Origin of the sequence: Blautia sp. 210820-DFI.6.14 (assembly GCF_020558815.1) — a bacterium.
Lineage (GTDB): Bacteria > Bacillota > Clostridia > Lachnospirales > Lachnospiraceae > Blautia_A > Blautia_A obeum.
In genome coordinates, this window is the sequence record NZ_JAJCKS010000002.1 from 115,343 (window position 1) to 230,685 (window position 115,343).

Here is a 115,343-nt window from a genome sequence, read left to right on the forward strand (position 1 = left end):
TACAGAGGATGTTCTGGCAAAGGGTCTTTGCGAGAGAATCGGAATCGACGGAAGACTGGTTTATCAGAAAGCCGGACTTGATAAAGAAATCACAGAGTGTGCAATGCCTACACACAAAGAAGCTATCCAGTTTGTACTGGATGCTCTTACAAACGAAAAAACAGGCGCTATCAAGAGCCTGAAAGAAGTAGATGCAATCGGACATCGTGTCGTACATGGTGGAGAAAAATTTGCAGCTTCTGCAGTGATCACAGATGAAATGATCGCAGCAGTAAAAGAGTGTAACGATCTTGCACCACTTCATAACCCGGCAAACCTGATCGGTATTGATGTCTGCTCTGAGCTTATGCCAGGTGTACCGCAGGTTGGTGTATTTGATACAGCTTTCCATCAGACAATGCCTGCAAAAGCATATCTGTACGGACTTCCGATCGAATACTACAAAAAATACAAAGTAAGAAGATATGGTTTCCACGGAACCTCACACAGCTTTGTATCCAAACGTGCTGTAGAATTCCTTGGACTTGACAAAGACAACTCCAAAGTTATTGTTTGCCATCTTGGAAACGGATCTTCCATCAGTGCTGTTCAGAACGGCAAATGTGTAGATACAACTATGGGACTTACACCACTTGAGGGCGTTGTTATGGGAACTCGTTCCGGTAATATTGATCCGGCAATTGTTGAATTCATTGCAAAGAAAGAAAACCTTGACATCGCAGGTGTTATGAATGTGCTGAACAAGAAATCCGGTCTTCAGGGTATGTCCGGAGTCGGCAGTGATATGCGTGACATCAGAGCTGCTATCGCAGATGGAAATGAAGATGCTAAGAATGCTTATGATGTACTTTGCTATGGTATCGCTAAATTTGTTGGCGGCTATGTAGCAGCTATGAACGGTGTAGATGCAATTGTATTTACAGCTGGTATTGGTGAGAATGTAGGCCAGCTTCGTAAAGATGTCTGCAATTATTTCGGATATCTTGGCGTTGAAATCGATGACAAAGCAAATGATACATTTAGCGAAGAAATTGTTATCTCTACTCCAAATTCAAAAGTTAAAGTTGCAGTTATTCCTACAAACGAAGAACTTGCAATCTGCAGAGATACAGTAGCGCTGGTTAAATAATTTGTTATAAAACAACTTCGAAGGGGGCTTGCCGTTGGCAAGTCCTTTTCTTTTGCGTATTTTCATATTATGACTTCCTTTTGTTGTAGCTATTACACAAAAATATTGTGCAATATTTGCAGAAAAGTACTGAAAATAGATTTTAGATTATGCAATTTATAACGATTATATTGACATACTTAAATTATAAATGTATAATTGCCATATTGAAACGTTTCAAATGTGGCTTTGTATAGAGGAAATGATGAATGGATAAATCTACGAAGAAAAGAGCCACAATTACACAGGTGGCAAAACATGCAGGTGTATCTGTTGGGACGGTTTCGAATTATTTAAACGGTACGGCAGGTGTGTCGCACGACAGGGCAGCGCGGATACAGCAGGCAATTGATGTGTTGGATTATATCCCGGATACTCTGGCGAGTTCCCTTCGAAGAAAGGACAGCACAGCGATACATGTTTTAACACCGCATCTGGATAGTGCTTTTTATACAAATACGATCAGTGCACTGATGCACGATGCATATGAGGCTGGGTACACCGTTCATATCTCTGGTTATGAATATTCGTCAGAGATAGAAAGGCAGCAGCTGAGAGCACTGGAGAGCAGCAAACCAGGCACATCAATCATTATTTTTAATGGGTTTGATGATCTCACAGAGATTAAACGGCTGGCGAAGAAACAAATACATGTGATTATGGCAGACAGGCGAGAGATACCGGGTTATACATCAAGTGTTATATTTGATAATCGTCGGGTACCATTTGAAATAATATGTCTGTTAAAAAACAGAAATTACAAACGAATAGGACTTTTTACAGAACCTACAAAACTTCAAAATATCCGTGAAAGAGTAGAGGGATTTCTGGAAGCAATGAAATATTTTGGATATCCGGATCCGGAAAAAAATATTTATTCCCGCCCAGATCTTTCGCTGGATAAATTGAAAAACAGTTATCTTTATATGATGGAGATTCTTGAGTCATCAAAGCGCGAAGAACTTCCGGATGCCTGGCTGGCAACTTCGGATTATCTGGCATTTGGTATGATGAGGGCCATCAATGAGAAGGGATATTCCATACCGGAAGATTTTGCTATTGTCGGTTATGATAATATTGAAATATCGGGATATGTCAATCCGAGACTTACAACTGTGGAACAGGATCAGAAATTATTCGGAAGAACTTTATGGTCAGTAATTACAGAATACAATAAGACCGGAAAATATCAGAGTATAGAATTACCGCAGAAAATAAAGATGAGAGGATCTTGCTAAAATTAATAGTTGTATACTGAAATAAGTATACAATTATTTTTAGAAAATATTGAAACGTTTCAAACGGCATAAAAAGTATATTGGGGTACAAATATCTGAACGAGAGAAGGGAGGAGAAAGGTGTTCGGATCATATGGGTAAATAAAATATGAGATGCCGCGTAAATGTTTCACAAGCCAATTAAAAGGAGGAATTTAAAATGAAAAAAGCAATCGTTATGACTTTATGTGCAGCTATGGCAGTTGGGATGATCGGATCAGTTTCTACAGTATATGCTGCGGATGCAGATATTGCATCTGATGATGCTATTAAAAAAGCGGCTGACGAAGGTTGGGAAATTGCTGTTGTACCGAAGGATTCCACCAATCCATGGTTCGTTCGCATGGACACCGGCGTTAAGGAAGTAGCTGACGAAACAGGAGTTAACTGCTACCAGATTGATACAGGTACAATTGATGCTACAAAACAGGCTCAGCTGGTTGAGGACCTGATTGCTCAGGGCGTAGATGCAATCTGTGTAGTTCCAGTTGATATGGAATCCATGGACTCTACATTAAAGAAAGCAAAAGATGCAGGTATTGTAGTTATTACCCATGAAGGCGCAGATCTTAAAAATGTAGACTACGATATCGAAGCATTCTCTAATGAAGGCTATGGTGCTTTCATCATGCAGAACCTTGCTGAAGCAATGGGGGAAGAAGGCGTTTATACGACAATGGTAGCTTCCCTTACAAATGGTTCTCATAATGAATGGGCAGATGCAGCCGTTGAATACCAGAAAGAGCATTATCCGAACATGACACTTCTGGAAGATAATCCGCGTGTAGAGTCTGATGATAACGGTGATACCGCATATAATGTTGCAAAAGAACTGATCAAAACATATCCGGATCTGAAAGGTATCATGGGAACTTCTTCTTTCGATGCACCTGGTGTTGCACGTGCGATTCAGGAACTTGGCCTTGTTGACAAATTCTTTACATCCGGTACAGGAATGCCGGCAGACAATGCTGAACTGCTGAAATCCGGTGTTATCAAATCCCTTACTCTGTGGGATCCTGCAAAATCCGGTGAAGCAATGGTTGACCTTGCATGCAAAGTACTTGCAGGTGAGGAGATTGGTGCTCCTGTAAATCTTAACGTTGATGGTTATACAGAAATGAACTTCCGTGAAGGATCTGAAACAGTTCTTGAAGGACAGGGCTGGATTACAATCGATGCAGACAACGTTGATGATTTTGGATTCTAAACAACACAAAAATTTATAAGCTTTAATGATCAATCCGTCGGTTCTCCCGGCGGATTGATTTCCAAAAGACCTGAACAATCACAGGTGTCGTAAGGCGGAGAGGAGGAAGCTATGTCTCAGAGTTTATTGAAAGCAGAGCATATAAAGATTTCCTTTGGAAATGTACATGCCCTTAGAGATGTATCTTTGGAGATTTTACCTGGTGAGATACACTGTCTTGCCGGAGAGAATGGTTGCGGAAAATCAACTATTATCAAAATTATATCCGGTGTCTATCAGAGAGATGGCGGAACAATTGAATTTAACGGACAGAAAATCGATAAGATTTCCCCGATTGATGCGATCAATCTTGGAATTCAGGTTATTTATCAGGATTTTGCACTTTTCCCTAATCTGACAGTTGCAGAAAATCTGGCACTTAATACAGAACTTGCATCACGTAAGAAAACAGTAAGTTGGAAAAATGTAAGAAAGATTGCTGAAGAAGCAGTATCCAAAATTAATTTCCAGGTTGATCTGGATGAAAAAGTAGAAAAACTTACGGTGGCTCAGAAACAGATGGTCGCAATCAGCCGCGCATTGATGTCAAATGCAAAGCTGATTATCATGGATGAGCCGACAACAGCGCTAACCAAAAAAGAAGTAAGCGCATTGTTTAAAATTATTTTGAAATTAAAGGAACAGGGAATTGCAATCCTGTTTATCAGTCATAAATTGGATGAGGTATTTGAAATTTCTGATCGATTCACAATCTTCAGGGATGGTGAATTGGTTGCTACAGGCAGTACAAAAGAACTGGATGATAAGAAATTCACCTATTACATGACAGGAAGAGAGTTTTCCGACAATATATTTATTCCGAAAAATGTATCCGACAAGCCGGTTTTTGAACTGAAACATCTTACTCTGAATGGCTCTTTTTCAGATATTAACCTCAGCCTTCGAAGAGGAGAGATTCTTGGAATTACAGGACTTTTGGATTCTGGTCGTACTGAATTGGGCCTGTCTATGTTTGGTCTGAAGCCTGCGGATTCCGGTCAGATCATAAAAGATGGAAAAGAAATTAAGCTTACCAGCCCAAGAGAGGCTATTGCCAACAGTATTGGATATGTTCCTGAGGACCGACTGTCAGAAGGCCTTTTTCTTACCCAGTCGATTGGTGACAACATCATCATTTCTGAGATTGACAAACTGAAAAAGAAAAATGGACAGTTTGATCTGAAGAAGAGAGATGAAGAAATTGAAAAATGGGTTAAAGAACTGGAGATCAAGACAAAAAATCCAAACAATCCGGCAACAACTCTTTCAGGAGGTAACCAGCAGCGAATCGTACTTGCAAAATGGCTTGCATGTAATCTGGATGTGCTCATCTTGAATGGCCCGACAGTAGGTGTGGATATCGGTTCCAAACATGATATTCATATGGTTCTGCAGCGACTTGCCAACCAGGGGCTTGGTGTTATTATCATTTCTGATGATCTTCCGGAAGTTATACAGAACTGTTCCAGAGTTCTTGTTATCAAGAATGGAAAGATCAAATCCGAATATGATACCCAGAATGTCAGTGAACAGATGATCATTGACGATATGATGTAGGAGGCGGTCATATGAATAAAAAAGTAAAGAAAATATTTCAGTCAAATGAACCGTATATTTTTCTTATCATAATTCTTCTCGGAATTGTGGTACAGATCCGTTCCGGACAGTTTTTTACAGCAAATAATATCGTTGACCTTCTGAGTGCGATGATCGTACCGGGACTTTTTGCAATCGCAGAATTCATGGCACTGATCGCAGGTGGGATCGATGTTTCTTTCCCGGCACTGGCATCTCTTTCTGCCTATGCCACAACAAAGTTCCTTCTTGACAAGAATTACGAAGGAAATGTTCTTCTGGCATTTGTGATCGCAATCGCAATTGGTGCAGTACTTGGCGCATTCAATGGATATTTTATTGGCTATCTGAATCTGAATGCAATGATCGTGACTCTCGGTTCCGCAAGTATCTTCCAGGGCATTATGCAGGGTACTTTAAGAGCAAATCAGCTTTCTGTCATTCCGCCTGGAATGAAAAGCTTTGGTACCGCTGCATTCCTGACAGCAACTAATAAGGCGAATGGACTGACTTCCATTCTTCCTTATACCTTCATTATTCTGGTTCTTGTATGTGCAGTTATGCATTTTGTACTGCATTATACGATCTTTGGACGTGGTATTTACGCAATCGGCGGAAATCCACAGAGTGCACACACAGCTGGATTTAATGTAAAAAGAACAAAATTTATCATGTATATTATTATAGGTATGATTGCATCTGCGAGTGGTATCTGTCGTGTCTGCATGATGCAGCAGATGCATCCGACGAATATGCTTGGAATGGAAATGAACATCATCGCAGGTGTCGTTCTTGGCGGCGTTGCTCTTACCGGTGGTGCCGGTACACTGACAGGCTGTATTCTTGGTACTTTCCTGATCATCCTGGTACAGAACTCCATGATCCTTCTTGGAATTCCGACAACCTGGAGTGATGTATTCGTAGGACTTGTAATCGTGATTGGAGTATCCCTGACCGCATGGCAGTCAACCCGAACCTCTAAAAGCAAAAAGAAAGCAGTAAAGGAGGGCGCATGATGAACAAGATCAAAAGTATATATAAGAAAAATGAAGAAGTGACCCGCCTGTTGGTCATCATGGCAGTCTGGCTGATCTTCATGGCATTTACACAGGCCAGAAAATTTTATACAGGAATGAACTTTCTTACCATGGCGGGACAGTTCCCGGAATACGGCCTTATGGCTCTGGGCGGTATGTTATGCATGATCACAGGAGGTATTGACCTTTCTGTAGTTGGTACAGCCAATATGGCTTCTATCCTTACGGTATTTACACTGACCAGATTGTTTGGAGCAGACGGAACTATGCCACTTGCTTTTTCTGTTGTGATCTTCCTGATTGCAATTGTAACAGGTATTGTTGTTGGAAGTCTGAACGCCTTTTTGATCTCAAAACTTGGGGTTCCGCCGATTCTTGCAACGCTTGGTGTAAATGAGCTCTTAACAGGTCTCTGTGTGGTTATGACAAACGGTTCTGCAATTTCCTCTTTCCCGAAGCAGTACTGTGATTTCTTTTCAGGAAATCTCTTTGGTTTTATCCCACGAAGACTTCTGGTATTTATCGTAGTCGCAATCATTATCTGGTTTATGCTGGAGCATTGTACTTACGGAACTAAACTTCGTCTTTACGGAACGAATGCACATGTCGCAAAATTTTCCGGAATCAATACAACAAGCCTGCTGTTCAGAACGCATATTACTTCATCCATTTGTGCTGCACTTGGCGGATTGATGATGCTTGCAACCTATTCATCTGCAAGAGCTGATTATGGAACAAACTATACCATGCAGTCTATCCTTCTCGTCGTTCTCGGCGGTGTCAGCCCGAATGGTGGTAAAGGAAAAATTTCCGGTGTTATCACAGCTATCGTACTTTTGAAGATGATTGAATCCGGCATTAACCGTTTCAGGAGTGTATCTACATATTATGTAACACTGATCTGGGGAGCTGTTCTGATCCTTGCACTCGTGATTGATTATGTCAGCCAGAAACCGAAACATGCAAAATAAACAAAAGGAGTCTGTATGAAAAAAGTACTTTTTGTTGGTGAATCCTGGAGTGCTACTCTGATGGAAGTAAAAGGATTCAACAGTTTTTTATCATCTAAATATGAAACAGGACTTGGCTGGATCGACAAAGCGATCGAAAAAGCCGGCTATGAATTTGTATATATGCCGAATCATATTGCAAATGATCATTTTCCATTTACTCTGGAAGAGCTGAATGAATATTCCTGTATCATTCTATCAGATGTGGGAGCAGACACGCTGCTGATTCCATCAGCTACATTTGGAGCAAGCAAAATTCTTCCCAATCGCTGCCAGCTACTCAAAGATTATGTACTTGGTGGCGGAGGCCTTCTGATGATTGGAGGCTATCTTACCTTTAATGGTGTTGGAGCTCAGGGAAAATGGTGGGCAACACCGGTACAGGATGTCCTTCCGGTAGAAATTCTTCCATACGATGACCGTATGGAACACTGTGAGGGTGTCCATGCAGAAGTGACACTCCCGGATCATCCGGCATTTGCGGGAATCGAAGGAGAGTGGCCGCCTGTACTTGGTTATAATAAGAGCACCATAAAACCGGAAGCAGAACTTGCTGCCACAGTCTGCGGAGATCCGTTTATTGCGTTTGGCAGTTACGGAGAGGGAAAATCTGCTGTTTTCTCCAGTGACTGTTCACCGCACTGGGCACCACCGGAATTCTGCAACTGGAAATATTATGATGTGTTATTTAAGAACATCCTGGATTATATTGCAAAATAATCAGAATCACAGGAAATGTGATTCAAAAGTTAAAAATACAAGGAGGTATTGACATGAAGACGATTAAAGACAAACAGATTCTTGTAGGTGCTGATTTTGCGGGATACCCGTTAAAAGAAGCAGTAGTGGCTCATCTGAAAGAATATGGATGGACAGTAACTGATGTTGGTGTCAGATCACCGGAGGACACAGATACAGATCTGATGTTTCACAGAATCGGCCTTCGCGTGGGTTCTATGATCTCGGAAGGTGAATTTGAACGTGCTCTGATCTTTTGCGGAACCGGAATGGGTATCCATATTGCAGCAAGCAAATGCCCGGGTGTTTCTGCAGGCGTTGTAGAAAGCGTGCCGGCTGCTCTTCGTGCAATTACCGGAAATGGCGTCAACGTTTTGGCTATGGGTGCGTTTTATGTAGCTCCGAAAATGGGCTGTGATATAGCAGATGCTTATCTGAGCCATAATCTTGGAGATGGATACGAATACTGGCCAAACTTTTATGAATTCCATAAACTTGCCTGTGATGAATTAAATGCATTTAATTATGAAGAATATAAGGCAAATGGATTTAAAGTAAAACATCTTGGAGACTATCCGCTTGATCTTGTAGATGATCCGACTCTTTTTGGTGGTAAAAAATAAATAATAATTGCAAGAATCATCTAACTGCCATATAATTGATGAAAAATATTTTTTAGAGGTTTGAAACATGAAAGTATTAAATTTTGGTTCTCTCAATCTGGACTATGTGTACCAGGTGGAATCTATTTTGATTCCCGGAGAAACACAGGCATCAAAAAGCAGGCAGATCTTTTGTGGTGGTAAAGGCCTGAACCAGTCTATTGCACTGGCAAAGGCCGGGATTCCTGTATATCATGCCGGTCTGATCGGAGAGGGCGGGGAACCGCTTCTCGAAGTTTGTAAGGAAAATGGGGTGAATACAGAGTTCATCAGACAGATCCCGGGACCATGCGGACATACAGTTATTCAGGTGGATGAAAATGGACAGAACTGTATCCTTCTTTTTGGAGGCTCCAATAGAAGTATGACAAAGGAGTTTGTTGATACTGTGTTGGATTCTTTTGAAGAGGGAGACATCATTCTTTTGCAGAATGAGATCAATGAACTGGATTATATCATTGACCGTGCATACGAAAAACATATGATGATCATTTTGAATCCTTCTCCTTTTGACAATGCATTGGAAAACTGTGATCTGTCGAAAATCAGTCTCTTCCTGATGAATGAGATTGAAGGTTTTCAGATTACCGGCGAAAAAGAACCAGATAAAATTCTCACAAAAGTGAAAGCACTTTATCCAAAAGCAAAAGTAGTTCTGACACTCGGCGGAGATGGTTCTGTATATCAGGATGAAACGGGGATCTACCGCCAGGGAATCTTTAAAGTAAAGGCTGTTGATACAACCGCCGCAGGTGATACGTTTACAGGATATTTTATTTCTTCTATTATTGATGGGCTGCCTGTACAGGACGGACTGGAGCTTGCAGCAAAAGCATCCGCAATTGCAGTTTCCAGACCTGGCGCAACTGCATCCATTCCTCTCCGCAGCGAAGTAGTAAAAGAAAAAAGTAACGGAAAAATATAGAAATAAAAGTAAAAATGTCGTTGACAAACGGGTACCTCCTATGTATAATTGATAAAGTGTGAATAGGAGAGAACTATGCAGATTCATTTATCAGATATTACAGACAGTGAAGGAAAAATCATACAGTTCAGTTCTGAGGTGGAGTTAGATAAGATTTCATTTCAGATGGGAGAGTTTCCGATATTGGACAGATCTCCGGTAGAACTACGGATTGCAAATACAGGCAATAAAGTTCTTGAACTGACAGGAAAAGGCAGTTTAACTGTCGGCATTCCTTGTGACCGTTGTCTGGAGCAGGTGTCTGTTACTATCCCATACGATATCGATCGTAAGCTGGATATGAAACAGACTGATAAAGAGCGAGTTGAGAATCTGGATGAGAATGACTATCTCACTGGTATGGACCTGGATGTGGACCGGTTGGTCTATCTTGAGGTACTGATGAGTTGGCCTTTGAAAGTTCTTTGTAAAGAAGATTGCAAAGGAATATGCAGCCGGTGTGGGAAGAATCTGAATGAGGGACCCTGTGGATGTGCAGAGGAACCGAAGGATCCCCGTATGGCGGCCATCAGTGATATATTTAGTAAATTTAAGGAGGTGTAACCTATGTCCATATGTCCAAAAAACAAATCATCTAAAGCTAGACGTGATAAAAGACGTGCAAACTGGAAAATGAGTGCTCCGAATCTGGTAAAATGCAGCAAATGCGGCGCCCTGATGATGCCTCACAGAGTTTGTAAAGAATGCGGAAGCTACAATAAGAAAGAAATCGTGAAAGTTGAAGACTAATCACAACGAATGAAACAGAATCCTTTTTCGGGATTCTGTTTTTTTCAATCAAATTCTATGTCTTGGAGGGAAAGATGGAACAGAAGAATCAGATTACGGAAGGGGTAATCTGGAAACAGCTTTTAATATTCTTTTTTCCGATTGTAATAGGCACTTTTTTTCAGCAGGTGTATAATACGGCCGACAGTATTGTTGTCGGTCGTTTTGTAGGTAAAGAAGCTTTGGCTGCGGTAAGTGGATCAGTGAATCAGATCGTTACACTGATCGTGGAAGTTTTTGTCGGACTGACTTCAGGTGCTTCCGTGATCATTGCACAGTTTTATGGGGCAAAAGATCATAAAAATCTAAACAGGACGTTGCATACAGCATATGCCTTTGCAATCGTTACAGGAGCCATAGTGGGACTGATTGGCTTTTGGATCACAGAAAAAGTTCTTATAGCGATGAAGACACCTTCAGAGTTGATGGCTGATTCTGTTATATATCTGCATATCTATTTCTGCGGTATGATCTTTAATATCGTTTATAATATGGGAGCTTCTATTCTTCGCGCAGTTGGGGATTCCAGGAGACCGTTGTATGTGCTGATCATGACCTGTGGCTTGAATATTTTTTTTGATATCATGCTTGTTGTATTCCTTAAAATGGGTGTAATGGGAGTTGCAATTGCGACTGTTTCCTGTCAGGGAATCAGTGCATGCATGGTAACGTGGATTTTAATAAAGGGAAATTCTTTATTCCGGTTAAAGATCAGGGAGATTCGTTTTTATATGGCATCCCTGCAGTCGGTACTTCGCATTGGAATTCCAGCAGCACTGGAAGCAACTATGTATACTATTGCAAATCTGATCATTCAGATATTTGTGAATGGCCTGGGAACAGATACCGTTGCTGCATGGGGAACATTTGCGAAAATTGATGCTATTTATTGGATGGTTGTCAATTCGTTTGGTATTGCTATCACAACATTTGTCGGCCAGAATTATGGTGCGGGGAAAATACAGAGAATGCGAAAAAGCGTCAAAGTATGTCTGCTTATGTCTTATGGAGCTGCAATTCTGGTAAGTGCAGCACTGTATGGTTTTGCAGAACCGTTATATAGATTGTTTACAACGGACAGCAATGTTGTCCGCATTGGCGCAGACATGATGCATTTTCTTCTTCCGTCATATTTTATGTATGTAGTGATCGGAATATTGTCCGGAGCGCTGAGAGGCGCGGGAAGAGTATTGGTACCAATGCTGTTGACCTGCGGTGGGGTATGCCTGATCAGAATTGCCTGGATGTTTGGGGTATTTCCTGTTTATTCAGGAATTAAGACGATCATGCTGAGTTACCCGGTATCCTGGGGAATTACAGCAGTTTTATTTATTATATATTACTTCAAAAAATTTCCTAAAACGGAAGAACAGATTTTACAGTAAGGAGCATATAGATGAACGTATTGAATCTGGAACATATCAGCAAAACTTATGGCGAAAAAGTGATTTTTGACGATATCTCCTGTGGCATCCATCAGGGTGACAAAATTGGAATCATCGGTATCAATGGAACAGGAAAGACCACGTTTCTTCGAATACTGGCAGGTTTCGAGGAAATCGATGAAGGACAGGTGGTTATGCAGAATGGCCTTCGTATCACATATCTGCCGCAGCATCCTGAATTTCCAGAGGGCGCAACCATTCTTTCTTACGTGACACAGGGACAGAAAGAACAGAGCTGGAATCCCGAGACAGAGGCTCATATGGTGCTTAATAAACTTGGTATTAAAGACCATGAAGAGGAAATCGCACATCTTTCCGGAGGACAGAAAAAACGCGTGGCACTTGCAGCCGTCCTCGTGAATCCGGCTGATGTTCTGATCCTGGATGAGCCGACTAACCATCTGGACAACGAAATGGCTTCCTGGCTGGAAGATTATCTGAATCGTTTTAAAGGCGTTGTTATTATGGTAACACATGACCGTTATTTCCTTGACCGTGTAACAAATAAGATTCTGGAGATCAGTCATGGTAAGATCTATACTTACGAAGCAAAATATTCTGATTTTCTGGAAATGAAAGCGCAGCGAGAAGAAATGGAAATGGCTTCAGAACGTAAAAAACAGAGTATTCTTCGTATGGAGGTCGAATGGGCAAAAAGAGGATGCCGGGCAAGAAGTACAAAGCAGAGAGCCCGTCTGGACCGTCTGGAGGCCATGAAGAATTCCACAGCGCCTGTGCGGGATAAAAATGTAGAGATTGATTCTGTAGAGACCAGAATGGGCAAAAAGACGATTGAACTGCATCATATTTCCAAACGTTTTGGTGAGCGGGTATGTATTCGTGATTTTGACTATATTGTTCTGAAAAATCAGAGACTAGGAATCATAGGTCCAAATGGCTGCGGCAAATCTACGCTACTTAAGATCATAGCAGGTATCCTTGAACCGGACAGCGGAAGTGTTGAAATTGGGGATACCATTAAGATTGGCTATTTTTCACAGGAAATCGAAGACATGAATTCCAGTCAGAGAGTGATCGACTATATTAAAGCTGTAGCAGAATTTATTCCGACAAAGGACGGACTCATCAGTGCATCCAAACTTCTCGAGCAGTTTTTATTTGATCCGGCCATGCAGTATTCACCAATCGAAAAACTTTCCGGTGGTGAGAAAAAAAGATTATATCTTCTGAAAGTACTTGCTGCAGCACCAAATGTACTTTTGCTGGACGAGATTACGAATGATATTGATATTCCAACACTGACGATCCTGGAAGATTACCTGGATTCTTTTGCCGGAATAGTCATTGCTGTTTCTCACGACAGATATTTCCTGGACAATCTGGCAGACCGTATCTTTGAATTTGACAGAGAGGGAAATCTGACTCAATATGAAGGTGGCTATACTGACTATCTCGAAGCAAAAAAACGTCGGGAAGGTATGAATATTGATGAATCCGTAGAGATAAAAGCTTCTTCTGTCGGAAAGAACATGATAGAAGAACCTCAGGAAGAAAAATCTTCTGTAAAGACATGGAAACAGAATCGTTCTTCAAAACTGAAATTCAGTTATAAAGAACAACGGGAATACGAAACAATTGATGATGATATTGCTGGGTTGGAAGAAAAAATTGAAAAGCTGGATAATGATATCATGGCGAATGCTACAGATTCCGGTAAACTTAACGAACTTACAAAGGAAAAAGAGACTGCAGAAGCACTTCTGGAAGAAAAAATGGATCGCTGGGTTTATCTGAATGACCTGGCAGAACAGATCGAAGCTCAGAATAATAAATAGATGACGTGGGAACACTCTTGATTTTCTGATAATTCTTTAGTATGATAAAGTTTGAAGTTTTTTTGATAACAATATGGATTTAAAATAGATATACAGGAGGATTAATATGGCAGAATTGGTAAAAGTTGTTGTAGATGCCATGGGTGGTGATCTCGCACCGGTGGAACCTGTAAAAGCAGCTGTAGAAGCAGTAAAAGAAAGAAAAGATATCCTGGTCATTCTTACCGGTCAGGAAGAAGTGATTCATTCAGAGCTTAAGAAATATCAGGATTATCCGACAGACAGAATCCAGGTGGTAAATGCAACAGAAGTAATTGAGACTGCAGAACCTCCTGTTTTTGCAATTCGAAAGAAAAAAGATTCTTCAATCGTTGTAGGACTTAAAATGGTAAAAGAACAGAAGGCCGATGCATTTGTTTCTTCCGGAAGCACGGGTGCGGTTCTTGTCGGCGGTCAGGTTCTTGTTGGCAGAAGCAAAGGTGTGGAACGTCCGCCTCTGGCTCCGTTGATTCCCACAGCTAAAGGAGTTTCTCTTCTGATTGACTGTGGCGCAAATGTTGACGCCAGACCATCTCATCTGGTACAGTTTGCAAAAATGGGATCTATTTATATGGAACATGTAGTCGGCATCAAAAATCCGCGTGTTGCGATTGTAAATAACGGTGCAGAGGAAGAAAAGGGAAATGCTCTGGTTAAGGAAACTTTTCCGCTTCTCAAAGAAGCAGAAGGGATCAATTTTATTGGAAGCATTGAGGCACGAGATATTCCGGCAGGTTATGCGGATGTTATCGTATGCGAAGCTTTTGTCGGAAATGTTATTCTCAAACTTTATGAGGGAGTCAGTTCTGAACTGATTCACAAAATCAAAGACGGAATGATGAGTACTTTAAAAAGTAAGATAGGAGCACTTCTTGTCAAACCGGCGCTGAAACAGACACTCAAAAGTTTTGATGCAACAGAATATGGTGGAGCTCCGCTCCTTGGATTAAAAGGCCTTGTTGTCAAAACGCATGGAAGTGCCAAAGCTATCGAAATTAAGCATGCAATTTTCCAGTGCGTACAGTTCAAACAACAGAGGATCAACGAAAAAATTGCGGAAAAAATCCAGCCGGCGCAATTTCCGGCCCCAGATAAGGAATAACAGAAAAGAAGGCAGATAAAATGGAACAATTGGAACAGATCATAGGATATACATTTCAAAATAAAAAACTTCTGAAACAGGCATTGACACACAGTTCATATGCAAATGAAAAAAAGTTGGGAAAACTGGGCTGTAATGAACGTCTGGAGTTCCTTGGCGATGCAGTTCTTGAACTGATCAGCAGTGATTTCCTTTATGCAAAATTCACACAGGTTCCGGAGGGGGAACTGACCAAAAAACGTGCAAGCCTGGTCTGTGAACCTAGCCTTGCGTACTGCGCGCGGCAGTTTGGACTTCCACAGTATCTTCTCCTTGGCAAAGGCGAGAATATGACGGGTGGACGTAATAGGGATTCTATCGTTTCAGATGCAACAGAAGCTCTTCTTGGAGCCATTTATCTGGATGGTGGTTTTGAACCTGCAAAGGATTTTGTCCTGAAATTTATCTTAAACGATATTGAACATAAACAGCTTTTTTATGACAGCAAGACAATTCTGCAGGAAATAGTCCAGGAAAAAGGAATTCAGCCGGTAGAATATATTCTGACCGGAGAGAGCGGACCGGATCATGACAAGCAATTTACGGTAAGTGTTCAGGTGAATGGACAGGTTGTCGGAAATGGAACCGGTCATACAAAGAAAGCTGCCGAACAGGCAGCAGCATATCAGGCAATTCAGGAAAAGAAATTCTGATTTTATGCGTGATACATGAGGAAAAGAAAAACTGGCAGGTGAACTATGTATTTAAAGAATATTGAAGTATATGGCTTCAAATCCTTTGCACAGAAAATCAACTTTGAATTTCATAACGGAATTACCGGTATTGTCGGACCAAATGGAAGTGGAAAAAGTAATGTTGGAGATGCTGTCCGCTGGGTACTTGGTGAACAGAGCGCCAAACAGCTTCGAGGCGGTAACATGCAGGACGTTATTTTTTCAGGAACAGAGAATCGAAAGCCATTAAGTTTTGCTTCTGTATCTATTACGCTGGATAACAGTGATCATAAACTTCCGGTAGATTACAATGAAGTTACTGTAACGAGGAGGCTGTATCGTTCGGGAGAAAGTGAATATCTGATCAATGGCAGTGGATGCCGTCTGAAAGACATTCAGGAAATGTTTTATGATACCGGTATCGGTAAAGAAGGGTATTCCATCATTGGACAGGGGCAGATTGATAAAATCTTAAGTGGTAAACCTGAAGAACGGCGAGAACTTTTCGATGAGGCGGCAGGAATCGTCAAATTTAAACGAAGAAAAGCTACCACTCTGAAAAAGCTGGATGAAGAGCGGCAGAATCTGGTCCGTGTAACGGATATTTTAAGCGAGCTGACCAAACAGCTTGGACCATTGGAAAAACAGTCTGAAACAGCGCGTATATATCTGGCCAAAAGAGAGGAATTGAAAGAACTTGATGTGAATCTGTTTCTTCTTGATCATCAGAGAACCGGTGAACTTCTGAAAGAACTGGAAGAAAAACTTGAACAGGCGCAGAGAGAACTAAATGAAGCTCAGGCAGCATATGATCAGACCAAAATAGAGTATGACCGTCTGGAACAGGAACTGGAAGATTTAAATCACAGGCTCGATACGTTGAAAGAAGAGCAGCAGCAGAATGCGCTTCTGAAACAGCAGTATGAAGGCCAGGTGCAGATTCTTGAAGAACAGATCTCTTCGGGAAAACAGAACAGTGAGCATTATCAGAACCGTCTGACAGCTTTAGGGGAAGATCTGGACCGGAGAACGCAGGAAAAAGAAAAACTGGCAGAAGACAAACTGGAACTGCAGAGCAGACTGAAAGAAATTGGGGCCAGTCTTTCAAAGGAAACAGAGGCTCTGGAAAACATCGTTTCAAACGTAGAAGAATGTACACAGGCTGTAGAAGACGGCAAAAACGAGATCATTGAGATCTTGAACAGCCGTGCAACGACCAAAGGAAAAGTACAACGTTTTGATGCGATGCTGGAGCAGCTGAATATCCGTAAAGCAGAGATCAGTCAGCGAATTCTTCGCCTGAAAAGCGAAGAAGAGGTTCTGGAGAAAGAACGTCTTAATGCACAGAAACAATATGATGCAGTAACGGCTGTGATCCATTCGACAAATGAAGAATGTGTACGTCTGGACGGAGAGGTGCAGAAGTTACAGGATGAATTGAAAAAACAGAATTCTCAGATGGAAATCGGTCAGACAGCATACCATCGTGAGGCTTCCCGCCTGGAATCTCTTAAAAACATTACAGAACGTTATGATGGATATGGAAACAGTATCCGTCGTGTAATGGAACAGAAAAACCGTGAACCCGGTATTAAAGGTGTTGTGGCTGATATCATTCATGTGCAGAAAGACTATGAGGTTGCGATTGAAACTGCACTGGGCGGAAGTATTCAGAATATCGTCACAGATAATGAACAGACAGCTAAACGTATGATTGGTTTTCTGAAGAAAAACCGCTTTGGCCGTGCTACATTTCTTCCTTTGTCTAATATCAGCGGAAGAGGTGGACTGAATCAGAGGGATGTGTTGAGTGAACCGGGAGTTGTGGGTACTGCCAATACTCTTGTAAATGCAGATAAAGAATACAGTGAACTGGTCATGTATCTTCTGGGCCGTGTCCTTGTTGTAGATAATATTGATCATGCAATTGCAATCGGAAAAAAATATCGTCACAGTCTGCGTATGGTTACGATTGAAGGAGAGTCTTTAAGTCCCGGTGGTTCTATGACCGGTGGTGCGTTTAAAAATAACAGCAATCTTCTCGGAAGACGCCGTGAAATTGAAGAACTGGAAAGAAGTGTAGGAATTCTCAGGAAAGAACTGGAAGAAACGCAGAAATCAATAGGTGAAAACCGTAGCAGGCGAAATGTGCTCCGCGATACGATCGCCGATTTTCAGCAGAAACTCCGTCAACAGTATGTTGAACAGAATACTGCAAAGATGAATCTTGAACAGCTCAAAGAAAAAGAAGGCGAAATTCAGAACAGCTATCGGCAGATTGATCGTGAACAGGAAGAACTCCGCCATCAGGCAGGTGAGATCAGACAGGATCATAGCAGCATTGCCAGAGAACTGGAGGATTCGCAGAAGGACGAAAAGGAACTGGAAACCTTTATTGAGACCAAACAGAAAGAACTGGAGGAATGGAAGGCAGAAGAAACAGAGAAGACACATGAACTGGAAAAAATCCGGCTGGAAGAATCTTCTCTTGAACAGCAGAATCAATTCCTGCAGGAAAACCTGAGTCGTCTGAATTCTGAGATTGCTGCATTTCAGAAGGAATCACAGGAAATTACAGAAAATCTTGTACAGAGTCGTGAAGAGATACATAAAAAAGAAGAAGGTATCCAGGAGCTGAAAAATGCGGCACAGGAATGCCTTTTAAAAGAAGAACAGTATGGCAGCCAGAGAGCACAGTGGCAGGAAGAAAAAGAAAAACGAAGTGCCAGCCACAAAACATTTTTTGAAAAAAGAGATCATCTTTCAGAAAAGACTTCTCTTCTGGATAAAGAATGCTTCCGTCTGAGAAGTCAGACAGAAAAAATTGAGGAGCAGAGGGAAGGTCAGATTTCCTATATGTGGGAAGAATATGAGATCACGCCAAACAATGCACTTCAGTATCGAAAAGAAGAACTTACCGACCGACAGGCAATCAAAGCGGATGTTACACGCATAAAGGATGAGATCCGTAAACTTGGTTCTGTTAATGTAAATGCGATTGAAGATTATAAAGAGCTTCTGGAACGTCATACATTCCTGTCCGGTCAATACGATGATATCGTTAAGGCTGAGGAAACGCTGGAAGGAATTATTCTGGAATTGGATGAAGGAATGCGAAAACAGTTTACCGAGAAATTCCGTGATATCCAGAGAGAATTTGATAAGGCATTTAAGGAACTGTTCGGCGGAGGAAAGGGAACTCTTGAACTTGCAGAAGATGAAGATATCCTTGAGGCCGGAATACGAATCATTTCTCAACCGCCTGGCAAAAAACTCCAAAATATGATGCAGCTTTCTGGTGGAGAAAAAGCTTTGACTGCGATCGCTCTTCTTTTTGCAATCCAGAACCTGAAACCATCTCCATTCTGTCTTCTGGATGAGATAGAGGCTGCACTCGATGATTCAAATGTTGGACGTTTTGCATCGTATTTACAGAAGTTGACGAAAAATACACAGTTTATTATAATAACGCATAGACGTGGCACTATGAATGCTGCGGATCGCTTATATGGTATCACCATGCAGGAAAAGGGTGTTTCAACTCTTGTATCTGTTGATCTGGTAGAAAACCAGCTGAGCAAATAAGTTGCTGGTAACAGAGTGAACAGCAATGTAACTATCGAGGAGGACATAGTATGTCAGAAGAAAAAAAAGGCTTTTTTAAACGTCTGGTCAGTGGTTTGACCAAAACACGTGATAATATCGTGGCTGGCTTTGATTCTATTTTCAGTGGCTACTCCAGTATTGATGAAGATTTTTATGAAGAACTGGAAGAAATTCTGATCATGGGTGATATAGGTATTAATGCGACTTCTGCAATCATAGAACATCTGAAAGAACAGGTGGCAGAGAAACATATCAAAAATCCTATGGAATGCAAACAGCTTCTGATCAACAGTATTAAGGAACAGATGCGTGTAGACAGTACAGAATATGAATTTGAGAACCGTAAATCTGTAATTCTTGTAATCGGAGTAAATGGTGTAGGGAAGACGACTTCTGTCGGAAAACTTGCTGGAAAATTAAAGGATCAGGGTAAGAAGGTTATTCTTGCTGCAGCAGATACTTTTCGTGCAGCAGCGGGAGAACAGCTTGCACAGTGGGCAAATCGTGCAGGTGTGGATCTGATCGGTGGTCAGGAAGGCGCTGATCCGGCATCCATCGTATACGATGCAGTTGCAGCGGCCAAGGCAAGAAATGCAGATGTGCTGATCTGTGATACAGCTGGACGATTGCATAACAAAAAAAATCTTATGGAAGAACTTCGTAAGATCTACCGTATCCTGGAAAGAGAATATCCGGAAGCATATCTGGAAACACTGGTCGTTCTGGATGGTACTACAGGACAGAATGCCCTGGCACAGGCCAAACAATTTGCAGAAGTCGCAAATGTAAATGGCATCATTCTTACAAAACTGGATGGAACTGCAAAAGGTGGAATCGCTGTTGCGATTCAGTCGGAACTGGATATTCCGGTAAAATATATCGGTGTTGGTGAAACAATCGACGATCTGCAGAAATTTGATGCCGATGCTTTTGTTAACGCACTGTTTGACATTGACGAAAAAGACTTACACACAGAAGAATAAACAGGAGGATACAGTATGCTTACATTAGAGAGCTTTGAACAGGCAGCAGAAATCGTAAAACAGGTAACTCAGGAGACAAAACTGATCAAAAGCAGTTATTTTTCAGATCTCACGGGAAACAAAGTATATCTGAAGCCAGAAAACATGCAGCGTACAGGAGCCTATAAGGTTCGCGGTGCATACTATAAGATCAGCACGCTTACAGAAGAAGAGCGTGCAAAAGGTCTGATCGCAGCATCTGCTGGAAATCATGCACAGGGTGTTGCTTATGCTGCGCATAAATTTGGTGCAAAAGCAGTGATCGTTATGCCGACAACAACACCTCTGATCAAAGTAGAACGTACCAAGAGTTACGGTGCAGACGTAATTCTGAAAGGAGATGTATATGATGAGGCATGTGCTTATGCACTGGAACTTGCTGAGAAAGAAGGGTATACATTTATCCATCCGTTTGATGATCCGGCAGTAGCAACCGGCCAGGGTACGATTGCTATGGAAATCGTACAGGAGCTTCCTCTTGTAGATTATATTCTTGTTCCAATCGGAGGAGGCGGACTTGCAACAGGTGTATCCACACTTGCAAAACTTCTGAATCCGCATATTAAAGTCATTGGTGTAGAGCCGTCCGGTGCGGCATGTATGAAGGCATCTCTTGAAAAAGGTGAAGTAGTTACTCTGCCACATGTAAATACAATCGCCGACGGTACTGCTGTACAGACTCCTGGTGAACATATCTTTCCATATCTGCAGGAAAACCTGGACGATGTGATTACCATCGACGATGATGAACTGATCGTTGCTTTTCTTGATATGGTAGAAAATCACAAAATGATCGTTGAAAATTCAGGCCTTCTGACAGTAGCAGCACTTCGTCATTTGAATTTCACCGGTAAGAAAGTGGTTTCTATCTTAAGTGGTGGTAATATGGACGTGATCACAATGTCTTCTGTGGTACAGCATGGACTGATTCAGAGAGATCGTATTTTCACGGTATCTGTGCTGATTCCGGACAAACCGGGTGAACTTGTTCGTGTAGCTTCTATCATTGCCGAGAATCAGGGAAATGTTATCAAGCTGGATCATAATCAGTTTATAAGTACTAATCGTTATGCTGCAGTAGAGCTTAAAGTTACACTGGAAGCATATGGTACAGATCATAAAAAGAAAATTGTAAAGGCACTGGAAGAGGCTGGATGTAAACCAAAGATCATTCGTGCGAATCTGTAACTTTTAAACCGTTATTTTCTGCTTCAGACAGAAAGTGAGGAAGAGGACCATGGCACCATATATAATGGAAGAATATATAAAAGCCTGCAAAGCTGGTAAGAGAGATTATCAGGCCAGAATGATGAAAGGGCAACTGCCTACACTTCAGGTTCTGGATGAGATACTGCCCCCAAAGGGGTCCTATTCGGAGGTCCCGCTCGGACTTGTACAGATACCGATCGACCAGATCGTCGGAACCAAAAGCGGTGGAAGAAGCAATGCATTCGCCGGGAACTTTATGCCTATTCTCAGAGAAAACACAGAATTTGCATATAAGTGGGCAACTTTAAGTCAGAGTCATATTAATGAAGGTATCCGCGATCCGATCAAAGCATATGAATATATGAACAAATTCTATGTAGAAGAGGGAAATAAGCGTGTCAGTGTACTGAAGTATTTTGATGCGGTTTCGGTTCCGGGATATGTGACCAGAATTCTGCCACAGCGTACGGAACAGAAAGAAAATAAAATCTATTATGAATATGTGGATTTTTACGCTCTGAGTCAGATCAACTATATCTGGTTTTCACGTCTTGGAAGCTTTGTCAGACTTCAGAAAGCAGTAGGAAAAGGGGCAAAGGATATCTGGTCAGATGATGATAAACTGACTTTCAGTTCTGTTTATTCAAGGTTTGCAGCAGAATATGAATCCTTAGGCGGAAAGAAACTTTCCATAACAACAGGGGATGCATTCCTTGCATTTCTTATGATTTATGATTATAAAGATATCTGCCAGAAAACAGTTAATGAATTAAAGGAACTGGTTGGTAAAAGCTGGGAAGAATTTAAACTTCTGGAACATGATCAGGAAATTGAACTGAAGATGAATCCTACGAGTGAAAAAAAATCTCTCCTGGACCGTCTGCTTCCGGTAAGTACACCAAAACTAAAGATTGCTTTTCTGTACGCAAAGACACCGGCTACTTCTGCCTGGACGTATGCGCATGAGCTTGGTCGTCTTCACCTGGAACAGACGTTCCCTGAAGAAGTTACTACAGAATGCTATGAAAACCTTACGCGAGATCTTGCGGAAAAAGCAATTGCCGATGCGATTCAAAAAGGATGCAATATTATCTTTACAACAACACCGGAATTTGTGCAGGCAAGTGTACAGGCTGCTATTGCACATCCGGAGGTAAAGATTCTTAACTGTTCCTTGAATACATCTCACAGATATATTCGTACTTATTATGCCCGGATGTATGAAGCCAAATTTCTTATGGGGGCCATTGCCGGAGCTATGGCAGAAAACGGTCAGCTTGCATATATTGCTGACTACCCGATTTTTGGAACGATTGCCAATATCAATGCATTTGCTTTAGGTGCCAAAATGGTTAATCCGAGAGCACAGATATATCTGGAATGGTCTACGCTGAAAGATGTCGATCTTGGAATCGCTATGGACAATGTTATCAAAAAAGGTGTTACGGTTGTATCCGGACAGGATATGGTGATTCCGGAAGATGCATCGCGCTATTTTGGACTGTATCACATAGAAAAAGAAGGACCTCGTAATCTTGCTATGCCATTGTGGCACTGGGGAAAATTTTATGAACAGTTGATCAGGACGATCATGGATGGAACATGGAAATATGATGATAACAAAGATGAAACAAAGGCCATCAATTATTGGTGGGGACTGTCAGCGGAAGTGATCGATGTTATCTATTCGCAGAATCTTCCGATTGGCACACAGAAGCTGCTGACAATGCTCAAACGTGCGATTGCAACCGGGGAATATCATCCATTTTCAGGAATCCTTTATTCACAGAATGGAATGATTCAGTCGGATCCGGATAAAATTCTTTCTCCGGAAGAAATTATTACAATGGACTGGCTTGCAGATAATGTGATCGGAACAATTCCGAAATCACGTGAGCTTAAAGAACAGGCAAAACCGGTTACTTTACAGTCCGGTGTGGAAAGTCAGAAGGGATAATACAGTTTTATGAAAATACTTGCCATAGCAGATGTGGAATCAAAATATCTGTGGGATTATTTCGAGAAAAGTAAACTGGAGGGGATCGATCTTATCATATCATGTGGGGATCTTGATCCCCGCTATCTTTCTTTTCTGGCGACATTTACATCAGCGCCTGTTTTATATGTCCATGGAAACCATGACGATAAATATGAAAGGATTCCACCGGAAGGCTGCATCTGCATTGACGATAAAATATATGTGCATGAAGGAGTGCGCATCTTGGGACTTGGTGGTTCCATGCGATATAAACCGGGAGAACATCAATATACAGAGTGGGAAATGAGACGAAGAGTCTTTAAACTTTTTCCAAAACTTGTGTGGAGAAGAGGCTTTGATATACTTGTCACGCATGCCCCGGCATATCAGTTAAATGATGCTCGGGATCTTCCGCACCAGGGATTTAAAATTTTTCTGCAGCTGATTGAGAAATATCATCCTAAATTTTTTCTGCATGGTCATGTTCATATGTCGTATGGAAGACAACACAAACGATACGATAAATATATGGATACATATGTGATCAATGCTTTTGATCGATGTGTCTTTGAATTTGAAACAGAAGATCCGGAAAAAGACGGACAATAAATAAAAATATATCTGTCAAGAAAAAACACTTGACACAATGATATAAATCATGTATGATAGCCAAGGTGGTTACAAATGGAAAAGTTTGTCGAACAGACATTGTTATATGATTTTTATGGGGAACTGCTTACAGAGAGACAGCAGCAGGTTTATGAAAGCGTTGTTCTGGAAGATTATTCCCTGAGTGAGGTAGCAGAAGATCTGGGAATCAGCCGTCAGGGCGTACATGACATGATCAAACGCTGTAATCATACACTGGAAGAATATGAATCCAGACTTCATCTGGTTGAGAAATTTCTCTGTATCCGCAAACAGGTTCAGAAGATCAAGGAACTTGCAGTAGGATATAATGCCGGTGAGATTACAGAGATTTCCAATAAGATATTAGAGGAGTTATAACGCATGGCATTTGAAAGCTTGACTGATAAATTACAGAATGTGTTCAAAAAGCTGAGAGGCAAAGGACGCCTGACAGAAGAGGATGTTAAGATTGCTCTGAAAGAGGTCAAGATGGCTCTTCTTGAAGCAGATGTTAACTTCCGGGTTGTTAAACAGTTTACCAAGTCTGTGCAGGAACGTGCAGTAGGACAGGATGTCATGAATGGTCTGAATCCAGGACAGATGGTAATCAAGATCGTAAATGAAGAGCTGGTTAATCTGATGGGAAGTGAAACAACCGATCTTCCTTTGAAACCAGGCAATGATATCACAGTCCTGATGATGGCTGGACTTCAGGGTGCAGGTAAGACGACCACAGTTGCGAAACTTGCAGGTAAGCTGAAATCCAAAGGAAAAAGACCACTTCTCGTTGCCTGTGACGTATATCGTCCGGCTGCGATCACACAGCTGCAGGTAAACGGTGAGAAACAGGGAGTAGAAGTTTTCTCCATGGGAGATAAACAGAATCCTGTAGATATCGCCAAAGCTGCGATCGAACATGCAAAAGCAAACCAACAGAACGTTGTTCTTATTGATACGGCTGGCCGCCTTCATGTGGACGAAGATATGATGCAGGAACTTGCGGATATCAAAGCCAATGTGAATGTTGACTGTACGATTTTGACAGTTGACGCAATGACAGGTCAGGATGCAGTAAATGTTGCAAAGACTTTTGCCGAAAAAGTAGGCATTGATGGTGTCATCCTTACCAAAATGGATGGTGATACCCGAGGTGGTGCTGCACTTTCCATTAAAGCAGTTACCGGAAAACCAATTCTTTTTGTGGGAATGGGTGAGAAACTTTCAGATCTCGAACAGTTTTATCCGGAACGCATGGCTTCCAGAATTCTTGGAATGGGAGATGTAATGAGTCTTATTGAGAAGGCTGAGGCAGCTCTTGACCAGGATCAGGCAGCAGAGATGCAGAAAAAACTCAAAAAAATGGATTTCGATTTCAATGATTATCTGACCAGTATGGAACAGATGAATAAAATGGGTGGAATCGGAAGTATCCTGAATATGCTTCCAGGTGTTGGCGCAAAAGCGAAAGATCTGGAAGACATGATTGATGAAAAGGCTCTTGACAGAACAAAGGCGATTATCCTTTCTATGACACAGAAGGAGCGAAGCAATCCGGGAATCCTGAATATTTCCCGCAAGAATCGTATCGCCAAAGGTGCCGGCGTGGATATCGCAGAAGTCAATCGTCTGGTCAAACAGTTTGAACAGAGCAAGAAATTAATGAAACAGATGCCTGGAATGATGGGCGGTAAAATGGGAAAAAGAGGCGGCTTCAAGCTTCCTTTTTAAATAAAAAACAATATAAATAAAAGATAGTATAATGGAGGAAAACAGAAATGGCAGTTAAAATCAGATTAAGAAGAATGGGACAGAAGAAAGCACCTTTTTATAGAATCGTAGTTGCAGATTCCCGCAGCAAACGTGATGGAAAATGCATCGCTGAGATCGGAACATATGATCCGAACATCGAGCCAAGCGCATACAAAGTAAACGAAGAAGAAGCTAAAAAATGGCTTGCTGCAGGTGCTCAGCCAACAGATGTTGTTGCAAGAATCTTCAAAGAGGCTGGAATCGAAAAATAATAAATCCTTTGCGGGAGGTATGTGATGAAAGAATTAGTTGAAGTAATTGCAAAATCTCTTGTTGAACATCCGGATGAGGTGGTTGTCACCGAAAACGAAAAAGAAGATGCAGTTATCATCGAACTGAAAGTAGGGCCTTCCGATATGGGTAAGGTCATTGGAAGACAGGGACGAATTGCAAAAGCAATCCGTACTGTAGTTAAAGCGGCTTCTTCAAAGAGCAGCAAAAAGGTGATTGTAGATATTCTGCAATAATAACGAAACGGAGCTGTGGAGACATAGCTCCTTTTTTAAAGGGAGTTTTTTATGGAAGATTTATTAAAAGTTGGCGTGATCACCACGACACACGGTGTACGTGGCGAAGTCAAAGTTTACCCTACCACAGATGAACCGGAGCGATTCCTTGATCTGGAGTATGTATTGCTGGATACTGGAAAAGAACTTCGAAGACTGGACATAAAAAATGTCCGTTTTTTCAAAAATCTTGTTATCTTGAAATTTGATGGAATTGATAATATAAATGATATTGAAAAATATAAGGGCCGCGATCTGTGGATTCCACGTGAGGAAGCACAGGAACTGGATGAAGATGAATATTATATAGCAGATCTTCTTGGAATGAAAGTGCTTCTGGAAGACGGATCAGAATTTGGAACATTAAAAAATGTCATGGAAACCGGAGCAAATGATGTTTATATTGTAGATTCCGTTGAACATGGAGAGGTATTGCTTCCTGCAATCAAAGAATGTATTCTTGATGTGGATATTGAAACAAACACAATGACTGTACATTTAATGAAGGGGCTTTTATAAATGAATTTTCATGTTTTGACACTTTTTCCGGAAATGATCGAACAGGGAATGCATACTAGCATCATCGGGCGTGCCATAGCAGGAGGCTACCTTTCTATTGATGCGATCAATATTCGTGATTATGCATTTAACAAACATCAGAAGGTAGATGATTATCCATACGGCGGGGGAGCGGGAATGCTGATGCAGGCAGAACCTGTCTATCTTGCATATGAATCGGTTCAGAAAAAGCTGGGATATCGACCGCGGGTTGTTTATCTTACTCCACAGGGAGAAGTATTTCATCAGACCATGGCAAAGGAACTGGCAAAGGAGAAAGATCTTGTTTTTCTTTGTGGCCACTATGAAGGAATTGATGAGCGTGTTCTTGATGAAATTGTTACCGATTATGTATCTATCGGAGATTATGTACTTACCGGAGGAGAACTCCCGGCCATGGTAATGATGGATTCTATTTCGCGAATGGTTCCAGGAGTTTTAAGTAATCAGGAATCCGGAGAAACTGAATCTTTTGCCGAAAATCTTCTGGAATATCCTCAGTACAGCCGCCCGGAAGAATGGCATGGACAGAAAGTTCCACCAGTTCTTCTCTCCGGACATCACGCAAATATTGAAGCATGGAGACGGGAACAGTCCATTTTGCGTACAGCAAAGCGTCGCCCGGATCTTTTGAAAAAAGCAGATCTGACAAACAAAGAATGGAGTCAGGTCCGACAGTGGAAGAAAGAATGGAAGGCCGCAGAAACTGAGGCCTCTGATAAATAAAGGAGCAGTTTATGAAAACATCAGATTTTTACTATGATCTGCCGAAAGAACTGATTGCTCAGGATCCGTTGGAAGACAGAAGTTCCTCCAGACTTCTGCACCTTTCCATGCAAGATGGATCTTTTGAACACAGACATTTTACAGATATTCTGGACTATCTTCATAAAGGAGATTGCCTGGTCATCAACGATACAAAAGTTATACCGGCTCGTTTATATGGCCATAAGGAAGAAACGGGTGCTGTGATCGAGATACTTCTTCTGAAACGAAGAGAAAATGATATATGGGAGTGTCTTGTAAAACCTGGCAAGAAAGCATGTCCGGGAGCAAAGATTACGTTTGGAGACGGAATTTTAAAAGGAGAGATCATCGATGTTGTTGATGAAGGCAATCGACTGATCCAGTTTCATTACGATGGTATTTTTGAAGAAATTCTCGATCAGCTTGGGGAAATGCCGCTTCCTCCGTACATTACCCATAAATTAAAAGATAAGAACCGTTATCAGACTGTTTATGCCAAAAATGACGGTTCAGCTGCGGCTCCTACAGCCGGTCTGCACTTTACCCGAGAACTTCTGAAACAAGTGGAAGATATGGGAGTTAAAATTGCCCATGTTACGCTTCATGTTGGTCTGGGAACCTTCCGGCCGGTAAAGGTGGATGATGTCGAACAGCATCATATGCATTCTGAATTTTACATGGTAGAAGAAGATCAGGCAAAACTGATCAATGATACAAAGAAAAACGGCGGAAGAGTGATTTCTGTTGGAACCACGAGCTGTCGTACACTGGAATCAGCTACTGATGAGAATGGAATCCTTCAGGCAGGAAGTGGCTGGACAGAAATTTTTATTTATCCGGGATATCATTTCAAAATGATTGATGGACTGATCACGAATTTTCATCTTCCGGAATCTACGCTTCTTATGCTGGTATCTGCACTGGCAGGAAAAGAACATATCATGGCAGCTTATGAGGAGGCAGTAAAGGAACGGTATCGTTTCTTTTCGTTTGGGGATGCCATGCTGATTCTCTGATGTGTCCGCTTTGATGAATATAAAACAGGACTACCCTTTTTCTTTTTGATTTGCTATAATAGGCATATTGAAGAGAAAAAGGGTTTTTTATTTATTTTTGTTTTCAAAAGATAATATACCAAAAGGAGAAGGATATATGGATACACCAATCATTGCCCAGTATTATAGAGAGACAGAACCGGAAAAACGTAAGGAACTGCTGGAGCAGGCAATTGCATCCGGAGAAGATCAGGAAGCAAATAAGATCCGTAAAGAAATCTGGGAAGCACGTTACAAAGGAACGACAAACGAAGGGGGCATTGCCGACGGTTATCTGAAATTCTGGATGGCATTGGAATTTAATCGAAATGCAGGTCACAAAGTATTTGGCTCCGGAAGAGCACAGAAGGAAATACGCAAAGAACTGGATGATGTAAAATTCCGGGAAATCCGTGCAAAAAGTGCTCTTCATGAAGAACTTCTTCACAGAGAGTGCCAGCATCTTGTCAGATTTTATATGGATCTTTGTGAAAAAGACAAAAACTATAACAGTGTACTTTGCGGACTTATCACGATAAAAAAAGACAGTGCAAAAGCAAAACTGCAGAGAGACATTTATGAAACTGCCATATTGCTTCCACAGGAGATTGGCCTTGAAGAGGATTTGGACCTTCTGACAAAAGCTGCCCGTGAAATGTATGAACTGCAGTTCCCGGGAGAAAGACTTCCGGAATAAATATGGCATATCAGGAAATACTATATGTACTATGCAAAAACGGAGGCAACAATGAATTTAGATGATTTAAAAGCATATAAACTTGTCAGAAAAGAAAACCTGAGTGATATCCGCTCAACAGGCTACCTGCTTCGCCACATCAAAACAGGAGCAAGAATAATGGTAATCGAAAACGATGATGACAATAAAGTATTCAACATCGCTTTTCGTACTCCGCCAAAGAACAGCACCGGTGTTGCACACATTCTGGAACACAGTGTACTTTGCGGATCCAGAGATTTTCCTTTAAAAGATCCATTTGTAGAACTGGTAAAAGGTTCTTTGAATACATTTTTAAATGCAATGACTTATCCGGATAAAACCTGTTATCCGGTAGCAAGTTGCAATGATCAGGATTTTCAGAATCTGATGCATGTGTATCTGGATGCTGTATTTTATCCAAATATTTACAAAAAAGAAGAAATCTTCCGTCAGGAAGGATGGAGCTACCATCTGGAGAAGCCAGAAGGTCCATTGACTTATAATGGTGTTGTTTACAATGAGATGAAAGGGGCATTTTCTTCTCCTGATGATGTGCTGGAAAGAGATATCATGAACTCCCTGTTTCCGGATATCACCTATGGTTGTGAGTCCGGTGGTGATCCGGATAATATTCCGGAGCTGTCCTATGAAGAGTTCCTGGAATTCCACAGAACTTATTACCATCCGTCCAACAGTTATATTTACCTGTATGGAAATATGGATATGGCAGCAAAACTTGATTTTATTGATCGGAATTATCTTTCTGCGTTTGACAGTCTGTATGTGGATTCGGAGATCCGTGAACAGCAGCCTTTTGATAAAATGCATGATCTGGCCATGGAGTATCCGGTTGCAGAGAGTGAGAGTGAAGAAAATAATTCGTATCTGGCATACAGTGTTGTGACAGGAACTGCCATGGATACTTTAAAATGTACTGCTTTTGATATATTGGATTATGCTCTCTTAAGTACTCCGGGAGCACCTCTTAAGAAAGCACTTCTGGATGCCGGAATCGGATCGGATGTGTATGGTTCCTATGAGGATGGTATTCGACAGACGTATTTTGATGTTGTTGCCAAAGGTGCTGATCCTGGCAGAAAAGAAGAATTTGTTTCCATTATCCGCAAGGTACTGACAGACACGGTCGAAAACGGAATCGATCCAAAAGCACTGGAAGCAGGAATCAATTATATGGAATTCCGCTATAGAGAAGCTGACTTTTCTTCTTACCCGAAGGGACTGATCTACGGTCTGGATATTCTGGACAACTGGCTTTATGATGATGAACATCCATTCGCGCAGGTTCAGTTGATTCCTGTGTTCGATAAATTAAAAGAATTAAAGAATCAGGGTTATTTTGAAGATCTGATTCAGAGATATCTTCTGGATAATCCTCACGGTTCTGTTCTGACATTGAATCCATCCAGAGGCCTGACTGCCAGAAAAGCCAAAGCACTGGAAGATAAACTGGACGCATATCTTTCTTCTCTATCTGAAGAGGAAAAAACAGAACTTGTTAAAAAGACTGCGAATCTGGAACAGTATCAGGAAGCACCGGAGGATCCGGAAGCGGCTAAATGTATACCTATGTTGAAGAGAGAAGATATTCGTAAAGAAATCACACCTTTTACGAATGAAGCTCTGGATATAGATGGAAGCCTTTTCCTGTATCATGAAGTTCCAACAAATGGAATCGGTTATCTGGATCTGATGTTTGATCTGAAAGACCTTGCAGATGAAAAAATACCATATCTTGGTCTTTTAAAATCTGTACTTGGATATGTAGATACAGCTCATTATACCTATGGGGAGCTGACAAATGAGATCAATGCACAGACAGGTGGTATTATGTGCGGGGTAGAAGTATTTGACCATGCAGATTCTGTAGATGCATTCCGTGCTTTCTTTTCTGTAAGAGGAAAAGTCATGTATCCAAAAACAGATGTTCTGTTTAAAATGATCCGTGAGATCATCAATACTTCCAGTCTGAAAGACACCAAACGTCTTCATGAGATCATTGCACAGGTGAAGTCAAGAGCACAGTCCAGTCTGGTAAGTGCGGGCCATTCAACAGCAGTACTGCGTGCAGCTTCCTATACATCACCAATGGCCGCATTTCAGGACAAAATGGCAGGTATTGCGTATTACCAATTTATTGAAAAACTGGACAAAGAATTTGAAGAACGTAAAGATGATCTTGTAAAAGAACTTTCTCATCTTATGCAGGAAATTTTCCGACCGGAATATCTGTGTGTCAGCTATACAGGTGAAAGGGATTCCCTTATGGATGTACAGAAGCAGGTAAAAGCTCTGAAACAGACACTGCATAAGGAAGCGGTCAGCGTACAGCATCAGAATATGACATGTGTAAAGGAAAACGAAGGCTTTACAACTTCCGGACAGGTACAGTATGTGGCTCAGACAGGTAATTTCCGCAAAAAAGGTTATGAATATACAGGCGCACTGAATATTCTGAAAGTTGCCCTGAGCTACGATTACCTCTGGACGAATATCCGTGTCAAGGGCGGTGCATATGGCTGTATGAGCGGGTTCAAACGCAGTGGTGAGAGTTTCTTTGTTTCTTACCGTGATCCACATCTGAGACGTACTCTGGATGTATTCAAGGGCATTCCGGAATATGTACGTTCTTTTAAGGCGGATGAAAGGGAAATGACAAAATACATTATTGGTACGATCAGTGGCAAAGATGTACCACGTACCCCAAAGATGCAGGGAGCAATCTCCAGAAGTGCGTGGTTCTGTGGAATTACTGAAGAAATGGCACAGAAAGAACGAGATGAGATTCTAAAAGCAAGTGAGACAGATATTCAGGAACTTGCGCCACTGATCGAGGCAATTCTTGACAATGATGCGGTCTGCGTTGTCGGAAGTGAACCGGCAATTGAAAAAGAAAAAGAACTGTTTGATACAGTCCTTCCTCTGATCAGCTGTTGAGAAAGAAAACAGTATATAAAAATATACAGGAGTTATCGTAAATGAAAGAAAATTTTAAATCAGGTTTTACTGCGATCATTGGCCGTCCAAATGTTGGTAAATCTACATTGATGAATCATCTGATCGGTCAGAAGATTGCAATCACATCAAAAAAACCGCAGACTACCCGTAACCGTATCCAGACGGTCTATACCTGCGAAGATGGTCAGATTGTTTTCCTGGATACACCGGGCATCCATAAAGCTAAGAATAAACTTGGCGAATATATGGTACAGGTAGCAGAACGTACACTGAAGGATGTTGATGTGATTCTGTGGCTTGTGGAACCAACAACCTTCATTGGTGCAGGTGAACGCCATATTGCAGAACAGTTGAAGGGCCTGCATCTGCCGGTCATTCTTGTGATTAATAAAGTCGATACGATTGATAAAGATGAAATTCTGAAGGCTATCGATACTTATCGTAAGCTGTATGATTTTGATGAGATCATTCCGTGTTCTGCACTTCGTAATCAGAATACAGAAGATATTATTCCATGTATTCTGAAATATCTGCCATATGGTCCGATGTTTTATGATGAAGATACTGTGACAGATCAGCCACAGAGACAGATTGCCGCAGAGATCATCCGTGAAAAAGCGCTTCACGCACTTGATGCGGAAATTCCACATGGAATTGCCGTTGCAATTGATACTATGAAGGAACGACCGGGCAAACGTCAGCTTGTAGATATTGAAGCTACGATTATCTGTGAGCGTGACTCTCATAAGGGAATCATTATCGGTAAGCAGGGTGCCATGCTCAAAAAGATTGGAAGCAATGCACGCTATGAACTCGAACAGATGTTGGATGCAAAAGTTAACCTGAAGCTCTGGGTAAAAGTACGTAAGGACTGGCGTGACAGTGACTTTATGATCAAAAACTTTGGTTACGATAAAAAAGAGATTTGATAAAAGGAAAGCTGATGAATGAGTGATCTGATCACAGTGCAGGGAGTTGTGATCTCTGCTATGCCTGTGGGTGAATATGACAAAAGAATTGTACTTCTTACAAGAGAACGGGGAAAGATTTCGGCATTTGCAAAAGGTGCCCGACGTTTGAACAGTCCGTTTATGGCTGCGGCTGATCCGTTTGTATTTGGAAATTTTACATTGTATGAAGGTCGGACAAGTTACAATTTGAATCAGGTTTCGGTTACTCATCATTTTGTTGAACTTGCGACTATGCAACCAGGAGTTTATTACGGCTATTATTTCCTCGAACTGGCAGATTATTTCGGGCGAGAGGGGACGGACGAAAAAGAGATGATGAATCTTCTCTATGTAACTGTGAAGGCACTTCTGAATTCCCGGATGGATAATCGACTGATCCGTTGTATCTATGAGCTTCGTACGATGACAGAACAGGGCTTGTGTCCACAGTTATTTCAGTGTGCCGGATGTGGCTGCGAAATTACTGGTGAAGAGAGTTGTTTCTTCTCTCAGGAACTGCATGGGATCCTTTGTGAATCCTGTGCAAGGGGCAAAAGAGAAGCCCGACGGATTTCCCCTTCTGCATTATATGCCATGAGATACATAGCAACAGCTTCCCTAGGAAAATTATATACTTTCTGTGTTGATCCGGATGTACTTCTGGAACTGGAGCAGATCATTCATCTCTATACAGCAAGAAATACCGATAGAAAATTCAAAAGTCTCCAGATTCTGGAGGTTATGAAATAGCTTTTGGGGATAAGAATAATTTTATCAATTTAGTCTGCAAAAATAAAAAAGTTGAAATATCTCTGAAATGCGGTATAATGATGAGAAAACGTAACGAATTAAAACGAAGAGGAGAATTATCATGGAAAAGACAATGGAAAAAATTGTTGCCCTGGCCAAAGCCAGAGGATTTGTTTATCCAGGTTCCGAAATCTACGGCGGTCTGGCAAACACATGGGATTATGGTAATCTTGGTGTTGAACTGAAAAATAACGTAAAACGTGCGTGGTGGCAGAAATTTGTTCAGGAATCTCCGTACAATGTAGGTGTTGACTGTGCAATCTTGATGAATCCACAGACATGGGTTGCTTCCGGCCACCTTGGTGGATTTTCTGATCCGCTGATGGACTGTAAAGAATGTCATGAGCGTTTTCGTGCGGACAAACTGATCGAAGATTTTTGCGCCGAGCATGATATTGCAATCGAAGGAAGCGTAGATGCATGGTCTCAGGAACAGATGATGAATTTCATCAAAGAACATGAAGTTCCGTGTCCGTCCTGCGGCAAACATAATTTTACAGATATCCGTCAGTTTAACCTGATGTTCAAAACTTTCCAGGGTGTAACGGAAGACGCAAAAAATACAGTTTATTTAAGACCAGAAACAGCACAGGGTATCTTTGTAAACTTCAAAAATGTCCAGAGAACTTCCCGTAAAAAGATTCCATTTGGTATTGGACAGATTGGTAAATCTTTCCGTAATGAGATCACACCGGGTAATTTCACTTTCCGTACACGTGAATTTGAGCAGATGGAACTTGAATTCTTCTGTGAACCGGATACAGACCTTGAATGGTTCGCGTACTGGAAGAAATTCTGTCTTGACTGGCTGAGCTCTCTTGGTCTCAAGGATGATGAAGTACGTTATCGTGATCATGACAAAGAAGAACTGAGCTTCTACAGTAAAGCAACCACAGATGTAGAATTCCTTTTCCCATTTGGATGGGGCGAACTGTGGGGAATCGCAGACAGAACAGATTATGACCTGACTCAGCACCAGAATGTATCCGGACAGGATCTGACATACTTTGATGATGAGAAAAAGCAGAAATATATCCCATATGTAATTGAACCATCACTGGGTGCTGACCGTATGGTACTTGCATTCCTTTGCAGTGCATATGATGAAGAAGTTCTGGACGCAGAAAAGAATGATGTTCGTACAGTTCTTCATTTCCATCCGGTTCTGGCTCCGGTTAAGATTGGTGTGCTTCCTCTGTCAAAGAAGCTGAACGAGGGCGCTGAAAAGATTTTCCAGAAGCTCAGCAAGAAATATAACTGTGAATTTGATGACCGTGGAAATATCGGTAAACGTTACAGAAGACAGGATGAGATCGGTACACCGTTCTGCATCACATACGATTTTGAATCCGAAAACGACGGAGCTGTTACTGTCCGTGACCGTGACACCATGGAACAGGTTCGTGTGAAGATTGAAGAACTTGAGGCATATTTCGCTGATAAGTTTACATTCTAAGTAAATAAAGAGATATATAAATTCACCCGTATGATATATATGATACCGGCAAACAGGCTTCGGAAATCGTCATTTCTAAGATGGCAAACGACTCAGCGAAGCTATGCCGGGGATGACGCTGGCGGCGGCGGTTTTGTCCGCCGCCGCCAATCCACCGAAATCTATGCTGCATCAGAAACAGGAAATATATGTGTTGAGGATTCTGCGAGCCTGAGATACTTCGTGAATATACTTAACAGGTAGAAATATACGTTGCCGTGAGAAATGACATTGTTTGAGCGTAAGCGAGTTATGTCATTTCTCATGGCGTTTTTAGTATATTGATAGCTGTTCTAGTATATTAGAAGTCTCTCACATGAGGAGAATACCAACACATATATAGCCTGTTTCATGAAGTGAAGATGAGTGAAGTGAATATAAATGGGCAGAATTACAAGTTATATTCCGAGATACTTTGTCAAATATAAACATAATTTCTATAAATATAGATATTTATGAAACTTAAACAATACATATTGCACAAAATAACTTGACTAATCAAATAACTTTTGGTAATATTATACATTATATGTAATGCATAAATGCACAAAAGGAGATGACAGTATGGCAAAAAAACGTAATATCATTGTAGGACAGTCCGGAGGACCTACATCCGTAATAAATTCCAGTCTGGCAGGAGTATACAAGAACGCTATCGAACGTGGTTTCGACAAAGTATACGGCATGCTTCACGGAATCCAGGGCCTTCTGGATGAACAATATATCGATCTCTCTACACAGATTCATTCCGAGCTTGATATCGAATTGCTAAAACGTACTCCATCGGCATTTCTGGGATCATGTCGTTTCAAACTTCCGGAGATTCACGAAGATAAAGCAATTTATGAGAAAATCTTTGAAATCTTGAACCGCCTGGATATTGATGCGTTTATCTACATTGGCGGAAACGATTCTATGGATACCATAAAGAAACTTTCTGATTATGCGATTCTTACCGGCCAGAAGCAGAAATTCCTTGGTGTTCCAAAGACCATTGATAATGACCTTGCACTGACTGATCATACACCAGGTTTCGGAAGTGCAGCCAAATACATTGGCGCGTCTACCAAAGAAGTCATCCGTGATGCACAGGGCCTTACCTATAAGAAGAGTATGATCACGATCATGGAGATCATGGGACGTAATGCAGGATGGCTGACCGGTGCGACAGCACTTGCACGTACAGAAGACTGTGATGGACCAGATCTTATCTATCTGCCGGAAGTTCCGTTTGATATTGATAAATTCCTTGTCAAAGTCAAAGATCTCCTCAAGAAAAAATCCTCTGTTGTGATTGCAGTATCTGAAGGAATCCGTCTTGCAGATGAGCGTTATGTATGCGAACTTGGAAGTTCAGGAGATTATGTTGATGCATTTGGCCATAAACAGCTGGCCGGAACTGCAACTTATCTTGCAAATTTCCTTGCAGCAGAATGTGGCTGTAAGACAAGAGCTGTAGAGCTTTCTACGTTACAGAGAAGCGCTTCTCATATGGCATCCAGAGTAGATATTGATGAAGCATTTATGGTAGGCGGAGCAGCAGTAAAAGCAGCCGACGAAGGTGATACCGGCAAAATGATCGTTATTGACCGTGTTTCAGACGATCCTTATATGGCTAAGACCGGTATTTATGATGTACACCGTATAGCAAATGAAGAAAAAGTTGTTCCACGTAACTGGATGAATAAAGATGCCTCCTATGTAACAAAAGATTTTGTTGATTATATCAGTCCTCTGATTCAGGGAGATTATCAGCCAATCATGGTAAATGGTCTTCCGAGACATCTTGTACTTAATTTAAAAAAGAAACGATAAGTTAATATATGATTTGGGGAAAACTTACAAAGTTTTCCCCATTTTTTGACAGTTTAACCTTGACTATTTGTACTAAACTCTATACAATAATTATGTGCGTATAAAACATAGGTTTTATGTGAAAAGAACAAAATAATTAGGAGGAAAATGTAAAATGGCAAAATGGGTTTACATGTTTACAGAAGGTAACGCTAATATGAGAAACCTTCTGGGTGGTAAAGGTGCCAACCTTGCTGAAATGACTAACCTTGGTCTTCCTGTACCGCAGGGCTTCACAATCACAACAGAAGCTTGTACTCAGTACTATGAAGACGGAAGACAGATCAATGATGAGATCATGGCTCAGATCATGGAAGCAATCACTAAAATGGAAGGAGTTACCGGTAAGAAATTCGGTGACAAAGAAAATCCTCTGCTTGTTTCCGTTCGTTCTGGTGCCAGAGCTTCCATGCCTGGTATGATGGATACTATCCTGAACCTTGGTTTAAATGAAGAAGTAGTTAATACTCTTGCAGAAAAATCCAACAACCCACGTTGGGCTTGGGACTGCTACAGAAGATTCATTCAGATGTACTCTGACGTAGTTATGGAAGTTGGTAAGAAATATTTCGAAGAGCTGATCGACGAAATGAAAACTAAGAGAGGCGTTAAACAGGACGTTGAACTTACAGCTGAAGACCTTAAAGAACTTGCAGAACAGTTCAAAGCTGAATATAAAGAAAAAATCGGTGCTGATTTCCCAACTGATCCGAAGGAACAGTTAATGGGTGCTATCAAAGCCGTATTCCGTTCTTGGGACAACCCGCGTGCAAACGTTTATCGTCGTGACAACGATATTCCATATTCCTGGGGTACCGCTGTAAACGTACAGATGATGGCATTCGGTAACATGGGAGATGACTGTGGTACAGGTGTTGCCTTCACACGTGACCCTGCTACAGGAGCTAATGGTCTGTTCGGTGAATTCCTGACAAATGCTCAGGGTGAAGACGTTGTTGCTGGTGTTCGTACACCTATGCATATCACTGAAATGGAACAGAAATTCCCAGAAGCATTCGTACAGTTCAAACAGGTTTGCAAAACTCTGGAAGATCACTACAGAGATATGCAGGACATGGAGTTCACTGTAGAACATGGTAAACTGTACATGCTGCAGACACGTAATGGTAAGAGAACTGCTCAGGCTGCTCTGAAGATCGCTTGTGACCTTGTAGATGAGGGAATGAGAACAGAAGAAGAAGCTGTAGCAATGATCGATCCACGTAACCTTGACACTCTGCTTCATCCGCAGTTCGATGCAGCTGCTCTGAAAGCCGCTACACCGATGGGCAAAGGTCTTGGAGCTTCTCCAGGAGCTGCTTGCGGTAAGATCGTATTCACAGCTGATGATGCTGTTGAATGGGCAGAAAGAGGAGAAAAAGTTGTTCTGGTTCGTCTTGAGACATCTCCAGAAGATATCACAGGTATGAAATCTGCTCAGGGTATCCTGACAGTTCGTGGTGGTATGACTTCTCACGCTGCAGTAGTTGCCCGTGGTATGGGTGAGTGCTGTGTATCCGGATGCGGTGATATCGCTATGGATGAAGAAAACAAGAAATTCACACTGGCTGGAAAAGAATTCCACGAAGGAGACTTCATCTCCATCGATGGTACAACAGGTAACATCTACGACGGAATCATTCCGACTGTAGACGCTACAATCGCTGGTGAGTTCGGCCGTATCATGGCTTGGGCTGACAAATACAGAACTATGAAAGTTCGTACAAATGCAGATACACCGGCTGACGCTAAGAAAGCAGTTGAGCTTGGTGCAGAAGGTATCGGTCTTTGCCGTACAGAGCATATGTTCTTCGGTGAGGGACGTATCGATGCATTCCGTGAAATGATCTGCTCTACAACAGTTGAAGAAAGAGAAAAAGCTCTTGCAAAAGTTCTTCCATATCAGCAGGAAGACTTCGAAGGACTGTTTGAAGCTCTGGAAGGTAACCCGGTTACTATCCGTTTCCTGGATCCGCCGCTTCATGAGTTCGTTCCTACAGAAGAAGCTGACATCAAGAAACTTGCAGATGCTCAGGGCAAAACTGTTGAAGAAATCAAGACAATCATTGATTCTCTCCATGAATTCAACCCGATGATGGGCCATCGTGGATGCCGTCTTGCAGTTACTTATCCAGAAATTGCTAAGATGCAGACAACAGCTGTTATCCGTGCAGCAATCAAAGTTAAAAATGCTCATCCGGATTGGGCAATCAAACCGGAAATCATGATTCCGCTTGTTGGCGATATCAAAGAGCTTAAATATGTTAAGAAATTCGTAGTAGAAACTGCAGACGCTGAGATCAAAGCAGCTGGTTCCGACCTTCAGTATGAAGTTGGTACTATGATCGAGATCCCGAGAGCAGCTCTTACTGCTGATGAAATCGCTAAAGAAGCTGACTTCTTCTGCTTCGGTACAAACGACCTTACACAGATGACATATGGCTTCTCTCGTGATGATGCAGGTAAATTCCTGAACGCATACTATGATGCTAAGATCTTCGAGAATGATCCATTTGCTAAACTTGATCAGGTTGGCGTTGGCAAACTGATGAAGATGGCAATCGAACTTGGAAGACCGGTTAACCCGAACCTTCATGTAGGTATCTGTGGAGAACACGGTGGAGATCCGTCCTCTGTAGAGTTCTGCCATAAGATCGGTCTTAACTATGTATCCTGCTCACCATTCCGTGTACCGATCGCTCGTCTTGCAGCAGCACAGGCAGCAATCGCTGAGAAGAATGCATAAGTTGATGTTGTTATAAGGCAAACTAAAATAGCCTAATATTTGTGTCCCAACAGAGTAATACCTACCCTCACTTTACAGGAAACTGTATCGTGAGGGTTTTTTTTGTCGGTCTGTTCTGCTTATGGCTTGAAAAAGAAAATTCATACCTGTATAATGGCATATGGAAATTGATAGTATTAGAAATTTAGGGGGGAGTAGTTTTGAAAAATAACAAATATGAAATTGATATGTGCAACGGCACGATCATGGACAAACTGGTTTCATTTTCCTTGCCATTGATGCTTTCTGGAATCCTGCAGTTAATGTTCAATGCAGTGGATATCATCGTCGTCGGTCAGTTTACAGGAAGCGAAGCACTTGCGGCAGTTGGTTCAACGACTGCGCTGATTGCTGTTTTTACGAACTTATTTATTGGAATATCCCTTGGTGCCAATGTGCTTGCTGCACGTTTTTATGCTTCGGGAAAAAACAAAGAAATGTCGGAAACGGTACATACAGCCATTGCCCTGGCATTCGTAAGCGGTATGATCATGGCAGTTGTAGGACTTCTTTTTTCACGGCTTGCATTGGAAATCATGGGTACTCCGGATAATGTTATTGACCAGTCCACACTCTATATGCGAATTTATTTTCTGGGAATGCCATTTTTTATGCTTTATAACTATGGTGCAGCTATTTTGAGAGCAGTAGGAGATACGAAACGTCCGTTGATCTTTTTGATCATAGCTGGTCTTGCGAATGCAGGTCTGAATATGCTCCTTGTCGTTGTTTTTAACATGGGTGTAGCCGGAGTTGCTATCGGAACAATTGTTTCTCAGTGCATCTCCTGTATTCTGGTATTACGATGTCTTTACCGTTCAGAAGGAAGCTATCAGCTCAGATTCTCAAAACTCACGATAAAAAGCTTTTATCTGAAACAAATTTTTCAAGTGGGCATTCCGGCTGGTATTCAGAGTACCGTCATCAACCTGTCAAATGCTTTGTTGCAATCTTCTGTGAACTCTTTTGGTTCGATTGCAATGGCAGGATATACTGCAGCAAATAATATTTTTGGATTTCTGTATGTATCTGTAAACTCTGTTACACAATCCTGTATGAGCTTTACCAGTCAGAATTATGGAGTACGGAAAACAAAACGTATGGACAAAGTGCTTCTTGACTGTATTATCCTATCCTTTACATTTTCCTTTACATTGGGATGTGGAGCTTATTTTTTTGGTAATGAATTGTTGCGTCTGTATACCAGTGATCCGGACGTTATCCAGTGTGGGATTGAAATTCTTGCCTATACAACCGTACCGTATTTCTGTTGCGGAATCATGGATCTGATTCCCGGTGCACTTCGTGGAATGGGACATTCTGGTGTACCAATGATTTTGTCTATCATAGGTACCGTTGGAACACGAATCGTATGGATCTTTGGATTGTTTCCTCATAATAGATCCCTTTCTTTCCTTTTCATTTCATATCCTGTGTCCTGGATTCTGACAATCCTTATGCAGGTAATCTGTTTCTATTTTGTCAGACGCAAAGTTCACAGAAATATCCTGACACAGGGCTGAAGGGATGACTCGAGGAGATTATTATGAATTATATGATAGCAATCCTTCCCAAAATGGCAGGATTTCTTTTACTTGTACTTATCGGCTTTACCGCATCACGCATTGGTGTGATCAAAAAAGAGGCCATGCCATCTATTTCCGGTTTCCTTTTGAAGATTGTGTTGCCGGCATTGACAATTTCGCTGATCTGGGAAAATCAGACTACCTTTTATACAATGGCCCGTTATGGCAGAATGGTCATTGCACAGATTCTCATGTACTTCATCATGGCAGCAGGAGGTATCCTTGGAAGCCGAATCTGCCACTTAAGCGGAACAACATCTAATGTACACCGTGGTTGTTCTGTTGGCGGTAATTATGGATTTCTTGTGATTCCTCTGATCATGACTCTGTTCGGCGATCAGGGCGGTAATGTTTATATCCCGATTTGTTCGGTCATTGATACTACTTTGGTCTGGACTCTTGGATTTACATTATTTACGAATGGAGTAGGACAGAAAGAAAACCCGTGGAAAAAAATCATCATGAATCCGATTTTCATTTCTATCATACTTGGATTATGTCTGACCAGTTTTCACATTCCAGTTCCTGATATGATCATGAACACCATAGATTCTGTTGGAAACACCTGTTACAGCTGGGGACTGATTTATCTGGGATGCAGTCTTGGATTTATGAAGCTCACAAATATTTTTAAATACAGATCTATCCTTGTACTTGTGTTTACAAAGTTACTCGTGATTCCACTGATTGTTTATTTTATTTCCCATCATTTTCTCACAAATGTTGAAAGTATGATTCTTATGTTGATCAGTGCAGCTCCATCCATGACAACTTCCAGTATGATTGCGGAACAGTATCATCTGGATGAGGAATATGCTTCCACGGCAGTAGTAACAACAACTTTATTCTGTATGCTCATCATTCCATTACTTTTTGGTCTGATTTCACTTTAAAATAACGTTTCTTCAGGAGGATAGTGAGAATATATAAATGAAATTACGTGTTAAAGATATTGTAAAAATATGGAATAATGGTGCTGCTTCCCTGGTAGCAGGTCAGGAAGGACTCATGCGCAGGATAGAGGTATTTGATATGATGGAACAGCCTAATATCAAACCATGGCTCAGGGAACACCTGCTCCTGATCACTACCGGATATGTGATTCGAAATGACAAAGAAGCTCTGCTGAACCTGATCCGCGATATGAATGAGGTGAATGCATCTGCGCTTGCCATCAAAACCCGTTTTTTTGATGATTTTCCCAAAGAAGCACTTCAACTGGCGGATGAACTGAAGCTTCCGTTATTTTTTCTCGATAATAATGCTGGCTTTGTGGAACTTGTTTTTCCTGTCATGACAGCAATCGTAGAATCCAGAAGCAATATTGAACTGGATACTCGTTATCAGATTGGAAAAGAAAACAAATCAGAACTTGATAACAGACTATTCTTTGATCTTATCAACCGTAAAATTACACAGCCAGAGGAGGCAGAATATCGTACAGCCTCTTTACAATGGCCATCAGAACCAGTGCGTATGATTGCGCTGTCTCTGGAAACTGAGAAAAATTCTTTTCTTCTTGAAATGAAAAAAGAACAACAGACAAAAGCAATTTTCAGAATTCTTGAAAAAAATCATATACGAAATGCTGTAATATGTAGCAAAGAAATGTGCTTTGCGCTCATGGGAATATCCATAAATGATACACTCCTTGATACAATTGTAAATGATATGATTCAAAAAACTGTCGAAATTAATAATTGCGCATGTTCTGCAATTATCAGCAACCCTCTGTCAGATTATCTTAAACTGGCGGATACTTATCAAAAACTTAAAGAAGGTTTTCATATTCGCATGATCCGAAAGCAGCAGTGGCAGTGTATTTCCTTGGATGAACTTCAATATGATCGTATTATGCTGCATATATCTGAAGACACGGAAGTACACCAATTTATCAGGTGTAAGCTTGGCCCATTAGTGGAATATGACCGTGCACATGATACGCAGCTGCTCGAGACACTTGAAGCACTCATTCAGAATCATAATTCCCGCAAACTTGCTGCGGAATCCCTTTTTTTGCATAGAAATACTATGGTACATCGTATCAACAAGATCGAAGAAGTGTTGCATTGCAGCCTGGATGATACAGAAATAATGGAACAGCTGGAATTTGCTATAAAAATGAAAATGTATGCACATTAAAAACAAATGTGCATCGTGCACAATATTTTGCTGAAAAAAGTGATTTCAAGCCGATGATTTTATCAATGTAAAGTGATATTATCTTAAATCATGAATGTGAAGCCGATGTGGGCATTCCTACATCGGCTGATTTTGTATTCTGGCCCGCTGTTATCCAGAATATGAGCACATGAACTTTTTACGAATGGAGGAGATAATATGGCTAGTAACACAAACAAGGATTACACACAGATGCATATTAAAGCATCTGATCATCCAAAAGCGTATGCACCACATATTCTTATTTTGAACATCGTGATGAGCATACTTGGTGCAATTATCGGACTTGAACTGATCGTACGTACCGGTGTTGCACCAAACACATCTATCGTAGGAGCGTTATTTGCAATCGTTATTTCACGTTTACCTGTCGCATTTTTAAAGAAATACCAGAGTATCCACTGTCAGAACATGATTCAGACATCTATCTCAGGAGCAACATTTTCAGCAGCAAACTGCTTCCTGCTTCCAATCGGTGTTCCGGTAATCATGGGTAGAATGGATCTTATGTATCCTATGCTTGTTGGTGTATTTCTTGCAACCATCATTGATGCAACAATTCTTTATAAAACATTTGACAGCGAAATGTTTCCGGCAGAAGGAGCGTGGCCTCCTGGAGTTGCATCTGCAGAATCTATTCTCGCAGTTGTAGAAAAAGGAAAGAAAGCCCTTCTTCTTATTGTAGGTGTAGTTATTGGTGTCGGTGGTAAGATGATCGGTATTCCTACAGACCTTCTCGGCGTATCATGGTTCGGCGATTTCGCAGCTATGACAGCTCTTGGCGTAGGATCAATTGTAATCGGTATCATTAAGACAAATGGATTTATCATTGATATCTTCGGACACAGCTTCCCGGTCATTACAAATATCTTCGGCGAAGGTGTAGACTTAATGGCTTCAAACATGTTCAAATACATGCCTCACGGTATTATGATTGGTGCCGGCCTTGTATCCCTTATCCAGTGTGGCCGTATGCTTTTCAAGAAGAGTGACGGAGACAGTGCAGCTGGTAAATTTACATCCAGTATGGCAAACATGAAAAAAGCCTTAGGCGGTGGATATGTTGCATACCTGGTAGTAGCAGTCCTTCTGGCAGTGATCACAGGTATCTGGTCAGAAATGGGAGTTGTTCAGCTGGTCATCTGGGTGATCTTCTCAGCTTTTGCAGCAATTGCTTCCGAACTTATTGTGGGTATTTCTGCAATGTATTCAGGATGGTTCCCGGGATTTGCAACAGCACTTATTTTCCTTATCGTAGGTATGTTGATCGGATTCCCGTCACTTCCACTTGGAATTCTTGTTGCTTATACTTCCGCAACAGGTCCTGCTTTCTCTGATATGGCATATGACCTCAAATGTGGTTACATCCTTCGTGGATGCGGACAAGATCAGGAACTTGAGCTTGAAGGAAGAAAACAGCAGTATATCAGCGAGATCATTGGCTTTATAGTAGCATTTATACTCGTAGCTATTATGGCAAAACAGTACTTCTCCCAGGGCCTTTTTGCCCCAGTTGATGCTACTTTTGCAGCTACGATTGAAGCAGGTGCCGGCGGAGATGTTGCCAAATGGCTGCTTATCTGGGCTATTCCGGGTGCAATTATCCAGTTCCTTGGCGGTTCCAGACAGGTTGGTATCCTTTTTGCAACTGGTCTTCTTGTTGGATCCACTATCAACGGTCTGACAATCCTGATCGCTTTACTTATTCGTTATATTCTTGTTAAGAAGAACAAAGAAAACGAGCAGACACTCAATATTCTGGGTGCTGGTTCCCTTGCCGGAGCTGCTCTGTACAGTTTCTTTACAGCTACACTATCACTTGGCAAAAAGAAATAATATTTTAAGAATGGTATTTTAATATATTTATTGCAGGAGATGAGTATTAAAATGAAAACTAAAGGAATTCGTCTTACAAAAGATGTTCTTGATGCTGCACTTGCCGGGGGTACAATCCTCGGCGGCGGTGGCGGCGGTGATCCGAAAAAAGGCAGAAAATATGCAGAGATTGCAGTTGATTATACAGACCTTCGTCTGATCACAATCGATGATCTGGATGAAGATGATGTACTGTTAACCGCCTCTCTGGTCGGTGCCCCGAATGCAGCGAATCAGTATATGACACCAAAGGATATCGCTAAAACAGTTGAAATTCTTCAGAAAAACTGTGATTTTCATATTGGCGGCATCATCACAAATGAGCAGGGTGGAGAAGCTACTGTAAATGGCTGGCTTCAGGCTGCCGTTACAGGACTTCCGGTTGTGGACGCACCGTGTAACGGACGTGCACATCCGACAGGAGTAATGGGAAGTATGAATCTTCACAAAATTCCTGATTATACCACCGTTCAGGCATGTGTCGGCGGCAATCCGGATACCGGAAATCATATTGAATGTTTCTTTGAAGGAAATATCGATCATACTTCTAAAATGGTGCGTCTTGCATCTATCGAAGCTGGTGGTCTGGTTGCGGTAGCAAGAAATCCGGTCAAAGTATCCTATGCCAGACAAAATTGTGCCATTGGTGGTGTCAGCTTTGCAATTGAAACAGGAAAAGCATTCTTAAAAGGACTTGAAACTTCCGTAGAAGAGGGTGTAAACAGTCTCTGTACTTTCCTGAATGGACGCATACTTGCCAGAGGTCCGGTACAGAATTTCTCAATTGAGACAACTGGAGGTTTTGATGTAGGTTATGCAACCGTAGACGGCTGTGATATGACTTTCTGGAATGAATACGCAACTGTAGAAAAAGATGGTGAACGACTTGCTACTTTCCCTGACCTTATCATGACGATCAACGCAAAAACAGGTGAACCTGTAACAACAGCCATGATGGAAGAGGGCCTTGATGTCTACGTGATCACCACAGACAAGAAGAATCTGAAACTTTCGCCGACCATGTATGCGCCGGAATTGCTGAAAGCAACAGAAGATGTAATCAAAAAAGACTTAATCAGTTATTTGGATAAGTAATCAGGAGGAAATAATAACATGTTAATGAAACAGATCATTGATGCTTACGAAGTACTTGACAGTTCATTCGTAACAGGAGAAGCAGTAAAAGAATATCTTCTCGGAATTAAAGAGGATGCCAACGTTGAGGTTTATGAACTGGTTGGACCTAAGGGAAGCACAGATATGCTTAAAGTTCGTATTCCTGGCAAAAATGGTAAAACAAACGGTGGAGATGCTCCAACAATCGGTCTTCTTGGAAGACTTGGTGGAATCGGTGCACGTCCGGAACGTATCGGATTCGTATCAGATGGTGACGGTGCTCTCTGTGCAGTAGCTCTTGCAGCAAAGCTGCTTGATATGCAGAACAAGGGAGATTATCTTGACGGTGATGTATTTATCTCAACACATATCTGCCCACATGCTCCGACAGCCCCTCATGATCCGGTTCCATTCATGGGATCTCCAGTTGAAATGGCACAGGTAAATAAAGAAGAAGTTTCTCCTGACCTGGATGCACTGCTTGTTGTAGACACAACGAAAGGAAACCGTGTAATCAATACAAGAGGATTTGCGATTTCTCCTACAGTAAAAGAAGGATATGTATTAAGAACTTCTGAAGATCTTCTTGATCTGATGCAGATCACTACAGGACGCCTTCCATATGTATTCCCTCTGGCAACACAGGATATCACGCCATATGGAAATGATGTTCATCATCTGAATAGTATCCTGCAGCCATGTACAGCAACAGATGCACCGGTTGTAGGTGTTGCGATCACAGCAGAAACTATGGTTCCTGGATGTGCTACAGGAGCAACTCATGCTGCTGATGTTGAAGAGGCTGCAAGATTTATGTTGGAAGTTGCCAAAGCATATGGAAGAAAGCAGTGCAGCTTCTATGATACAGATGAATATGCACGTCTTCAGAAATTGTATGGAAGCATGAAACATCTTCAGACTCTCGGAAATGAATAATAAGGGGGATTTCACATGAAAATAGGAGCAATTACGATTGGACAGGCACCACGTACAGATGTGACCGCAGATATCTTACATATCTTTGATGATTCACTGGAACTTGTTCAGGCCGGCGGTCTCGACGGTCTCACAAAAGAACAGATTGCAGAATTTGCTCCAGGCAAGGATGATTATGTTCTGGTATCCAGATTAACAGACGGAAGTTCTGTAACATTTGCAGAGCGTCATATTCTGCCAAGACTTCAAGACGCAATTAACCGTATGGAAGATGAGGGATGCAGTCTTATTATGATGTTCTGTACAGGCAGTTTTCCTGAAACACTTTCTACCAGAAAAATCCCTATGATATATCCATGTGAACTACTGAACCGTCTTGTTCCGCTAATGACCAAAAAATCCGATATTATCTGTATGACACCATCACCACTTCAGACTGAACAGTGTGAAAACAAATGGAAAAAATATGTGGATCATGTCAAAGCAGTTTCCGCTTCACCATATGGTGAATGGGATGCTCTTGAAAAAGCAGCAGAAGAAATTAAGAATTCTGAAGCAGATCTGATCGTTCTTGACTGCATTGGATATACACAGGAAATGAAGAAGATGTTTGCAGAAAAGACAGGTAAAAAGGTTGTTCTTCCACGAACCCTTCTTGCCAGAGTTGTTTCTGAACTTACAGATATCTGAATTAGCAGCTTTTATATAAAGGCAATATTTCACCGGGCATTTCGCAGGGTACTTCATAAGTCCGGCGAAATGTCCGAAATTATTTTTATGAAAAGAGGAAATCAACAATGGAGAATTTAGTGAAAATTGCAGAAGATGTTTTGACTTCCTGTCTTGCAGTGAAAACAGGAGAAGAAGTGCTGATCATCACAGATGACAGCCGTAAGGAGATTGGTGAAGCTATTTATGAAGCAGCTGGAAATCTTGGCTGCGAAAAACTGCTTATGGTAATGAAAGAACGCGAAGTAAGCGGGCAGGAACCGCCCAAAGCAATTGCAGCAGCTATGAAAACAGCTGATGTCGTGATCGTTCCGACTGCACAGTCTCTGACACATACGAATGCCCGTATTGAAGCAGCCAAAGCAGGTACTCGTGTGGCTACTATGCCTGGTATCACAAAAGAAATGTTTTCACGCGGTGCAATGACTGCTGATTACAATGAAGTAGAAAAATTAACTGCAAAAGTAACAGAAATGCTGACCAGAGCATCCCGTGCCCGCATTGAAAAAGACGGTTATGTGTTAAACATCAATATTAGTGGAAGAAATGGTGTTCCAAGCCCTGGTGTATACAGAGAAGCTGGAAAGTGCGGAAACCTTCCTTCAGGTGAAGCCTATATTGCACCGCTCGAAGACGGTTCTGATGGAGAAATGATCATTGACGGTTCCATGGTAGGCATTGGTAAGCTTGAAAGTCCGCTTCACATGACGATTTCCGGCGGAAAACTACGTTCCGTAACAGGAGAGAAGAGCGAAAATCTTGATATTCTCCTGAAAAATGAAATCAACGGAACAGTCTGTGAACTTGGAATCGGAACAAATGAAGCTGCAATTCTGAACGGTATCATCCTTGAAGATGAAAAAGTATATGGAACTGTTCATATCGCCTTTGGTACCAACACTTCTTTTGGTGGAACAAACAAAGCAGAATGCCATATGGATGGAATCATCCTGCGTCCGACTTTATATCTGGATGATACAAAAGTAATCGAAAACGGAGTTTTTCTTATCTGATTTACTTCAGACAGATAAAAATATGACAGGAGGAACTGATATGAATAAAAAGTTTAAAGTTGGTCTGATCCGTGTACTCACAACCGAAGATGAAGAAGTGCTTCAGTCACATGGAAAACAGATCATGGAATATTTTCCTGAACTGGAGGTAGTAACCAAATGCATTCCGGATCAGTATGAAGGAATACACAGCCCTGAGCTCGGTGAAATTGCCCTTCCCAAAATTGTTGAAACAGCACGTTCCTTTACGGATGTAGATATGATCATCGTAAGCTGTGCAGATGATCCGGGTGTTGCAGAAATCCGTAAAGTTCTCCCGGACATTCCTGTTACCGGCGGCGGTGAGACAACTGTAGCACTGGCTCTCAAATACGGAAGCAGGATAGGTGTACTTGGAATTACAGACTATGCACCTCAGGCATACATGAGAATGATCCCTGATCAGATGATTCTCGGCAGACCAGAAGGTGTACACAGCACACTGGATCTGATGACTCCGGAAGGAAAAGCAAGTGTACTGAAACTGGGTATGAAATTAAAAGAACAGGGTGCAGAAGTAATTGCTCTTGCCTGCACCGGACTTGCAACAATCGGCATTGCCAAAGATCTTGAAAAAGAGACTGGACTTCCAGTTATTGACCCGGTTATGGCAGAAGGTATGTTTGCTTATTTTGAATATCTCAGAAAAAAATAATATAGCTCAGACTTATAATAACCGGCCATATGCTGCCAGAAAGGTAATAAAGATATGTTGTTAAACGAAGCTATTATGGGCCGTCACAGCATCCGGTCTTTTCGTCCTGATCCTGTAGAAAAATCCTTACTGCTTACTCTGGCTGATGCGGCTCAGCAGGCGCCTTCAGCCAGCAATCTGCAGGCGTGGAGATTTCTGTTCATCACTGATCAGCAGCTCAAAGAAAAAGTTGATCTCTTTAGTCCTGGACTTTCAGGCAAGCCTCCGGTCATCCTTGTGATTTGTTCAGATATGCATAAAGCAGCCAGAAAGGGTGGTAAAAATTCAGAAGTATACGGTTGTCTGATGGATGCTTCCATGGCTGCTGAAAATCTTATGCTCAAAGCTGTTGAATTAGGGCTCGGGACATGTGCAATCAAATCCTATAATGATTCTGCGATACGTAAGATTCTGAACATCCCTGAACGATATCGTATTGAAATGCTCATGTCGATCGGATATCCCCAGGGTGAACCACGTTGCCCCAAACGTCCTCCGTTAGAAGAGATATGTTTTTTTGATCATATTACAGAATCAGAGAAGGAGAATCATGAATAATCCAGAATTTGAATTACTTGTCTATCTGATCACAAGTGCAAAAGCACTTCCGGAAGAACCTGCATGTTATGGTTCAATCAGACTGACAGAGGCTGCATCCAGACTTTGCAAGATTATCTGTGAAAAATATCCGGAAAATGATGCTTACCGTGCACTGCTTGGTTGTATTGACGCAGACAAAGGAAAGGCATTGACAGAACCGGAAGGTTTCGCCAAAATGTTGGAAAAAGCATCTGAGATGCTTGTGGACTGTCTTTAACAAAAGCTCCGGAAATTCCTGAAATAACAGGAATTTCCGGAGCTTTTTCTGAAAACAAAGCGGATATATGATTGTATATTCGACAGAATCATGGTAATATGTTTATATATCTACATAAATCACAAAATGGAAGGAGATTTATCATGAATCGAACCAGACAGATTTTAAAAAAATCAGCTGCAGCAGTCTTATGTGCATCCCTGATTCTCTCAGGAAGCAGTACAGCATTTGCAGCAGGTTCCTATCAGGAAACAGAAAAGGCTGCCCTTAACAAACTCACAGACGGTATTCCGGAAACCTGGGATACTTATCTCGAAAATTACAAGAAATCTGCCGCCGGAAGTAAAAGCAACATGACACTTAAAGTAGAGGATACCGGACGTGCTCTGATTGGTGCACTTATGGGTGGAACGGATGTTTCCTGGCTACAGAGCATCAGCCTAGACAGTAATATTTCCATCAAAGATGGTGTCGAAGCAATCGTGTCTTCTGTTCTTCTGAATGATAACAAACTTTGTGATTTTAACGTATATATGGATCTTGCAAATATGATGGAATATATTCAGATTCCGGAATTGTCAGATTCCTATATGAAAGCTCCTGTTTCTTCAGATTCTGAAGAAAATTCAGAAGAAGCGCAGCAGTTCCTGAACACTTATATGACAACACTTTCAGATCTTACTTCCGTGCTTCCGGATTCCAAAACACTTTCTACATTGCTGGATCGTTATGGAAACATTATAATTGACAGTTTTGAAGAAGGTTCTTCTGTAGAAGAAAGTGTATCTGTAGATGGCATCAGCGAAGAATGCACAGCATATGAAGGTATTATTTCTGAAAAATCAGCGTATACAATTGTCGAAAAAGTACTGACAACAGCCAAAGATGATGAAGAGATCAAGGCACTTTTTGACCAATGGTCAGATGATGCATCAAATGAGGAAAACCAGTACAAAGATTTCCAGAATTTAATCACAGATGCACTGGATGATATGAACAGAGATGACGAAGGATCCACTGAGAATGAAGCATTTTCCTCCAAAGTGTGGGTGAACGGAGATGGTAAGATCGTAGGTCGTCAGTTTGGTATAACGGATGGTACTGATACAACGCCTGTCTTTACCTGGAAAGCACCTTCTGAAGGAGAAGATTCTGCATTACTGCTTGAGCTTGCAGCGGATGATTCCTCTTTCACGTTTACAGGAAGTGGCAAAACAGCAGATGGTCTTCTGAATGGAGATTATATCCTTGCGGTAAACGGTACAGAAACTGTTGATATCAATGTAGAAAATCTGGAAACGAAACCTGCAAAAGCAGGATATTATAACGGAACCTTTAATATTTCCTTCCCTGCAGCAGAAACAGACAGCAGCGATTCAGAAGCAGGAGAAAGCACAGAAGATGATACAGATACCTCGGCAACAGATATGCTGGCTGGATTTGGTGCAGTTATTAAACTTACATCTGATGCGGATGCAGATACGTCTACATTGGATCTGACAGTGACAACATCTGGTGCAGCACTGGCAACATTGTCTATCACAGGTTCCTATGGTGAAGGTGTTGAAATTCCGGATTTTGCATCTCTTGATAAAACTTACGATGCAACAGATGATGAAGCTATGACCGAATATCTCACAGAAATAAACTGGGATACTTTCCTTGCTAATGTCAAGGCAGCAGGTGTTCCGGATGAGCTGGCTACTCAGCTTGAAGATGTATTAAAAGCAGCGGTTGAAAGCGCTTCACAGCCAGCAGAAGAGGAAAATGCGGATACTGAAACAGACACAGATACTACCGCAGAAGATGATGCAGCATAACATAACAGCTGATAGCAGAAGCGTGATAATTGAGTCTTAATTTAAAAAGAGGATATCCTCTCAGGCAGAAGCCTTGAGGATATCCTCTTTTTTTACTTTACACCTTCCATATTCTACATTACATAATAGAAACGCAGAAACAGTTGGAAGAATTCCAATCCAGGAAGCCTTCAGATCCAAGATCTGTGTTGCCAGGAAGGAAACGGCAACGCCCCCATAAAAACTGAGCAGTACTTTTCCAAAATAAATTCCTCTGTGAAGAGACTGTTCATCTTTGCTGCATAGATATTCTGTAAATCCTGTTACGCACTGACGAAGATTGTTGGTACAAAAAATACTGGAGCTTGCAAAACCATCTGCTCCTTTAAATGAACACCACTGAAAAGCTGTAGCAAAAAAGATTGGAAACAGAGCAACAAATGGATTCATTTCCGCCGGATAAAAACCAATGATCAGCAAAACAGCTCCATCTATCAGAATACTGAGTCTTTTTTGACTCATCTTTGAGATCTTATGAGAGAGGATCACAGTCAACGATACTGATGCAACATAAATTATCAACGCTATGATACGGAAAAACCACTCCTCATCTGCATGTCCTACGGCATCCATAGCCAACGAAACCATATTTCCAGTCTGTGCAGATCCAAGTATATCATGGCGATTTATAACACCATATCCAACCATAAACCCACCAATCAGAGTCATATTCAGATGCAGCCTTCTTTCCAGCGTTGCTTCATCCATGAAAATCATTCCTTTTCTTATTTTGTCATTTTTTATTATAATCTCGCTCATATATATTGTAAAATTGATATTTTGTCTATATAATATAAATTATGTTTATATTTATGTTTTTACATATGGAGGAAAATACATGACATATCAGGATATACACACGTTTCTTACCATAGCATCCAGTTCTTCTCTTTCCAAAGCAGCAGAAAGTCTTTTTGTATCACAGCCGGCATTAAGTCATCGTCTGTCAGCACTGGAAGAGGAGCTGGGGACAGAGCTGATCATACGTCGCAAAGGATCCCGTACACTGGAGCTTACCGATGCGGGCCAGCGTTTTGTCCCAATTGCCAGAAAATGGGAACAGCTGTGGATTGAAACCGGAAAGATTAAGTTCGAGCGGCCATCCACACAGCTTCGAATTGTAAATGTAGACAGCCTTAATTTTTATTTTATGCCACAGGTAATTGAGAATTTTCTGGAGAGTCATCCAAAATGTAGTCTGCATATCAACACCATGCAGTCAAATCTTTCTTATAAATCTATCGAAAATAAAGAAGCAGATCTTGGCCTGATCACCAATCCCCATTTCTTCAAAAAGGTTCAGACAATCCCACTTTTTGAAGAACAGCTTGTATTTGTGTGCCACAAAAGTGCTTCCTATCAGGATGGGATTCTCCCGTCTCAGTTAAACAGCACCGATGAGATCTATATTCCATGGAGCAATACTTTTCTTATGTGGCATGATTACTGGTTTGGAAATGATCCTGAAGTCAAAGTTATGCTGGATAATATGGCATTATTGCGTCAGCTGCTTGATCTGAAAGATGCTTGGGCAATCATGCCGGCAACTCTTGGACATAAATTAGCCGAAAACGAAAACTGCCGGATCGTTTCTCTTGAAAACGGTCCGGAGTATCGTACATGCTATGCAATTATGAATGACCAGCGAAATGCACATCCTCTGGTCACGGAATTTCTGCAGGAGCTTCTGAATACAGTAAGCAAAATTCCTGAAATCAGGCTTCTGGATCCTCAGTATCATCAGAATCTGTAAACGCATCTGAATTTTCATCATATTCTTCATCTGATTCTGTAGCTGTTTCAGAATCACTTACTGTACCGTCCTTGATCCAGGAACTTCTTTTCTGGATCTTTTGCATGATTCGAGTAGCTTCTTCGCCCTCAGCAGGAGTTGGCTGGTAGTTATTATAATCAGAATCAGATGAGATGGAACATGGAATGATATTGGTTACATTGTCATCTTTTACACCATTCTGATCAATCGTGAATGTCTGCTGGAAAATTATAGTGTCCATATCACTTGGATATGCATTTCCACCAAAGCAGAAATTTCCAAGGCTGTATACGATATTCTTACCTTTATATTCTTCGATTCCCTGCAGAACATGTGGATGATGGCCGCAGACAAGATCTGCCCCCTCATCAATTGCCAGATGTCCAAGTGTTTTCTGGTTTTCATCCGGAACTTCCTCTTTTTCATTTCCCCAGTGAAAGATAACAACGATCAGCTGTGCACCATCTTGTTTTACTTTGGCAATATTCTGTTTCAGCTGTTCTTCCCGGCCAAGATGATCATTCAGCTCATAGATTCCTACCAGCCCTACTTTGACACCCTTTACTTCTGTAACAGCAGTCTCATCATAGCCAAAATGAAGGATATTCGCTGTATCCAGAGCCTTCAATGTATCATTGAAACTTTCCTCACCATAGTCATGGCTGTGATTATTTGCTGTATTAACAGCTTCTACAGAGCCTGCTGTAAGTATATTTGCGTAGGAAGCGGGTGCCTTAAAGGCAAATTGCTTGTCTTCTCGTTCCGTAGATTCTGTAAGAGTTCCTTCAAAATTTGCAATTGTCAGGTCATCCTTAGAAAAAATACTTTTTACATTTGCCATAAAATAGTCCGCGCCATAATTTTCGTAATATGCATTCAGGCTGGTATCATAATCGAAGTATTCGTCAGTTCCCAATGTACAGTCGCCGACAACACTGAGTGTTAACGATACCGGATCCATCTTTGGTTCTGGTGTGACAGTGAGTGATCCTGTCTGACTGATGTTTTCTGCTTTACTGGAAGAAGCCGCTTTTGATTTTCGAGAACTGCATCCTTTTACTGCAAAACTTAAGATTAGAATAAGTAGTAATATGCCTGCACCAATTCCGATATATAAAATTCGCAATTGACGTTCACGATAGTATCTCGATTTCTTTACCATTTTTCTTTTACGTTTTTTTGAATGTCTGCCGGTCTGATTCATTATATACTCCCTTTCCTGTCTGGAATTATTTGCAAAATTCGACAAAAAATTCTATTTAAAAAGAGTATAAGAAGTTTGACAGATTCCGTCAATCATTTTAAGATAAAAGAATATAAAAAGATAAAAAAGAGAGTTACTGCGAACGGAGTGGACAGTAACGAAGGAGAAGTAATATGACTGTTTTATATATTGGAAACCACACTTCATCATCTAAGGGGTATGCAGCAATGGCAAGGCAGATTATAAAAAATGGAGGAAATACGTTTGCATTTTTCACAAGAAATCCCCGTGGAGGTAAAGCAAAAGCCATTGATGAAACAGATATTCAGAATTTTCTTGTACTTGCACAGGAAAATCATTTTGGAAAGATCGTTGCGCATGCACCATATACGTTAAATGCGTGCGCTGCAAAAGAAGAACTTCGAACTTTTGCGCGTGAAACATTTGCAGATGATCTTCGACGAATGGAATATACACCGGGAAATTATTATAATTTTCATCCGGGAAGTCATGTAGGTCAGGGCAGCGAAATTGGTATTCAGAAAATTGCTGAAATTCTTAACGATGTTCTTACCGAAGAACAGACAACCACTGTTTTACTGGAGACAATGTCCGGTAAAGGAACGGAAGTTGGAAGAAATTTTGAAGAACTTAGAAAAATATTGAATCTCGTAGAAAAGAAAAGCAAAATGGGAATTTGCCTGGATACCTGTCATGTCTGGGATGGAGGATATGATATTGTACATGATTTAGATGGCGTTTTAAATGATTTTGATCATATCATTGGTCTGGAGCGTTTAAAAGCCATTCATCTTAATGACAGTCTGAATGACTGCGGAAGCCACAAGGACCGCCATGCCAGAATAGGAGAGGGAAAAATTGGCATGGAGGCTCTTGTTCATATAATAAAACATCCGGCTTTGCGGGAAATCCCTTTTATCCTCGAAACCCCAAATGACGATTCTGGATGGACAGAAGAGATCCATGTTCTGAAAGAAGCTTTTTATAAATAGATTTCGTTTTTTAATTCCATTCCTGTCCGAAAAGCTTCTGCATTTTGCAAGGTTGTTTCTGCAATATTGGTCAGAGCTTCTTCGGTAAAAAATCCCTGATGTGATGTCAGCGCAACATTTGGAAAAGAGAGCAGCCGCTGTACAGTGGAAGTTTTTAAAATATATTTGGACATATCTTCATACACAAAATCAGATTCTTCTTCGTAAACATCAAGCCCTACTGCCCAGAATTTATGATCACGGATACCGGTGATCAGATCTTCTGTACAGATCAGTCCTCCGCGTGATGTATTTACGAGAATTACGCCATCCTTCATCCGGGAAATCGATTTTTTATTTATCATATGATGTGTTTCCGGTGTAAGAGGACAGTGCAGACTGATCAGATCACTGATTGCCAGCAGTCTGTCCAGAGAAACATATTCCAGTCCGGAGCTTTCGTTTGGATAAAGATCATAAGCAACGATTTTCATCCCAAATCCCTGACAGATTCGTGCCATTGCAAGACCAATCTTTCCGGTACCTACGATTCCGGCTGTTTTTCCATACAGATTAACTCCCATGAGCCCATTCAGTGAGAAGTTATTTTCTCTGCATTTGATATATGCTTTATGGGTATGACGATTTGCGGTAAGTACCAGCGCCATAGCGTGTTCGGCAACTGCCTCGGGGGAATATCCGGGAACACGAAGAACTTTTATGCCACATTCTGCAGTTTTGTTCAGGTCTACATTATTATATCCTGCACAGCGCATCAATATCAGTCGTATTCCCTGATGTCTCAGTTCTTCAATGACTTCTGCTCCGAGATCTGCATTTACAAACGCACAGATTCCATCGTATCCTGCGGCCAGAGATGCAGTTTCTTTATATAAGTTTGATTCAAGAAATGTAAATTCAATATCTGGATATTCTGGCTTTAACCTGTCGAAAAATATCTGATCATAATCTCTGGTTCCATAGAATAAAATTTTCATAAAGACCTCCTGTAAATTTCATCTGAATCTGCATATATAGCTCAGACTCTGTTTACTGATAGGGTGTCTCACCAGATAAAAACGTATACATTTATTCATAAAAAACCTGCCTTTTCCATTTTTATGTAAAGACAGGTTTTCTTATCTATATTTGTGATTGGATATTTATTTGTCTCCCAGGCTGTAAAGATCCTGATAAAAATTCGGATAAGAAATCTTTACACAGTCGCCATGCAAAATCTCCATCGGACCGTCACAAATCGTTCCTGCAACAGCAAAAGACATCGCTACTCTGTGATCCAAATGAGAATCAATGGTAGCTCCATGCAATGGTTTTCCTCCATGAATGATCATACCATCATCTGTTCCCGCTATATCAGCACCCATACGCTTCAGATTTTCAACCATAACTGTAATACGGTCAGATTCTTTAACTTTGAGTTCCTGTGCATCACGGATAACAGTTGTTCCATCAGCAAAAGCTGCCATAACCGCAATCATTGGAATTTCATCGATCAGTGTAGGAATAACAGCTCCCTCAACCGTGGTTCCCTTAAGGTTGCTGGTGCGAATCAGAAGATCGGCAGTCGGTTCACCTTCTGTACTCTGATTCAGAAGGGTGATGTCAGCGCCCATATCCATACACACCTTAAGCATTCCGGCTCTTGTTGGATTGATCCCGACATTTTTCAGCAGAATTTCGCTTCCTGGAGTCAGAAGTCCGGCTGCGATAAAATATGCTGCTGATGAAATGTCACCAGGTACTTTTACAGCTCTGCCTTCCAGTACAGGTTCCGGAAGAATAGAAGCAGTTGTTCCCTCGGATGTTACATTCGCACCAAAATAATTCAGCATGATCTCTGTATGGTTACGGGATAAAAACGGCTCTGTAACACTGGTTACCCCATCTGCATACATACCGGCAAGAAGGACGCAGGATTTGACCTGCGCAGAAGCCACCGGAGAATCATAATGAACTGCGTGAAGTTCCTTACCATGGATCAGAAGAGGAACACAGCCATTGCCTCTTTTGCTTGTGATATCGGCACCCATGGAAGCAAGCGGTGTCATGATACGTTTCATCGGACGAGTACGGATGGAGTCATCCCCATCAAGTTCTGAAATAAATTTCTGTCCCGCAAGGATACCTGAAATCAGGCGGGTGGTTGTTCCGCTGTTACCGACATCCAGCAGCGCCTCCGGAGAGGAAAGACCATGAAGTCCCTTTCCGTGAACCAGAATCTCAGACTTCCTGCGTTCTATTGAAATCCCCATTTTGCGAAAGCAGGAGATCGTAGAAAGGCAGTCTGCACCCTCAAGGAAATGAGAGATGCATGTAGTTCCCTTTGCAAGAGAGCCAAACATAACTGCTCTGTGTGAAATGGATTTATCTCCCGGTACTGTTAAAGTACCTCTTAAATTTGTCTGTTTTTTGATTTCCATATGACTACCTACCGTTCATATACTATGTAGTTGCGTTTTTTCAGAAGCGCACAGCCTTTTTCCAGTGCATTCTGCTCATAGAATTCTATTTTCAGAACACCTTGTTCGAATTCGCGGTTATGAATAATACCAATATTTTTGATACTGATTCCTTCCATTGCAAGAATTGTAGCAATCGTAGCGATTCCACCTGCCTCATCTACAATATCAATATAAAGCATATATGTTTTGTTGATCAGACCGGAAGATGAAGCGTCGATAGAATCTCGGTAATCTCTGGATCTGGCGAACATATCGTAAAGGTATGAAGCTTCCTGATTGTCGATAGAACAGCGAATCTGAATCAGCATGCGGATATACTCATCAAGTACTGATGAAATATTTTCATGATTTTCAATACAAATCTGTTCCCACATAACAGGTGAAGAGGAAGCGATTCTGGTAATATCACGAAAACCACCTGCTGCGATCGTCTTCATATATTCTGCTTCATTATCTAGCTTGTTTATCAGATTAACAAGAGAAGAAGCAATGATATGAGGCAGATGACTGACACCTGCGGTAATAAAATCATGTTCTTCAGCAGTCAGAACCATAGGGATAGATCCCAGTGAATCAATCAGTTCTGAGAATTCCGTAAGCTTTTCAAGCGGCACCTGACCACCCGGAGTCAGAATATAATATGCATTTTCAAGCAGATGATCTGAGGAATGCTCAAATCCGGACTGTTCAGATCCGGCCATCGGATGTCCGCCAATAAAACAGTGATCCATACCAAGTTCTTCAACAGCTTTATAGATTGGTCCTTTGACACTTCCTGCATCTGTGATGATACAGTCATCAGAAATTATATTTTTCAGATATTTCAGATATTCTATATTGTATTCTACCGGTGCACAGAGAAAGATATAATCGCAGGTATGGTATCGCTCATCCTTTTCTTCCAGTACAGCATCGATCGCATTACAGTTTAATGCAGCTGCCAGAGTTTCTTTATGTTTTGCATATGCCAGAATATGATAGTCTGGATGAAATTTGCGGATCGTTTTTGCGATAGATCCTCCGATCAGGCCAAGCCCGATAAAACCAATGGTTTTCATGATGTTTGATATCCTTTCCAAGTTAAACTATGCTTTTATTTTAAAAGAATATACTATAAATGTCAAATAGAGCCATAAAATCGGTAAATTCGTTAATAATTTACACAATTCGAACAAAAAATGTTGTTAAAATTATATAAAATACTTGAAAAGTGCGAGAAATTTTAGTAGAATATGAACATATTAGACATACAGGGAGGTATTACATATGGACGTTTATAGAACTGACCGAATTCGCAATGTGGTTCTTTTAGGACATGGGGGATCCGGAAAGACTACATTAGCAGAAGCAATGGCTTATCTGGCAGGAATGACTAACCGCCTTGGCAGAGTAGAAGATGGAAATACCGTCAGTGATTTTGATAAAGAAGAGATCAAAAGACATTTTTCTATTTCTACTACACTGATTCCGGTACCGTGGGATAAGGTAAAGATCAATGTACTTGATACACCGGGATATTTTGATTTTGTGGGTGAAGTAGAGGAAGCTGTCAGCGCAGCTGATGCAGCAATTATCGTTGTTTCAGGTAAAGCAGGTGTACAAGTAGGTACACAGAAAGCCTGGAATCTCTGCGAGAAATATAAACTGCCACGTATGTTCTTTGTAACAGACATGGATGTAGATGATGTCAGCTATCGAAAAGTCGTGGAAGAACTGACAGAGTTATATGGCAAAAAAATCGCACCACTCCATTTCCCAATCCGTGAAAATGGTAAATTCGTAGGATATGTCAATGTTGTCAAACAGGCCGGTCGTAAATATATTGATAAAGCAGGTAAAGAACCATGTGATATTCCAGAGTATCTGAATGAATATCTGGAAAAATATCATGATATCCTGATGGAATCTGTAGCAGAGACCAGCGAAGAGTTTATGGATCGTTATTTTGAGGGTGATGAGTTCTCTGTAACTGAAGTTTCCGCAGCACTTGCAACAAATGTACAGGATGCAAGTATTGTTCCGGTATGTATGGGATCTCCGATCAATCTTCGCGGTGTATCCAATCTTCTTGATGACATCTGTGGATATTTCCCAAGCCCGGACAAACGTTCCTGCAATGGTATCTCACAGAAGACTAACGAAATCTTTGAAGCAAATTATGACTTTGCGAAAACAAAATCCGCATATGTGTGGAAGACAATCGTAGATCCGTTCCTCGGCAAATATTCTCTGATCAAAGTTGCATCTGGTGTTATCAAATCAGATGATACACTTCTCAATGTAGAAAAAGGAGAAGAAGAACGACTCAATAAATTATATGTTCTGGAAGGTTCCAAACCTCTCGAAGTTCCGGAACTTCATGCAGGTGATATTGGCGCCATTGCAAAACTCGCAAGCGTACAGACAGGTGACAGCCTTGCAGCCAAGGCAAGTCCGGTCCTTTATCCGAAAGCTGTAATTTCTACCCCTTATACCTATAAGAGATACAAAGCGGTTAAGAAAGGTGATGAAGACAAAATTGCACAGGCACTTGCAAAAATGGCAAGTGAAGACAAGACACTCCGTGTTGTAAATGATTCTGCCAACAGACAGACTCTCCTTTATGGAATGGGAGATCAGCATCTTGATATTATTGTCAGCAAACTGAAAGAACGCTACAAAGTAGACATCGAACTTTCCAAACCAAAGGTTGCTTTCCGTGAAACTATCCGCAAGAATTCTGATGTGGAAGGTAAACATAAGAAACAGTCCGGTGGACACGGACAGTATGGTCACGTTAAGATGCGTTTTGAGCCATCCGGTGATCTGGAAACTCCATATGTATTTGAGCAGGTTGTTGTTGGTGGTGCTGTACCGAAGAACTACTTCCCGGCAGTTGAAAAAGGTCTGCAGGAATGCGTTCAGAAAGGACCTCTGGCTGCCTATCCTGTAGTTGGTGTCAAAGCTACACTTTACGATGGTTCTTATCATCCGGTAGACTCCTCTGAAATGGCATTTAAGATGGCAACGATACTTGCATTCAAAAAAGGATTTATGGATGCATCCCCGGTTCTTCTTGAGCCAATCGTATCCATGAAAGTTATTGTTCCGGATAAATATACCGGTGATGTAATGGGCGATCTTAATAAACGCCGCGGACGTGTCCTTGGAATGAATCCTGATCATGCGGGTAACACCATTATCGAAGCAGATGTTCCACAGCTTGAGATCTATGGCTACTCTACAACGCTCCGTTCTATGACAGGCGGAAGCGGAGACTTCTCTTATGAATTTGCACGCTATGAACAGGCTCCGAATGATATTCAGGCCAAAGAGATCGAAGCAAGAGCAAGCAAATTAGATACTACTGAATAATTTCTTTTTCTAATTCTGATAATAAGACACATAAAAAACCCTCACTTCAGATTAATGAAGTGAGGGTTTTTCTGAAAAAACAATTGTTCTAAATGATATTAACCAAACACCTCTTGAATATGTTATGGAATATCGTCTGAATACAGCAAAGCAGCTGTTGGACGACACCAAAATGTCCATTACAGATATCAGTTATCACTGTGGCTTTTCATCAAATGCATATTTTGGTAAGATTTTTCGCGAAAAATATGGCATGACACCGCTTCAGTACCGTAATAGAAATATTGACAAACAGAACGTATTGAATTAAAATTGTTTTTTAGATAACAATGTTGGAGGAACCATAGAAATGAAATACAATTTTAAAAAGATTGAGCCTAAGTGGCAGGCAAAGTGGGAAGAAAGCAAAGTCTTCGAAGCCAAGGACAACAGTGACAAACCGAAGTTCTATGGCCTGGTAGAGTTTCCATATCCAAGCGGTGCAGGTATGCATGTCGGACACATCAAAGCATACTCAAGCCTTGAGGTTATTTCCAGAAAACGTCGTATGGAAGGATATAATGTGCTTTTTCCGATCGGATTTGATGCATTCGGTCTTCCTACCGAGAACTATGCAGTAAAGACAGGAACACATCCACGTATCATCACAGATGAAAACATCAAGAAATTTTCCAACCAGTTAAAGAAAGTTGGCTTTTCTTTTGACTGGAACCGTGTGATCGATACAACAGATGAGGACTACTACAAATGGACACAGTGGATCTTCCTCAAAATGTTTGAGAAAGGTCTTGTATTCAGAGACAGAACTCTTGTAAATTACTGTCCACATTGTAAAGTTGTTCTTTCCAACGAAGACAGTCAGGGTGGTAAATGCGACATTTGTCACAGCGAAGTCGTGCAGAAATCCAAAGATGTATGGTATCTGAGAATCACTCAGTATGCGGATAAACTTCTTGAAGGTCTTAAGGATGTAGAATATCCGGATAATGTAAAACAGCAGCAGATCCACTGGATTGGTAAATCAAAAGGTGCATTTGTAAACTTTGATATTGACGGAATCGATGAAAAACTTGAAATCTATACAACCAGACCGGATACTCTGTTTGGTGTTACCTTCATGGTAATCGCTCCGGAACATCCGATCATCGACAAATACAAAGATAAAGTCACAAACATGGACGAGATTACTGCATACCGCAATGAGTGTGCCAAGAAAACAGAGTTCGAAAGAACTCAGCTTGTCAAAGACAAGACAGGTGTACGCATCCAGGGTCTGGAAGGCATCAATCCGGTTAATGGTAAAAAAATCCCGATCTACATTGCAGACTATGTAATGATGGGTTATGGTACTGGTGCGATCATGGCAGTACCGGCTCATGATCAGCGTGACTATGACTTCGCAAAGAAATTCGGCATTGACATCATCGAAGTCATCAAAGGTGGAGACATTTCCAAAGAAGCTTACACAGGTGACGGTGAAATGGTCAACTCCGAATTCCTGAATGGCTATACAAAGAAAAAAGATTCTATCGAGCGTATGCTGGAAGAACTTGAGAAGAAGGGTATTGGTAAAGCCGGTGTTCAGTACAAGATGAAAGACTGGGCATTCAACCGTCAGAGATACTGGGGCGAGCCGATTCCGCTGATTCACTGCCCTAATTGCGGTGTAGTCGCTGTTCCGGAAGAAGAGCTTCCGCTTCGTCTGCCGGATGTGAAAGACTTTGAACCAGGTGAGGACGGACAGTCACCACTTGCAAAGATTGATTCTTTTGTAAACTGCACTTGCCCGAAATGCGGTGCTGCAGCAAAACGTGAAACAGATACCATGCCTCAGTGGGCAGGGTCTTCCTGGTATTTCCTCCGATATACTGATCCGCACAACACACATGCACTGGCTGACATGGACAAACTGAAATACTGGATGCCGGTTGACTGGTATAATGGTGGTATGGAACATGTTACCAGACATATGATCTACTCCAGATTCTGGCATCACTTCCTGTATGATCTTGGCGTTGTAAATACTCCGGAACCATATGCAAAACGTTCTATCCAGGGACTGATTCTCGGACCGGATGGCGATAAAATGAGTAAATCCAAAGGAAATGTTGTGGATCCACTTGATATCGTAGAAGAATATGGTGCTGATACCCTTCGTACTTATGTACTGTTCATGGGTGATTATGGAGCTGCAACTCCTTGGAGTGACAGCTCCGTTAAAGGATGCAAGAAATTCCTTGATCGTGTGGCAGGCCTGACAGATATTCTTTCTGAAGAACCTGTTTCTGAAGAACTGGAAATGAAGATTCACCGCACTATCAAAAAAGTTTCTTCTGATATTGAAAACCTGAAATTCAATACTGCAATTGCCAGCCTGATGACTTTGATCAACGAAATTACCGCGGAAGGACATATCGGAAAAGAAGATTTAAGCATCTTTATCAAACTCTTAAGTCCATTTGCGCCACATCTCTGCGAAGAGATCTGGGAATTCCTTGGTGGAGAAGGTCTGCTTGCAGTTGCTCCGTGGCCGGTATATGATGAAGGTAAGACAGTTGCCAAGACTGTAGAAATCGGTGTACAGGTAAATGGTAAGGTAAGAGGAACTGTAGTTCTTCCTAATGGATGCGATAAGGAAAAAGCTTTCGAAATCGCAAAAGCAGATGAGAGAATTGCTTCCTTCCTTGAAGGAAAGAATCTGATCAAAGAAATCTATGTTCCAAACAAGATCGTTAATTTTGTTGCAAAATAAAAATTATATATACGCACAAGAAAAGCCCTCCAGTTAAAACTGGGGGGCTTCTTTAATGCCTGTGATGTCCGGAGCAGCCATGAGAGAGTAGTTTGTATAATAAACAACAAATCCCGGTTTTGCACCACCTGGCTTTTTGACGTGCTTTTTCTGAATATAATCAATTTCTACTTTTGGAGCAGTTCTGCCTTTGGAATAATAAGCCGCAAGCCGGCCTGCTTCTTCAAAGGTACGGTCTGGAATTTCACCGTCCGGTGTTTTTACAATAACATGGGAGCCTGCCATTTTTTTAGCATGGAACCACCAGTCATTACCTGTTGCCATCTTAAAAGTCAATTCATCATTCTGAAAATTGTTTTTTCCAACATAAATATCAAAGCCATCACTGGAAATGTAGTGGAACGGTTTCGATTTCGCCTGTGCTTTCTGACCTTTCTTGTTTGAATGGTGTTTTTTGATATATCCATATTCTGTCAGTTCTTCTTTGATCTGGCTCAGATCATTTTCTGCACGTGCGATGTCCAGAGCATTTGAGATAGATTCCAGATGCTCTATCTCAGCTTCTGTATCAGCGATCTGCTCGGTCAGAGCTTCTTCTGTTCGTTTCAATTTTCCGTAACGGTCAAAGTATTTCTTGGAATTTTCACCTGGTGTCATAGCTGGATCCAATGGAATCGTGATTTCTTCATTCGTATAATAATTCAGCGCTTTAAAGGATTTACAACCGTCTTCAAGGCCATATCCATATGTATTGATAAGCTCACCATATACTTTATATTTATCTTTTTTTGCAGTATCTTTCATTTGTTTCTGTTGAAGGATCAGTTTTTTGCGATTACGTTCCAGGGCTGTCTGTACGATTCTTCGAAGATCTGAAGACTTCTGGCGGATTCTGGTCAGAATTTCCTTGGATGCATAATAAGTCTCCAGCATTTCTGATACAGACTCAAATGTTTCACTGTGATAATCCGGTCCATACTGTGTAAGAGGAACTACTGCATATTCAACAGGTTCTTCACCGTGATAAATGATGTTCGGAGAAAAATTTCCCTCCTGTACCTGTTCAATCAGTCTTTTAAATGTATGATACAGATGTACAGAGGCATTTTCATCCAGGGACTGTGCGGCATCATTTCCATCAATCGAAGCACGATAACAGATTTCTTCGGCAATCAGCGGACTGATACCTGTCAGGGTTGTATAGATTGCTTTTGCAATATTACATGGCTTTTTGCATACAACATTTCGGAAATCTTTTTCTGCGATCGTCAGTGGGTCATATTTTTCCTGAGTCTGTGGCAGGAAATAATCCCTTCCCGGCAGAACTTCACGGATTGAACTCATATGTGAAGACACATGTTTGATACTGTCAAGAACCATCCGGTTTTCATCGCAGAAAATAATATTGCTGTATTTTCCCATCAGTTCGACAATAAGATATTTCTTACATGGATCGCCAAGTTCATTCAGATGTTCCAGCTCAAATTCTACAACACGCTCCAGGCCAGGCTGAGATATACTTCCAATTCGCGCACTGCTCAGATGCTTGCGAAGAAGCATACAAAAATTGGGTGCTGTCAGTGGACTTGGTTTATTTTTGCCGGTAAAATAAATAAGTGGAAGAGAGGGACTGGCGGATATAAATAAACGACATTGTCCATTCGCACCTTTTCCTGTAATCATCAATGCATCCGACTCTGGCTGCGCAATTTTATTAAAACGACCATTGTCAAGATTTTTATGTAATTCCTGTACCATTGCTGCAATGGTAATACCATCAAATGCCATTCTATTTCTCCTTTAATAAAATTTCTTTCATAAGAATCAGATGCTGTGAAAACCCTTTCCGATAATCTCGCTGGTATTGGATATCAGCATAAATGCGCTCGGCTGATTTTCTTTAATATAGTTACGAAGACGTACTGCCTGAGGCCGGCTGAGAACTGTAAATACAATATATTTGTCCTTTCCGGAAAAAGCCCCCTGTGCATGAACGACCGTTGCACTTCTGTTGAGTTCATGCACAAGAAAATTACAGATTGCTTCCGGTTCATCACAGACCACATTAAAATATTTGGACAGATTAAATCCTTCAATAAAGTTATCAATCATAAAGGAACGAATCGTCAGTCCTAGGAATGAGTAAAGACCGGTCTGGATATCAAAAACAAAGCATCCTGCAACTGTGATCAGTATATCCGTCACAAGAAGAGCTTTACCAATATCGAAACTGCTGTATCTTTTAAGAATCATTGCAATGATATCTGTTCCACCACTGGATGAACCAATATTAAACAAAATCGCAGATCCGAGTGCCGGAAGAGCTATTGCAAAGCAAAGTTCCAGCATAGTCTGGTCGGTCAATGGATGATCCATCGGACATACTCGTTCCAGGGTAGAAAGAGCAACTGACAAGAGGATACTGCAATACGCTGTTTTGGCAGCAAATTTTTTTCCCAGTACAATAAATCCCAATATAAGCAGCAGCATATTTACAATAAAAGAAAAGTCACTGGCCGAAATGGATGTTTTATCAGCAACCAGAACTGCAAGGCCTGTAATTCCGCCAAATGTAAAATTATTCGTAAACTTGAAAAAATATGTACCTACTGCCATGATCAGAGTACTGACGGTAAGCAGCAAAAAGTGTTTGATTTTTTCTTTCATAATATATATGATTCCCCCTTATATTTCATCCGAATCATTGTAACGCGGGCAGTATGGAAATGTCAACGTGGGTATTTGACTGTTTATAAAATATTTTATAGAAAAAACGAATTGACTAGATTTTTAGAATGCTCTATAATAAATCTGTATGTAAAAATAGAGACTTGCAAAGTGAGAGAGCTTATGATAAAAAGTATGACAGGCTTCGGCCACGCAGAAAAAGTAACCAGTCAGTGTAAGATTACGGTTGAACTGAAATCAGTCAATCACCGATATCTTGATCTGAACATCAAAATGCCACGGCGTTTCAATATGCTGGAAGGTCAGGTCAGAAATCTTTTAAAGCAATACATGCAGCGCGGCAAAGTAGACGTATTTATCACTTATGAAGACTATATTTCCAGTGATTATACTCTGAAATATAACAAAGATCTGGCTGCAGAATACCTCCGTTATCTGAATCAGATGGCCGAGGAATTTCATCTGGAAAATGATATTCGAGTAACAGCTTTATCCAGATATCCGGAAGTTCTGAGCATGGAAGAACAGTCTGTAGACGAGGAAGAACTGTGGAAATTGCTTTCAGATCCATTAAAAGAGGCTTGTACCAAATTCGTAGAAACACGTACCAGAGAGGGAAATCATCTGAAAGAAGATCTGCTTGCCAAGCTTGAAGGTCTTGATCAGAAAGTATCTCTGGTTGAAGAACGGTCCCCACAGGTGGTTCTGGCATATCGGGAGAAACTGGAACAGAAGGTACATGAACTCCTGGAAGATTCTCAGATTGATGATAATCGTATCGCAGCAGAAGTTATTTTGTTTTCAGACAAGATCTGTAATGATGAAGAAACCGTAAGACTGCACAGTCATATTCATGGCATGCAGAAGATTCTTCAGGAATCAGAAGGTGTTGGCCGCAAAATGGACTTTATGGCACAGGAAATGAACCGCGAAGCAAATACGATCCTTTCCAAGTCAAATGATCTGGAAGTTTCCAATATCGCGATCGATCTTAAGACAGAGATTGAAAAGATCCGTGAACAGATCCAGAATATAGAATAACGGAGGCAGAATACAGCTTTGGCAAAATTAATCAACATCGGCTTTGGAAACGTAGTTAATTCCCGCAAGATCGTTGCAGTTGTCAGTCCTGATGCAGCACCGGTAAAGAGAATGATCCAGAGCATCAAGGGAACCCGTTCTCTGATCGATGCAACACAGGGCCGTAAAACAAAAGCCGTTATTGTAACCTCTGATGATTATCTTGTTTTATCCGCACTTCAACCGGAAACGATTGCCCGGCGTTTTGCGGAAGCTAATAATTATGAAGAAAAGGAAGAGGAACATGAGTAAAGGTGTTTTAACAGTTGTTTCCGGCTTTTCAGGTGCCGGCAAAGGTACGGTAATGAAACGTCTTCTGGAAAAATATGAAAATTATGCGCTTTCAATTTCTGTAACAACGCGGAAACCTCGTGAAGGTGAAAGAGATGGTATTGAATATTTTTTTAGAACACGAGAAGAAGTAGAAGCTATGATTCAGGAAGATCAGCTTCTTGAACATGCTGAATACGTGGGTAATTATTACGGAACTCCTCGGTTTTATGTAGAAGATATGCTTTCTCAGGGGAAAAACGTAATCCTTGAAATAGAAATTCAAGGTGCAATGAAGATCAAAGAAAAAATTCCGGAAGCAGTTCTGGTATTTGTAACCCCACCTACGATTGAAGAACTTCGCAGCCGTCTGATAGGCCGTGGTACAGAAACGGCTGATGTGATTGCATCTCGTCTCAGACGTGCGGCAGAAGAATCGGAGGGAATGAATAATTATGATTACATTCTGATCAATGATCAGGTTGAAGACTGTGTCGATCAGCTTCATCAGATCATTTTGAGCGAACGCTGTCGAGCACAGCGCAACGAAGAACTTATCAACACGATCCAGGAAGAAGCCCGGATCTTTATGAAAGGAGATAAATAATATGATACATCCATCATATTCTGAACTTATTCAGGCAATCAACAACAATGTAGAGGAAGACGACAACACAATGATGCTGAACAGCCGTTACTCACTGGTTCTTGCAACCAGCAAAAGAGCAAGACAGCTGATTGCAGGCGCAGAACCGCTGGTACCTAACACTGCTGGTAAAAAACCTCTTTCTATAGCGATTGATGAGCTCTACAAGGGCGAAGTTAAGATCGTAGCTGCTTCAGAAGCGGAAGAAGATACAACAAAAACACAGACGGTTGCAGAAGAGACTGTTGAAAATATCGAAGAAACAACCGAAAATAACCAGTAAACCAGAGTAATCAGAAGACTTTATGTCTTCTGATTACGTCTATCAGGAGAATATATGAAAATATTATTTATATCACTGGGCTGCGATAAAAATCTTGCAGATTCCGAAGAAATGCTTGGACTGCTTACCGGAAATGGTCATGAAATCGTAGACTCTGAAGAAGAAGCAGATGCGATTGTCATCAATACATGCTGCTTTATTCATGATGCCAAAGAAGAAAGCGTTAATACGATTCTTGAAATGGCAGAATACAAAAAAACCGGGACATGCAAAATACTGATCGTAACTGGTTGCATGGCTCAGCGCTACAAAGAAGAAATCACGGAGGAAATTCCGGAAGTAGATGCTGTTCTTGGAACTACTTCTTATGGAGATATCGTCAAAGCATTAAATGAAGCAGAAGCCGGTCATGTTTTTCAGGAATTCAAAGATATTAATGCTCTCCCGGAAGATTCCGGTCGCAGAGTCATTACAACTGGTGGACATTTCGGATATCTTAAGATTGCTGAAGGCTGTGATAAGCATTGTACCTACTGTATCATTCCTTCGCTGAGAGGTAAATTCCGCAGTGTTCCTGAAGAGCGTCTTCTGAAGCAGGCCGAGTATATGGCTTCCCAGGGAGTCAGGGAATTGATTCTCGTTGCACAGGAAACAACCGTCTATGGTACTGATCTTTACGGCAAAAAAACTCTGCATATCCTTCTTAAGAAACTTTGCCAGATTAAAGGAATCCGTTGGATCCGTGTTCTTTACTGTTATCCGGAAGAAATTTATGATGAACTGATCCAGGTCATGAAAGAGGAAAAGAAGATCTGCCACTATCTTGACCTTCCAATCCAGCATGCAAGCGACCGTATTTTGAAACGTATGGGCCGCCGCACTTCCAAAGCACAACTTGTAGGAATCATTACCAAGCTGCGCAGAGAAATCCCGGATATCGTTCTCAGGACATCCCTTATCACAGGCTTTCCGGGCGAAACAGAAGAAGACCATCAGGAACTGATGGAATTTGTAGATGAAATGGAATTCGACCGTCTTGGAGTTTTCACGTATTCACCGGAAGAGGGAACACCTGCCGAAACAATGGAAGAACAGGTACCAGAAGAACTTAAAGAAGAACGCCGTGATGAGATCATGGAACTGCAGCAGGAAATTTCCCTGGAAAAAGGAAATGACCGTATCGGTCAGGAATTACTTGTTATGATCGAAGGAAAGGTTTCCGGCGAAAGTGCCTATATCGGACGTACCTACGGAGATGCTCCGAAGGTAGATGGATATATGTTTGTTCAAACAGGAGAACTGCTTGTTACAGGCGATTTTGCAAAAGTAAAAGTAACAGGCGCAATGGAATACGATTTGATAGGAGAGTTGGCTGATGAATACACCGAATAAACTTACAATTGCAAGAATGATCATTGTTCCTTTTCTTGTAATATTTCTTCTGACCGGATGGGGCGGAGAAGCCAATCGTTACATTTCTCTGACTCTGTTTGTGGTCGCAAGCGTTACAGACTGGTTTGACGGATATCTTGCCCGTAAAAACAATCTTGTTACAAACTTTGGTAAATTTATGGATCCTCTGGCGGATAAATTGCTTGTATGTTCTGCAATGATCTGTATGATCGATCTCAAACGTCTTCCTGCATGGTTCGTCATCATTATCATTGCCCGCGAATTTATTATCAGTGGTTTCCGCCTTATTGCTGCCGAAAATGGTATTGTAATTGCTGCAAACTACTGGGGAAAATTTAAAACAGCTTCCCAGATGATCATGATCATTTTGCTGATACTTCATTTTGATGGTATCTTTGTTATACTTGAACAGATTTTTATCTGGCTTTCCCTTGCATTGACCATCATTTCTCTGATCACCTACATCTGGCAGAACCGAACCGTTCTGTCCATGCAGGAATAATATACAGATAACGGAATTCCCCCGGACGTTATATATGATCGTTCGGGGGATATTTATTAGTGTATCATGCGCATCAGATTTACAATACGGTCAATTTTGGACGCTTCCTGTGGAGTTTTTCCTGCTTTCATCACTTCAAGGACCGCTGAAATTTCATTTTGTGAAAAATGCAGTCCATTCTTTTTTCCGGAAGCAGCAGCACTCATTAAATATGGCATCATGTCTGACACGCTTTTTCCATTGCCCTTTTCTGCAAGGTTCTGCAGCATATCTAATTTGGTTTTGTCAATTTCTTTCAGCTTCGGATCATTTTTCCAGTCATCATTCATCGCCATCTGATCACCTCCCCAGAAAACTGTTTATTCATTTATTGTCATCAACATCTCTAGCATTGCAAACATATTTACTGCTTGGTCCAGCTTTCTTCTGTTTTCTCCATAACTGAATTTTCGGATATCATTTAACAGTTCCATTGGGTTCATTGGCCTGGAACTGCAGATCTGCATATCGTTCTGTGGCCTGGAAAATAACTGAAGTGTGTTACACAGTTCCTGTGTTTTGGCGTATGCAGCCAGTATTCTCTGACCTGAAAAAGACAAATAGGGAATCAGTGCTTTCAGCATCTGAGAATTTTCATCGGTGACTAGCTGATCCAACATGGTCTGTGCAATGGTTTCCTGTTCCATACAGCCACTCCTTTCTAACGATTATATGCTTTTGCTAATTATTTTATGACAGTGCAATAAGATTTGACATACTATAAATTATCTCAACAAATAAAAGGATTTTCTGAATATGAAAAAAGAAAAACTTATTATAAATGGAAATGCATTTTATGAAATCGATCTCGAGTGTTTTGAAAAGAAGAAAAAAGACACGAAACATTTTCCTGACAAAAAAGCAGGCATACATTCTTCACAGCATACACAGAAAAGGCAGAGGAAATAACCTCTGCCTCCCAAAGATATCAGCAGCCACAACCGTTATTGCCACATCCACCACAGAGCAGGAGCAGTACGATAATGATCCAGCAGGAATCATTGCCATTGCTGCAGCCGCATCCGTTTCCATACCCATTGTTTCCGCACAGACACATCAGACAGATGATCCAGAGAATACAATTACAGGAGTTATCTCCAAAAAGACTGTTTCCATTGCCACAGCCACAGTTGTTATTACATCCGCATCTTTCATCACCGCATCCACAATTTGTAGCAGCTAAATCACTCATAGTAAATCCTCCAGGTTTTGTTTACACTTCATATTATGCAGTGAAAGCTTTATGCGTTACTTACAATTATCTGAGAAGAGAAACAATTTTTATTTCCACATAATTTTTGTTCGCATATATATGAAAATTCTGTTGAAAAGGGAATTGAAATGAGCTATAATTCGAATGTTAATATTGCTTATAAAAGCAAAAAGCAGGAAAAGGAGAGGATAGAATATGCCTGATAAGGGACTGTTTGACATACATTGTCACATTGTTCCTTCGGTTGATGACGGAGCTTCGAGCGCAGAAGAAGCATACAAAATGCTTCAGATGGAATACAGACAGGGTGTACGCAATATTATTGCAACTCCCCATTACAGGCTTCAGATGTTTGAAACTCCCATTGAAACAGTGGAGCACCAGTTTTTGGTATTAAAACAGCTGGCTAGAAAAGTTGCACCTGATCTTCACGTATATCTCGGATGCGAATTTCATTCTAATATGGAAATGGTAGAGATGCTTCGCAGCGGAGAAGTACACACAATGGCCGGTTCCCGTTATGTTCTTACAGAATTTTCGGGAAGCACAAAAGCAAGCTATATCCGAGAACGTTTATATTCATTGCTTTCTCATGGTTACAAACCAATTGTAGCACATATCGAACGTTATGAATGTATGCGAAAAGATATCGGATTTGTTGAAGAAATGGCAGATCTCGGTGCGCTTATGCAGGTGAATGCCGACAGTATCATTGGAAAAGACGGATTTGGTACCAGACGATACTGTAAAAAGCTTATGAAACAGGATCTGCTCAGTTTTGTTGGTTCTGACTGTCATGGAACCAAAGAACGGATATCACGAATTGGTGAAGCTTATGATTATGTTTCAAAAAAAGAAGGAGATTCTTATGCAAACCAGCTTTTCATAAGAAATCCACAAAAAATAATTGCGGATGCACAGCGTAGGAAGGGAAGATAAAATGGAACAGCAGAATTTACAAGACAATACCGATATTGAAATTGATGTGTTAGAATTATTCCATGTATTATTAAACAAGTTCTGGATCATTCTTCTGGCAGGAATCATTGCAGGACTTGCTTTTATTGGTGGAACAATTCTTTTTATTACGCCACAATATGAATCTACTACAAAAATGTACGTGTTAAGTAAGCAGGACAACAATACACTTACTCAGCAGGATATGCAGACAAGTTTGTCTCTGACAAAAGACTATGCAGAACTGATCAAAAGCCGTACAGTTACTGAAGGTGTGATCGCGCAGTTAAATCTTGATCTCACACATGAAGAACTTCTGAAAAAAATGACAGTAGATTCTGCAACAGATACTCGTATTCTTTCAATCACTGTAACAGATGCAGACCCTTATGAAGCATGCAAGATTGCCAATGCTATCAGAGATGTTGCTGCAAACCATATTAAAAATGTAATGGATATTGATGCCGTAAATGTTGTTGAAACAGCGAACATTCCGGATCAGCAGTCAAGTCCAAGTATCAGTAAAAATGGTATTATCGGTGTACTCCTTGGCGTACTCTTGTCTGTTGCGATCATCTTGATCGCATATATTTCCAACGATACTGTGAAGACACAGGAAGATGTCGAAAAATATCTTGGTCTCAGTGTTCTGGGTACGATCCCGTTAACTGAAACAGATCGTAAAAAGAAAAAGAAAAAACAGAAACAGAAAAGAGCCAGAGGGAGAAGATAATCATGAAAGAAGTTAATATTTATCGTCAGGAACTGGATTACAGTGCAAACGAATCCTATAAATCATTACGTACAAACCTTTTATTCTGTGGTGAAGACAAAAAAGTGATCGCAGTTACAAGCTGTACACCAAATGAAGGAAAAAGTACAGTCTCTCTGAATCTTGCTTTATCTCTGGCAGATTCAGGAAAAAAAGTTCTTTTTATTGATGCTGACCTTCGTAAATCTGTGCTTATGGGACGTACAGAAGTAGAAGGAGAGGAGATCAAGGGACTGTCACATCTTCTTTCCCATCAGGAAACGATTGAAAATGTTATTTGTGCTACAAATGTTCCACGTTTTCATATTATTTATGCAGGAACTGTTCCGCCGAACCCGGCAGAACTTCTCGGTAGCAAATATTTCAAACGATTTTTATCTGCGATCAGAAAAGTTTATGACTATGTGATCATTGATACACCGCCACTTGGAAGTGTTATTGACAGTGCAGTCATTGCAGATGAATGTGACGGATCCATTATAGTCATGGAATCCGGTGTGATCAGTTATCGTTTCGCTCAGGATGTAAAAGGCCAGCTTGAAAAATGTAACTGCCCAATACTTGGTGTAATATTAAATAAGGTTGACATGAGCAAGCAGGGGTATTATGGTAAGTATTATGGTAAGTATTATGGCAAGTACGGTGACAAGAAAACCGAAAAGAAATAAGGAGCATTGATAGATTATGTCCAAAAAATGGGTTGCACTTCTGCTCGTTGTATGTATTGGTCTCGCCGGAGGCGTAGGCTTTATGCGAATGAATGCAGATACAGAAGGACCAGAAATTGTATTTACCTCTGAAGCACCTTCTGTATATCGTTCTGATATGAGTAATGAAGAACTTCTGACCGGAGTGACTGCAACTGACCGGAAAGATGGAGACGTTTCATCTTCTCTAACAGTAGAATCCGTGTATGAGATTGATGACTCACATGTCGCTGTTACTTATACTGCAAAAGACAATTCCAATAACATCACCAAGCAGAAATATGAGATGGAAATGGATCCATCCGATGCCGGCAAAGCTTCTGAAGATACATCTGCTTTTGGAGAAAAAACCGATAATGCAGATTCTGCGGCGACAACTGGTGTAGATGCTGAGCAGAGTAAAAATCCAGAGGCTGCTGATCATGCAGAAGAGAATGCAGATGTTGCTGCTGTTGAGGAAACGCCAACTCCTACACCGGAAGTTGATGAGGCTGCAGCAGAAAAAGAAAAACAAGAAGCGGAAGCAAATGCTATGTCTGATCAGAATCCTAGAATTTATCTCAAGGATTATCTGATCAAGGTCCCTGTGGGAACCTCTGTAGATCTGTTGTCCTATGTCAGTGAGATCAAAGATGATTCCGATGATGTATATACGCTCTGGCGGAAGGTACAGATCACAGGTGAAGTTAATTCTGCAGTTCCGGGGACATACAAATGTACTTACTATGTAATCGACTCACAAAATAACATTTCCAACAATGCAGTACTGACTGTAATTGTTGAATAATCAAACAGGATGTGAAAAAATGAGAATAACCAAAAAACAGGATCGCATGCCAGGAATCATCTTAACTATTTTACTATTTGTTGCAGAAATAGCGTTTACTGTATTGCTGCTCTATACAAACCTGCTTTCTGCCAAGTACATTGGTATCGTATTTGCAGTATTACTTGTTTTACTTCTGATCGATCATCTTCTGATTCGAAAATTCCGTAAACAGATTCGTTTCTGGATTGGAATCATATTGATGGTTATCATTCTTGCCGTTCTTGGAATTGCAAGTTTTTATATTTATAAAACAGTATCTGCACTTGATGATATTACAGGTGTTAATAAAGAGATCACCGAAATCAATGTATATGTCAAACAGGATGATGCAGCCCAGAGCCTTATGGATGCAGCCAGTTATTCATTTGGTATTCTGGCAGATCTCGATCGAGAAAACACAGACACTGCATTACAACAGATGGCAAGTGAGACCGGTGGGGAAGTAAGTACCAAAGAATACAGCAGCCTTACAGAACTTGCCGATGGACTTCTGAAAGGCGACTGTCAGGCAATCGTTCTTAACAGAGCATATCTGGATGTTTTTGATGAAATTGACAATTATGCAAGCTTTTCTTCTCAGATCCGTGAAATTGCATCTGAACAGGTAGAAAAACTGGTAGAACGTAATACTCCGGCACCGGTTCAGACAGATGTACAGGCAGAGGATTCTTCAGACACAACCCAGGATGCAGCTGTAACAGATCAGATTTATACGATTTTTGTCAGTGGTATCGATACACGGGGCGATATTACAGCTTCAAGTCGAAGTGATGTAAATATCGTCCTTACAGTCAATGCGCGGACCAAACAGGTATTGATGATTTCCACCCCACGAGATTATTATGTACCACTTTCTATTTCCAATGGAGTACCGGATAAACTTACACATGCAGGAATCTATGGTATCAACGTATGTATGGATACGCTGAATATGCTTTATGATACAGATATCAATTATTATTTCCGCCTGAATTTTGCCGGATTTGTGCAGATCATTGATGCACTTGGCGGAATTACCGTTGATTCTGATTATGATTTTACGACACAGAACAGTTCCGGTTATCATTTTACTAAAGGTCCTAATCAGGTAAATGGTGATCAGGCTCTTGCTTTCTGCCGCGAAAGATATGCATTTTCTGCCGGTGACCGTCAGCGAGGCAAAGACCAGATGAAAGTAATTCAGGGTGTTATCAATAAGGCAACCTCTCCGGATATCCTGAAAAATTATCTTTCACTTCTGGACAGCCTTTCCGGATGTTTTGAAACAAATATTCCATATGACGTTATTACCTCTCTGGTAAAACAGCAGCTCGATGAGGGCGGCAGCTGGCAGGTTCTTTCCTACAGTGTAGACGGTACAGGGGATACACAGAAGCCATATTCCATGAGTCAGAAAGCTTATGTTATGGTTCCTGATCAGACAACTGTTGACAAAGCCAAAACACTTATGCAGAAAGTTCGTCAGGGCTTCATGCTTTCTGAGGCAGATGTTTCTGCTCAGTAGAAATGTTTTGTCACTTTAAGTTGTTAAAAGAGCAGCAAAACGCTCTTGACAAATTTTTTATCAATTTGTATACTTTTAGAAGTATATTATAACGGCTTTGAAGGGAAGAAGTAGCCTAAGGAAAGCAGACAGAGAGTAGCCGGCTGGTGAGAGGCACATGCAGAACTTATGTGAATACATCCTGGAGCTTCGTACCGAAAATTTCAGTAGGCTACGACGGATTGGCACTCGTTATCGTGCTCAATGAGGCGGGAACTTTTCCTGCGAATTTAGGTGGTATCACGGGACCCGGTTCTCGTCCTAAACGGACAGGAACCGGGCTTTTTTAATACCATAGCATGCAGAATATACTGTGCCAAAACTTTTCTGCATTTCATTACAGGAGGAATTTATTATGACAGTATGGGAAGAATTGAAGGCCAGAGGCCTGATTGCCCAGGTAACAGATGAAGATGAAATCAAAGAAATGGTAAACAATGGAAAAGCAACATTTTATATCGGCTTTGACCCTACCGCTGATAGTCTTCATGTAGGACATTTTATGGCTCTTTGCCTGATGAAACGTCTGCAGATGGCAGGCAATCGTCCGATCGCACTTCTCGGTGGAGGTACCGGTATGATCGGAGATCCATCAGGAAGAACCGATATGCGTCAGATGATGACAAAAGAAACCATCCAGCACAATATTGACTGCTTCAAGAAACAGATGTCTCGTTTTATTGATTTTTCTGACGGAAAGGCACTGATGGTTAACAATGCGGACTGGCTTCTGAATCTGAATTATGTAGATCTGCTTCGTGATGTAGGCGCACATTTCTCAGTAAACCGTATGCTTACTGCTGAATGCTACAAACAGCGTATGGAAAGAGGACTTAGCTTCCTTGAATTCAACTACATGATCATGCAGAGTTATGACTTCTATATGTTATATCAGAAATACGGCTGCAACATGCAGTTTGGCGGTGATGATCAGTGGAGCAACATGCTCGGCGGTACAGAACTGATCCGTCGTAAACTTGGCAAAGATGCATACGCTATGACCATCACACTTCTTCTGAACTCAGAAGGCAAGAAGATGGGTAAGACACAGTCTGGTGCTGTATGGCTTGATCCGAACAAGACATCTCCATTTGATTTCTATCAGTATTGGAGAAATGTGGATGATGCAGACGTTATCAAATGCATGCGTCTTCTTACATTCCTTCCGCTTGAGCAGATCGACGAGATGGCAACATGGGAAGGAAGTCAGTTAAACAAAGCCAAAGAAATCCTTGCATATGAACTGACCAACCTGGTTCATGGTGAAGAAGAAGCCAAGAAAGCACAGGAAGGCGCAAGAGCACTTTTCTCTGGCGGAGCTGACACTGCACATATGCCGACCACAGAACTGACTGATGAAGACTTCGTAGAAGAAGGAACCATTGACCTTATTACCATGCTGATCAAAGCAGGTCTTGTTCCGACACGTTCTGAGGGGCGTCGTGCAATCGAGCAGGGTGGTGTTTCCATTGATGGTGAGAAGATCACAGACATCAAACACACGGTTTCCAAAGATACCCTTACAGGTGATGGAGTTGTCCTCAAGCGAGGCAAAAAGAAATTTAACAGAGTTTATGCCAAATAATAAGTATTTATATACTTTCTTTTAGGAGGAAAGAATCATGAAGAAATACGGAGTAAACGAACTTCGTCAGATGTTCCTTGATTTCATGGAGAGTAAAGGACATCTCGTAATGAAAAGCTTTTCCCTGGTACCACAGGGAGACAAGAGCCTCCTGCTGATCAATGCAGGTATGGCTCCACTGAAACCATATTTCACAGGTGCAGAGAAACCACCTAGAACAAGAGTCTCCACATGTCAGAAATGTATTCGTACCGGTGATATCGAAAATGTTGGAAAAACAGCACGTCATGGTACATTCTTTGAGATGCTTGGTAATTTCTCTTTTGGAGATTACTTCAAAACAGAAGCAATCCACTGGTCCTGGGAATTTCTGACAGAAGTTGTCGGTCTGGATGCAAACAGACTTTATCCATCTGTGTATCAGGACGATGATGAGGCTTTTGATATCTGGAATAAAGAAATCGGAATCCCGGCAGACAGAATTTTCCGTTTTGGTAAAGAAGATAATTTCTGGGAACATGGTGCAGGTCCATGTGGCCCATGTTCTGAAATCTATTATGACCGTGGGGAAAAATACGGTTGTGGCAAACCTGGCTGCACCGTAGGTTGTGACTGCGACCGTTACATGGAAGTATGGAACAATGTATTCACTCAGTTCGAAAACGATGGCAACGGAAATTATACAACTCTGAAACAGAAAAATATTGATACAGGTATGGGCCTTGAACGTCTGGCTGTTGTTGTACAGGATGTTGATTCTATCTTTGACGTAGATACCATCTGTGCACTTCGTAACCTGGTATGTGAGATTGCCGGCAAAGAATATGGGAAAAACTATCAGGATGATGTATCCATCCGTCTGATCACAGACCATATCCGCTCTGCTACATTTATGATCTCTGATGGTATCATGCCGACTAATGAGGGACGTGGATACGTACTCCGCCGTCTGATCCGTCGTGCAGCACGTCATGGACGTCTTCTGGGAATCGAGGGAAGCTTCCTCGCAAAACTCAGTGCAGAAGTGATCAATGGTTCCAAGGCCGGATATCCGGAACTGGAAGAAAAGAAAGAATTCATCTTTAAAGTTCTGACTAACGAAGAAAATCAGTTCAACAAAACTATCGATCAGGGACTTCGCATCCTCGGCGACATGGAGGAAGAGATAAAGGCTGCCGGAGAAAAAACTCTTTCCGGAGAAAATGCATTCAAACTGTATGATACTTACGGATTTCCACTTGACCTTACCAAAGAGATCCTTGAAGAAAAAGGCTATGGAATCGACGAAGAAGGCTTCCAGAAAGCAATGGAAGAACAGAGAGTCAAAGCACGTACCGCACGTGAAGTAACCAACTATATGGGAGCTGACGCCACTGTATATGATGAGATCGATGTTAACGTAACCACTAAATTCGAGGGATATGATCATCTTACTTATGATTCCGAGATTACAGTTCTCACAACTGAAAAAGAAATCGTAACTTCTCTGGTGGAAGGTCAAAAAGGTACTGTATTTGTAAAAGAGACACCATTCTACGCTACCATGGGTGGACAGGAAGGTGATTGCGGTGTAATTGAAACAGCAAACGGTAAATTTGTAGTAGAAGATACCATCAAACTTCGTGGTGGTAAATTCGGTCATGTCGGACGTATGGAATCCGGAATGCTTTCCACAGGAGAGACTGTAACCCTTAAGGTTAACGAGCAGGCCCGCCGTGACACAGAGAAAAACCACAGTGCAACACATCTTCTTCAGAAAGCACTCAAGACTGTTCTTGGTTCTCACGTGGAACAGAAAGGTTCTCTGGTAACTCCGGACAGACTCCGTTTTGACTTTGCTCACTTCCAGGCAATGACTCCAGAGGAAATTGCGCAGACAGAAACACTTGTAAACAAAGAGATTCAGGCTGCTCTTCCTGTAGTAACAGACGTTATGGATATTGAAGAAGCAAAGAAATCCGGTGCAATGGCTCTGTTCGGTGAAAAATACGATCAGAAAGTACGTGTTGTATCCATGGGTGATTTCTCAAAAGAACTCTGTGGTGGTACACATGTTAAAAACACGAGTTCCATCATGCTCTTCAAAATCGTATCTGAGGCAGGTATTGCAGCAGGGGTGCGTCGTATTGAGGCGTTGACAGGAAACGGCGTTATTGAATACTATAAAAAACAGGAGACTATGCTTCAGGAAGTTGCCAAAGCACTCAAAGCACAGCCTGCAGAAATTACTGAGAAGATCACACATCTTCAGGCAGAAGTAAAATCTCTCCAGAGCGAGAATGAATCTCTCAAGAGCAAACTGGCTCAGGGATCTCTCGGTGATGTTATGAACCAGATCGTTGATGTTAAAGGCGTAAAACTCCTTGCAGCCAAGGTTGAGGGCGTTGATATGAACGGACTTCGTGATCTTGGAGATCAGCTCAAAGAAAAGATCGGAGAAGGTGTTGTTGTTCTTGCAGCTGTAAACGGAGGTAAAGTAAACCTTCTTGCTATGGCTACAGATGCAGCTCAGAAAGCAGGAGCGCACGCTGGAAATCTTATTAAAGGTGTCGCAGCGATCGTAGGTGGTGGCGGCGGCGGTCGTCCAAACATGGCTCAGGCTGGTGGAAAAAATCCGGAAAAGGCAGACGAAGCAGTAAAAGCAGCAGCTGGAATTCTGGAACAGCAGCTCCACTAATAAGAACTGTTTTTTGATGAAATAATTTTTTTCTAAATTTAGCCAAAAAATGTTGACGAATGTTACAGCTATGTTATATAATAACATTCGTGCAAGAAAAATACCCAGACAGTTGTATTTTAGCACAATCTACAACTGGAGGGAGGTTAGGTGTGAGTCTATGTCAAACGTTATCGTAAAAGAAAACGAGACTTTAGATAGCGCTCTTCGCAGATTCAAGAGAAGCTGTGCAAAAGCAGGTATCCAGCAGGAAATCCGCAAAAGAGAGCATTACGAGAAACCAAGCGTTCGTCGTAAGAAAAAATCTGAAGCCGCAAGAAAACGTAAATATAATTAATTGTGCGCAAAAATCCCTGACGACAATTCCGTCAGGGATTTTTAAGATTTATGAATCGTCACTAAATTAACAATGCTGTAAAACAATAAAAAGGGACATTTATGCATCGTATCATTCATACCTTCAAGAAAATCTTACAGTTATTATTTAATCGAATTTTTTATGTTGCAGTTGCGCTGATGCTTCAGCTTACATGGTTGTTGATCACCGCATGGAGACTGGCAGCATATTCAAAATATATTTCGCATGTAATCAGTATGATCAGCATCCTGGTCGTACTCTGGATCGTAAACAAAAAGATCAATCCGTCTTATAAACTCGGATGGACGATTCTGATTCTCTGTCTCCCTGTTTTAGGAGTTATGTTGTATATACTTTTTGGTAAATCCAGAATTGCACAGGCAATCCAGAATAAATATGCACAGGTTCAGGAGGAAAGCTTTTCCTATATGAAACAGGATCCTGATGTCGCCAGAAGTCTTGAGGAATCCTCTCAATCTGCGGCAGTCCAGTCCAGATATATTCATCAATACTCCAGTTTCCCGGTTCACACTAATACAACTGCTGAATATTTCCAGGTAGGAGATGATATGTTCCCTGTGCTTGTTCGTGAACTGGAGCAGGCAGAACATTATATCTACATCGAATATTTTATTATCAATGATGGCGTGATGTGGCGAACGATTCTGGATATTCTTGAACGAAAAGCAACCGAAGGAGTTGACGTCCGCCTGATTTATGATGGTTTTGGATGCCTCACAACACTTCCCTATCATTATGAACGCTTTCTTCGCGAAAAAGGCATTCAATGCCAGGTTTTTAATCCATTTCGTCCGCTTCTGAATATCGTTCAAAATAATCGTGATCATCGTAAAATCTGTGTTATTGATGGTAAAACAGGATTCACCGGCGGAATTAACCTTGCTGATGAATATATTAATCAGAAGCGTCGTTTTGGTCACTGGAAAGATACGGCAGTCATGCTGAAAGGAGAAGCTGTCTGGAATATGACCGTTATGTTCCTGCACATGTGGAATGTAATTGCCAATTCATCCGAGCCAATTGACCATGAACTGCATCTGCCACATCATTTTCATCCAGACTCATTTGAAAGTGACGGATATGTACAGCCCTACAGTGATACACCTCTTGATGGAGAAATTGTTGGTGAAAATGTTTACCTCAACATCATTAACCGTGCCCGCAAATATGTATATATCTGCACGCCTTATCTGATCATTGATAATGAAATGATGACGGCTCTCTGTCTGGCAGCCAAAAGTGGCGTTGATGTCCGTATTATGACACCAGGGATTCCTGATAAAAAAATGGTCTTCTTATTGACACAGTCTTATTATGAACAACTTCTGGAGGCAGGTGTTCATATTTATGAATACCAGCCAGGTTTCCTTCATGCAAAGTCTTTCGTCTGCGATGATGAAATCGCCGTCGTTGGGACAATCAACCTGGATTACCGCAGTCTGTATCTGCATTTTGAAAATGGTGTATGGTTTTATAAAAACAAAGTTATCCAGGACATCTTGTCTGACTTTCAGGAAACACTCAATTACTGTGATCCGATCAGTATTGATTTCTGTCGGAACCGAAACATTGTCATACGGGCTTTTCAGAGTATTCTTCGCCTGTTTGCACCTTTACTCTGACATCCATTTGGATGAAGCTTTTTTACAGAAACAGTATCCTCCGCGGATTTTAACTGCGGAAAGATACTGTTTTTATGTTTCTTAGGTATATTTTTATGATTGTCCGCTACAATAATACTAAAGTGCCTGACAGGAAAATTTTTATGAGAAATAACAAAATCCTCCGCAAAAAATATCTTCTCCTTCCGTTATGTTTCTTTTTTCTGCTTTTACATATCTGTATGATCTCTGTCTATGCCGGACAGGAAAATTCCACATCCGGTCCCGAACTTTCTGCTCCCAGCGCTGTTCTTATGGAGGCTGAAACCGGACAGTTCGTATATGCCAAGGATAAAGATACTCGCAGAAGTCCGGCAAGTGTCACAAAGATTATGACATTGATACTTATTTTTGACCATTTACATGCTGGGGACATTTCCCTGACTGATCCAGTCACAACAAGCGCACATGCAAAATCCATGGGCGGATCACAGGTTTTTCTTGAAGAAGGAGAGATACAGACAGTAGAAACGCTTATAAAATGTATCGTCATTGCCTCAGGTAATGATGCCAGTGTGGCAATGGCCGAGTTTATCTCCGGTTCAGAACAGGAATTTGTAGCACAGATGAACCTGCGTGCTGACCGTCTGGGAATGAAAAATACTCACTTTATTGACTGCTGTGGTCTGACGGATTCTGACGAGCATTACACAACCGCAAATGATATTGCGATCATGAGTCGGGAACTCATCGTAAAATATCCGGAAATTCTTGATTATTCTTCTATATGGATGGAAACGATTATCCATGAAACAAGTCAGGGAATCAAAGAATTCGGACTCACCAATACCAATCGACTGATTCGGACTTATCCCGGATGCAGAGGACTCAAAACGGGGAGTACTAGTAAAGCAGGATTTTGTCTCTCAGCAACAGCAGAGAGAAATAGCCTGAAACTGATATCTGTGGTAATGGCTGCTCCTGATTATAAAGCAAGATTAAAAGATGCCGCAGCTCTTCTGGATTACGGATTTTCCAGATGCAGCATCTATGAAGATAACACTCCGGAGTCACTCCCTGCTATCCCTGTAAAAAGAGGACTTCACAGATCAGCAGCTGTTCAATATGGAAAAACTTTTCGCTATTTAAGTACCGATGGAACAAAGATTACGACAGTGAACAAAAAATACATCCATCCTGCCTCTGTGAACGCCCCTGTAAAAAAAGGAGAAAAGGCTGGAGAAATCATATATTTTTCCGGTCAGAAGGAGCTTGGTCGCATACCGGTCATATATTCTGAATCAATAAGAATCAGAAAATATACCGATTGTCTGAAAGATACCCTCTGTACTTTCTGGTGTTAACAATTATTTTGACAATTTCCTTCTGTTCGAGGTATAATAAAATCCAAATGGTTGCTGTAGACGAAATAAACAGCAATTCCAGAGTGATTTCGACAGAATTTCGCAGGAACAGGAGATGGATGCAATGAAAGAGATTCGTACAGAAGATGCTGTCGGGCATGTGCTTTGCCATGATATAACACAAATTATAAAGGATGAAAAAAAGGGTGTTCTCTTTAAAAAAGGTCACATCGTTCGCGAAGAAGATATTCCGGCACTTCTTTCCGTCGGAAAAGAACATCTTTATGTTTGGGAAAAACAAGAGGGTATTCTTCACGAAAATGAAGCGGCAGAAATTCTCTACCATATATCCGCTGATATTCATATGCACGGCAGTGATATCAAAGAAGGAAAGATCGAATTGATTGCCGACTGTGATGGCGTACTCAAAATCCGCCGAGATGTATTGCTTGCAGTCAACAGCCTGGGTGAAATGATGATTGCTTCCAGACATGGTGATTTTCCTGTAAAAAAAGGAGATAAAATTGCCGGAACGAGAATCATTCCTCTGGTTATCGAAAAATCCAAAATGGATAAGGCAAAGAAAGTGGCCGGAACAAAACCGATTTTTTCCATCCTTCCGTACCGTTCTAAAAAAGTTGGAATCATTACGACCGGAAGCGAAGTACAAAAAGGACTGATCAAAGATACTTTCACTCCAGTCTTGAAAGAAAAACTTGACGAATTCTCATGTCAGATTTTGGGGCAGACACTGCCTGGGGATGAGCGCAGCCAGATTACCTCAGATATTCTGAGCTTTATAGACCAGGGTGCTGATATGGTGATCTGCAGCGGAGGAATGAGTGTAGACCCTGACGATCGTACCCCCGGTGCTATCAAAGATACCGGCGCAGAAGTTGTCACATATGGAGCACCGGTTCTTCCTGGTGCCATGCTTCTTCTTTCCTATTACCAAAATAATGATAAAATCATTCCTATCCTTGGTCTTCCAGGCTGTGTCATGTATGCCAGACGGACTGTATTCGATCTTATCCTTCCCCGTATTATGGCCGATGACCGGATTTGCGCAGATGAAATTGCATCATATGGTGAGGGAGGACTTTGTCTGAACTGTGATGTCTGTACTTTTCCAAACTGTGGCTTTGGCAAATAATCCGTATTACAAAGGAGTATAATGAAAAGTTTTAAGATAAGTACTTATAACATTTCCAGTACCAGGCTTACCGGCAAACAAAAAGTTACTTTCGCCATTCTTGCAGATCTGCATGGCCTTGTATTTGGAAAGAATCACCAGACTTTATACAAAGCAATTATTGCCAGTCAGCCTGATGCAGTTCTGGTCTGCGGTGATCTGGTTGTAAGCAGAGACACAGAAACTCTGGAAGCGGCAGCTGGTCTGCTGCTCCGGATCTGTGATCAGATTCCTGTTTTTTATGCACTTGGAAATCACGAATACAAAATGCTCCTCAATCCAGAGACTGAGATTTTCTATTCAAACTATGAAAAACTGCTTACATCTGCCGGCATTTGTTTTCTTCACAATGAACATACATCTGTTCAGTTGAAGGGAAATGATTTTGTATTTCATGGACTTGAACTTCCAGTCGAATATTATCACAAACCGAATTCACCGGCTTTGAGTCTGACAGCAATGGAAGAGATGATCGGTACACCTTCCCAACCGGGATTTCATGTATTACTGGCACATAATCCCAAATATGGAAATACTTATTTTTCCTGGGGAGCTGATCTGATTCTTTCAGGGCATTATCACGGAGGAGTTTTGCGTCTGGATCAAAACCATGGTCTCACCTGTCCTCAGTACCTGCTCTTTCCACCATTCTGTTGTGGGGAATTTAAAAAAGGAAAGCAGCATATGATCGTAAGTGCCGGTCTTGGCGAGCATACCATTCCTGTCCGTATCCATAATCCAAGGGAACTTGTTCTTATAAACCTGTATCCCCAATCTACAAAATCAGTAAAGGAACACTGAAGATGGCAATACCTGTTAAAATTAATGTATTCGAAGGTCCTCTTGACCTTCTTCTCCATCTGATTGAAAAAAACGAAATAGACATTTACGATATTCCAATCGTAGAGATCACAGATCAGTATATGGAATATCTGCATTCCATGGAGCAGGAAGACTTGGGAACAATGAGCGAATTCATGGTCATGGCGGCCACACTTCTGGATATCAAATGTAAGATGCTACTTCCAAAAGAAGTAAATGAAGAGGGCGAAGAAGAAGATCCCCGCGAGGAACTTGTACAGAAACTTCTGGAATACAAAATGTATAAATACATGTCCTATGAACTGAAGGATTACATGGATAATGCTGCCGGCGTTTTTTATAAAAACCCCAGCATTCCTGATGAAGTATTGAAATATCGTGAACCGGTTGATCCGGCAGAACTTCTCGCCGGACTGACTCTGGAGAAACTCAACAATATCTATCAGTCTATCCTGAAAAAGCAGGAGTCAAAGATTGATCCGATCCGAAGCAAATTTGGAACAATTGAAAAAGAAGAAGTCAGTCTTTCTGACAAAATGCTGGCAATGAAAAGCTATGCAGCCGAACACCGGAAATTCAGTTTTCGTCAGCTACTCACCAGCCAGTCATCCAGAGTTCAGGTTATCGTAACCTTTCTATCTATCCTGGAGTTAATGAAAATGGGCTATATTCATGTACAACAGGACGAGCTGTTTGATGATATTCAGGTCGATGTCACACAGGATCCGGAAACCTGGACACATTTGACAGAATTCGCAGATGAATAATGATAATTCCGTAACGAAATATAAAACCTGAGGAAATTATATATGGAAATAAAAAAATTAGAAGCTGCAATTGAAGCAATTTTGTTTACAATGGGTGAATCGGTAGAACTGTCGCAGATTGCAGATGCTATTCAACAGGATAAAGAAACCACTCGTAAGATCATTCAAAATATGATGGACAAATACCAGAAAAAAGATCGTGGTATCCAGATCATTGAACTGGAACAGTCTTATCAGCTTTGCAGCAAAAAAGAATACTATGAATGTCTTATCCGGCTTGCGATGCATCCCAAAAAGCCGGCACTTACAGATGTCATGCTGGAAACGCTTTCCATCATTGCATATAAACAGCCGGTAACCAAAGCAGAAATCGAAAAAATTCGAGGCGTCAAATGTGACCACGCCATCAATAAATTAGTAGAATATGAACTTGTCAGAGAGCTGGGACGTTTGGACGCTCCGGGTCGCCCGATTCTTTTTGGAACAACAGAAGAATTTCTCCGATGCTTTGGTGTTCAGGGCCTCGAAGAGCTGCCTTCTGTTGATCCGGTGCGTCTGGAAGATTTTAAAGCAGAAGCCGAAGAGGAGATTCAGTTGAAGCTAGATATTTAGGAAAGTGGGGTGCCCCAGATGCCAACTACTTATGCACATGATCTGTTTGGTAAAAAAATATATGCAAAACTTCCTGCTGAAATTCAGAAAGTGATTCGCAGAAATACAAACCTATATCGAATTGGTCTTCATGGACCGGATATTCTCTTCTATGATATGCTAAAACCTAAAGTTACGGAAACCGGTATCGCCATGCACAGAGAATGTGCAGCACCATTCTTTGAAAGAGGAATGACACTCGTAAGAACAACTCATGACGAAAAATTACTTGCTTATCTGCTCGGATTTGGATGTCACTATCTTCTTGACAGTGCCTGTCATCCATTCGTTTACGAGATGGCTGAACGCAATGTCATCTCACATACCCTGCTTGAAAAAGAATTTGACAGAACGCTGATGCTCGAAACTCACAAAGATCCATATCATTATTACCCGGCCTGTGGCATTGTTCCCCGCGTTACGTATGCACGAGTGATTCACAGAGCTATTCCCAGAATACGGACGAAGGAAATAATGTCTTCTCTAAGGTTGATAAAACTGATCACCAACTGTCTTGTATACGATAATCATGGACGCCGGAAAAAATTCCTGATGTTCCTGTCTCGAGTTGCTGGAAAAAAACTTTCTTCTGAAATGATGGAATATTTTATGGAAAAAGACCCGGTTCCAGGAAGTGCAGTGCCTGTACACACACTTCACGGATTATACAATCATGCTCTGGCACAGGCACCTCAGGAACTGACGGAATTATTCCAATTGTCAAAAAAAGAATTTCCTCTGTCAGAAAGATGGTTTCTGACATACAATGGATGATCGGAATGATTGCTTTTCTGTCTGCATAAAATAGTTCTATATGAATTAAGGAGGGACTATGAATAGCAGACAAAATATTTTTATCTTTTCGTTGATCATAATTTTACTGACACCCGGTTGGTCTGTATTTGCATCAGAAAAGTCTCCCGGTAATCTTTATGCATTGTCAGCAGTATTGATGGATGGTGATTCCGGACGAGTTCTCTATCAGAAATCAGGTAATACACCTCGTCCGAACGCGAGCACTACCAAAGTAATGACCTGCATTCTTGCTCTTGAAAACGGAAAGGGCGATGACTATGTCAAGGTTTCTGCAAATGCTGTCAGTCAACCGGAAGTACGCCTTGGTCTTTCGATCGGAGAACAATATTATCTGGAAGACCTTCTTTATTCCCTGATGTTGCAGAGTCATAATGATTCTGCCGTTGCGATTGCTGAATGTATCGGTGGATCTGTAGATAATTTTTCAGCTATGATGAATGCAAAGGCAAAAGAAATCGGATGTAAAAACACACACTTTGTCACTCCGAATGGACTGGATGCAGAAAATTCTGGTGGAACACATCACACAACTGCAGAAGATCTGGCTCTGATCATGCGTTATGCAATCCACAATGATGTCTTTCTGAAGATTACACAGACAGAAGAGTATTCTTTTTCTGATTTAAGTAAAAAACGACACTTTTCGCTCCATAACACCAATGCACTACTTCATATGACGGACGGTGTACTTGCCGGGAAAACCGGATATACCGGTGATGCCGGATATTGTTATGTTTGTGCCTGTCAGAAAGATAACAAAACTTTTATCATTGCCCTTCTTGGTGCCGGCTGGCCTAACCATAAAAATTACAAATGGCATGATACTTTGGAACTTCTTAATTATGGAAACAGCAACTATGAATACCGGAGTTTCTGGCAAGAGCCGGAGCTTTCTTATATTCCCGTTGAAAATGGTATTCTGAATGATTTCGGTTCAGGAAGTTCTGTATATACAGGAGGTCAGATTTCTGTTTCGGATAACGAAAAAAACAGACAGATTCTGATTAGCTCAGATGACCGGTTGCAATATCAGATCCGTTTAAAAGAACATCTAAGTGCTCCTGTCAGAAGAGGCGAACAGATTGGACAGATCATTTATTTTCTTAATGATAACAAATTTTTTTCCTGTCCAATATTGGCAACAGAAAACATTCAGAAAAATACATTCACCCATTGCGCAGAACTTGTATTTAAGAATTTTTTTCATTAACAGACCTGACTTCTCCTGTTACGGGAGAAGTTTTTGCGTTTTAGGAAATTACTCTGTAATATTCCAATAACATATCGACATATCAGAACCCTACTGTAAAAAAAACGACATGGGAGTTAAACTTTTAACAAAAAAACAGGAAATCTATTGAAAAAATATTGAAAACAGGTTACAATTATAATCGGCTAAAATTTTGGTTATATTTTTAAAATTTTATAAAATGGAGGGCAAGAAAGAATGAGTAATGCAACACAAAGCTTAGCAGGCACAAGAATCACTTCTTTGCTTGACGCAAACAGTTTTGTTGAAATCGGAAAAAGCGTAACAGCCAGATCCACAGATTTCAATTTAACTGAAACAAAAGCGCCTTCAGACGGTGTTATCACCGGATATGGTGTGATCGACGGAAATCTTGTATATGTATACAGCCAGGATGCTTCCGTATTAAACGGAACTGTTGGTGAAATGCATGCCAGAAAGATTACCGCTCTGTATGACCTTGCAATGAAGACTGGAGCTCCTGTGATCGGTCTTGTTGACTGTGCAGGTATGCGTCTTCAGGAGGCTACTGATGCTCTTGAAGCATTTGGATCCATCTATCTGAAACAGACACTGGCTTCCGGAATGATTCCACAGATTACAGCTGTATTCGGTACATGCGGTGGTGGAATGGCAATTATTCCGGCTCTGACAGATTTCACATTTATTGAATCCCAAAAAGGCAAAATGTTCGTAAACAGCCCGAATGCACTGGATGGCAATTACACAGAAAAATGCGATACATCAGCTGCTGCATTCCAGAGCGAGGAAACAGGTCTTGTAGACGGAACAGGCTCCGAAGAAGAAATTCTTGGACAGATCCGTCAGTTGATCGGACTTCTTCCTTCTAATTTTGAAGATAATGATTCCTTCGTAGAATGTACAGATGATCTGAACCGCACCTGTGACGATATCACAGCATGTGCAGGTGATACATCCATCGCACTTTCCAGAATCGCTGACAACGGCATTTTCTTCGAAACAAAGAAAGATTACGGCAAAGATATTGTAACTGGTTTCCTGCGTCTGAACGGAGCTACTGTCGGTGCTGTAGCCAACAGAACAGAAGTATATGATGCTGAGGGAAATAAAGCCGAAGAATTCGATGGTACTATTTCTGCAAGAGGTGCAAGAAAAGCAGCTGGATTCGTTAAATTCTGTGACGCATTCGATATCCCGGTTCTGACACTTACCAATGTAACCGGATTCAAAGCAACTCTCTGCAGTGAAAAAATGATTGCCAAAGCAGTTGGAGAAATGATCCATGCATTTGCAGATGCAACTGTTCCGAAGGTAAACGTTGTAATCGGTAAAGCATATGGAACTGCTTACATTGCAATGAACAGCAAATCCGTAGGTGCGGATCTTGTATACGCATGGGATAATGCAGAAATCGGTATGATGGATGCCTCTCTTGCAGCCAAGATCATGTATCCTGGTGAAGAAGCTGCAGTTCTTAATGAAAAAGCAGCTGTATACAGAGAACTCCAGTCCAATGTAGAATCCGCAGCAGCAAGAGGATATGTTGATACTGTGATTGCTCCAGCTGATACACGTAAATATGTAATCGGAGCTTTTGAAATGCTTTTCACAAAGAGAGAAGACCGTCCATCCAAAAAACATGGCACAGTCTAAGTGAGGTGAGCATATGAATCAGATGTTTAAAAAAGCTTCCTCCGTCTTTACAGCAATTGTATGCGCCGCATCTATTACATTCTCCGGCGCATCACTGGTTCTGGCAGACGGTGAAATTGATGAGCAGACAAAGACAACGATCGAAACAACTGCCGAAGGACTGACCAATACAATCATTCCGCTGACAGAAGATGAGATTGCAGCATATATGGAATCCGGAGATGCATTCACTGAAAATGCCATGACAGCATGGGATAGTGCAAGAGAAGACCTCGGTGATCTGAAGAAAGCCGGATCTGCTGAAATTGAATATTCCAATGATGAATATACAGCAACTGTACCTGTTGAATTCGAAAAAGAAGATGCTGAATTCATTTATGTATTCGACAAAAATCTTACTCCGACTTCACTGTCAGTAGATGTGAAATATTCCTTTGCTACAACCATGAAAAATGCAGCACTGAATACTATAATGGGACTCGGAACTGTATTTGTAATTCTTATCATGCTGATCTTCCTGATTTCTCTGTTCCAGTTCATTCCTGGTTCCGGAGCACAGCAGGAAAAAGCTAAGAAAAAAGCAGCAGAAGAGGCAGCTTCTGCACCGACACCGGCTCCGGTTGCCGCAGCTCCAGTGCAGGAAGCTGACAATTCCGAACTGATCGCTGTAATTGCAGCAGCTATCGCAGCATCCGAAGGAACTTCAACAGACGGATTTGTTGTTCGTTCCATCCGCAAAATCAATCGTAAAAAAAGGTAATTGACCATTAGGAGGATTTAAAATGAAAAGTTATACAATCACTGTAAACGGAACAGCATATGAAGTTACTGTAGAAGAAACAGGAAGCGTTTCCGCTCCAACAGCAGCACCGGTTGCAGCTCCGAAAGCGGCTCCGGCAGCAGCTCCAAAAGCAGCAGCTCCGGCAGCAGGCGCAGGCGCTGTTAAAGTTAGCGCTTCTGTACCAGGTAAGGTTCTCAAAGTTGTTGCTTCTGTAGGACAGGCAGTAAAAGCCGGTGACAACATCATTATCCTGGAATCCATGAAAATGGAGATCCCGGTAGTTGCTCCGCAGGATGGTACAGTAGCCAGCATCGATACATCCGAAGGTGCATCCGTAGAAAACGGAGATACTCTGGCTACAATGAACTAGGACGGGAGGTAATCAAATGTCTTATGTAACAGAAACCTTGTCCAACCTGATCCATCAGACAGCATTCTTTAATCTTACATGGGGAAACTATCTGATGATCGCGGTGGCGTGTGTATTCTTATTCCTTGCTATCAAAAAAGGATTTGAACCGCTTCTTCTGGTTCCGATTGCTTTTGGTATGCTTCTGGTAAATATCTACCCGGACATTATGGCAAATCCGGAAGACATGTCCAACGGTGTTGGTGGTCTTCTGCATTACTTCTATCTGCTTGATGAATGGAGTATTCTTCCATCCCTGATTTTCATGGGCGTTGGTGCAATGACGGACTTTGGTCCGCTGATTGCCAATCCGAAGAGTTTCCTTCTGGGAGCAGCTGCACAGCTTGGTATTTATGTTGCATATTTCCTTGCAATCTTTCTTGGATTCAACGGAAAAGCAGCAGCAGCCATTTCCATCATCGGTGGAGCAGATGGCCCTACCTCTATTTTCCTTGCTGGAAAACTTGGACAGACTACTTTAATGGGACCGATTGCAGTGGCGGCATATTCCTATATGTCTCTGGTTCCGATCATTCAGCCGCCAATCATGAAACTTTGTACGACTGAAAAAGAACGTAAGATCAAAATGGATCAGCTTCGTCCGGTAAGTAAACTGGAAAAGATTCTTTTCCCGATCGTTATCACAATCGTTGTATGCTTACTTCTTCCTACAACAGCTCCGCTGGTAGGTATGCTGATGCTCGGTAACCTGTTCCGTGAATCAGGTGTCGTTAAACAGCTGACAGAAACTGCATCCAATGCCCTGATGTACATCGTAGTTATCCTGCTTGGTACATCTGTAGGTGCTTCTACAAGTGCAGAAGCATTCCTTAATGTTGATACTCTGAAAATCGTTGTTCTCGGACTTGTCGCATTTGCATTCGGTACATTCGGCGGATGTATGCTTGGTAAACTGATGTGCAAACTCTCCGGTGGAAAGATCAATCCTCTGATCGGTTCCGCAGGTGTATCTGCCGTTCCTATGGCAGCGCGAGTTTCCCAGAAGGTCGGTGCAGAAGCAGATCCTACAAACTTCCTGCTGATGCATGCAATGGGACCTAACGTAGCCGGTGTAATCGGAACAGCTGTTGCAGCTGGAACATTCATGGCTATCTTCGGAGTTTAATTTCACCTGGTGAATCGAACTTCCTTATAAAAAATACAAGGAGAATTAATATGGCTGAATTAGAAAAAAAACCTGTAAAAATCGTGGAAACTGTTCTCCGTGATGCTCATCAGTCTCTGATTGCAACAAGACTTACCACAGAACAGATGCTCCCGATCGTTGATAAAATGGACAAAGTCGGCTACCACGCAGTAGAGTGCTGGGGTGGAGCTACTTTCGATGCTTCCCTTCGTTTCCTGAAAGAAGACCCATGGGAAAGACTCCGTAAATTACGTGACGGTTTCAAAAACACAAAACTTCAGATGCTGTTCCGTGGACAGAATATCCTTGGATATCGTCCATACGCAGATGACGTAGTAGAATACTTCGTACAGAAATCTGCTGCTAACGGAATCGACATTATCCGTATTTTTGACTGCCTTAACGATATGCGTAACCTTCAGACAGCAGTAAAAGCTGCCAACAAAGAAAAAGCACATGCACAGGTTGCTCTTTCTTACACATTAGGTGATGCATACACTCTTGAGTACTGGGTAAATATTGCAAAACGTATCGAAGAGATGGGTGCAGATTCCATCTGTATCAAAGATATGGCCGGTCTGCTTCTTCCATATAAAGCAACTGAGCTTGTTGGAGCACTGAAAGATGCTGTCAGCATTCCGATCGACCTCCATACTCACTATACTTCCGGTGTTGCTTCTATGACATACCTGAAAGCAGTAGAAGCAGGTGTTGATATTATTGATACTGCAATGTCTCCATTTGCTCTGGGAACTTCCCAGCCGGCAACAGAGGTTATGGTAGAAACCTTCAAAGGCACACCATATGATACTGGATTTGATCAGAAACTTCTGGCTGAGATTGCTGATTACTTCCGTCCGATCCGTGACGAAGCTCTTGACAGCGGACTTCTTAATCCTAAGAACCTTGGTGTTAACATCAAGACTCTTCTGTATCAGGTACCAGGCGGAATGCTTTCCAACCTGACATCTCAGCTGAAAGAACAGCACGCAGAAGATAAGTTCTACGATGTTCTTGAAGAAGTTCCGAAGGTTCGTAAAGACCTCGGTGAGCCGCCGCTCGTTACACCATCTTCCCAGATTGTTGGTACACAGGCTGTATTTAACGTTCTTATGGGTGAAAGATACAAGATGGTTACAAAAGAAACAAAAGATATCCTGTTAGGAAAATACGGTGCAACTGTAAAACCTTTCAACCAGGAAGTACAGAAGAAGTGTATCGGCGATGCTAAACCGATCACCTGCCGTCCGGCAGACCTGCTTGAAAACGAAATGGACAAACTTGAAAAAGAAGTTGCTCCATACAAAGAGCAGGATGAGGACGTTCTGTCCTATGCACTGTTCCCTCAGGTAGCTACTGATTTCTTCAAATACCGTCAGGCACAGGAGAAAAAAGTAGACGAAAAAGCAGCAGATACAAAGAACGGAGCATATCCGGTATAAAACAAAGGTGCAGGCCTGTCAGATTATCTGGCGGGCCTGCTTTGCAGAAAGGGAACCTATGAACAAAGTGATTATTGTCGGTGGCGGAGCTGCGGGAATGCTTGCTTCTGTCATTGCAGCACGAAATGGTTGTGAAGTCTTATTATTCGAAAAGAATGAAAAACTCGGAAAGAAAGTATATATTACAGGCAAGGGACGCTGTAATGTTACAAATAACTGTGATCCGGAAGAACTTCTTCAGGCAGTTATGAGCAATCCAAAATTTCTTTACAGTGCATTTTATTCTTTCACGAGTCAGGATATGATGCATCTGCTGGAAGAAGCCGGTGTTCCACTTAAGACAGAGCGTGGCAACCGTGTTTTTCCGGTATCAGACCACTCCTCTGATATCATTCATGGTCTTGAAAGACTGATGAAAAAATATCATGTACAGATTCGGCTTCATTGTGAGGTTTTAGAAATCCTAACAGAAAATGGTATAGCAAGCGGTGTAAAGTTAAAAGATCATACTGTATACACCTCTGATTCTGTAATCGTTGCTACCGGAGGACTGTCTTATCCGACAACCGGTTCTACCGGAGATGGATATCGCTTTGCTACCGAAACAGGCCATAAAGTCACCGAATGTATTCCGTCTCTCGTTCCACTTACAACCAGAGAAGATTACATTCCTCTCATGAAGGGACTCTCTCTGCGAAATGTAGAACTGACGATTAAACGAGGCAAAAAAACTGTTTATCAGGATTTTGGTGAAATGATGTTCACTCATTTTGGTATCACTGGCCCCCTGGTTTTGTCTGCCAGTGCCAAAATAGGAAAGTTTCTCCAGAAGGGAGAAGAACTGAACGCCTTTCTTGACCTCAAACCTGCTTTATCCCACGAACAGTTGGATGATCGCATTCTCCGGGAATTTTCCGCTGCTCAGAATAAACAGTTCAAAAATGTGATTGGTGTGCTTTTTCCATCTTCGCTGACTCCTGTGATTATCGGCATCGGACCGATTTCGGGCGATAAAATCATTCATGATATTTCACGAGAGTCCCGTCTTGCATTCGGTTCTCTGGTAAAGGCCTTTCCATTTACCATTACAGGACTTGGCGGTTTTTCTGAAGCAGTTATTACCCGGGGTGGTGTATCCGTAAAAGATATCCAACCCGGAAGCATGGAATCAAAACTTATAAAAAATCTGTATTTTATTGGAGAAGTACTCGACCTTGATGCTGTGACCGGTGGATACAATCTTCAGATTGCATGGTCAACCGCATATCTCGCAGCAACAGATGTATGTCGGAATAAAGAGGAGGATATATAATGATCTACAATATTGCAATTGATGGACCGGCGGGTGCCGGTAAAAGCACGATCGCAAGACGTGTAGCCAAAGAATTATCATTTATTTATGTCGATACAGGAGCAATGTATCGTGCCATGGCACTTTACCTTCTCCATAAAAATGTAGACCGAACCAACACAGAACAGATCGGCGAAGTTTGCCAGAATGCTGAAATCTCTATTGAATATCAGAACGGTGAACAGATTGTCCTTTTGAATGGAGAAAATGTAAATGCCTATCTTCGCACAGAAGAAGTTGGAAATATGGCGTCTGTAAGTTCTGCCGTGCCGCGTGTCCGCGAAAAACTGCTCAGTCTTCAGCGCAAACTTGCAAAAGATATGAGTGTAGTTATGGATGGGCGTGATATTGGCACAACAATCCTTCCTGATGCCGATGTAAAAATCTACCTTACTGCAAGTTCTCTTACCCGCGCCAAAAGACGTTATCTGGAACTTCAGGAAAAAGGTACTGTCTGTGATCTGGATAATATCCAGAAGGATATTGAAGAGCGTGACCAGCGTGATATGAATCGTGAAATTTCCCCTCTTCGACAGGCCGAAGATGCAGTACTTGTGGATTCTTCTGATCTTACGATAGAACAGGTCGTTGACCGTATTCTTGAAATCTTCAGAGCCAGAACAGAAGAAGGAGCTTCTCATGAAAGTTAAAGTTGCCGAAACCGCCGGATTCTGCTTTGGTGTAAAACGTGCAGTAGATAAAGTTTATCAGTTGATTGAAGAAGGCACTCATCCTATTTATACATTAGGGCCGATCATCCATAACGAAGAAGTGGTTACTGATCTTGCTGCCAAAGGAGTACAGGTAATTGAAGAAAAAGACCTGCCATCTCTTACAGAAGGAACTGTTGTCATTCGTTCCCACGGTGTTGGTAAGGCAATCTATCAGGAATTAAAAGAGAATCATCTGAACTATGTAGATGTCACCTGTCCTTTCGTGCTGAAAATACACCGCATTGTAGAAAAACAGAGTCATGCAGGAAAACACGTTGTTATTTTTGGCGATCCTGATCATCCTGAAGTCAAAGGAATCTGCGGCTGGTGTCAGGGTTCTTACACTGTTTTGAAGGGCAGAAAAGATACTGAACAGTTTACACCTCCGAATGGAAAAGATATATGCGTTGTATCACAGACGACATTTAATTACAACAAATTTAAAGAATTAGTTGAAATTCTCTGCAAAAAGAGGTATGATAATAGTGTTTTAAATATTGGCGATATTTTAAACACTATTTGTAATGCTACTGAAGAACGGCAGAAAGAAGCGCGAAACATAGCCGGAGAGGTAGACACTATGCTTGTCATTGGCGGCAGACATAGTTCCAATACTCAAAAGCTGTTTGAAATATGCAAAGAGGAATGTGGAAATACTTACTATATACAAACACCTGTAGACTTGGATTCTGAAATGTTCCATCACAGTAGTTATGTAGGTATCACAGCAGGGGCATCCACCCCAAAGAAAATTATTGAGGAGGTTCAAGAACATGTCAGAATTGAGTTTTGAACAGATGCTGGAGGATTCCGTAAAAACAATCAGAAATGGAGAGATCGTACAGGGTACAGTCATTGATGTAAAAGATGATGAGATCATCCTGAATATCGGTTATAAAGCAGACGGTATTATCACCAAGAGTGAATATTCCAATGATGCTTCACTTGTACTCACAGATGCAGTTCATGTTGGCGACAGCATGGAAGCAAAAGTGCTGAAAGTCAATGACGGTGAAGGACAGGTTATCCTGACTTACAAGAGACTTGCTGCAGAAAAAGGCAACAAACGTCTGGAGGCTGCTTTCGAATCTCAGGAAGTGCTGAAAGCTCCTGTAACACAGGTACTTGACGGTGGTCTTTGTGTAAATGTAGAAGAGGCTAGAGTATTTATTCCTGCAAGCCTTGTTTCCGACACATACGAAAAAGATCTTTCAAAATATGCAGATAAAGAAATTGAATTCGTTATCACTGAATTCAATCCAAGAAGAAGACGTATCATTGGTAACCGTAAACAGCTTCTTCTTGCTGAAAAAGCAGAGAAACAGAAAGAACTTATGGAGAAAATCCATGTTGGCGATACTGTAACAGGTACCGTTAAAAATGTTACAGATTTTGGTGCTTTCATCGATCTTGGTGGAGCGGATGGACTTCTTCATATCTCCGAGATGTCTTGGGGCAGAGTTGAAAACCCGAAAAAGGTCTTCAATGTAGGTGATGAAGTTAAAGTTCTGATCAAAGAGATCAATGGAGATAAGATTGCTCTTTCCATGAAATTCCCAGAAGAGAATCCATGGCTTTCTGCAGCAGAAGATTTTGCTGTAGGTAACGTAGTAACTGGTAAAGTTGCACGTATGACAGACTTTGGTGCTTTTGTTGAACTTGCACCTGGAATTGATGCACTTCTTCATGTATCCCAGATTTCCAGAGAGCACGTTGCTAAACCATCTGATGTACTTTCTATCGGACAGGAAATTCAGGCTAAAGTTGTTGATTTCAACGGAGATGACAAGAAGATCAGCCTTAGTATGAAAGCTCTGGAAGCTCCGGCAGCTGAAGAAGCTACAGAAGAATAATTTCAGAATATTAAAAGACCTGACATTAAACTGTCAGGTCTTTTTTTGCTCTAATATGTTTTAAACCTATCTGTCTCTCAGATATCATGTTCTATTTATTCAGATTATCCAGAAAAAACGGAAGTGTATGTGTCAGATATTGCATCTGTTTCTTTTCATTATTCAAAAAATCCTCATCACAATTAAACCAGGTATAGCAAGTTTGAGGAGTTGTCGCGATTTTAAGGCTTTTATCCATATATCTGGTAATGGACTTTGGCATTGCAGTGTCTTCTCCCGGAATAAACTCATAATCTTTATAATTTCTGTAATATTGACGGAGTTTACCTTCTTTAAGGTGTACCAGCATTCTTGCTTCGTATCCATTTACACTCAGATAAAAATCTGAATTTCCACAAGATACATTCACCGGAGCAGCAGCAGAAAGTTCTATGACAATCTTTAATTCCTGCTCTAAAATCACGCATTGTTTCGGATAATATTCTCCATCATAAAGTTTTTTGTATGCAAGTAATGAAAAAATTGTCCCAAGTCCCAACAGATCTTCTTCATTATGTCCCATCACGATATTTGCTGCTTCCGGATCTTTTTTCTTCATAAAAGTTTTATATAATCGAATACATTGTCCACCGTCGCAGTACTTTCTGTTATGTATTCCGACAAAATTTTCCAAATCCGGCTGTTTCATTTTGCTCAGTTTAAACAAACTCTGACATGGTTTTAACAACTGATATAGATCAAGGGATAAAATTTCTTTAAATGGAGTATCCATTTTGTGTTTTCGATAACGTTCTTCCAGAAAAGGCTGGTCAAATCGATTTCCATTATACTGAATCGTACAATCAGCATTTGTCAAAAAACTTGCAAATTCCTGTAAAACAAGAGCCTCCTCGTTTTCATCTTCCCCCATCCACTGATAAAGCATCCATTGATTTTCTTCGAATCTGACTGCACCGATCAGATACACAAATGCAGTATATCTTGATAATCCAGTTGTCTCAATATCGTAAAAAATCGGATTATATTCTGACAATTCATTTTTTGTATTCGATAAATATTTAACGGTTTCAAGTGCCGGAAACCCTTGTAAAATAGGTATTTTTTTAACAATCATCATCATTTCTCCCTTTCATGATTGTATTTAATTATACACAATATTTTGAAAATTTGGTAGTGAATTTTTTGCTAAAAAGAGGTATAGTATAAGCAGAGTTACTGTTAATATAAACAAAGCATGCAGTAACCGGACGGTCGCATGCGTAAATAAAAAACACTGTTTTTATTGTACGTATCATGAAAAAGAAAAAGAATATAAGCAGAACTGATGCTTATAAAATAAGGAGGAAAAATATATGGGAAAACTGACCTTTAGGGGCGGAATCCATCCTTACGAAGGTAAGGAACTATCCAAAGACCATCCGATTGAGAAGTATCTCCCAAAAGGGGATCTGGTTTATCCACTCTCTCAGCACATCGGAGCACCATCTGTTCCCTGCGTAAAAAAAGGTGACACAGTTCTTGCAGGACAGAAGATTGCCGATGCAGGCGGATTTGTTTCTGTACCGCTTCATGCATCTGTTTCCGGTACCGTTAAGGGTATCGAAAAAAGGCTGAACGCTACCGGTTCTATGGTTGACTGTATTGTTATCGAAAATGACCAGCAGTATCAGGAAACCGAATTTCAGGAAGCCCGCCTGGAAGACCTTACAAAAGAAGAAATCCTAAACCGTATCAAAGAGGGCGGGGTAGTAGGTATGGGTGGAGCAGGATTTCCAACCCATGTAAAACTTGCGCCAAAGGATCCTTCCAAGATTGAATATATTCTTGTAAACGGTGCCGAATGCGAACCTTATATCACAAGCGACTATCGCCGTATGATCGAAGAACCGGAAAAAGTTGTAAAAGGTCTTCAGGTCATTCTGACTCTTTTTGATTCTGCAAAAGGATACATCTGTATCGAGGACAACAAACCAGACTGTATCGCCAAAATGAAAGAACTGGTCAAAGATATCGATCGTATCGAAGTAAAAGAAATGATGACCAAATATCCACAGGGTGGTGAGCGTACTCTGATCTATGCTGCGACCGGACGTGAGATCAATTCTACAATGCTTCCTGCTGATGTAGGATGTGTCGTTGACAATGTAGAGACTGTAATTTCCGTATACAAAGCAGTTATTCTCGGCAGACCGGTCAACAGTCGTGTAGTTACCGTTACCGGTGATGGCATCAAAGAACCAAAGAACCTTCTTGTTCTTGCAGGTACTGACATGTCTGAACTGGTAGATGCCGCTGGTGGACTGAAAGCCAAGATTGCAAAAGCAATTTCCGGTGGTCCTATGATGGGATTTGCATTATATGATCTTCACGTACCGTGCACAAAAACAACTTCTGCATTCCTGTTCCTTGAACATGATGCCGTATCTGAAGCCCAGGAAATACAGACCGCCTGCATCAACTGCGGACGCTGTGTGAGCGTCTGTCCAGGCCACGTTCTTCCTGCACGTCTTGCCAAACTGGCAGAACGTGGTGATATGGCAGGCTTTGAAGCATTAGACGGTATGGAATGCTGCGAATGCGGATGCTGCAGTTATATCTGTCCTGCAAAGAGACCGCTTACACAGAGTATCAAGTCCATGCGTAAAATGGTTCTTGCCAGCCGCAGGAAGAAATAAGGGGAGGAAAAGAAATGGAAGAAATGTATAATGTATCATCTAATCCCCATGTCAGGGACAAAATGACAACCAGCCGGATCATGCAGCTCGTTGTGATCGCGTTGCTTCCTGCTACCTTATTCGGTATCTGGAATTTCGGCTTTCATGCACTCCTTGTAGTGCTCGTAACAGTGATTTCCAGTGTGTTTTTTGAATGGCTGTATGACAGACTCATGCACAAAAAAAATACAATTACTGATTTCAGTGCAGTGGTAACAGGCCTTTTGCTCGCGCTGAATATGCCTCCGCAGATTCCACTGTGGATGCCAGTTCTGGGCAGTGCATTCGCTATCATTGTCGTAAAACAACTTTTTGGCGGACTCGGTCAGAACTTTATGAACCCGGCACTTGCCGGAAGATGTTTCCTTATGATTTCTTTTGCCGCGAAAATGACAGATTTTTCCGTATCTGACAGCTATCGTGGAGTTCTGGATACCGTAACAGGCGCAACCCCTCTGGCAGCATTGAAAAAACAGGGATTTGTAGCAGCATCTTCAATTCCGGTAAAAGATCTCTTTATCGGTAATATTCAGGGAACCATTGGTGAAACTTCCGCACTTGCAATCCTGATTGGTGCAGTAATTCTTCTTGCATTCAAGGTTATTGACCTTAAAGTACCACTTACATATATCGGAAGCTTTACTGTATTTGTAATTTTTTATATGCTTGGTTCAGGAATGGGATTTAATGGCAATTATCTGCTCAGTCATCTGTTTGGCGGTGGTCTGATGCTGGGTGCATGGTTTATGGCAACAGATTACGTTACCACACCAATCACTCCTAAAGGGCAGCTTATTTATGGATGTTGTCTCGGTATTCTGACTGCAATTTTCCGTCTCTTCGGTGGATCAGCAGAAGGTGTTTCCTACGCAATCATTTTCTGCAACCTTCTGGTTCCGATCATTGAAAAAGTAACCAAACCGGTTGCCTTTGGAAAAGGAGGTAAAAAAGCATGAATACAATCTTAAAAAACACCATTTCCATCACAGTGATCACTCTGGTTGCAGGTCTTGCGCTTGGCGTAGTTCAGGATATCACAGCTGGTCCGATTGCCACACAGGCCGAAAAATCCAAAGAAGAAGCATATAAAGCTGTTTTTGAAGATGCTTCCAGTTTCAGTGAGTATTCACTCGATGACACCAATCAGGCCGAAGATCTTGTTGCTTACCTTAATGATAATGGTTTCACAGCACAGACAATTGATGAAATTATGGTAGCAGAAGATGCTTCCGGTGAAACGCTTGGATATGCTTTCACAGTCACTGATTCCGAAGGTTACGGTGGAGACATCCAGTTTGCAATGGGTGTTCAAAATGACGGAACCCTGAATGGTATCTCCATTTTATCTATCAGTGAAACTGCCGGCCTTGGTATGAAAGCAACTACTGACAGCTTCAAAGATCAGTTTAAAAACAAAAACGTAGAAAAATTTACATACACAAAAACAGGTTCCACATCTGATGACCAAATTGATGCCATCAGCGGTGCAACCATTACAACAAATGCCATGACAAACGGTGTCAATGCCGGACTTTGTGCATTTCGGTATGTGGAAGGAGGGGCAGAGTCATGAAAGCAAACACACCTGCTGAACGTCTTGTAAACGGTATTATTAAAGAAAATCCGACTTTCGTGCTGGTGCTGGGTATGTGTCCTACACTGGCTGTTACAACATCTGCTATTAATGGTATTGGAATGGGGCTGACAACTACAGTTGTCCTTGCAATGTCCAACCTGATGATTTCTCTTCTGAGAAAATTCATCCCGGACGGCGTACGTATGCCTGCATTTATCGTAGTCGTAGCATCCTTCGTTACCATCGTACAGATGCTTTTACAAGGATTTATACCAAGCCTGTATTCCGCACTTGGTATTTACATTCCTTTGATCGTAGTAAACTGTATCATCCTTGGTCGTGCAGAAGCATATGCTTCCAAAAATCCACCAATCCCGTCTCTCTTTGATGGTATCGGAATGGGCCTTGGTTTTACTTTAAGTATCACCTGTATCGGTGCAGTCCGTGAACTGCTTGGCGCAGGTCAGCTCTTCGGACAGCAGATTCTTCCACTTGCTGCTGACGGCAAGATGGGCTACGAACCGATCACAATCTTCATCCTTGCTCCTGGTGCATTCTTTGTCCTTGCAATGCTTGCAGCACTTCAGAATAAGTTCAAAATCGGTGCTGCCAAACGCGGAATAGACCCGAGTGAAGGATGCAATTGCTGCTCAGGCTGTGATTCCTGCAGCAATACTATGTGTAAAGGAGGCAAACAGGCATGAAAGAATTATTAATTATCCTTGTCAGCTCTGCCATTGTCCATAACGTAGTACTGAGCCAGTTCCTTGGTCTCTGCCCTTTCTTTGGTGTTTCCAAAAAGACGGAGACAGCAGTCGGTATGGGCGGTGCTCTTGTATTCGTTATTACATTATCATCCTTTGTTACAGGACTGATCTACAAATTTATCCTTGTTCCTTCAGGCATGGAATATTTACAGACAATCGTATTTATCCTGATCATTGCAGCACTGGTTCAGTTTGTAGAAATGTTTCTTAAAAAATGTGTTCCTTCCCTGTATCAGGCACTTGGTGTATACCTTCCTCTGATCACAACAAACTGTGCAGTTCTTGGTGTTGCACTCACAAATGTGCAGGATGAATACAATATTTTTCAGGGTACGATCAACGGATTTGCCACAGCAGTAGGTTTCACGATTTCTATTACACTGATGGCTGGTATCCGTGAAAAAATTCAGTACAATGATATTCCGGATGCTTTCAAAGGATTCCCTACTGTACTTCTTACAGCAGGTCTGATGGCAATTGCATTCTTCGGATTTTCAGGATTAATTTAAGGAGGCGACATTATGAATATTGGAGCAATTATTACAGCAACCGTAGTTGTTGCAGCTGTCGGTCTCTTTATTGGTATTTTCCTGAGTATTGCCGGCAAAAAATTTGCTGTCGAAACAGATGAACGTGAAGTTGCAGTCCGCGAAGCACTTCCTGGAAACAACTGTGGTGGCTGCGGTTATCCTGGATGTGATGGTCTTGCTGCTGCAATCGCAAAAGGCGAAGCACCGGTCAATGCCTGTCCGGTAGGCGGAGAAGCAGTAGGCAAAGTAATTGCCGGAATCATGGGACAGGAAGTAGTTGAATCTGCTCGTATGGCTGCCTTTGTAAAATGTACAGGAACCTGCGAAAAAACAAAAGACAATTATAACTATACTGGTGTAGAAGACTGTGAAATGATGGCATTCATTCCAGGCGGCGGATCCAAAGCATGCAATTATGGATGTATGGGATTTGGAAGCTGTGTAAAAGCTTGTCCGTTTGATGCAATTCATATTGTAAACGGAGTAGCAGTTGTTGACCGTGAAGCCTGTAAGGCCTGCGGTAAATGTATTGCAAAATGTCCGCATCATCTGATTGAACTTGCACCATATGATCAAAAAACATTTGTTGGCTGTAGCTCTCATGCAAAGGGAAAAGCCGTTACAACTGCATGTGAACTCGGATGTATCGGGTGTAAGAAATGTGAAAAAACATGTCCGAACGGTGCAATCACCGTTACAGATTTCTGCGCTCACATTGATTACGAAAAATGTACAAACTGTGGTGCATGCAAAGAAGCATGTCCGCGACACGTTATTCTTTAAAAGAAATACTCATTCTTTCCATATGTTTAATTTTATCCCGGCTGAGAAATTTTCCAGCCGGGATTTTTATTTCACACTCGAATAGATGTTTGCTTTTTGCAGATTGATATGTTATCATTGTGAAAGTAAGTTTTGATTACAGAAATCTGTTGCAACTATTTTCGCTGCAGCAAATAACAGCAGGAGATTATATATGATTTCATTTATTCGAGGTCTTGTGGCTGATACTACAGAAAACGCCGTCATCCTGGAAAATAACGGCATCGGTTATGAGATTTTTATGACAGGCAGTTCAATTGAGCAGGTATCCCGCATAGATGGAGAAGTCAAAATCCATACTTATTTTCAGGTACGAGAAGATGCCATGCAGTTATATGGTTTTCTTTCCAAAGATGATCTGGAAATGTTTCGCCTTCTTCTAAATGTAAACGGAATCGGGCCTAAGGCCGCGCTTGGAGTTCTTGCAGGACTGACTGCAGATGAATTGCGTTTTGCCGTTCTTTCTGACGATATCAAAACCATTTCCAAAGCACCAGGAATCGGTAAAAAAACTGCACAGAAACTTATTCTCGAATTAAAAGACAAACTGAAACTTGAAGATGCATTTGAGAAGAAACTTGCCCATGAACAGGAGGCTGCCTCTGTTTCTGGATTCTTGATCCACGACGGACGTCAGGAAGCAGCAGAAGCACTGATCGCACTTGGTTACAGCAGTACTGATGCCATGAAAGCCGTTCGTAAAGTCACTGATGTTTCACCAGACGACGTGGAGGCCCTGCTCAAAGCTGCATTAAAACAGTTATAAATTGGAGAAACGTATTTAAATGGAAAAAAGAATGATCACCACAGATGTTACAGAAGAGGATCTTCCCCTTGAGGGAAGTCTTCGTCCACAGACACTGGATGAATATATCGGTCAGGAAAAGACAAAAAAAACACTAAAAATATATATAGAAGCGGCCAAACAACGACATGACGCGCTGGATCATGTTCTGTTTTACGGGCCACCCGGTCTTGGTAAAACAACGTTATCCGGAATCATTGCCAATGAAATGGGGACACACATGAAAGTCACCTCCGGACCTGCGATTGAAAAACCCGGTGAAATGGCTGCAATCCTTAACAACTTACAGGAAGGAGACATTCTGTTTGTTGATGAAATCCATCGTCTGAACCGACAGGTAGAAGAAGTTCTCTATCCTGCCATGGAAGACTTCGCCATTGATATTATGATCGGAAAGGGCGCTTCTGCCAGATCGATCCGTCTTGATCTTCCGAAATTTACACTGGTTGGTGCTACCACAAGAGCTGGGCTTTTGTCTGCTCCGTTGCGTGACCGTTTCGGTGTTATGCACCACCTGGAATTCTATAATCATAAAGAACTACAGACAATTGTGCTGCGCTCTGCACAGGTGTTGGGGGTCGAAATTGATGCAAAAGGTGCTGCGGAAATTGCCAAACGTTCCCGTGGAACACCTCGTCTTGCAAATCGCCTTCTCAAAAGAGTACGTGATTTTGCCCAGGTAAAATATGATGGCCGTATTACTTACGATGTAGCTTCTTTTGCACTTGATCTTCTGGAAGTTGACCAATATGGACTTGACAAAATTGACCGTCGTATCCTCCAGACTCTGATCGTCAATTTCCAGGGAGGACCAGTTGGACTGGAGACACTGGCTGCAGCAATCGGCGAAGATGCCGGCACACTGGAAGATGTTTATGAACCTTATCTTCTTCAGAATGGTTTTCTGAACCGGACTCCACGCGGCAGAACAGCATCTTCCCTTGCTTATGAGCACCTTGGTTTTGAAAAAAATTCGTAGTTCTGAAAAGATTTCGTAAAAATTCCTATACATTTCTACAAATTTCGATTATAATAAATGAAAGAAACTACAATTTACGGGAGGCTTGTTATGGCAGTCAAAAATACGGCACAAGTAGTAATCGGAGGAAAAATCATCACTCTGGGTGGTTACGAATCTGAAGAATATTTTCAGAAAGTGGCGTCTTACATAAATAATAAAATAGCTGAATTGAGCGAAATGCCGGGATATACCCGTCAGCCTGTAGAAACCAAGCATACGCTCTTAAGTTTAAATGTTACAGATGATTATTTTAAGGCAAAAAAACAGGCAGAGATTTTCGAACAGGATCTTCAGCAGAAAGATCAGGAAATGTATGAGCTGAAACATGAACTGATCGCTCTTCGTATGAAAATCGAAGAAACGGAAAAAAATGCCCAGGAAGCTCAGCAGCAGAAAGAGCTTCTTGAAGGCAAAGTTAAGGAACTTAACGATGAGATAGACAAATTACTCAAATAAAAAAAGCAGGAAGGGGATTGCTTCGGTAGTCCTCTTTATTTGTTTCATACTCATAATTCAGAAAAGGAATGAATACACTTGAAAGTAGATCATAATGTAGAACTTCTGGCTCCCGCCGGATCTTATGAAGCTTTTGAAGCTGCTCTGGGAGCAGGAGCAGATGCTGTTTATGTCGGCGGTCCCGAATTCGGTGCCCGGGCATATGCACACAATTTCACACAGGATGAACTTTTACAGGCAATTGATACCGTTCATATTCATGGCAAAAAATTATATCTGACAGTAAATACACTTCTGAAAAACCGTGAATTGCAGGACAGACTGTATGATGCGCTGCGACCACTGTACGAAAACGGTCTTGATGCTGTTATCATACAGGATCTCGGTGTATTCCAGTTTATACACCAGAATTTTCCGGGACTGCATCTTCATGCAAGTACACAGATGACAGTAACCGGCCCCGAAGGAATGAAATTTCTTGAGGAACAGGGCGCATCACGTGTAGTTGCTGCCAGAGAACTTTCTCTTCAGGAGCTGTCAGCCATGCATCAGGCAAGTCCGATCGAAATAGAGGCCTTTATCCATGGTGCCCTCTGTTACAGTTTTTCTGGTCAATGTCTCATGAGCAGCATACTCGGCGGCAGAAGCGGCAATCGTGGAAGATGTGCACAGCCTTGTCGCCTTCTCTATCAGGTTCGGCAGGAGAATGGCAGTTATTCATTCAGACAACAGGATTTCTGTCCACTCAGTCTGAAAGACATGTGCAGTGTGGACATTCTCCCCGACATTCTGGAGGCCGGCGTTACCTCTTTGAAAATTGAAGGACGAATGAAACAACCTGGATATACTGCTGCTGTTACCGGAATGTATCGTAAATATCTGGACATCCTTCTTAGCAGTGACATGACTTATCAGGTTAATGACCGCGACCGGCAGTATCTTCTGGATATATTTAGCCGTGGAGGTTCCTGTCAGGGTTATTATAAACAGCATAATGGTCCATCTATGATGGCCTTTACAAACGAGAAAAAGACAAACGGAATTCCGGAAAATCTTCCTCGAAAAAAAGAACCCATTTCCGGTACGCTGGTTCTTTATCCGGAATGTCCGGCTTTTCTGGAACTTTCATGCCATGATATACATGTAACTTTCTCAACCGGTGAAGTACAGTTTGCCAGAGAACATCCTATGTCTGAAGATCGCATTCGTAAACAGATGGATAAACTTGGAAATACGGAATTTGAATGGGATGAACTGGATATACAGATGGGAGAGCAGATTTTTCTTCCGGTCAAAACATTAAATGAACTCCGCCGCGAAGCGATTGCTCTGTTGGAACAGGAACTATGTGCACCCTACAGACGTTCTGCCACTGATACTCCTGTTATGGCCACAGCGGACAAACCGGCAGATACAAATTCCAGCCTTTCAATCCTTGTATCCTGCGAAACTGTAGATCAGGCATTACTTTTATATAAAAATCCTGAGATTTCCGGTATGTATCTTTATTACGATGCAATGAGCCTCTGCATGTCAAAGGGATTACAATATCAGAAGGACTTGTATCTGACACTCCCATATATCACCCGTGGTTCAGCACCAGAAGGCTTTTTCGAAACCTGCAGCCAATGGCTTGAGAATGGAATGAAGGGATTTCTTGTACGAAATCTTGAAAGTTATGGAATGCTTCGACATCTTGGATGGCAAAAATACTGTGTTCTTGATACTTCCATCTATACCTGGAATAACGAATCTGTCTCTTTCTGGAAGAAAGAAGGCATACTTCGAAATACAGTTCCTTATGAATTAAATGAAAAAGAAATCGCACACCGAAACAATTCCAACAGTGAGATGATCATATACGGAAACATTCCGTTAATGCTTTCTGCGCAGTGTGTAAGAAAAAACACGCTGAAATGTGACTGCAACGAAAGAAAAATGATTTTGAAGGACCGTTATGAAAAAGAGTTTTCCTGTTGTTGTGTATGTCACCCATGGAAAACAGGAACTACAGAAAAAGAAGAATACTGTTATAATATTCTTTATAACAGTATTTCCTTCGGACTTCTGAAAGAATCTCAGAAAGTCCGAAATCTTGGTGTCAACTGTCTGCGACTGAATTTTACGACCGAATCACCGGAACAATCTGCCGACATACTGCAGGAATTTTTAAATGTATATCTGCACGGCAAAACACCCGGTAATCAGGAGTACACCAAAGGACATTTTAAAAGAGGAGCCGAGTAAAGGCATATGATTAATGTAATTGTAGAATTATCCAAATACATCATCCTGACACTGATGATCGTATATACCTTTCACTGTTTTTATACTGTACGGCAGTCTGATGAAGAGGATCGCAACGAATTGCTCCGGCAACAGCTTTTGCTGATTTTTTTCATTGATTTCACTGCATTTCTTGTTCTCTATCTTAAAACATTCAATTTTAAGATAGTTGAATTTTATGCAGAAATGCTTCTGTTTTTTGCTGCCATTCAGATTTTATACCGAATGCTATACAAAAAAGCATCTATTTTGCTTCTGAACAATATGTGTATGCTGTTGAGTGTTGGCTTTATTATGCTCTGCCGCCTGGATATATCTTCAGCACAGAAACAACTTCTGATCGCAGCCGGCGTCAGTGCTATTGCTCTGGTCATTCCTGTCATGATCCGGAAGATGCGTTTTCTTCGCAGACTTACATGGGTATATGCCGGAATCGGTATTATTCTTCTTGCTGCAGTCTTTGCTCTTGCAAGAACGAGTTATGGGGCTAAACTTTCACTGCTGGGTGTACAGCCATCCGAAGCGATCAAGATTACTTTTGTGTTCTTTATGGCATCTTTTCTATCCAGAGATACCAGTTTCAAGGCAATCGTTCAGGTTACAGTCGTTGCAGCACTTCACGTGGGTATTCTGGTTCTCTCAAAGGACCTTGGAAGTGCAGTGATCTTCTTTGTCGCATATCTCGTTATGGTATATGTTGCAACACGAAATGTTGGTTATCTTGCACTTGGAATCGGCGGTGGTTCAGCTGCAGCAGTTGTTGCATATCATCTGTTCGGTCATGTCCGCCAGCGAGTCAGCGCATGGAAAGATCCCATGGCAGTCTATCAGAATGAGGGATATCAGATTGTGCAGTCACTCTTTGCCATTGGTACCGGGGGCTGGTTCGGCATGGGATTATACCAGGGTTCTCCAGAATCTATCCCTGTTGTCAAGAACGATTTTATCTTCAGTGCAATCTGTGAGGAATTAGGTGGTATTTTTGCCATTTGTCTGATTCTCGTGTGCATGAGCTTTTTCCTTATGATCGTTAATATTGCTTTACGTATCATTAATCCATTCTACAAACTGATTGCACTGGGACTTGGAGTAGAATATGCCTTCCAGGTATTTCTTACGATCGGTGGTGCTACCAAATTCATCCCTATGACAGGTGTGACACTTCCCCTTGTAAGTTATGGTGGAAGTTCTCTTTTATGTACAATTTTAATGCTTGCAATTATCCAGGGACTTTATATTCTAAGAGAAGACGAGGACGAGGAATTTGAAAAACGAAAACAGGAAGCAATACAGAGACTCCGGGCAGGAGAAACAATTAACAGAACGCGCCAGATCTAAAAAAAGGCGTCGTCGAAACAAAGGTTATACCGGAGTTTCATTCTTTTTTATCATTATATTTATGGGACTGATCGGTTATCTCATCTATTTTAATACCATAAAAAGCGATGATTTTATCAACAGTCCCTATAATACACGTCAGGATACTTTTGCCGATCGCGTTGTCCGTGGAAAAATCATGTCTTCTGATGGAGAAGTACTTGCTCAGACAAATGTATCCGAAGATGGAACCGAAGAGCGTTCCTATCCATATAATAATGTTTTTGCACATGTCGTAGGTTACGATTCAAACGGAAAAAGCGGACTTGAATCCGAAGCTAACTTTCAGCTTTTGTCTTCTCATGAATTCTTTTTAAATCAGATCCGTAACGAATTTATGGGAACCAAAAACACAGGGGATACCGTTGTCTCTACTTTGAATGCCGACCTGCAGACCACTGCATATAATTCTCTTGGTGACAGAAGAGGAGCGGTTGTTGCTCTGGAACCATCCACAGGAAAAATCCTGGCCCTGGTCAGTAAACCAGATTTTGATCCAAATACAATTTCCGAAAACTGGAATACACTTGTCAATGATGAAACAAACAGCAGTCTTTTGAACCGTGCAACTATGGGGCAGTATCCTCCGGGATCTACTTTTAAAGTTGTCACAGCTCTGGATTATTTTCGTACCAGAGGAAGTTTCAATGGTTTTTCATTTGACTGCCAGGGTAGTATCACAAAAGAAAATCATACTATTCAGTGCTATAATGGCAAAGTACATGGTACAGAAGATTTTTATACTGCATTCGCAAACTCCTGTAACTGTGCTTTTGCAGAAATTGGAACTGAACTTGGGGGAGCCTCTCTGCTCAAAACAAGCGAAGATCTTCTTTTTAACAAAAAACTTCCACTGACTTCTTATCGCAAAAGTTCTTTTACTCTGAACGGAAGTTCTGGAATTCCACTGATCATGCAGACTGCAATCGGGCAGGGAAACACCCTTGTATCCCCTATGCATATGGCACTGATCACAAGTGCCATTGCCAACGATGGTCTACTGATGAAGCCTTATCTGATAGACAAAGTCACAAATGCCGGTGGTGATACGATCCGTACAACAGAACCCACTGATTATAAACGATTAATGACCAGCAATGAAGCAGCACTGCTTGGAAAACTAATGGAGGGTGTTGTTCAGAACGGAACAGCATCTGCTCTGAATGGACGTGGATACACAGTTGCCGGAAAAACAGGCTCTGCCGAATATGACGAAAATGGATCCAGTCATTCCTGGTTTATTGGTTATTCCAATGTAGACAAACCAGACCTTGTTGTTGCGATCATCGTAGAAGGCGGCGGCACAGGAAGTGAAGCAGCTGTTCCAATTGCTGCTGATCTGTTTGATGCATATTACTTTGATTAAATGTTACTGTTCACTCCGTTCACGGCAACTTGGGCAAACAGTAAGTTATTGTTGCCAGTTAATTAAAAAAGAGTTATACTATAACCAGTTCGAGATATAAAACTCACACGCAGTACAGGAGGAAATTGCAAAATGATAGAAGCAACGAGCTGTGGCGGTGTGGTAATTTATCGTGGTAAAATACTGGCACTGTACAAGTCTTATAAGAATCGTTATGAGGGCTGGGTGCTGCCGAAAGGAACCGTGGAGCAGGGCGAAACACATATCCAGACTGCTTTACGAGAGGTGCGTGAAGAAGCAGGAGTCAAAGCTTCCGTAGTGAAATATATTGGCAAAAGTCATTATAATTTTACAGTACCCGAAGATATCGTTACAAAAGAAGTACACTGGTATCTGATGACGGCTGATAATTATCATAGCAGACCTCAGAGAGAAGAATTTTTCGTAGATTCCGGTTATTACAAATTTCATGAAATCTATCATCTTCTCCGTTTCTCTAATGAGAAACAGATTGTAGAAAAAGCATATCAGGAATATCTGGAAATGCGGAGTCAAGGACTCTGGGGAAAACAGCACAGAGTATAAGCTCTGC

Annotated in this window: 107 protein-coding genes and 1 other annotated feature (1 of these 108 cut by a window edge); of the genes, 96 read left to right on the forward strand and 11 right to left on the reverse strand. The window is 41.4% G+C overall.

Annotation, left to right across the window (positions count from 1 at the left end):
- The 46 genes from LI112_RS03105 to LI112_RS03330 all read left to right on the forward strand — a co-directional run.
- Window positions 1–1,129, forward strand: the 3' portion of a protein-coding gene (locus LI112_RS03105) for an acetate kinase (RefSeq protein WP_005425411.1). Its footprint begins 62 nt before the window's first position; the window shows 1,129 of its 1,191 coding nt (coding positions 63–1,191); its start codon lies off the left edge, out of view; its stop codon occupies window positions 1,127–1,129.
- A 248-nt stretch (window positions 1,130–1,377) separates the two neighbouring features.
- The gene (locus LI112_RS03110) at window positions 1,378–2,406 is read left to right on the forward strand and encodes a LacI family DNA-binding transcriptional regulator (protein WP_005425412.1); all 1,029 of its coding nucleotides are present in this window, start codon (window positions 1,378–1,380) and stop codon (window positions 2,404–2,406) included.
- A 199-nt stretch (window positions 2,407–2,605) separates the two neighbouring features.
- Entirely contained in the window at window positions 2,606–3,655 is a 1,050-nt protein-coding gene (locus LI112_RS03115) for an autoinducer 2 ABC transporter substrate-binding protein (protein WP_005425413.1), read from the forward strand.
- Window positions 3,656–3,766: 111 nt separating this feature from the next.
- The gene (locus tag LI112_RS03120; RefSeq protein ID WP_117592648.1) at window positions 3,767–5,251 is read left to right on the forward strand and encodes a sugar ABC transporter ATP-binding protein; all 1,485 of its coding nucleotides are present in this window, start codon (window positions 3,767–3,769) and stop codon (window positions 5,249–5,251) included.
- An 11-nt stretch (window positions 5,252–5,262) separates the two neighbouring features.
- Window positions 5,263–6,285, forward strand: a complete 1,023-nt coding sequence (locus tag LI112_RS03125) for an ABC transporter permease (RefSeq protein WP_005425415.1) — start codon at window positions 5,263–5,265, stop codon at window positions 6,283–6,285.
- Entirely contained in the window at window positions 6,285–7,277 is a 993-nt protein-coding gene (locus LI112_RS03130) for an ABC transporter permease (RefSeq protein ID WP_022389422.1), read from the forward strand. Before LI112_RS03125 ends, LI112_RS03130 begins: the two co-directional genes overlap by 1 nt.
- A 15-nt stretch (window positions 7,278–7,292) precedes the next feature.
- A complete protein-coding gene (locus LI112_RS03135) occupies window positions 7,293–8,036 on the forward strand; it encodes a glutamine amidotransferase (protein ID WP_005425417.1) in 744 nt (247 codons plus the stop codon).
- A gap of 53 nt (window positions 8,037–8,089) precedes the next feature.
- Window positions 8,090–8,677: an RpiB/LacA/LacB family sugar-phosphate isomerase gene (locus LI112_RS03140; protein WP_005425418.1), complete on the forward strand. Its 588-nt coding sequence runs from the start codon at window positions 8,090–8,092 to the stop codon at window positions 8,675–8,677.
- A gap of 67 nt (window positions 8,678–8,744) precedes the next feature.
- Window positions 8,745–9,641, forward strand: a complete 897-nt coding sequence (locus LI112_RS03145) for a ribokinase (protein WP_005425419.1) — start codon at window positions 8,745–8,747, stop codon at window positions 9,639–9,641.
- 75 nt (window positions 9,642–9,716) lie between these two features.
- Window positions 9,717–10,244, forward strand: coding sequence for a DUF177 domain-containing protein (locus tag LI112_RS03150; RefSeq protein WP_005425420.1), 528 nt, complete (start codon window positions 9,717–9,719; stop codon window positions 10,242–10,244).
- Between the two features lie 3 nt (window positions 10,245–10,247).
- A complete protein-coding gene (gene rpmF, locus LI112_RS03155) occupies window positions 10,248–10,430 on the forward strand; it encodes a 50S ribosomal protein L32 (RefSeq protein WP_005425421.1) in 183 nt (60 codons plus the stop codon).
- Between the two features lie 74 nt (window positions 10,431–10,504).
- Window positions 10,505–11,854, forward strand: coding sequence for an MATE family efflux transporter (locus tag LI112_RS03160; RefSeq protein WP_055055214.1), 1,350 nt, complete (start codon window positions 10,505–10,507; stop codon window positions 11,852–11,854).
- Window positions 11,855–11,865: 11 nt separating this feature from the next.
- Entirely contained in the window at window positions 11,866–13,710 is a 1,845-nt protein-coding gene (locus tag LI112_RS03165) for an ABC-F family ATP-binding cassette domain-containing protein (protein WP_227190226.1), read from the forward strand.
- 106 nt (window positions 13,711–13,816) lie between these two features.
- On the forward strand, window positions 13,817–14,851 hold the full coding sequence (plsX, locus tag LI112_RS03170; RefSeq protein WP_005424334.1) for a phosphate acyltransferase PlsX: 1,035 nt from the start codon (window positions 13,817–13,819) through the stop codon (window positions 14,849–14,851).
- Between the two features lie 20 nt (window positions 14,852–14,871).
- On the forward strand, window positions 14,872–15,543 hold the full coding sequence (gene rnc / locus LI112_RS03175) for a ribonuclease III (RefSeq protein WP_005424335.1): 672 nt from the start codon (window positions 14,872–14,874) through the stop codon (window positions 15,541–15,543).
- Between the two features lie 45 nt (window positions 15,544–15,588).
- Window positions 15,589–19,149, forward strand: a complete 3,561-nt coding sequence (gene smc, locus LI112_RS03180; protein ID WP_227190227.1) for a chromosome segregation protein SMC — start codon at window positions 15,589–15,591, stop codon at window positions 19,147–19,149.
- A 50-nt stretch (window positions 19,150–19,199) separates the two neighbouring features.
- Complete coding sequence (ftsY, locus tag LI112_RS03185; protein WP_022389428.1) at window positions 19,200–20,153, forward strand: signal recognition particle-docking protein FtsY; 954 nt, start codon at window positions 19,200–19,202, stop codon at window positions 20,151–20,153.
- A 15-nt stretch (window positions 20,154–20,168) separates the two neighbouring features.
- Window positions 20,169–21,380: a threonine ammonia-lyase gene (ilvA, locus tag LI112_RS03190; RefSeq protein WP_055065410.1), complete on the forward strand. Its 1,212-nt coding sequence runs from the start codon at window positions 20,169–20,171 to the stop codon at window positions 21,378–21,380.
- Between the two features lie 49 nt (window positions 21,381–21,429).
- Window positions 21,430–23,358, forward strand: coding sequence for a BMP family ABC transporter substrate-binding protein (locus tag LI112_RS03195; protein WP_022389430.1), 1,929 nt, complete (start codon window positions 21,430–21,432; stop codon window positions 23,356–23,358).
- Window positions 23,359–23,367: 9 nt separating this feature from the next.
- Window positions 23,368–23,988, forward strand: coding sequence for a metallophosphoesterase (locus LI112_RS03200; RefSeq protein ID WP_022389431.1), 621 nt, complete (start codon window positions 23,368–23,370; stop codon window positions 23,986–23,988).
- A 75-nt stretch (window positions 23,989–24,063) separates the two neighbouring features.
- A complete protein-coding gene (gene ylxM / locus LI112_RS03205) occupies window positions 24,064–24,387 on the forward strand; it encodes a YlxM family DNA-binding protein (RefSeq protein WP_005424342.1) in 324 nt (107 codons plus the stop codon).
- 3 nt (window positions 24,388–24,390) lie between these two features.
- Entirely contained in the window at window positions 24,391–25,737 is a 1,347-nt protein-coding gene (gene ffh / locus LI112_RS03210; RefSeq protein ID WP_005424343.1) for a signal recognition particle protein, read from the forward strand.
- A 47-nt stretch (window positions 25,738–25,784) separates the two neighbouring features.
- Window positions 25,785–26,030, forward strand: coding sequence for a 30S ribosomal protein S16 (gene rpsP / locus LI112_RS03215; RefSeq protein WP_005424344.1), 246 nt, complete (start codon window positions 25,785–25,787; stop codon window positions 26,028–26,030).
- 24 nt (window positions 26,031–26,054) lie between these two features.
- A complete protein-coding gene (locus LI112_RS03220; RefSeq protein WP_005424345.1) occupies window positions 26,055–26,285 on the forward strand; it encodes a KH domain-containing protein in 231 nt (76 codons plus the stop codon).
- Between the two features lie 51 nt (window positions 26,286–26,336).
- Window positions 26,337–26,843, forward strand: a complete 507-nt coding sequence (gene rimM / locus LI112_RS03225; RefSeq protein WP_005424346.1) for a ribosome maturation factor RimM — start codon at window positions 26,337–26,339, stop codon at window positions 26,841–26,843.
- On the forward strand, window positions 26,844–27,608 hold the full coding sequence (trmD, locus tag LI112_RS03230; RefSeq protein WP_005424347.1) for a tRNA (guanosine(37)-N1)-methyltransferase TrmD: 765 nt from the start codon (window positions 26,844–26,846) through the stop codon (window positions 27,606–27,608).
- 11 nt (window positions 27,609–27,619) lie between these two features.
- Window positions 27,620–28,645 (forward strand): tRNA preQ1(34) S-adenosylmethionine ribosyltransferase-isomerase QueA, encoded by a 1,026-nt coding sequence (gene queA, locus LI112_RS03235; protein WP_227190228.1) that lies wholly within the window; start codon window positions 27,620–27,622, stop codon window positions 28,643–28,645.
- A gap of 136 nt (window positions 28,646–28,781) precedes the next feature.
- Window positions 28,782–29,360 carry a DUF6553 family protein gene (locus LI112_RS03240; RefSeq protein WP_005424454.1) on the forward strand — a complete coding sequence of 193 codons (579 nt, stop codon included), beginning with the start codon at window positions 28,782–28,784 and terminating at the stop codon, window positions 29,358–29,360.
- A 51-nt stretch (window positions 29,361–29,411) separates the two neighbouring features.
- Complete coding sequence (locus tag LI112_RS03245; protein ID WP_227190229.1) at window positions 29,412–32,336, forward strand: insulinase family protein; 2,925 nt, start codon at window positions 29,412–29,414, stop codon at window positions 32,334–32,336.
- Window positions 32,337–32,377: 41 nt separating this feature from the next.
- Window positions 32,378–33,286, forward strand: a complete 909-nt coding sequence (era, locus tag LI112_RS03250; RefSeq protein ID WP_173903894.1) for a GTPase Era — start codon at window positions 32,378–32,380, stop codon at window positions 33,284–33,286.
- A gap of 18 nt (window positions 33,287–33,304) precedes the next feature.
- Window positions 33,305–34,057, forward strand: coding sequence for a DNA repair protein RecO (gene recO, locus LI112_RS03255; RefSeq protein WP_005424457.1), 753 nt, complete (start codon window positions 33,305–33,307; stop codon window positions 34,055–34,057).
- Between the two features lie 121 nt (window positions 34,058–34,178).
- Window positions 34,179–35,573, forward strand: coding sequence for a glycine--tRNA ligase (locus LI112_RS03260; protein WP_005424458.1), 1,395 nt, complete (start codon window positions 34,179–34,181; stop codon window positions 35,571–35,573).
- Between the two features lie 603 nt (window positions 35,574–36,176).
- Complete coding sequence (locus LI112_RS03265) at window positions 36,177–37,427, forward strand: 6-phosphofructokinase (protein WP_173903893.1); 1,251 nt, start codon at window positions 36,177–36,179, stop codon at window positions 37,425–37,427.
- A 154-nt stretch (window positions 37,428–37,581) separates the two neighbouring features.
- Window positions 37,582–40,212, forward strand: coding sequence for a pyruvate, phosphate dikinase (gene ppdK, locus LI112_RS03270; RefSeq protein ID WP_144368719.1), 2,631 nt, complete (start codon window positions 37,582–37,584; stop codon window positions 40,210–40,212).
- A gap of 227 nt (window positions 40,213–40,439) precedes the next feature.
- Window positions 40,440–41,774 (forward strand): MATE family efflux transporter, encoded by a 1,335-nt coding sequence (locus tag LI112_RS03275; RefSeq protein ID WP_173903963.1) that lies wholly within the window; start codon window positions 40,440–40,442, stop codon window positions 41,772–41,774.
- A gap of 23 nt (window positions 41,775–41,797) precedes the next feature.
- Window positions 41,798–42,730 carry an AEC family transporter gene (locus tag LI112_RS03280; protein WP_173903892.1) on the forward strand — a complete coding sequence of 311 codons (933 nt, stop codon included), beginning with the start codon at window positions 41,798–41,800 and terminating at the stop codon, window positions 42,728–42,730.
- A 37-nt stretch (window positions 42,731–42,767) separates the two neighbouring features.
- Window positions 42,768–43,979 carry a PucR family transcriptional regulator gene (locus tag LI112_RS03285; protein WP_227190230.1) on the forward strand — a complete coding sequence of 404 codons (1,212 nt, stop codon included), beginning with the start codon at window positions 42,768–42,770 and terminating at the stop codon, window positions 43,977–43,979.
- A gap of 198 nt (window positions 43,980–44,177) precedes the next feature.
- The gene (locus LI112_RS03290; protein WP_022388783.1) at window positions 44,178–45,854 is read left to right on the forward strand and encodes an OPT/YSL family transporter; all 1,677 of its coding nucleotides are present in this window, start codon (window positions 44,178–44,180) and stop codon (window positions 45,852–45,854) included.
- A 51-nt stretch (window positions 45,855–45,905) separates the two neighbouring features.
- A complete protein-coding gene (locus LI112_RS03295; RefSeq protein WP_117592658.1) occupies window positions 45,906–46,988 on the forward strand; it encodes a DUF917 family protein in 1,083 nt (360 codons plus the stop codon).
- Window positions 46,989–47,006: 18 nt separating this feature from the next.
- Window positions 47,007–47,945 (forward strand): DUF1177 domain-containing protein, encoded by a 939-nt coding sequence (locus tag LI112_RS03300; protein WP_118392920.1) that lies wholly within the window; start codon window positions 47,007–47,009, stop codon window positions 47,943–47,945.
- 15 nt (window positions 47,946–47,960) lie between these two features.
- Window positions 47,961–48,635: an AroM family protein gene (locus tag LI112_RS03305; protein WP_005424470.1), complete on the forward strand. Its 675-nt coding sequence runs from the start codon at window positions 47,961–47,963 to the stop codon at window positions 48,633–48,635.
- Window positions 48,636–48,742: 107 nt separating this feature from the next.
- Window positions 48,743–49,687, forward strand: coding sequence for an aminopeptidase (locus LI112_RS03310; RefSeq protein WP_173903888.1), 945 nt, complete (start codon window positions 48,743–48,745; stop codon window positions 49,685–49,687).
- Window positions 49,688–49,727: 40 nt separating this feature from the next.
- Window positions 49,728–50,381 (forward strand): aspartate/glutamate racemase family protein, encoded by a 654-nt coding sequence (locus LI112_RS03315; protein WP_154648330.1) that lies wholly within the window; start codon window positions 49,728–49,730, stop codon window positions 50,379–50,381.
- Window positions 50,382–50,435: 54 nt separating this feature from the next.
- Window positions 50,436–50,978, forward strand: a complete 543-nt coding sequence (locus LI112_RS03320; protein WP_022388787.1) for a nitroreductase family protein — start codon at window positions 50,436–50,438, stop codon at window positions 50,976–50,978.
- Window positions 50,971–51,237, forward strand: coding sequence for a DUF6092 family protein (locus LI112_RS03325; protein ID WP_005424475.1), 267 nt, complete (start codon window positions 50,971–50,973; stop codon window positions 51,235–51,237). Before LI112_RS03320 ends, LI112_RS03325 begins: the two co-directional genes overlap by 8 nt.
- Before the next feature lie 143 nt (window positions 51,238–51,380).
- The gene (locus tag LI112_RS03330) at window positions 51,381–53,057 is read left to right on the forward strand and encodes a hypothetical protein (protein ID WP_227190231.1); all 1,677 of its coding nucleotides are present in this window, start codon (window positions 51,381–51,383) and stop codon (window positions 53,055–53,057) included.
- 60 nt (window positions 53,058–53,117) lie between these two features.
- On the opposite strand, the gene LI112_RS03335 is transcribed toward LI112_RS03330, so the two are convergent.
- A complete protein-coding gene (locus LI112_RS03335; protein WP_227190232.1) occupies window positions 53,118–53,804 on the reverse strand; it encodes a YoaK family protein in 687 nt (228 codons plus the stop codon).
- A 130-nt stretch (window positions 53,805–53,934) separates the two neighbouring features.
- Here LI112_RS03335 and LI112_RS03340 point away from each other — a divergent pair, with 130 nt between their 5' ends.
- Window positions 53,935–54,849: a LysR family transcriptional regulator gene (locus tag LI112_RS03340; RefSeq protein WP_005424478.1), complete on the forward strand. Its 915-nt coding sequence runs from the start codon at window positions 53,935–53,937 to the stop codon at window positions 54,847–54,849.
- Here LI112_RS03340 and LI112_RS03345 read toward each other — a convergent pair.
- Complete coding sequence (locus LI112_RS03345; RefSeq protein WP_005424479.1) at window positions 54,812–56,074, reverse strand: CapA family protein; 1,263 nt, start codon at window positions 56,072–56,074, stop codon at window positions 54,812–54,814. The two genes, LI112_RS03340 and LI112_RS03345, sit on opposite strands and share 38 nt — an antisense overlap.
- 173 nt (window positions 56,075–56,247) lie before the next feature.
- Here LI112_RS03345 and LI112_RS03350 point away from each other — a divergent pair, with 173 nt between their 5' ends.
- Window positions 56,248–57,087 (forward strand): deoxyribonuclease IV, encoded by an 840-nt coding sequence (locus LI112_RS03350; protein ID WP_117638543.1) that lies wholly within the window; start codon window positions 56,248–56,250, stop codon window positions 57,085–57,087.
- Here LI112_RS03350 and LI112_RS03355 read toward each other — a convergent pair.
- The 3 genes from LI112_RS03355 to LI112_RS03365 form a co-directional block, all read right to left on the reverse strand.
- Entirely contained in the window at window positions 57,078–58,064 is a 987-nt protein-coding gene (locus tag LI112_RS03355) for a 2-hydroxyacid dehydrogenase (RefSeq protein WP_227190233.1), read from the reverse strand. The two genes, LI112_RS03350 and LI112_RS03355, sit on opposite strands and share 10 nt — an antisense overlap.
- A gap of 165 nt (window positions 58,065–58,229) precedes the next feature.
- Complete coding sequence (gene aroA, locus LI112_RS03360) at window positions 58,230–59,507, reverse strand: 3-phosphoshikimate 1-carboxyvinyltransferase (protein ID WP_173903885.1); 1,278 nt, start codon at window positions 59,505–59,507, stop codon at window positions 58,230–58,232.
- Between the two features lie 8 nt (window positions 59,508–59,515).
- Complete coding sequence (locus tag LI112_RS03365) at window positions 59,516–60,607, reverse strand: prephenate dehydrogenase (RefSeq protein ID WP_227190234.1); 1,092 nt, start codon at window positions 60,605–60,607, stop codon at window positions 59,516–59,518.
- 208 nt (window positions 60,608–60,815) lie between these two features.
- Between LI112_RS03365 and LI112_RS03370 the strand changes: the two genes are divergently transcribed.
- From LI112_RS03370 to leuS, 3 genes are all read left to right on the forward strand, one after another.
- Window positions 60,816–62,903, forward strand: a complete 2,088-nt coding sequence (locus tag LI112_RS03370; RefSeq protein WP_005424485.1) for a translation factor GTPase family protein — start codon at window positions 60,816–60,818, stop codon at window positions 62,901–62,903.
- Window positions 62,904–63,000: 97 nt separating this feature from the next.
- The gene (locus tag LI112_RS03375; protein ID WP_227190266.1) at window positions 63,001–63,213 is read left to right on the forward strand and encodes a helix-turn-helix transcriptional regulator; all 213 of its coding nucleotides are present in this window, start codon (window positions 63,001–63,003) and stop codon (window positions 63,211–63,213) included.
- Between the two features lie 39 nt (window positions 63,214–63,252).
- Window positions 63,253–65,655: a leucine--tRNA ligase gene (leuS, locus tag LI112_RS03380; RefSeq protein WP_117638538.1), complete on the forward strand. Its 2,403-nt coding sequence runs from the start codon at window positions 63,253–63,255 to the stop codon at window positions 65,653–65,655.
- Between the two features lie 33 nt (window positions 65,656–65,688).
- Here the strand turns inward: leuS and LI112_RS03385 are convergent, their stop codons facing one another.
- Window positions 65,689–67,443, reverse strand: coding sequence for an NFACT family protein (locus LI112_RS03385; RefSeq protein ID WP_173903884.1), 1,755 nt, complete (start codon window positions 67,441–67,443; stop codon window positions 65,689–65,691).
- Between the two features lie 36 nt (window positions 67,444–67,479).
- On the reverse strand, window positions 67,480–68,322 hold the full coding sequence (locus tag LI112_RS03390; protein ID WP_173903883.1) for a YitT family protein: 843 nt from the start codon (window positions 68,320–68,322) through the stop codon (window positions 67,480–67,482).
- Between the two features lie 183 nt (window positions 68,323–68,505).
- Between LI112_RS03390 and LI112_RS03395 the strand changes: the two genes are divergently transcribed.
- Genes LI112_RS03395 through pgsA form a run of 6 tightly spaced genes read left to right on the forward strand, consistent with a single transcriptional unit; the run spans window position 68,506 to window position 72,537 of the window.
- On the forward strand, window positions 68,506–69,384 hold the full coding sequence (locus LI112_RS03395) for a YicC/YloC family endoribonuclease (protein WP_055055238.1): 879 nt from the start codon (window positions 68,506–68,508) through the stop codon (window positions 69,382–69,384).
- An 18-nt stretch (window positions 69,385–69,402) separates the two neighbouring features.
- Window positions 69,403–69,675, forward strand: a complete 273-nt coding sequence (locus tag LI112_RS03400) for an extracellular matrix/biofilm biosynthesis regulator RemA family protein (RefSeq protein ID WP_022388800.1) — start codon at window positions 69,403–69,405, stop codon at window positions 69,673–69,675.
- Window positions 69,668–70,300, forward strand: a complete 633-nt coding sequence (gene gmk, locus LI112_RS03405) for a guanylate kinase (protein WP_005424494.1) — start codon at window positions 69,668–69,670, stop codon at window positions 70,298–70,300. The genes LI112_RS03400 and gmk overlap by 8 nt, the downstream gene beginning before the upstream one ends.
- A 1-nt stretch (window position 70,301) precedes the next feature.
- Window positions 70,302–70,622, forward strand: a complete 321-nt coding sequence (rpoZ, locus tag LI112_RS03410) for a DNA-directed RNA polymerase subunit omega (RefSeq protein WP_005424495.1) — start codon at window positions 70,302–70,304, stop codon at window positions 70,620–70,622.
- Window positions 70,623–70,676: 54 nt separating this feature from the next.
- Window positions 70,677–72,014 (forward strand): 30S ribosomal protein S12 methylthiotransferase RimO, encoded by a 1,338-nt coding sequence (gene rimO / locus LI112_RS03415; protein WP_227190236.1) that lies wholly within the window; start codon window positions 70,677–70,679, stop codon window positions 72,012–72,014.
- Window positions 71,998–72,537 carry a CDP-diacylglycerol--glycerol-3-phosphate 3-phosphatidyltransferase gene (pgsA, locus tag LI112_RS03420; protein WP_005424497.1) on the forward strand — a complete coding sequence of 180 codons (540 nt, stop codon included), beginning with the start codon at window positions 71,998–72,000 and terminating at the stop codon, window positions 72,535–72,537. The genes rimO and pgsA overlap by 17 nt, the downstream gene beginning before the upstream one ends.
- A 56-nt stretch (window positions 72,538–72,593) precedes the next feature.
- Here the strand turns inward: pgsA and LI112_RS03425 are convergent, their stop codons facing one another.
- Window positions 72,594–72,872 (reverse strand): hypothetical protein, encoded by a 279-nt coding sequence (locus LI112_RS03425; RefSeq protein WP_005424498.1) that lies wholly within the window; start codon window positions 72,870–72,872, stop codon window positions 72,594–72,596.
- A 24-nt stretch (window positions 72,873–72,896) separates the two neighbouring features.
- Complete coding sequence (locus LI112_RS03430; protein WP_005424499.1) at window positions 72,897–73,223, reverse strand: hypothetical protein; 327 nt, start codon at window positions 73,221–73,223, stop codon at window positions 72,897–72,899.
- Window positions 73,224–73,332: 109 nt separating this feature from the next.
- Here LI112_RS03430 and LI112_RS03435 point away from each other — a divergent pair, with 109 nt between their 5' ends.
- Window positions 73,333–73,485 carry a hypothetical protein gene (locus LI112_RS03435; RefSeq protein ID WP_005424501.1) on the forward strand — a complete coding sequence of 51 codons (153 nt, stop codon included), beginning with the start codon at window positions 73,333–73,335 and terminating at the stop codon, window positions 73,483–73,485.
- Between the two features lie 19 nt (window positions 73,486–73,504).
- On the opposite strand, the gene LI112_RS03440 is transcribed toward LI112_RS03435, so the two are convergent.
- The gene (locus tag LI112_RS03440; RefSeq protein ID WP_005424503.1) at window positions 73,505–73,768 is read right to left on the reverse strand and encodes a hypothetical protein; all 264 of its coding nucleotides are present in this window, start codon (window positions 73,766–73,768) and stop codon (window positions 73,505–73,507) included.
- Window positions 73,769–73,984: 216 nt separating this feature from the next.
- On the opposite strand from LI112_RS03440, the gene LI112_RS03445 reads away from it, so the two are divergent.
- The 25 genes from LI112_RS03445 to rpsA all read left to right on the forward strand — a co-directional run bounded on the left by LI112_RS03445 (window position 73,985) and on the right by rpsA (window position 101,031).
- Window positions 73,985–74,728 carry a CpsB/CapC family capsule biosynthesis tyrosine phosphatase gene (locus LI112_RS03445; protein ID WP_005424504.1) on the forward strand — a complete coding sequence of 248 codons (744 nt, stop codon included), beginning with the start codon at window positions 73,985–73,987 and terminating at the stop codon, window positions 74,726–74,728.
- 1 nt (window position 74,729) lies between these two features.
- Window positions 74,730–75,479 carry a YveK family protein gene (locus LI112_RS03450; protein ID WP_044925546.1) on the forward strand — a complete coding sequence of 250 codons (750 nt, stop codon included), beginning with the start codon at window positions 74,730–74,732 and terminating at the stop codon, window positions 75,477–75,479.
- Between the two features lie 2 nt (window positions 75,480–75,481).
- Entirely contained in the window at window positions 75,482–76,186 is a 705-nt protein-coding gene (locus tag LI112_RS03455; protein ID WP_173908052.1) for a polysaccharide biosynthesis tyrosine autokinase, read from the forward strand.
- A gap of 16 nt (window positions 76,187–76,202) precedes the next feature.
- A complete protein-coding gene (locus tag LI112_RS03460) occupies window positions 76,203–77,012 on the forward strand; it encodes an immunoglobulin-like domain-containing protein (RefSeq protein ID WP_005424508.1) in 810 nt (269 codons plus the stop codon).
- A gap of 19 nt (window positions 77,013–77,031) precedes the next feature.
- Complete coding sequence (locus LI112_RS03465) at window positions 77,032–78,558, forward strand: LCP family protein (RefSeq protein ID WP_005424509.1); 1,527 nt, start codon at window positions 77,032–77,034, stop codon at window positions 78,556–78,558.
- A gap of 88 nt (window positions 78,559–78,646) precedes the next feature.
- Window positions 78,647–78,864, forward strand: a binding site (T-box leader).
- 88 nt (window positions 78,865–78,952) lie between these two features.
- Window positions 78,953–80,182, forward strand: coding sequence for a tyrosine--tRNA ligase (gene tyrS / locus LI112_RS03470; RefSeq protein ID WP_005424510.1), 1,230 nt, complete (start codon window positions 78,953–78,955; stop codon window positions 80,180–80,182).
- A gap of 37 nt (window positions 80,183–80,219) precedes the next feature.
- Window positions 80,220–82,859, forward strand: a complete 2,640-nt coding sequence (gene alaS / locus LI112_RS03475) for an alanine--tRNA ligase (RefSeq protein ID WP_173908054.1) — start codon at window positions 80,220–80,222, stop codon at window positions 82,857–82,859.
- Between the two features lie 160 nt (window positions 82,860–83,019).
- Window positions 83,020–83,196 (forward strand): 30S ribosomal protein S21, encoded by a 177-nt coding sequence (gene rpsU, locus LI112_RS03480; protein WP_004222305.1) that lies wholly within the window; start codon window positions 83,020–83,022, stop codon window positions 83,194–83,196.
- Between the two features lie 101 nt (window positions 83,197–83,297).
- Entirely contained in the window at window positions 83,298–84,860 is a 1,563-nt protein-coding gene (cls, locus tag LI112_RS03485; protein ID WP_005424515.1) for a cardiolipin synthase, read from the forward strand.
- A gap of 221 nt (window positions 84,861–85,081) precedes the next feature.
- Window positions 85,082–86,203 (forward strand): D-alanyl-D-alanine carboxypeptidase family protein, encoded by a 1,122-nt coding sequence (locus LI112_RS03490; protein ID WP_195968427.1) that lies wholly within the window; start codon window positions 85,082–85,084, stop codon window positions 86,201–86,203.
- Window positions 86,204–86,327: 124 nt separating this feature from the next.
- Entirely contained in the window at window positions 86,328–87,356 is a 1,029-nt protein-coding gene (locus tag LI112_RS03495) for a molybdopterin-binding protein (protein ID WP_173908056.1), read from the forward strand.
- 21 nt (window positions 87,357–87,377) lie between these two features.
- Window positions 87,378–88,196 (forward strand): metallophosphoesterase, encoded by an 819-nt coding sequence (locus LI112_RS03500; protein WP_022388814.1) that lies wholly within the window; start codon window positions 87,378–87,380, stop codon window positions 88,194–88,196.
- A 2-nt stretch (window positions 88,197–88,198) separates the two neighbouring features.
- Window positions 88,199–88,984: a ScpA family protein gene (locus LI112_RS03505; RefSeq protein WP_227190237.1), complete on the forward strand. Its 786-nt coding sequence runs from the start codon at window positions 88,199–88,201 to the stop codon at window positions 88,982–88,984.
- A gap of 42 nt (window positions 88,985–89,026) precedes the next feature.
- A complete protein-coding gene (gene scpB / locus LI112_RS03510) occupies window positions 89,027–89,596 on the forward strand; it encodes an SMC-Scp complex subunit ScpB (protein ID WP_005424520.1) in 570 nt (189 codons plus the stop codon).
- Between the two features lie 18 nt (window positions 89,597–89,614).
- A complete protein-coding gene (locus tag LI112_RS03515; RefSeq protein WP_022388815.1) occupies window positions 89,615–90,409 on the forward strand; it encodes a zinc dependent phospholipase C family protein in 795 nt (264 codons plus the stop codon).
- A 58-nt stretch (window positions 90,410–90,467) separates the two neighbouring features.
- Window positions 90,468–91,661: a D-alanyl-D-alanine carboxypeptidase family protein gene (locus tag LI112_RS03520; protein ID WP_227190238.1), complete on the forward strand. Its 1,194-nt coding sequence runs from the start codon at window positions 90,468–90,470 to the stop codon at window positions 91,659–91,661.
- Between the two features lie 237 nt (window positions 91,662–91,898).
- Window positions 91,899–93,335 carry an acyl-CoA carboxylase subunit beta gene (locus LI112_RS03525; protein ID WP_227190239.1) on the forward strand — a complete coding sequence of 479 codons (1,437 nt, stop codon included), beginning with the start codon at window positions 91,899–91,901 and terminating at the stop codon, window positions 93,333–93,335.
- Window positions 93,336–93,348: 13 nt separating this feature from the next.
- A complete protein-coding gene (locus LI112_RS03530) occupies window positions 93,349–94,095 on the forward strand; it encodes an OadG family transporter subunit (protein WP_227190240.1) in 747 nt (248 codons plus the stop codon).
- 22 nt (window positions 94,096–94,117) lie between these two features.
- Entirely contained in the window at window positions 94,118–94,486 is a 369-nt protein-coding gene (locus tag LI112_RS03535; RefSeq protein WP_005424526.1) for a biotin/lipoyl-containing protein, read from the forward strand.
- Window positions 94,487–94,502: 16 nt separating this feature from the next.
- Window positions 94,503–95,651, forward strand: a complete 1,149-nt coding sequence (locus LI112_RS03540; protein ID WP_005424527.1) for a sodium ion-translocating decarboxylase subunit beta — start codon at window positions 94,503–94,505, stop codon at window positions 95,649–95,651.
- Between the two features lie 50 nt (window positions 95,652–95,701).
- Window positions 95,702–97,114: an oxaloacetate decarboxylase subunit alpha gene (locus tag LI112_RS03545; protein WP_005424528.1), complete on the forward strand. Its 1,413-nt coding sequence runs from the start codon at window positions 95,702–95,704 to the stop codon at window positions 97,112–97,114.
- Window positions 97,115–97,172: 58 nt separating this feature from the next.
- Entirely contained in the window at window positions 97,173–98,426 is a 1,254-nt protein-coding gene (locus LI112_RS03550) for an NAD(P)/FAD-dependent oxidoreductase (protein ID WP_022389291.1), read from the forward strand.
- Window positions 98,426–99,115, forward strand: a complete 690-nt coding sequence (gene cmk / locus LI112_RS03555) for a (d)CMP kinase (protein ID WP_005424534.1) — start codon at window positions 98,426–98,428, stop codon at window positions 99,113–99,115. Before LI112_RS03550 ends, cmk begins: the two co-directional genes overlap by 1 nt.
- On the forward strand, window positions 99,105–99,971 hold the full coding sequence (ispH, locus tag LI112_RS03560; protein ID WP_055055247.1) for a 4-hydroxy-3-methylbut-2-enyl diphosphate reductase: 867 nt from the start codon (window positions 99,105–99,107) through the stop codon (window positions 99,969–99,971). Before cmk ends, ispH begins: the two co-directional genes overlap by 11 nt.
- Window positions 99,952–101,031 carry a 30S ribosomal protein S1 gene (rpsA, locus tag LI112_RS03565; RefSeq protein ID WP_022389294.1) on the forward strand — a complete coding sequence of 360 codons (1,080 nt, stop codon included), beginning with the start codon at window positions 99,952–99,954 and terminating at the stop codon, window positions 101,029–101,031. Before ispH ends, rpsA begins: the two co-directional genes overlap by 20 nt.
- Window positions 101,032–101,122: 91 nt before the next feature.
- Here rpsA and LI112_RS03570 read toward each other — a convergent pair whose 3' ends face one another.
- A complete protein-coding gene (locus tag LI112_RS03570; RefSeq protein ID WP_227190241.1) occupies window positions 101,123–102,145 on the reverse strand; it encodes a ribonuclease H-like domain-containing protein in 1,023 nt (340 codons plus the stop codon).
- Between the two features lie 238 nt (window positions 102,146–102,383).
- Here LI112_RS03570 and rsxC point away from each other — a divergent pair, with 238 nt between their 5' ends.
- From rsxC to LI112_RS03635, 13 genes are all read left to right on the forward strand, one after another.
- On the forward strand, window positions 102,384–103,706 hold the full coding sequence (rsxC, locus tag LI112_RS03575) for an electron transport complex subunit RsxC (protein WP_022389296.1): 1,323 nt from the start codon (window positions 102,384–102,386) through the stop codon (window positions 103,704–103,706).
- 14 nt (window positions 103,707–103,720) lie between these two features.
- The gene (locus LI112_RS03580; protein WP_055065382.1) at window positions 103,721–104,701 is read left to right on the forward strand and encodes an RnfABCDGE type electron transport complex subunit D; all 981 of its coding nucleotides are present in this window, start codon (window positions 103,721–103,723) and stop codon (window positions 104,699–104,701) included.
- The gene (locus tag LI112_RS03585) at window positions 104,698–105,318 is read left to right on the forward strand and encodes an RnfABCDGE type electron transport complex subunit G (protein WP_055055251.1); all 621 of its coding nucleotides are present in this window, start codon (window positions 104,698–104,700) and stop codon (window positions 105,316–105,318) included. Before LI112_RS03580 ends, LI112_RS03585 begins: the two co-directional genes overlap by 4 nt.
- Complete coding sequence (gene rsxE / locus LI112_RS03590; RefSeq protein WP_022389299.1) at window positions 105,315–106,025, forward strand: electron transport complex subunit RsxE; 711 nt, start codon at window positions 105,315–105,317, stop codon at window positions 106,023–106,025. The genes LI112_RS03585 and rsxE overlap by 4 nt, the downstream gene beginning before the upstream one ends.
- On the forward strand, window positions 106,022–106,597 hold the full coding sequence (locus LI112_RS03595) for an electron transport complex protein RnfA (RefSeq protein ID WP_022389300.1): 576 nt from the start codon (window positions 106,022–106,024) through the stop codon (window positions 106,595–106,597). The genes rsxE and LI112_RS03595 overlap by 4 nt, the downstream gene beginning before the upstream one ends.
- A 12-nt stretch (window positions 106,598–106,609) precedes the next feature.
- Window positions 106,610–107,401 (forward strand): RnfABCDGE type electron transport complex subunit B, encoded by a 792-nt coding sequence (locus LI112_RS03600; protein ID WP_005424562.1) that lies wholly within the window; start codon window positions 106,610–106,612, stop codon window positions 107,399–107,401.
- Between the two features lie 193 nt (window positions 107,402–107,594).
- Entirely contained in the window at window positions 107,595–108,206 is a 612-nt protein-coding gene (gene ruvA / locus LI112_RS03605; RefSeq protein ID WP_005424571.1) for a Holliday junction branch migration protein RuvA, read from the forward strand.
- A gap of 19 nt (window positions 108,207–108,225) precedes the next feature.
- The gene (ruvB, locus tag LI112_RS03610; protein ID WP_005424574.1) at window positions 108,226–109,224 is read left to right on the forward strand and encodes a Holliday junction branch migration DNA helicase RuvB; all 999 of its coding nucleotides are present in this window, start codon (window positions 108,226–108,228) and stop codon (window positions 109,222–109,224) included.
- A 90-nt stretch (window positions 109,225–109,314) separates the two neighbouring features.
- On the forward strand, window positions 109,315–109,722 hold the full coding sequence (gene zapA / locus LI112_RS03615; protein ID WP_022389301.1) for a cell division protein ZapA: 408 nt from the start codon (window positions 109,315–109,317) through the stop codon (window positions 109,720–109,722).
- 78 nt (window positions 109,723–109,800) lie between these two features.
- Window positions 109,801–111,969 (forward strand): U32 family peptidase, encoded by a 2,169-nt coding sequence (locus tag LI112_RS03620; RefSeq protein WP_227190242.1) that lies wholly within the window; start codon window positions 109,801–109,803, stop codon window positions 111,967–111,969.
- Window positions 111,970–111,975: 6 nt separating this feature from the next.
- Entirely contained in the window at window positions 111,976–113,346 is a 1,371-nt protein-coding gene (locus tag LI112_RS03625) for an FtsW/RodA/SpoVE family cell cycle protein (protein ID WP_005424583.1), read from the forward strand.
- A gap of 61 nt (window positions 113,347–113,407) precedes the next feature.
- Window positions 113,408–114,751, forward strand: a complete 1,344-nt coding sequence (locus LI112_RS03630) for a penicillin-binding protein 2 (RefSeq protein ID WP_117592689.1) — start codon at window positions 113,408–113,410, stop codon at window positions 114,749–114,751.
- A gap of 132 nt (window positions 114,752–114,883) precedes the next feature.
- Window positions 114,884–115,336 (forward strand): NUDIX hydrolase, encoded by a 453-nt coding sequence (locus LI112_RS03635; RefSeq protein ID WP_005424591.1) that lies wholly within the window; start codon window positions 114,884–114,886, stop codon window positions 115,334–115,336.
- The last annotated feature ends 7 nt before the right edge of the window (window positions 115,337–115,343 follow it).

Coding starts and splice junctions, on each gene's coding strand:
- LI112_RS03325 (WP_005424475.1), top strand. CDS start 50,971: ATGAATAATCCAGAATTTGAATTACTTGTCTATCTGATCACAAGTGCA.
- rimM (WP_005424346.1), top strand. CDS start 26,337: ATGGAAGATTTATTAAAAGTTGGCGTGATCACCACGACACACGGTGTA.
- LI112_RS03245 (WP_227190229.1), top strand. CDS start 29,412: ATGAATTTAGATGATTTAAAAGCATATAAACTTGTCAGAAAAGAAAAC.
- LI112_RS03550 (WP_022389291.1), top strand. CDS start 97,173: ATGAACAAAGTGATTATTGTCGGTGGCGGAGCTGCGGGAATGCTTGCT.
- ftsY (WP_022389428.1), top strand. CDS start 19,200: ATGTCAGAAGAAAAAAAAGGCTTTTTTAAACGTCTGGTCAGTGGTTTG.
- LI112_RS03395 (WP_055055238.1), top strand. CDS start 68,506: ATGATAAAAAGTATGACAGGCTTCGGCCACGCAGAAAAAGTAACCAGT.
- rsxE (WP_022389299.1), top strand. CDS start 105,315: ATGAAAGCAAACACACCTGCTGAACGTCTTGTAAACGGTATTATTAAA.
- LI112_RS03285 (WP_227190230.1), top strand. CDS start 42,768: ATGAAATTACGTGTTAAAGATATTGTAAAAATATGGAATAATGGTGCT.
- LI112_RS03330 (WP_227190231.1), top strand. CDS start 51,381: ATGAATCGAACCAGACAGATTTTAAAAAAATCAGCTGCAGCAGTCTTA.
- LI112_RS03580 (WP_055065382.1), top strand. CDS start 103,721: ATGGAAGAAATGTATAATGTATCATCTAATCCCCATGTCAGGGACAAA.
- smc (WP_227190227.1), top strand. CDS start 15,589: ATGTATTTAAAGAATATTGAAGTATATGGCTTCAAATCCTTTGCACAG.
- ruvB (WP_005424574.1), top strand. CDS start 108,226: ATGGAAAAAAGAATGATCACCACAGATGTTACAGAAGAGGATCTTCCC.
- LI112_RS03275 (WP_173903963.1), top strand. CDS start 40,440: ATGTGCAACGGCACGATCATGGACAAACTGGTTTCATTTTCCTTGCCA.
- gmk (WP_005424494.1), top strand. CDS start 69,668: ATGAGTAAAGGTGTTTTAACAGTTGTTTCCGGCTTTTCAGGTGCCGGC.
- LI112_RS03365 (WP_227190234.1), bottom strand. CDS start 60,607: ATGAAAACCATTGGTTTTATCGGGCTTGGCCTGATCGGAGGATCTATC.
- LI112_RS03540 (WP_005424527.1), top strand. CDS start 94,503: ATGTCTTATGTAACAGAAACCTTGTCCAACCTGATCCATCAGACAGCA.
- LI112_RS03110 (WP_005425412.1), top strand. CDS start 1,378: ATGGATAAATCTACGAAGAAAAGAGCCACAATTACACAGGTGGCAAAA.
- LI112_RS03455 (WP_173908052.1), top strand. CDS start 75,482: ATGAAAGAAGTTAATATTTATCGTCAGGAACTGGATTACAGTGCAAAC.
- LI112_RS03585 (WP_055055251.1), top strand. CDS start 104,698: ATGAATACAATCTTAAAAAACACCATTTCCATCACAGTGATCACTCTG.
- LI112_RS03355 (WP_227190233.1), bottom strand. CDS start 58,064: ATGAAAATTTTATTCTATGGAACCAGAGATTATGATCAGATATTTTTC.
- LI112_RS03340 (WP_005424478.1), top strand. CDS start 53,935: ATGACATATCAGGATATACACACGTTTCTTACCATAGCATCCAGTTCT.
- LI112_RS03350 (WP_117638543.1), top strand. CDS start 56,248: ATGACTGTTTTATATATTGGAAACCACACTTCATCATCTAAGGGGTAT.
- pgsA (WP_005424497.1), top strand. CDS start 71,998: ATGAATACACCGAATAAACTTACAATTGCAAGAATGATCATTGTTCCT.
- LI112_RS03265 (WP_173903893.1), top strand. CDS start 36,177: ATGGCAAAAAAACGTAATATCATTGTAGGACAGTCCGGAGGACCTACA.
- LI112_RS03120 (WP_117592648.1), top strand. CDS start 3,767: ATGTCTCAGAGTTTATTGAAAGCAGAGCATATAAAGATTTCCTTTGGA.
- LI112_RS03315 (WP_154648330.1), top strand. CDS start 49,728: ATGAATAAAAAGTTTAAAGTTGGTCTGATCCGTGTACTCACAACCGAA.
- LI112_RS03530 (WP_227190240.1), top strand. CDS start 93,349: ATGAATCAGATGTTTAAAAAAGCTTCCTCCGTCTTTACAGCAATTGTA.
- ffh (WP_005424343.1), top strand. CDS start 24,391: ATGGCATTTGAAAGCTTGACTGATAAATTACAGAATGTGTTCAAAAAG.
- LI112_RS03430 (WP_005424499.1), bottom strand. CDS start 73,223: ATGGAACAGGAAACCATTGCACAGACCATGTTGGATCAGCTAGTCACC.
- LI112_RS03345 (WP_005424479.1), bottom strand. CDS start 56,074: ATGAATCAGACCGGCAGACATTCAAAAAAACGTAAAAGAAAAATGGTA.
- LI112_RS03165 (WP_227190226.1), top strand. CDS start 11,866: ATGAACGTATTGAATCTGGAACATATCAGCAAAACTTATGGCGAAAAA.
- rsxC (WP_022389296.1), top strand. CDS start 102,384: ATGGGAAAACTGACCTTTAGGGGCGGAATCCATCCTTACGAAGGTAAG.
- LI112_RS03435 (WP_005424501.1), top strand. CDS start 73,333: ATGAAAAAAGAAAAACTTATTATAAATGGAAATGCATTTTATGAAATC.
- ilvA (WP_055065410.1), top strand. CDS start 20,169: ATGCTTACATTAGAGAGCTTTGAACAGGCAGCAGAAATCGTAAAACAG.
- leuS (WP_117638538.1), top strand. CDS start 63,253: ATGAAATACAATTTTAAAAAGATTGAGCCTAAGTGGCAGGCAAAGTGG.
- LI112_RS03385 (WP_173903884.1), bottom strand. CDS start 67,443: ATGGCATTTGATGGTATTACCATTGCAGCAATGGTACAGGAATTACAT.
- LI112_RS03200 (WP_022389431.1), top strand. CDS start 23,368: ATGAAAATACTTGCCATAGCAGATGTGGAATCAAAATATCTGTGGGAT.
- LI112_RS03425 (WP_005424498.1), bottom strand. CDS start 72,872: ATGGCGATGAATGATGACTGGAAAAATGATCCGAAGCTGAAAGAAATT.
- LI112_RS03525 (WP_227190239.1), top strand. CDS start 91,899: ATGAGTAATGCAACACAAAGCTTAGCAGGCACAAGAATCACTTCTTTG.
- LI112_RS03595 (WP_022389300.1), top strand. CDS start 106,022: ATGAAAGAATTATTAATTATCCTTGTCAGCTCTGCCATTGTCCATAAC.
- aroA (WP_173903885.1), bottom strand. CDS start 59,507: ATGGAAATCAAAAAACAGACAAATTTAAGAGGTACTTTAACAGTACCG.
- rimO (WP_227190236.1), top strand. CDS start 70,677: ATGAAAATATTATTTATATCACTGGGCTGCGATAAAAATCTTGCAGAT.
- LI112_RS03150 (WP_005425420.1), top strand. CDS start 9,717: ATGCAGATTCATTTATCAGATATTACAGACAGTGAAGGAAAAATCATA.
- ylxM (WP_005424342.1), top strand. CDS start 24,064: ATGGAAAAGTTTGTCGAACAGACATTGTTATATGATTTTTATGGGGAA.
- plsX (WP_005424334.1), top strand. CDS start 13,817: ATGGCAGAATTGGTAAAAGTTGTTGTAGATGCCATGGGTGGTGATCTC.
- LI112_RS03195 (WP_022389430.1), top strand. CDS start 21,430: ATGGCACCATATATAATGGAAGAATATATAAAAGCCTGCAAAGCTGGT.
- LI112_RS03130 (WP_022389422.1), top strand. CDS start 6,285: ATGAACAAGATCAAAAGTATATATAAGAAAAATGAAGAAGTGACCCGC.
- LI112_RS03135 (WP_005425417.1), top strand. CDS start 7,293: ATGAAAAAAGTACTTTTTGTTGGTGAATCCTGGAGTGCTACTCTGATG.
- LI112_RS03500 (WP_022388814.1), top strand. CDS start 87,378: ATGAAAAGTTTTAAGATAAGTACTTATAACATTTCCAGTACCAGGCTT.
- LI112_RS03495 (WP_173908056.1), top strand. CDS start 86,328: ATGAAAGAGATTCGTACAGAAGATGCTGTCGGGCATGTGCTTTGCCAT.
- rnc (WP_005424335.1), top strand. CDS start 14,872: ATGGAACAATTGGAACAGATCATAGGATATACATTTCAAAATAAAAAA.
- rpoZ (WP_005424495.1), top strand. CDS start 70,302: ATGATACATCCATCATATTCTGAACTTATTCAGGCAATCAACAACAAT.
- LI112_RS03370 (WP_005424485.1), top strand. CDS start 60,816: ATGGACGTTTATAGAACTGACCGAATTCGCAATGTGGTTCTTTTAGGA.
- alaS (WP_173908054.1), top strand. CDS start 80,220: ATGAAGAAATACGGAGTAAACGAACTTCGTCAGATGTTCCTTGATTTC.
- ispH (WP_055055247.1), top strand. CDS start 99,105: ATGAAAGTTAAAGTTGCCGAAACCGCCGGATTCTGCTTTGGTGTAAAA.
- LI112_RS03465 (WP_005424509.1), top strand. CDS start 77,032: ATGAGAATAACCAAAAAACAGGATCGCATGCCAGGAATCATCTTAACT.
- LI112_RS03630 (WP_117592689.1), top strand. CDS start 113,408: ATGGGACTGATCGGTTATCTCATCTATTTTAATACCATAAAAAGCGAT.
- LI112_RS03445 (WP_005424504.1), top strand. CDS start 73,985: ATGCCTGATAAGGGACTGTTTGACATACATTGTCACATTGTTCCTTCG.
- LI112_RS03535 (WP_005424526.1), top strand. CDS start 94,118: ATGAAAAGTTATACAATCACTGTAAACGGAACAGCATATGAAGTTACT.
- ppdK (WP_144368719.1), top strand. CDS start 37,582: ATGGCAAAATGGGTTTACATGTTTACAGAAGGTAACGCTAATATGAGA.
- LI112_RS03260 (WP_005424458.1), top strand. CDS start 34,179: ATGGAAAAGACAATGGAAAAAATTGTTGCCCTGGCCAAAGCCAGAGGA.
- LI112_RS03305 (WP_005424470.1), top strand. CDS start 47,961: ATGAAAATAGGAGCAATTACGATTGGACAGGCACCACGTACAGATGTG.
- era (WP_173903894.1), top strand. CDS start 32,378: ATGAAAGAAAATTTTAAATCAGGTTTTACTGCGATCATTGGCCGTCCA.
- LI112_RS03515 (WP_022388815.1), top strand. CDS start 89,615: ATGCCAACTACTTATGCACATGATCTGTTTGGTAAAAAAATATATGCA.
- LI112_RS03450 (WP_044925546.1), top strand. CDS start 74,730: ATGGAACAGCAGAATTTACAAGACAATACCGATATTGAAATTGATGTG.
- rpsU (WP_004222305.1), top strand. CDS start 83,020: ATGTCAAACGTTATCGTAAAAGAAAACGAGACTTTAGATAGCGCTCTT.
- recO (WP_005424457.1), top strand. CDS start 33,305: ATGAGTGATCTGATCACAGTGCAGGGAGTTGTGATCTCTGCTATGCCT.
- LI112_RS03635 (WP_005424591.1), top strand. CDS start 114,884: ATGATAGAAGCAACGAGCTGTGGCGGTGTGGTAATTTATCGTGGTAAA.
- LI112_RS03625 (WP_005424583.1), top strand. CDS start 111,976: ATGATTAATGTAATTGTAGAATTATCCAAATACATCATCCTGACACTG.
- rpmF (WP_005425421.1), top strand. CDS start 10,248: ATGTCCATATGTCCAAAAAACAAATCATCTAAAGCTAGACGTGATAAA.
- trmD (WP_005424347.1), top strand. CDS start 26,844: ATGAATTTTCATGTTTTGACACTTTTTCCGGAAATGATCGAACAGGGA.
- tyrS (WP_005424510.1), top strand. CDS start 78,953: ATGACAGTATGGGAAGAATTGAAGGCCAGAGGCCTGATTGCCCAGGTA.
- LI112_RS03390 (WP_173903883.1), bottom strand. CDS start 68,322: ATGAAAGAAAAAATCAAACACTTTTTGCTGCTTACCGTCAGTACTCTG.
- LI112_RS03505 (WP_227190237.1), top strand. CDS start 88,199: ATGGCAATACCTGTTAAAATTAATGTATTCGAAGGTCCTCTTGACCTT.
- LI112_RS03140 (WP_005425418.1), top strand. CDS start 8,090: ATGAAGACGATTAAAGACAAACAGATTCTTGTAGGTGCTGATTTTGCG.
- scpB (WP_005424520.1), top strand. CDS start 89,027: ATGGAAATAAAAAAATTAGAAGCTGCAATTGAAGCAATTTTGTTTACA.
- zapA (WP_022389301.1), top strand. CDS start 109,315: ATGGCAGTCAAAAATACGGCACAAGTAGTAATCGGAGGAAAAATCATC.
- LI112_RS03320 (WP_022388787.1), top strand. CDS start 50,436: ATGTTGTTAAACGAAGCTATTATGGGCCGTCACAGCATCCGGTCTTTT.
- LI112_RS03440 (WP_005424503.1), bottom strand. CDS start 73,768: ATGAGTGATTTAGCTGCTACAAATTGTGGATGCGGTGATGAAAGATGC.
- LI112_RS03295 (WP_117592658.1), top strand. CDS start 45,906: ATGAAAACTAAAGGAATTCGTCTTACAAAAGATGTTCTTGATGCTGCA.
- LI112_RS03545 (WP_005424528.1), top strand. CDS start 95,702: ATGGCTGAATTAGAAAAAAAACCTGTAAAAATCGTGGAAACTGTTCTC.
- LI112_RS03240 (WP_005424454.1), top strand. CDS start 28,782: ATGGATACACCAATCATTGCCCAGTATTATAGAGAGACAGAACCGGAA.
- cmk (WP_005424534.1), top strand. CDS start 98,426: ATGATCTACAATATTGCAATTGATGGACCGGCGGGTGCCGGTAAAAGC.
- LI112_RS03220 (WP_005424345.1), top strand. CDS start 26,055: ATGAAAGAATTAGTTGAAGTAATTGCAAAATCTCTTGTTGAACATCCG.
- LI112_RS03490 (WP_195968427.1), top strand. CDS start 85,082: ATGATCTCTGTCTATGCCGGACAGGAAAATTCCACATCCGGTCCCGAA.
- LI112_RS03460 (WP_005424508.1), top strand. CDS start 76,203: ATGTCCAAAAAATGGGTTGCACTTCTGCTCGTTGTATGTATTGGTCTC.
- LI112_RS03310 (WP_173903888.1), top strand. CDS start 48,743: ATGGAGAATTTAGTGAAAATTGCAGAAGATGTTTTGACTTCCTGTCTT.
- cls (WP_005424515.1), top strand. CDS start 83,298: ATGCATCGTATCATTCATACCTTCAAGAAAATCTTACAGTTATTATTT.
- LI112_RS03300 (WP_118392920.1), top strand. CDS start 47,007: ATGTTAATGAAACAGATCATTGATGCTTACGAAGTACTTGACAGTTCA.
- queA (WP_227190228.1), top strand. CDS start 27,620: ATGAAAACATCAGATTTTTACTATGATCTGCCGAAAGAACTGATTGCT.
- ruvA (WP_005424571.1), top strand. CDS start 107,595: ATGATTTCATTTATTCGAGGTCTTGTGGCTGATACTACAGAAAACGCC.
- LI112_RS03290 (WP_022388783.1), top strand. CDS start 44,178: ATGGCTAGTAACACAAACAAGGATTACACACAGATGCATATTAAAGCA.
- LI112_RS03160 (WP_055055214.1), top strand. CDS start 10,505: ATGGAACAGAAGAATCAGATTACGGAAGGGGTAATCTGGAAACAGCTT.
- LI112_RS03115 (WP_005425413.1), top strand. CDS start 2,606: ATGAAAAAAGCAATCGTTATGACTTTATGTGCAGCTATGGCAGTTGGG.
- LI112_RS03520 (WP_227190238.1), top strand. CDS start 90,468: ATGAATAGCAGACAAAATATTTTTATCTTTTCGTTGATCATAATTTTA.
- LI112_RS03600 (WP_005424562.1), top strand. CDS start 106,610: ATGAATATTGGAGCAATTATTACAGCAACCGTAGTTGTTGCAGCTGTC.
- rpsA (WP_022389294.1), top strand. CDS start 99,952: ATGTCAGAATTGAGTTTTGAACAGATGCTGGAGGATTCCGTAAAAACA.
- LI112_RS03125 (WP_005425415.1), top strand. CDS start 5,263: ATGAATAAAAAAGTAAAGAAAATATTTCAGTCAAATGAACCGTATATT.
- LI112_RS03570 (WP_227190241.1), bottom strand. CDS start 102,145: ATGATTGTTAAAAAAATACCTATTTTACAAGGGTTTCCGGCACTTGAA.
- LI112_RS03145 (WP_005425419.1), top strand. CDS start 8,745: ATGAAAGTATTAAATTTTGGTTCTCTCAATCTGGACTATGTGTACCAG.
- LI112_RS03280 (WP_173903892.1), top strand. CDS start 41,798: ATGAATTATATGATAGCAATCCTTCCCAAAATGGCAGGATTTCTTTTA.
- rpsP (WP_005424344.1), top strand. CDS start 25,785: ATGGCAGTTAAAATCAGATTAAGAAGAATGGGACAGAAGAAAGCACCT.
- LI112_RS03335 (WP_227190232.1), bottom strand. CDS start 53,804: ATGGATGAAGCAACGCTGGAAAGAAGGCTGCATCTGAATATGACTCTG.